Below are 113,241 nucleotides of genomic sequence, written 5' to 3' on the forward strand. Positions count from 1 at the left end.
ATAAAACTAGGTCTCTCGGCTATTTTAGGATTCGCTATCGGTTTAGAGCGCGAATTAAAACGTAAACCACTCGGCTTAAAAACGTGTTTAGTTATTTCTATTATTAGTTGCCTCCTAACCATTGTTTCTATTAAAGCAGCTTACAACTTACCACATACCGATCATATGAATATGGATCCACTTCGACTTGCCGCTCAAATTGTATCAGGAATTGGTTTTTTAGGTGCCGGTGTAATTTTACGCAGAGGAAACGATAGTATTGCGGGGTTAACGACCGCCGCTATGATTTGGGGTGCTTCTGGCATCGGCATTGCCGTTGGAGCTGGTTTCTATATCGAGGCTATTTTCGGAATGTGTTTCCTTATGATTAGTGTAGAACTTATACCATTAGCGATGAAATACGTCGGTCCTAGATCATTTCGCCAACGTGATATCGCAGTGAAACTCGTTGTACGAAATATGGACAATATCCCGACCGTAATTGAAGAAATAAAAGAAATGGATATAAAAGTTAAGAACATGAAGCTCAAAACATTGGAAAATGGTTCGCACTATTTACATTTAAAATTGTCTATCGATCAAAAAAGACATACTGCTGATGTTTATTATGCTCTTCAGCATCTTGAAAGTGTTCAACAAACTGAAGTTGAAAGTATGTATTAATTATGAAATGAACTCTCTTTTTAATTAGAGAGTTTTTCTTTTTTCTATAATGGTAACAATGAATGTAGTCCTGAAAAGTAAGGAGGAATAGGAACTTGAAATCCCGTCCGAATTTAGTAGATACATTTCGTGATTCCATTATATTTCGTTTAATTTGTTTTATTATTGTACTTACTACCTTCTCCGGCTTTCTTATACATATATTAGAGCCATCTCACTTCACCACATGGTTCGACGGGGTTTGGTGGTCAATCGTTACCATTTTCACCGTTGGATACGGCGATTTCGCCCCCCATACAACGATAGGAAAACTTATTGGTATATGTATTATTTTATTAGGAACGGGATTTTGTTCTTATTATATGGTTCTATTCGCTACCGACATGATTAATAAACAATATATGAGAATTAAGGGTGAAGCAGCTGCTACCTCTAATGGTCATATGATTATCGTTGGCTGGAATGAGCGTGCAAAACATGTTGTAAAACAAATGCACATATTACAACCGAACCTTGATATCGTTTTAATTGATGAAACACTTTCTTTACTTCCAAAGCCATTTCATCATTTAGAATTTATAAAAGGTTGTCCGCATCACGATCAAACTTTATTAAAAGCTAACATTACAACAGCTCACACTATATTAATAACAGCGGATAAAGAGAAGAACGAAAGCTTAGCAGATACACAGTCCATTTTAAATATTTTAACTGCAAAAGGACTTAATCCAAACATTCACTGCATCGCTGAACTTCTTACTTCTGAACAAATCCAAAATGCAACGAGAGCTGGCGTATCAGAAATTATAGAAGGAAATAAATTAACGAGCTATGTATTTACCGCTTCTCTTTTATTCCCTTCCATTTCAGGTGTACTATTCTCACTTTACGATGAAATCTCTGATAACAAATTACAACTGATGGAGATTCCCCCGTCCTGCACCGGACAATCCTTTGCAAATTGTAGCTATACTCTTTTAAAGCAAAACATTCTCTTACTAGGTGTAAAGCGCGACGAACAATATATGATCAATCCAGTTCATTCTTTCATTCTCATCGAAAGCGACATACTCATCGTTATTCACCATTAAAAAAATGATTTTCTAGTTCTTGTACCAATACTTTACCAATATTGACATACTTTCTTTTCACATCTCCATCTGGATCTTGCGGCTCCGCAAATTGATCCAATCCACTCGTTCCAGCTGTTAACGCATTAACATTATCATCTAGTTCGTCTTGATATACGTGCGAAAGAATATACGGTGTTTCAAGACGGACTATTACACCAGGCACATCTAGTTCCCCATCCACCGCTGTAAATGGTACGCGTAAAAATTGATACCCTTCTTCTTCGTCGATTTTATAATCAAAGCATCCTTTATCATAATCCCAATTACCGCCAATACTATATCCAAGTGGTTTCATAACCTCTTCTAACTTATATAACGCATATGTACATCCTTCTAATTTTGATTGAATCGGAATCAAGCCCATCCCTCCTAGACTTTTCCTTTAGCATACCCATTCTAGTTTGAATATACCGATGTACCTTTCAATAAAATAATAAAAAGCGACCGGAGACCCGATCGCTTTTCATTATTTTAAACGCTCTTCTAATTCTGCTTTTAATTCTTCAAATCCTGGTTTACCAAGTAAAGCAAACATGTTTTTCTTGTATGCTTCTACTCCTGGTTGGTCAAATGGATTTACGCCTAATAGGTAGCCGCTCATCGCACATGCTTTTTCGAAGAAGTATACAAGGTAACCGAATGTGTACTCATTTAATTCAGGGATGTTTACGATTAAGTTTGGTACTCCGCCATCGCTATGTGCAAGTAATGTACCTTCGTATGCTTTTGTGTTTACGAAGTCTATCGTTTCACCAGCAAGGTAGTTTAATCCATCTAAATCGTTGTCGTCTAATTCGATTTTTAGTTCGTGTGTAGATTTACCTACTTTAAGAACTGTTTCGAATAGGTCACGACGACCTTCTTGAATGTATTGACCTAATGAGTGTAAGTCAGTTGAGAAGTTTGCTGAAGATGGGAAAATACCTTTTTGATCTTTTCCTTCACTTTCACCAAATAACTGTTTCCACCACTCAGAGAAGTAGTGAAGTGCTGGCTCATAGTTAACAAGCATTTCAATTGTTTTCCCTTTATTATATAGAGCATTACGAACTACTGCGTATTGGTAAGCTGGGTTTTCTTCAAGTTCTGATTTCGCGAAATCATTATGGCCAGCAGCTGCACCTTTCATCATCTCTTCAATGTTTAGGCCACTTACAGCGATTGGCAATAAACCTACTGGTGTTAATACAGAGAAACGACCGCCAACATCATCTGGAATAACGAACGTTTCGTAGCCTTCATTATCAGATAATGTTTTTAAAGCACCGCGCGCTTTATCTGTAGTCGCATAAATACGTTTGCGTGCTTCTTCTTTTCCATACTTTTCTTCTAATAATTTACGGAAAATACGGAATGCGATTGCAGGCTCTGTTGTTGTACCTGATTTGGAAATAACGTTAATAGAAAAGTCTTTACCTTCTAGTACGTCCATTAAATCTTTCATGTAAGTGGAGCTAATGTTTTGTCCAACAAATAGCACTTGTGGAGTTTTACGTTGTTCTTTAGAAAGCGTGTTATAGAAAGAATGGTTTAACATTTCAATTGCTGCGCGTGCTCCTAGGTAAGAACCACCAATACCTACAACAAGTAAAATGTCAGAGTCATTTTTAATTTTTTCTGCGCATTTTTGAATGCGAGCGAATTCTTCTTTGTCATATTGAAGCGGAAGCTCTACCCACCCAAGGAAATCGTTCCCAGCTCCAGTTTTTTCGTGGATTGCATGATGTGTTACTTTTACTGCATCACGTAAATAAGTTAGTTCATTTTCACCGATGAAGGATAACGCTTTAGAATAGTCGAACGTTACATGTGTACTCATCTTTTTCCCTCCAATTATGTATATGTATTTCTGTATTCACTTTAGCGAAACTAAAGTTGTAAATCAAGCGATTCAACAATTGTAAACGTAACCATTATTTATTTTTTAGAAAAAGTTCATTTTTTGCATAAAAATTCGAATTTTTCGGTATAGATGTATATACATCGTTTTTCGTACATTTTTCATGTATAAAAACAACAAAACTATACCATTCTATAAAGGAGTTAAATTTTCTTATTAACTCCTTGCTTGCTCACGCTTCACATTAAGGGGGGGCTTTTCATGAGTACCTTGCAACGTATCGCATTAGTCTTCACTGTAATCGGCGCTGTTAACTGGGGACTGATCGGGTTCTTCCAGTTTGACTTAGTAGCAGCTATTTTCGGGGGACAGAAATCAGCTCTTGCACGTATTATTTACGGCATCGTTGGTATTTCTGGGCTTATCAATCTCGGCTTACTATTTAAACCATCCGAGAATCTTGGTACTCACCCAGAAACACATGAAATTCAATAGTCAGTATGTCTTTTTCGCCTCCGACATACGAATATGATTGCATGCAATCATATTTGCAAATATATATATCATAAGTCACAGTAAAAGAGGAACGCTCATATGCGTTCCTCTTTTACTTTATTACCTCCGACTCTTCAATCCATTCTGCTAGCTTTTCTCGCAGTGTATTAAATCCGTTCTCTGATGGATTCGGTATAAGAATTCGTCCTTGCTTTCTTTTCGCCGCTTTTAACGATAAACTCATTTTTCTGTGTTCTTCATCAATTGAAAGTACTTTTACTTCTACTGTATCTCCGACCTTTAAAAAGTCATGAATGTCTTTTACATACCCATTTGTGATTTCAGATATATGCACAAGTCCTTGTGTTTCTGCATCCAAAGCTACAAATGCACCGTAATCTTGAATTCCAGTTACTTTCCCTGTTACAACCACTCCCGTTGTATATTGTTCTGACATGTGAAACACTCCCATACGTTTACCATTTTCTCTACAATTGTAAATAGCAAAGCAGATGTATTTATTGTTAAATATCCGATTAGTGGTAAGTATCCTAAGTAAAACACCGAGGATACTCCCACCTTATATTAGTAAATTATACCACTTTGATAGAACTCATTCAAAATTCACGAAAAAATTTCCTGTAATACGTATAATTCTCCAATATTAGGATAGAATACTAACACATGGCTTTCTAGTATTCCCCCCCTTTTATGGACAAAACGTATTGTGTTTTGTCCTTTTTTTATTCTCTATGAACCGTTCCATTCTCTTCATTGCTTCCATAAGTTGCTCAAGCGATGTTGCATATGAACAACGAATAAATCCTTCACCACTCCCGCCAAACACATTTCCAGGAACAACAGCCACTTTTTCTTCTAATAATAATTGTTCTGCAAATTCTGCTGAAGATAGTCCGGTTGAAGCTATAGAAGGGAAGACATAAAATGCCCCGCCTGGCACATGACATGTTAAGCCCATTTCATTGAAAGATGTCGTCATAAAGTTACGACGTTTTTTATAGCTATCTCTCATTCGAATTACTTCATCATTTCCCCCACGTAATGCTTCAAGTGCTGCAAATTGAGACATCGTCGGTGCACACATCATTGAATACTGGTGGATTTTGAGCATTAATTCTGAAAATTGAACAGGGGCTGCAATCATCCCAAGACGCCATCCCGTCATGGCAAACCCTTTTGAAAATCCTGAAATTAAAATCGTATGGTCACGCATATTTTTAATACTCGCGAAACTCGTATATGCTTCGTCGTATACGAGCTCTGCATAAATTTCATCCGATAACACGATTAAATTATACTTCTCAACAATAACAGCTAGCTTTTCTAATTCGGATTTATTTAACATTGCGCCTGTTGGGTTATTGGGAGAACAAAGTAATATTGCCTTTGTTTTCGTTGTAATAGCTGCTTCAATTTGATCTGGCTGTACTTTAAATTCATCTTCTAATGAAGTCGCCACTGGAACTGGGACCCCGCCCGCTAACGTAACAAGCGGTGCATACGAAACGAAACTTGGTTCAATAATAAGTATTTCATCATCAGGGTTTACAATAGCACGCATCGCTACATCTAGCGCTTGACTCGCTCCAACTGTAACAATGATTTCATCATTCGGATCATAAGATACTGCAAATTGTTTTTTTAGATACTTTGCTATTTCTTGACGGAGCTCCAATAATCCTGCATTTGCTGTATATGACGTATATCCTTGTTCTAAAGAACGAATACATGCTTGCCTTACATTCCAAGGTGTAACAAAGTCCGGCTCTCCCACTCCAAGTGAAATAACACCTTTCATACTTGCCGCTAAATCAAAAAACTTTCGTATACCGGACGGTTGTAAAGATTCTGCTACTCTAGATAGGTCAAATTGCTTCACGGTGTCACCACAATTCTCTTATCATCATCTGTCTTTTCATAAATAATCCCCTCATGTTTATACTTCTTCAAAATAAAATGAGTTGTCGTTGAAACGACAGATTCAATTGTTGCTAATTTCTCAGAAACAAACATCGCTACTTCTCCCATCGTCTTTCCTTCTAATGTAATAGAAAGGTCATATGTCCCAGACATTAAATAAACGGATTTCACTTCTGAATAGCGATAAATTTGTTCAGCTACTGCATCAAAACCGACACCACGCTTCGGTGTAACTTTCACATCAATCATCGCCGTTAAACCAGTATGTTCTTTCACTTTTGTCCAATCGATATGTGTTACATAGTCCACGATAATCTTTTCACTTTCTAATTTCGCAACCATTTTTTTCACTTCTTCTACTTCTATATTTAACAACTTCGCTAATGTATCTACAGATAAACGACTATTCTTTTCAAGACAAGCTAATAATTCCAATTCTTTCTCTGTCACCATATAAATCATCCTTCCTTTTAGTTTCTGTCTAAATTATACAAATACTCTTTCCAGTTTGAAAAGAAGATTTTTTTTGAGAATTATGTCAAAATAAAGTGAAACTTTAATCAGCGGAATGCTCTATCCCGCTGATTATTAACCCGCACCAATCGGGCATTTACGGATAGTTGCTTTCCAACTTATATTCTTTGCCTTAGCTGTTCTTCAAGGCGGAAAGCTTACTGTCCATTAATGCGGGATAAAGTGAAACTTTAATCAGCGGAATGCTTTATCCCGCTGATTATTAGCACACACCAATCCAGGTAAAGAGGAAAGGGGATGGAACCGTGAAACCAAAAGTATATATTGCCGAACCAGTTCCAACATTTGTAGAAAACTATTTATCAGAACACTGTGATTTTGAAAAATGGGATCAAAATGAGAAAGTACCTCGTGATGTTCTATTAGAAAAAATAAAAGATAAAGATGGGTTATTAAATTTCGGATCTACTATAAATGAAGAGTTATTGCAGGTTGCTCCTAATTTAAAAGTAGTAAGTAACATTTCTGTTGGCCATGATAACTTTGATTTAAAAGCGATGGAAAAACAAAATGTTATCGGAACGAATACTCCATATGTGTTAGATGATACAGTAGCCGATCTCGTTTTCGCTCTTATGTTATCTGCTGGTCGCCGTGTTTGCGAACTCAATTCCTATGTAAAAAATGGTGAATGGAACGCTGAAATTGGAAAAGAACACTTCGGACTAGATGTACATCATAGTACGATTGGTATTATCGGAATGGGACGAATTGGAGAAGCTGTCGCAAAACGAGCGAAATTCGGCTTTGATATGAATGTCCTTTACTATAATCGTCGCCGTAAAGAAGAAGCTGAGCAAAAATTTGATGCTACATATTGTGATTTACAAACTTTAATCAAACAATCTGATTTTATTATTCTTCTTACTCCATTAACAGATGAAACGTATCATCTTATCGGTGAAAAGGAATTTTCATTAATGAAAGAAACAGCAATTTTCATTAATGCTTCTCGCGGGAAAACAGTAGATGAAACTGCATTAATTCATGCGTTAACAGAAAAGAAAATATTTGCAGCCGGCATCGACACATTTACACAAGAGCCGATTCAAAAAGAGAATCCGCTCTTATCATTACAAAACGTTGTAACTTTACCGCACATCGGATCTGCAACATTAAAAACTCGGCAGCAAATGGCAATGACAGCTGCTGAAAATTTAGTAGCAGGATTACAAGGAAAAACACCACCTAATATTGTGCGTGGGTAATTATAAAGTGAAACTTTAATCAGTGGGGGTTTTGTCCATCCCCCACTGATTATCAGCCTTCACCAATCGGGCTTTTACGGGCAGTTATCTCCCACCTAACTTCCTCGCATTCGCCGAATTTTGAGGTGGGAGTCAACTGCCCGGCGAATAGCGGGATAAATAAGCGAAAGGCAAGATGACGATGTCATCTTGCCTTTTTTTGTTAACATATTTTGTTTCTTACCGGGAGATGATATGAACAAAAATCAATGGAGTGACAAAAAATGAACCATGAATGCAAATGCCCTTACTTCACTTTTTCCACTCGCGGGACTACTATTCATTACGAATTGTATGAACATAATACTAAAAAAGAACGACCTACTTTCGTACTCGTTCACGGCTTCCTCTCTTCCTCATTTAGCTATCGACGACTCATTCCTTTACTAACAAAGGAAGGTACAGTAATTGCCCTTGATTTACCACCATTCGGAAAAAGTGATAAATCTCATCTCTTTAAATATTCTTATCACAATTTAGCAGCTATTATTATCGATTTAATCGAACATTTATCTCTCTCGAATATTGTACTAGTTGGCCATTCTATGGGCGGACAAATTTCACTCTTTGTAAACCGACTACGCCCTGAATTAATTTCAAAGACGATTTTACTATGTAGCTCTAGTTATTTAGCACGCGCAAACTTACCTTTACTGTACTCCTCTTATTTACCGTTCTTCCACTTATACGTGAAGAACTGGATTATTCGAAGGGGCATCGTCCATAACTTAATGAATGTCGTTCATGACCATTCATTAATTGACAATGAAATGATGGAAGGCTATGCTGCTCCTTTTTATGATGATCGTATATTCCCTGCTTTAACTCGAATGATAAGAGACCGTGAAGGTGACTTATCTTCAACTGAATTACAAAAAATCGAAACCCCAGTATTACTCATTTGGGGTGAAAAAGATCGCGTCGTCCCTGTACATGTAGGACACCGTCTCCATAAGGACCTACCTAATTCAACTTTCATTTCTTACGAAAATACAGGGCACTTACTACCTGAAGAAAAGCCCGATCATGTTTATGAAGAAATTATTACGTTTGCGACGCAATAAAGTGAAGCTTTAATCCGTGGGAGGCTCTATCCCCACCGATTATTAGCCTTCACCAATCGGGTTTTTACGGGCAGTTTGATTTCTCGCCTAACCTCCTTGCTTCAACTGAATTTTGAGGCGGGAGTCTTACTGCCCGTTAAAACGGGATAAAGTGAAGCTTTAATCAATCAGCACAAATGAAAATAAACAAAAAGGCTGTCGTAAATTCCGACAGCCTATAACGAACAACTTCCGCCTTCTTTTAGTACGAGTAACTCTACTGCTAATTTTTCGCATTTTTCAAGTGCAGGTACTTCTTCAAAAGACATAAAGTATATATGTTGAATCTTCTTTGCGATGTATTTCGGATCATCAAACACACTTACGACGTTTACAACATCGCTCGCTTCTGTTTCATAAAACTCCGGTCCCATTTGAAACGGATCCCAATTTTTCACAACCTCAATCATTTTGTCATATGCACCCATCTGCTTCCCGCCTTTTCACTTTTTAATGCTTTTCTTTATCGTATCACATCAGCTATTCTATAAGAAGAGTGAGAATTTTCATAACTTAACAGTTTGACAGAAGAAAGGAGCAAACATATGCAACTATTTCATAAAACGGTAAATCGTCGCGGAACGCATAGTACAAAATGGGATACATATAAAAATGAAGAGCTCATCCACGCTTGGATTGCCGATATGGATTTTGAAGTACCAAAACCAATTCAAACTGCATTACAAAAACGCACAGAACATCCTATTTTCGGCTATACACTTCCTCCTGAAAATATTGGGGATATCATTTGTAATTGGACGAAAAGCCAATACAATTGGGAAATACAAAAAGAATGGATTGTATTTAGCGCAGGTATCGTTCCAGCTCTTAGTACGAGCATACAAGCTATAACGAAAGAAGGAGAAGCCGTACTAGTACAACCTCCTATTTATCCACCATTTTTTGAAATGGTCAAAACAAATAATAGACAATTATGTGAGAGTCCCTTATTTAAACAAAATGGCATATATAAGATAGACTTCGAGCATCTAGAAACTCAATTTAAACAAGGTGTAAAACTAATGCTTCTTTGCAGCCCTCACAATCCTATCGGGCGCGTTTGGACGAAAGAGGAGCTAACAAAACTCGGTACGTTATGTACGCAATATAATGTAACCGTTGTCGCGGATGAAATTCACGCCGATATTATTTATAGAGGCCATACTCATATACCGTTTGCTTCTTTATCTGAAGAATTAGCAGCACGCACTATTACTTGTATGGCTCCGAGCAAAACATTTAATATCGCTGGATTACAAGCATCGATCATTATTATTCCGAATGAAAATCTCCGTAATGCCTTTATGTCTATCCAATATAGACAAGGATTCCACGGATTAAATACATTTGCTTATACAGCAATGCAAAGTGCCTATACAGAATGTAATGATTGGCTAAATGAAATTCGATTGTATGTTGAAGATAACGCTCAATTTGCTTGTGAGTATATTCAAAATCACATACCAGCTCTTTCTGTAATTAAACCAGAAGGTAGTTTTTTACTGTGGATTGATTGTTCCCACTTGGATCTTTCTCAAGATGAACGAACAGCATTGCTTGAAGAGAAAGGTAAAATCATCATTGAGCCCGGTGAGAAATACGGAACAGGTGGAGAAGCCCATATCCGAATTAACATTGGCTGTCCTAGATCTGTTTTAGAAGAAATTTTAAACAGACTACACCATACATTCTCATAACAAAAAAGGAGGCTATCCCAAAATGATATTGAGATAGCCTCCTTTTTTCGGTAAATCGATATAATTCCACTTACTATCATGCGGTTTTACAACAAAAGCTATCATTCACGGTAGCTTCTATTTTTTCTTCAGATCCGACGCTTTTTTTACGATAACACCGCAAGCAATTCGGCCACCAGATTTACCAGTTGGTTGCGTCATACCATCATCAGCGTTTTCTGTAATAATAATAGACGCTCCATCTTTTCTATGAATCGTCGTTTTTCCTTCTTCAAGCGTTATATGCGGAGCATCGATTTCTGCTTTAATCTTTCCAGAACCATCCGCCACTACATTCGGTAAATCACCATTTTCCGCACCTTTCGGATTCAAGAGCCCATGTTTTTTATTATCTGGATTAAAATGATTCCCAGATGATTCGAAACTAGGCGCTTTACATTCTCCGATTTCGTGTACATGTATACCGTGTGGTCCTGGTGTAAAACCTTCCGCTTTAATCGTAATTTTCACTCCACTTGTTTGCTGAGCTACTTTTGCAGTCCCAACTTCATCACCTGAAGCATTATGTAATTTCACATCAATTTCTTTCGGCTTCCCTTGGTCACAACCCGCCATTAGAAATAATAAACAACAACTGAAAAAAAGCCGTCTTTTCATTCAATTCCCTCCAAAATGCTTTCTGCCCTTAGATTGTCCGAGCATAGAGGGAAACATACAAAAATGAATTACCGTTTCTTTTCAGCTAAAAGCTTTTCTTCTACTTTCTGTAATCGCTCTGCTTCTCGTTTTGATACACGAATAAACATACGCCACGTAGCAACCGCACCGATGATAAATAGAACGCAAACAATACCTGGAATAATATACTCCGTTTTATCTTCAGGGAAATATAAAGGCATCATAACGAACACTCCTTATTATAGGATTCAAAAAACATCAGAATTTTCTGTTATATATCTTTAAATTATAGTTGAACCAGTTCATATTCTCAAGGGGGCGTTCCGAAAGCGAATGATTTCTTTGACTCCTTCGCGCACTTTCCTTACTATAAACTTGAGGTGAAAAATATGAGAGAAACATTTAAAATTGGTGAAATCGTTACTGGTATTTATAAAACTGGAAAATACATCGGCGAAATTACAAATAGCCGTCCTGGCAGTTACGTCGTAAAAGTACTAGCTGTTTTAAAACATCCAGTGCAAGGTGATTTACATAATGTAAAACAAGCTGACGTACCATTCTTCCATGAAAGACGTGCTTTAGCTTTTCGTGAACAGACGAACATTCCAGAGCAAATGGTGAAGAAATATGAAGGAGAAATTCCGGATTATACAGAGTCACTAAAATTAGCATTAGAAACTCAAATGAATTCATTTTCTGAAGATGATTCACCTTTTGCGGGGCGTAGTCTAGAAACACTTCAGCAATTGAAGCAAGATTACAAACTTTAAAAAACAAAACGACCAAATTACATATTTTGCAATTTGGTCGTTACTGTGTACTCACTTTCTTTAACACTTTCGAAAAATCAATAAGTTCCCCTAATGTCGGAGGTGCTGGTTTGACTAAATACTCTTTATCTTTTTCTACTAACTTAAAAATATTATATGTCGTCATCGCATCATCAAGCGCACAATGATGCTTTCCTGTTCCTGCTTTTCCATACGCCTCAATTGCTTTCCACAGCCCTGTTTGATTTCTCTCTCCAAAAAACTTCTTATACTCAAGCGATAAATCACGACACTGTCCAAAGAATGGAAATTCTACTCCCGCCATTTCACAGTTATGCTTTAAGACTTTCATATCCATATTTCCCCACGTTACAATTGTCGGTTTACCACTCTTTTCATATTCTGCAAGTTTCTCAACAAGTTCATGAAAAGAAATTCCTTTGTCCACTACTTCCTGTTTAATTCCTAAAAATTTTTTACATCGATCCGTTAAAGACGGAAATGTTTTCGGTCTAATATGCGATGAATACGTATCTTCCACCTTACAACCAACAACTGAAACGAGTCCGACCTCAATAATTTCTGGGAAAAAACCTTTTGGCTTTTTTCTATGCTGGGGCATCGTAAACTCAAAGTCTAAAAACAAAAATCGTTGTTCATCCATACGATCCCTTCCTTATCATATTTGTCATTCCTTTCTATTTGACACTCCTACACGAACAAGCTCGAATGCTGATTCGATTTTAAATATTCAGATTGGATGTATCTTATATATATGTCAGATGCCCACAAATATTTTTAAAAATAAGAAAAAATGACCTATGCAGAAAATATGACAAAATAAACCCTTTCATTTACATCCGCCATTTTTCTACTTTATAATGACGTTATGTGTGTTTCATCTAGTTAATTTTTTGACACACTAAGAAAAGTGAATGAAAGGAGATGAGAGTTTTGCACGAAACAACGCAAGAACTCGCAAACTGGCAGTATTATTTCGCTATCGCAGTCTTTTTAATTACATATGCCATTATTATTTCTGAAAAAATTAACCGTGCTGTCATCGCACTTCTTGGTGCAGCATTCATGGTAATTGCAGGGGTCGTTGACTTACACAATGCCTTTACGAAACATATTGAATGGGGAACAATTACATTACTCATCGGTATGATGATACTGGTAAATATTACAAGTAAGTCGGGTGTCTTCCAATATGTTGCCATTAAAGCCGCAAAAGGAGCACAAGGAAATCCAATTAAAATTTTAATTTCACTTTCCTTACTTACCGCGCTTGGCTCAGCATTTTTAGATAACGTTACAACAGTACTTCTTGTTGTTCCAGTTACTTTATCTATTACGCGCATCTTGCAAGTAAATCCTGTTCCATATTTACTTTCTGAAATTATTTTTTCAAATATCGGAGGAACAGCAACATTAATTGGTGATCCGCCAAATATTATGATTGGTTCTGCAAATAAGCATTTAGATTTCAATGCTTTCTTATTCAACTTAGCACCTATCGTGATCATCATTATTGCTGTTACGGCAACAATGCTTTACTTCATGTACCGTAAGCAATTAATTGCTGATCCTGTACAAATTAAAAAGTTAATGAGCTTAGATGAAAAACAATACATTAAAGACCCAGTATTAATGAAGAAATCTTTAACAGTACTTGGCCTTACTATTGTAGGCTTCATGACTCATTCTATTTTCCATATTGATGCAGCTATCATCGCCTTAACTGGCGCTACTGTACTTATGTTAATCGGTGTGAAAGAACATGAAATTGAAGAGGTATTCGCAAGTGTAGAGTGGGTAACAATCTTCTTCTTCGCGGGACTATTCGTACTCGTTGGAGGACTTATCGATATCGGGCTTATCAAAATGTTAGCTCAAAAAGTAATTGGAATAACAGGCGGAGATATTTCTCACGCATCTATCCTTATTCTATGGGTATCTGGTATCGCCTCTGCAACAATCGATAACATTCCATTCGTTGCAACAATGATTCCACTTATTAACGATATGGCAGTTGGGCTAGGTTTATCACCTTCTGACGCACAAATCGACGTACTATGGTGGGCATTAGCATTAGGTGCTTGCTTAGGTGGAAACGGAACATTAATCGGGGCTTCTGCTAACGTAATCGTAGCCGGAATCGCAAGTCGTGAAGGACATAAATTCAGCTACATGGAATTCCTTAAAGTCGGCTTCCCAATTATGATCGTTTCATTAATCATTTCTCACATTTACATTTACTTACGCTATCTTATGTAGTAGAAAAAAGCGCCCTGCTCAGCAGGGCGCTTTCGTTCTTTTTTCAGCATATCCGAATTATTATAGAACCAAATATATCGACCGCAGGGCAACTTTGATACGCCTACTCGTTATACCTCACCGGCTCATTCCGAATAATGAACAAATGAATCGGCAAGAAAACCGAAAACGTGATTGTATGAATGATCGTAAACAGTATGGAATTCGTTCCGTATCTATCCAAAATAGCATAGATAAGATAAATAGACAGTACAAGTGATACAGCTGTTGCTAATATATATAGAATTGGTACGAAATTAAAGATGAAGCATCCAACATATATGCCAAATACTTTCCACCCTGCTTCTTCTTTCAAGAAATCTGGTAATTTATCTTTCGCTAAATCACCCCATATCTTACTATTTATAAACGGAATAAAAGCAAGAACACCATCAGTTGCACCATCATTTTTCGCCATCGTATAAAGTGCAAAAGCCGTTAACAAATACGAAATAATTGCCCAAATTATTATAACAAGAATAAACGCAAAACTAAGAGCAAAGAAACCTGCTAGTACGCCTTGATCTTCCATCTTATCCTCTCCTCTCTCTTCTCAACATATTTCATTACAGTGCAAGTTATGTTTTAAAATTTAACCAAACTCTTTGTATAATAAGAAGAGAAAGATAACGAGAGAGGAGTACATACCTATGCATCCATTTGTAAAGGCATTACAAGAGCATTTTACAGCTCATCAAAATCCCGAAAAAGCAGAACCGATGGCACGTTATATGAAAAATCACTTCCCGTTTCTCGGTATTCAAACTCCTGAGAGAAGACAGTTATTGAAAGACGTAATTCAAATACATACTCTCCCAGATAAAAAGGACTTCCAAATTATCGTGCGTGAACTTTGGGACCTACCAGAACGTGAATTTCAAGCTGCCGCACTCGATATCATGCAAAAATATAAAAAACACATAAATGAAACTCACATCCCATTTTTAGAAGAACTTATTGTCACAAAATCTTGGTGGGATTCTGTTGATAGCATCGTCCCTACATTTTTAGGTGCTATCTTTTTAAAACATCCAGAATTAATTTCTGCATATATTCCAAAATGGATTGCATCAGAAAACATATGGTTACAACGTGCCGCTATTTTATTCCAGCTAAAATATAAACAAAAAATGGATGAAGAACTCCTTTTCTGGATTATCGGACAACTACATTCCTCAAAAGAATTTTTCATTCAAAAAGCAATCGGCTGGGTCCTTCGCGAATATGCAAAAACAAAACCAGATGTAGTATGGGAATACGTTCAAACTAACGAGCTCGCTCCACTTAGTAAACGTGAAGCAATTAAGCATATTAAGCAAAATTACGGAATAAATAACGAAAAAATAGGCGAGACTCTATCCTAGATGGGCACGTTCCTCTATTGAGATTTAAAAAAGAACGTGTTAAAATATGTTCATTATTATTAATATAAGTAGCGATGACGGACTTATAAGTACTTGCATAAAAAGCGATTCAGGGATAGTGAAAGCCTGAAGCTGCGAGGAAACGGCAGTCTCGAGCAATACGTGATAAAGTGGATGCACATTTTGTGTATCAACTAGGGTGGAACCGCGGGCAAACGCTCGTCCCTAGGCGATTAAGCCTTGGGATGAGCGTTTTTTTATGTTTTTTAAAGCATATATTGCTCGTTTCCAAAGTACCCATCACGTCATCGCAAATACGTTAACTTTTAAAAGGAGGATTTTATTATGTATTCAATGGAACAAGTTGTAAACTTAGCGAAACATCGCGGTTTCGTTTTCCCTGGTTCTGAAATTTACGGTGGTCTTGCAAACACATGGGATTACGGTCCACTTGGAATCGAATTAAAAAATAACGTTAAAAAAGCTTGGTGGAAAAAGTTCATTCAAGAATCTCCACACAACGTTGGTTTAGATGCTGCTATTTTAATGAACCCAAAAACTTGGATCGCTTCTGGTCACGTTGGTAACTTTAATGATCCAATGATCGACTGTAAAAAATGTAAAGCTCGTCACCGTGCTGACAAATTAATTGAAGATGCATTAGACGCAAAAGGTATCGAAATGGTCGTTGACGGTCTTACTTTCGACCAAATGGCTGACTTAATGAAAGAACATGAAGTAAAATGCCCAGATTGCGGTAGCCAAGAATTCACGGAAATCCGTCAGTTCAACTTAATGTTCAAAACATTCCAAGGTGTTACAGAGTCTAGCACAAACGAAATCTTCCTTCGTCCTGAAACAGCACAAGGTATTTTCGTAAACTTTAAAAACGTACAACGCTCTATGCGTAAGAAACTTCCATTTGGTATCGGCCAAATCGGTAAAAGTTTCCGTAACGAAATCACACCTGGTAACTTCACATTCCGTACACGTGAATTCGAACAAATGGAACTTGAATTCTTCTGTAAGCCTGGTGAAGATTTAGAGTGGTTCGCATTCTGGCGTGAAACTTGTAAAAACTGGTTACTTTCACTTGGTATGACTGAAGAAAGCATGCGTCTTCGTGACCACGGTGAAGACGAGTTATCTCATTACAGTAACGCAACAACTGATATTGAATTCAGATTCCCATTCGGTTGGGGCGAACTATGGGGCGTTGCATCTCGTACAGACTTCGATTTAAAACGTCATATGGAACACTCTAACGAAGACTTTAACTATATCGATCCACAAACGAATGAGCGTTACGTGCCTTACTGCATCGAGCCATCTCTAGGTGCAGACCGTGTAACATTAGCATTCTTATGTGATGCATATGAAGAAGAGCAATTAGAAAACGATTCTCGTACAGTTCTTCGTTTCCACCCTGCTTTAGCACCATATAAAGCAGCTATCTTACCATTATCTAAAAAGCTATCTGAAGGTGCTACTGAAGTATTCGCAGAACTAGCTAAAGACTTCATGGTAGACTTTGATGAAACTGGTTCTATCGGTAAACGTTACCGTCGTCAAGACGAAATCGGTACTCCATTCTGTATCACATACGACTTCGACTCTGTTGAAGACAAAGCTGTTACAGTACGTGACCGTGACACAATGGAACAAGTTCGTATGCCAATTAGCGAACTAAAAGGTTTCTTAGAGAAAAAAATCCAGTTCTAATTATAAAAAAGAGGCGCTCTATTGAGCCGCCTCTTTTTACTTTTCACGTTTTTCTTTAATTGCTACTGTACATCTTGATATACATAGTAACTCATCATTTTCATCAATGATGCGAATATCCCAAACCATTGTCGATTGTCCTCTATGTATCGGTGTTCCAATTGCTGTTACAATTCCATCTTGCTTTGAGCGAATATGATTTGCATTAATTTCTAATCCGAAACAAATACATTTTTCTTGATCAATTAAATTGTATGAACCAACACTTGCCACAGTTTCTGCTAATGCAACAGATGCACCACCGTGTAAAAATCCAAACGGCTGATGCGTGCGTTCATCAACAGGCATTGTAGCAACTACTTTATCCTCTGTCATTTCTAACAACTCAATTCCAAGCGAATCCATTAAAGTTTTTGACATATCGTTTTCAACCTCTCTCACTTTAGATCAAATGTATAATTTTACCTGTTTAATTTCAAACTACCTATAACACTTATATAAGGAGGTTTCACCTAAATGAAACAGAAATTTTGTATACTATTGCTTATGTTCTCCTTGCTGACTATTGTACCAAATTGTGCAATAGCAGCCAAAGCATCCAACCTGACAATCAATGTTAAGACTGTAACGCAAAAAGGTAAGAAACCTTATATAGAATATCAAATTAATAGGCCTTCCTTTCACAACTTTTCTGATTCAAAATTTCAAAATAAGCTGAATTCCTATTACAAAAACTCTACTACTAAATTTAAAAGTAAATTAGAAAAAGAAGCGAAGAAATATTATGAGGAAACAGAAGGATCTAGCACACCTTTTCATCCATACGTTGCAAATGTTGACTATAAAGTAGCTTTAAACAAACCACCTTTCCTCAGCCTATATGTGAATTACTATCAATATACAGGCGGAGCGCACGGACTGTATACGTGGAAGGCAAATACATTTGATTTAAACGAAAAAAAATTATTACACTTAGACGATTTATTTCAACAAGAGGATAAATATAAAGAAATAATTCGCACAGAGATTGTAAGACAAATTAAACAAAATGAAAGCATTTATTTTCCTGATGCAGTCGAAAAAGTAACGAGCACTAAAAAGTTTCACTACTTTTTAGAACCGGATAATCTTGTAATTTATTTCTCTTTATATGAAATTGCTCCTTATTCAAGCGGAATTCCGCAGTTTCGTATTCCATACACATTGCTTAGAGACTATTTAAAGCCTTCTTATCAAAATATTTTGATTGACAACAAGTAAATATTTTCGCTACGATAATGTTAACCTAAACACAACTGGAGGTTAACATTATGAAGAAGCTTCATGTTTTAGATTTAGCATTAGCTGCCATGTTCGTCGCTCTTATGGCTATTGGTGCAAATATTGTATCGTGGGCACCATTCTTACAAATAGCGGGCATTCCATTATCTATGCAACCATTTTTCGCAATTTTAGCAGGTCTTCTTCTTGGGAGTAGACTTGGGGCATTATCAATGACTGTTTACATGCTTGTTGGAGTAGCAGGTGCGCCAATCTTCGCTAACTTCAAAGCTGGATTTGGAGCACTTTTAGATCCTACTGGTGGTTTTATTATCGCATTTATTATCGTTGCTTACGTATCAGGAAAACTAGTAGAACAAAAAGAACGACCAACATTCAGCACCTTTGCAATTTCTTCTTTCGTCGGAATCATTTTAACGTATATTATCGGTACTACTTATATGTACGGGGCAGTCAATATTTTCATGGGTGGTAATATGAGTTATAAAGCTGCCTGGATGATTATGATGTGGTTCGCAGTAAAGGATATTGCGTTTACAATTATCGGCGCTATTATCGCACCTCGCATATACTATGCTGTACGTCGTTCCGCTTATCAGCATTCTCATTCGACGATTTCATAATAAACAAGGAGCTGTTCCTATAGGAACAGCTCCTTGTTTATTATATTAAGACTCTTGCTTCATTTGCTCGTCTAAAACTTTCTTCATCATTACTAGCATATCATCACGTAATTCTGGGTGTTGCAATGCCATTTCAATTGTCGTTTGAACAAATCCTAATTTTTCACCAACGTCATAACGCTTTCCTTCAAAATCATATGCAAATACACGTTGAATTTCATTTAAGCTTTGAATTGCATCCGTTAACTGAATTTCGCCACCCGCTCCAACTTGTTGCTGTTCCAAGAACATAAAGATTTCAGGAGTTAAAATGTAACGTCCCATAATCGCTAAGTTTGAAGGCGCAGTACCTTGCGCTGGTTTCTCAACGAATTTACGAACTTGATAACGACGTCCCTCTTGCTCTAACGGATCAATAATTCCATAGCGATGTGTTTCTGCTTCAGGAACAGTTTGTACACCAATAACAGAAGAAAGTGTTTTGTCATACTCGTCCATTAATTGACGTAAACATGGTTTTTCAGCTTGAACGATATCATCGCCTAATAATACTGCAAACGGCTCATCACCAATGAATTTACGTGCGCACCAAACAGCATGTCCTAATCCTTTTGGTTCTTTTTGTCGAATGTAATGGATATCTACCATTTTAGAAGAAGCTTGTACTTTTTCAAGTAACTCATACTTTTTCTTCTCTAATAAGTTTTGCTCTAATTCAAATGCGTTATCAAAATGATCTTCGATAGAGCGCTTTCCTTTACCAGTAACGATAATAATATCTTCGATGCCTGATTTTACTGCTTCTTCTACGATGTATTGAATTGTTGGTTTATCTACAATTGGAAGCATTTCTTTTGGCATTGCTTTCGTTGCTGGTAAAAAGCGTGTTCCTAATCCCGCTGCCGGGATAATTGCTTTTCTCACTTTTTTCATGACAAATACCCTCGCTTTTCATTCTAATTCTCTTAGTAAAGTGTAAATTTATAACACTCGCTCGTAATAATCCTCTACATCAAACAAAACTACAAGAAAAGAGGAGGCCGTTCTCCGTTCTCCTCTTTTCCTATCAGTAGCACTCTATTCTATTATAAACGATTCATAATATCTTCTTTAATAGTAAGTAACTTTTGTTCACTATTTTGTAAGGAATCATCTTGTACACCAAAGTAGAATTTAATTTTCGGCTCTGTTCCAGATGGACGTAAGCAGAACCAAGAACCATCTTCTAATTGATATTTTAACACATTTGATTTCGGTAAGTGAATCTCTTCCTTATTTCCATCTTGTAACGTTGTAATGATGCTTTCTTTATAATCCTCAACTGCAACAACTGTTAAAACAGCTACTTCTTTCGGAGGATTCTCACGGAATGTTGCCATCATCTTTTGAATCTGTTCGGCACCATCTTTTCCTTTTAACGTTAACGATACAAGGTCCTCACGGAAGAACCCATACTTCTTAAATACTTCTAGCAGACCATCGTATAACGTTTTACCTTGTGATTTGTAGTATGCAGCTACTTCACATGCAAATAGGACGGATTGCACCGCATCTTTATCACGGCAGAATGGACGGATTAAATAACCGTAGCTTTCCTCATAACCGAATTGGAATTCATATTGTCCGCTTTCTTCATACTGTTTAATTTTTTCACCGATAAATTTAAATCCAGTTAACGTATCAACTGTATCTAAACCGTATGCTTTTGCGATTGTACGGCCAATTTCAGACGTTACGATTGTTTTTAAAACAACACCGTTTTCTGGAAGCGTTCCGTTTTCCTTCTTTTGTGATAATAAGTAATCAAGCATTAACGCACCTGTTTGGTTACCAGTTAATACTTGGAACTCACCATCGTGATTGCGAACTGCTACACCTAGACGGTCTGCATCAGGATCTGTTGCGATTAACACATCTGCGCCTACTTTTTCACCGTCGCGAATTGCATACTCAAACGCTGCATGCTCTTCTGGGTTTGGTGATTTTACTGTAGAGAAATTTGGATCTGGTAACTCTTGCTCTTTTACAACTGTTACATCTGTAAATCCAACTTCTTCTAAACCACGGCGTACCGAAATATTTGATGTTCCATGCAATGGTGTAAAGACGATTTTTAAATCTTTTCCTACTTCTTTCACCATCTCTTTATTAATAATGACATTGTTCAATTCTGCTGCATAAGCATCATCTACTTCTTGTCCAATTATATGTAATAAACCGTCAGCTTTTAATTGCTCAACATCAGCAACTTCAACTGTTAATTCATTCTCTACTGCATTTACGTAGCTAATTAACTCATCAGCTTCCTTTGGAGGCAACTGGCCACCATCTTCACCATATACTTTATAACCGTTATATTCGGGCGGATTATGGCTTGCCGTAAGAACGATTCCACTTGCTGTATGTAAATGACGAACTGCGAAAGAAAGCACTGGTGTTGGACGTAAGCTTTCAAATACATATGTTGTAATACCGTGTGCACCAAGAGTAGCAGCTACTTCCATTGCGAATTCAGGTGATTTATGACGAGAATCATACGCGACAACAACACCGCGTTTTTTCGCTTCTTCACCTAGTTTTTCAATAAACATAGCTAATCCTTTTGTTGCTTTACGAACTGTATATACATTTAAACGGTTCGTACCAGCACCAAGTTCACCACGCATACCACCTGTTCCGAACTCTAGATTTTTATAAAAGCTATCCTCGATTTTCTTCTCATCTTGCTTCATGTTTTCTAGCTGTTCTTTTAATTCTGCGTCTAATTCTGCATATGAAAGCCAGCGACTAAATTCTTGTTTCCAATTCATACTTCCATCTCCTCTCGCCTGTCGTACCTTCATTATATGAAAAAAACAACCTGAATCTCAATATTTTTTAAAATCTAGCAGGATTTTACTATAAATATTTGTATACACTATGGTTAAATACTCCACCAAAGGGAATGAGGATTATGCAAGAATGGGGCTTGTCAGAAGAGCTCAAAATAAAAACAAAGCAGATGATTGAAATTGCTGAAAAAGAATTATCAAACATGAAGCATGCAATCGATAAAGAAGATGAATGTATTTTATGTAAAATGGAAGATATTCATCATATGTTAACAAATGTACAGACGTTAGCAGCTACATATTATATTCAAGCATATTTATCACCTTATACGGAAAGTTCACATTTCATCACTACAGCTGTCCAACATTTAAGCGCTCGAAAACACGGTGCTCTTATTATTGTGGAACGAAGTGACGCTATTGATTCTTTCATTCAAACTGGAACGACATTAAACGCACACTTAACCGCGCCACTACTTGAATCGATTTTTTATCCAGGGAACCCTCTTCATGACGGAGCCGTTCTCATTAAAAATAATCATATTGTCTCAGCAGCTAATATTCTCCCATTAACAAAAAGCATGGAAATCAATCCTGAGCTAGGAACACGTCATAGGGCTGCAATTGGCTTATCCGAGAAAATTGATGCACTTATATTAGTTGTCTCTGAGGAAACAGGGCGTACTTCATTCGCTTTAGGCGGGACGTTATATACGATTTCTTTATAGGACGAATCTTTCACTATGTAGCACTTTTTGAAACGGTAAAATAGTAAATGAAATTATATTAACCGTAACTCCAAATATATCGACTTACCGACAAAAACTGACAATAGTCATACCATATCAATAAGAAAAGGCTATCCCAAAAATTTGAGACAGCCCTTTCTTCAAAAATTATTCTTCTCCGAAACGCTCAACAAGTGTTGCAAGTGTACGCACCATTGCACCTGTTGCTCCAGATGGTCCTAAATCATGTGCTCCTGATGTTTCAGATGTTCCAGCGATGTCTAAGTGTACCCATGGTGTTTCTTCTGCAAATTCACCAAGGAATGTCCCAGCCATAACCGCATGTCCTTCACGGCCTGGTGAGTTATTTAAATCAGCAAATTTACTGTTTTTGACACGTTCTTTATCACGTTCAAAAATCGGCAATTGCCAAATTGGCTCATCCGTTTCCATAGAAGCCTCTAACACTTGTTCAAACAATTCTTCATTATTTGTCATCGCGCCTGTTGTATGATTTCCAAGTGCAACAATTACACCGCCTGTTAATGTTGCAACATCAACTAAGTAATTTGCGCCAAGTTTCTTCGCATACGTAATACCGTCAGCTAACGCTAGGCGACCTTCTGCATCTGTATTTAATACTTCAATTGTTTTTCCGCTCATAGATGTAATAACATCATCTGGCTTAAATGCTGTACCACTTACAACGTTGTCAGTTGATGGAATAACAGCAATTACATTTTGCTCTGGACGAAGTTCACCGATGATCTCCATCGCGCCAAGAACAGCTGCAGCTCCGCCCATATCACCTTTCATACCAACCATGCCTTCACGTGGTTTTAAAGAATAACCGCCTGTATCATATGTAATCCCTTTTCCAACAAATCCAATTACATCTTTCCACTCTTCTTTTCCTTTATAAATAAGAGCAATCATTTTTGGCGGTTCAGTAGATCCTTGGTTTACTGCAAGTAATGCACCCATACCAAGCTCTTCCATCTCTTCTTTCTCAAGAACCTTATAATCCATATCGTATTTTTCTGCTAATTCAACTGCATACTCAGCAAGCTTTGTCGCTGTTAATACGTTTGGCGGCATATTTACAAGCGTACGAGCTGAATTCGTTGCACGTCCATGTACGTATCCTACAGTTAATGCTGCTTCAATTTCTTGTGCATCTTCTGCTGTAATAGCCGTAAACTTCTCTAATTCTACACGATCCTTTTTATCTGTTTTATACGTTTGTAATTCATATGTACCAAGACCTTGTACTTCTGCCGCAATATGAGCTACATCAATCGCATCTAATTTATCTGTCACGAAAGAATCAAGTAAGATTGCTGCATCTTGTACTTTTGCTGCTTGTAATGCTTTAAACGCCTTACCAAGAGCAGCACGTAACGTTTCCGTTGTATATGACTCTTTCTTACCTAAACCAACAAAATAATAACGTTTAACATTTGTTTTTCCTAAGCTATGTACTTTTGAAATGGCTTTCTTCTTAGTTGAAAGTTCTTTTTCTTCTAATAAAACTTGTAATTGTCCTTCAAACGCTTTATCCAGTTCTTGTACAAAGCTACTCTTTTTATCTTCTTCAAATAAGGCAACAATTACCGCTTCATGACTTACTAATTCTTTTTGTACTTGAAACATGTTCAGACCCCCTAAATTTCTCTACGTCCATTATAACTTTATTTTCGATAAAATGCGACAATTCTAAATTCTGTTATTTCATATAAAGTGAAACTTTAATCAGCGGGGGTTTTACCGGCCGCAAATAGCAGGATAAAGATGCTATCTCCAATATCTTCTATGGTGAAATAAGACAAGAAAAAAGTCTAGCGTTATTGCCACTAGACTATCTTTGTTTTAAATATTGTCCACGAAACACTTGCATCGTTTCGTCTTGATTTAACATCGTTAACTCTTCTTCCGAAAACTTGCCATTTCCTATTTTCACTATATACACATTTACTTTTTTCTTACCCCATTGGCTATAAACATCTTTCACCGTATCATAATATAAATCGAGACGATTTCCTTTTATAGCACCGCCCTTATCAGCTACAACACCATATCCGTAACCTGGCACGAATAGAATTGTCCCAAGCGGGAATACGCGTAAATCGGCAGCGATTGTGGAATATAAATCCCTTTTTGCTTTAACACCTGAATATGTAATGCCATACTCTGGATGCCCCGGCCTCTTTCCAGTCGACTCTATACCTGATGTATAACCAGTTGCAGTCATTTCTATAACACGATATTTAGACCAGTCATTTGCCTGCTCTAAAGCATTTATCACTTCTTTACTCGGAGCAACTTTTTTCTCAATTTCTGCTGCATGTACTTCTTTTACACTTGTTCCTTCATATAATTTTATAATCTCTAATAAAGAAACTCCTGTGAAAGCCTGCCATGTTACGCATAATGCGAATGCAAGTAAACAAGTCATCATAATGCGAATACAATATCGTTTTAACATTTTTATATTCCACACTCCTTCATCGTTAATCATTCCCTATACGATGAAGGAATATGCAAAAAAATAATCTCCAAATTGATTGGAGATTAAAACATTTGATATCCACTTTTTCGAAGTTTTTTAATTATGATTCCTGCTAAAGCAGCACCTACTAATCCAGTAGATAGAATAAACACATCTGCGTGTCCTAAATGCGATACACTTGTCCCAAATGAAGAAAATGTTTCTTTTGGCTTTGAAAAATAGTCCCATACACTCGCTTTATTAATAATAAGCATACAAATAATCGGATATACAATAACCATTACCCACGTAGCTCGCAAAATCATGTTGAGTAAAAATCCAATTCCAAAAAATAAAATAAAGAACAACATCATTGAAATAAGTAGTACCGGTATACTCACTTCTTCTCCCTCTCCTTCGCATACGCCGTAAACACATGATAAGCCGTATAACCAAATTGCTCTCCTGGATTTAATGTTTTGTCCATTTCAAAATGCGACTCTGCTCTTCCTTCTAATAAATATTTGATGAGTACAGAAGTATTTTGATCATCTGCAATATTTTCTGGATGTAAAAAAGCTACTTCCGACAATTCTTTCTCCTGTACGATAACGTCTTCTCCCTCTGGCTCTAGAAGAAAAATAATCATATTATCACTAATTTCATTATGAATAACACCTGAGCGAATACCAATAATCCCCTTTACATGAGCAACAATGCCTGTCTCTTCCAAAATTTCACGTTTCACAGCTTCATCAACAGTCTCGCCTTCATTAACAAAACCAGCAGGTAAAGACCATTGCCCTTTCAATCCACCGTATTTTTTCTTAACGAATAGCCATCTCCCATCTTCTGTAGCTACTAAGCCACTGACAGCTAACCACACTTTCCCTCGCTTCCCCATGATATAACCTCCTCCATCAAAACGAACAGAATATTCTTTCTTTTTTATATATTATACTATATTTTCAATACGAAAAAAGCAGAAACAGCTCATAGCCGTTTCTGCTTTTTCTACTATATATTAAAAGAACTTCAATTTACCTTTTTTAAGAACTAATAAAGGTCCGCCTAGTAAGAATAAGTAACGGTTGTCGATTACTTTCTTCATGAATGAAGCTTTCCAACCTGTTAACTTTTTACCCATAACAACGCCCATTGCATCGTCATGACCTAATGAACATACAGATCCTTTATTATCAAATGCGAACTTTTTCATTTCACCTTTGCCACGAACTAACACAGTTAAATTGTGTGCAATATTATAACCTTCTTGAATTGCAATCTGTGCTGTTGGTGGGTATGGACGGTTAATCTCTTCGTTGATGATTAACGCTGCATCACCAACCATGAATACATCTTCATGACCTGGAGCGTGCATGTACTCATCCACTTTAATACGTCCGCGCATTGCTTCAAATCCAGACTCTTCCACAATACCATTACCACGAACACCTGCAGCCCAAACTACAGTTTCAGATTTAAGAAGTTCAGCATCATCACCGTTGGCAACGATAATACCTTCTTCAGTTGCTTCCTTAATTGCTGTACCGATGCGGAATTCTACACCTTTTTTCTCAAGTTGTTTTACAGCGTACTCTACTAATGCTGGATCGAAACCAGGAAGTGCTGTTGGAGCAGCTTCTACACAGATGATACGTGCTTTTTCACGTGGAACATCGTACTCTTTGCAAAGTTCAGGAATACGATTTGCAAGCTCACCTACGTACTCGATACCAGTAAATCCAGCGCCACCAACAACGATTGTTACTAACTCATCACGTTTTTCAGTCGCATATTGAGCGAATTTTTCTTCCATATGCTCACGAATTTGACGAGTTGCATTAATGTTAGTGATTGAGAATGCATGCTCTTTTAATCCTTTAATTCCGAACGTTTCTGATTCGAAACCAAGACCGATTACTAAGTAATCATACTCTAATTCACCATCTTTTAAGATAATACGTTTTTCAGCAGCTTTAATCTCTACTACTGTATCTTGTACAAAGTTCACTTTATTTGTATCGATAACGTCTTGAATATCTAGACAGATTTTATCATCTTGTAATGTACCAGCTGCACTCTCATGTAACCAAGTTGCTTGGTAGTGATAGCTGTTGTTGTTTACTAACGTAATTTCAGCTTCACTTACAGATAATGTTTTTTGCAGACGAACAGTCGTAATCATCCCGCCATAACCTGCACCTAAAACTACGATTTTTGGAGTCTTCACTAAATCACAACCCTTTTCTTTATATAATAGTAATAAAAAATAATACCAAGTACTAAAAACTCTATTTGTCAAGAATGTGGAATTTATCACATTCTATATCATAACAAAACGCAGTCAAAAAATCGTACGAAATTTGTCATAGAAATTTAACATAATACTTCCCTATATTAGTCGGTTTCATTCCATAATTCAAGCACCTAGAGAATTATCGATATTTTAAAATAACATAGCGTTTTCAAGGGTTTTTTAGCCTTTTTTTCATGTATTTTCCTTCCGTTGTATTTTATACGATTCTAAAACATCTATACGCAAACTTACTTATTATTCAGTCGTTTTCAGAAGTATTATTAACTGAAATATGCTATCATTTATTTGAAAGTGTCATCATTTGCAGGATTTTCGTGTACATATGAACAATATATGAAATCAATATTAAAATTCCATCTATAGGGGGAATGAAAGTGACAGAAAATCAAAAAGTTTACGACATAACGATTATTGGTGGTGGCCCAACAGGACTATTCACTGCATTTTATGGCGGAATGAGACAAGCAAGTGTAAAAATCATTGAAAGCTTACCTCAACTTGGAGGGCAATTATCCGCACTATATCCCGAAAAATATATTTATGATGTAGCTGGATTCCCAAAAGTGCGTGCACAAGAGTTAGTTGATAACTTAAAAGAGCAAATGAAAAAGTTCGATCCAACTATTTGCTTAGAAGAAGCTGTTGATACGCTTGAAAAACAAGCTGACGGTATATTTAAACTTGTTACAAATAAACAAACTCACTACTCTAAATCTGTCATCATTACTGCTGGCAATGGTGCTTTCCAACCACGCCGCTTAGAATTAGAAGGCACAGCAAAATACGAAAAGAAAAACTTACATTATTTCGTTGATGATATGAATAAATTTGCTGGAAAACGCGTCGTTGTATTCGGCGGCGGTGACTCAGCAGTAGATTGGACAATGATGTTAGAACCGATTGCGGACAAAGTTACAATTGCTCATCGCCGCGATAAATTCCGTGCACATGAACATAGCGTAGAAAGCTTAATGAATTCCCGTGCAGAAGTAAGCACACCTTACGTTCCAGTTGAACTTATCGGTGATGATACTATTGAACAAGTTGTTCTTCAGCACGTAAAAACAGAAGAAAAAATTATCATCGATGTTGATGACGTAATCGTAAACTACGGCTTCGTTTCTTCACTTGGTCCAATTAAAAATTGGGGCTTAGATATTCAAAAAAACAGCATCCTCGTGAACTCAAAAATGGAAACAAATATTCCTGGCATTTACGCTGCTGGTGACATTTGTACATATGAAGGAAAAGTAAAACTCATTGCTTGCGGCTTTGGTGAAGCACCGACAGCAGTAAACAATGCAAAAGCTTACTTCGATCCAAACGCAAAACTTCAACCAATGCATAGCTCAAGTATGTTTTAATATAGAAATGAAAAGAGCTCCTTTTACATGAAAGGAGTTCTTTTCATACTCTCTCTTTTTCCTAACTAAAATACATCGCAATTTGATAAAAAACACTACTTCTTTCCAAAATATGTTACAATAAAACAGAACGTACGTTTCGTTTAATAAAGGGAGGTTTTATTAATGAAAGAACCTATTATCGTAAAAAAAGAAGCTTTCCAAGCAATCGGTGTTTCTATTACAACTACAAACGAAAAAGAAGCATCAAATGAAGGAAAGATTCCGGTGCTTTGGAATCGCTACTTCCAAGAACAAATCATGCATCAAATTCCAAATCAACAAACAAAAGAAACATTCGCTTTCTACTCAAACTACGAATCGGATGAAACTGGTACATATCAATTTACTATCGGCATGCCTGTTTCTTCATTAGAAGAAGTTCCTGAAAATATGACAACCTTAACAATACCTGCTGCTACGTATGCGGTATTTACAACGAGAAAAGGTCCTGTGTCTGAAGTCATTTGTGAAACTTGGGAATATATTTGGCAATGGTCGAAAGAAAACAAACGTGCTTTTACAACAGACTTTGAGCTTTATGACGAAAATGCAGTAGATCCAAATAACGTACAAGTGGATATTTATATTGCTTTAGCGTGAATGACAAAAAAGAAGATACCCTTTGGTATCTTCTTTTTTGTCGTTAAATAGCCACTGTGCAAATTCATTATTATTGTCTACAATGAGAAAGTGCAGTATAGAAATATTAGAAACTGTATAAAGTGAAACTATACTCAGTGGGGGTTTTGTTCATCCCCCACTGAGTATTAGCCTTCACCAATCGGGCGTTTACGGGCAGCCCGACTCCCGCCTAACTTCTTTGCTCTAGCCAAATTTTGAGGTGGGAGTTTTACTGCCCGTTAACGCGGGATAAAACGATTGTTAATAGGTTTTTCAGTCTAAAATCGGTACATAGAAAGGAAGCAATATGGAGGAACTACAACAAAATAAATCTGCTTTAGAAGGAAGCGGAAAACCGTTATTAAAAAATACGAATTTCCTTTTTCTTTGGGCAGCTACTCTCTTTTCAAGCTTTGCTTTAGCCTTTTTTACTTTTTCACAAACATGGTACATAGCAAAAACATTAAACCTTGAGGCTTCACTCGGTATTGTTTTCGTGGCTCTTAGTGTTCCAAGGCTCATCTTTATGATTATCGGCGGAGCATTAGCTGATAAATTCCCGAAAAAAAATATCATGTTTTACTCTAATATTATTCGCGCTATTCTTGTCGCAACTATTCTCACCTGGTTCATCGTCGGTGATGTAACACTATATACATTTGCTTTATTCGCATTGTTCTTCGGACTTGCTGACGCTTTCTTCTGGTCAGCAGATGGATCTATTCTGCCTGAACTTGTAGAAAAGAGCCGTTTAACACAAGCAAATTCACTTACTCAAATGACAAACCAAGCATCTGTCATTTTAGGACCTGTACTTGGCGGTATTCTCATTAAATTTACGAACTATGAAACAATTTTTTCAATTACAATCCTGCTACTCATTATCGCTGCAATACTCGTTCAAAAAATACAATTTACCGTACCCGAAAAAAATGAAACAGATAAAGGCATGTTTACTTCTATTAAAGAGGGAATTTTATATGTAAAAGAATCACCATTTCTTTCAACTTTCCTTATATGTAGCGCCTTTTTAAACTTATTTTTAATCGGCCCAATGCAAGTAGGATTTCCGCTCTTCGTAAAAAACGTTCTGCACGGTGATTCACTTCAGTTTAGTTACTTAGAAGCGTCTGTTGGCGGCGGGATGGCGATAGGAGCTGTCATTGTCGGATTAAAAAATATTAATCGTAGACGTGGACTATTTTGCATTATCATGATGCTACTGTCTGGTGTATTCTTCCTAGCCATCAATTTTAGCACCGTACTTTGGCAAGCGTTATTAGCTGGAATGTTTTACGGTATTACAATCGCAATGGCAATTGTTCCACTTATGGCGATGATTCAGTCGACAGTAAAAGAAGAAATGATGGGACGCGTAATGAGCCTACTCATGCTTTCATCGATGGGATTCATTCCGCTCTCTTACGCATTTACATCGCTTGCACTTGGAATCGGCATTCCAATTGTAACGGTTATGAAAAGCGGTGCAATCGCTGTTATCGTCTTTGTACTATTTGTAGCAATTCGTGTTCCAGTTGTAAGAAAGTTCGATTAGCTCTTAGAGTCATGTATTATATGCATGACTCTTTTTTAAATGGATCGAATAACGGTATTCCCTTACTTCTCCTTAATGCCGCTCCCCACTCTAATCCAATTTCTAAAAATAAATCTCGCATCGTACTATACAATAGTGCTCCAACATCTTTACGAATTTCTCCGTACTTATACGCTCTCACAACACTTTTCACCCGCCAAATTAAATTTCCATACGCTTCTTCATCAGCTAATATCCCCTCTAATAAAGCACCTTGCTCTAGTAATCCGCTCTTTTTATAAGCAAGTTCCACCTTACTCCAAAATATATTAATCTTCTTCGGATTACTCGTCATCGGCACCAGTGCGTATATAAAAGGCTTCGGTATATCGTGACGACAATACGTTTCATCAAGCTCGTACGTTACTTTTCTTTTCTCTTTTATTTGTGGAATGTTTTTAGAAAGAATTGTTTCCCCCTCATTTTTTTGCTCGTTTCCACTACAGCCATCTGTACGATCATCACTTTCACATGCGGACATTTTCATACGGTCATCCATGCGGTCAATTGCAGATTTAAGAAATACATATAAGTTTGCACTATATCCCCCGCGCTTATATCTTTCTTTTGTTGCAATACGTTTTATAATCCCTAGTTCTTCTAACTTTGCAATCGAGCGGCGTACCGTACGAATACTCTTTCCAACATTTGTAGCAATCGTCTCCATTAATGGACAAGCAACACCAACTGTTTTTTGTTTCTCATTCACCGCATACTTTCCTAAAAAATGAATAATGATAGAATCCGTTTTATTCAATTGAAATCGATAGCACTTCAAAACTTGTTTTTGATATGTATTAAACTCTTCTTTACTTCGAAATTGACTATATGGTTTCATTAAATTATATAAGCTTCCCATTTTTATCACCTCACTTATAGGTAAGAAATAGGAAGAGAAATTGGCGTGATATTTAATATTTTTTATCCCGCATTAACGGGCAGTAAGACTCCCACCTCCAGATTCGGCGAATGCGAGGAGGTTAGGTGGGAGATCAACTGCCCGTAAAAGCCCGATTGGTTCAACTAATAATCAGTGGGGGATGGACAAAACCCCCACTGATTAAATTTTCACTTTATTGGAGATGAAAATATGATTGTAATTAGTGCTTGTTTAGGTGGTATCGCTTGTCGTTATGACGGTAACGATAATCTCGTTTCACAAATAGAAGAGTTATTACAAAGGGAAGACACCATCCTCGTTTGTCCCGAAGTATTAGGCGGTTTACCAACACCACGCCCTTCTGCTGAAATTATCGGCGGTAATGGCGATGATGTTTTAGATGGAAAAGCAAAAGTAATGACGAAAGAAGGACAAGATGTCACGGAAGCTTTCGTGCGTGGTGCTTATAAAGCATTAGAACAAATAAAAGATTTAAACCCAGAATATATAATTTTAAAAGAACGCAGTCCATCTTGTGGTAGTTCTACTATTTACACAGGGGAATTTAACGGCAATAAACAAACTGGTTATGGAGTGACAACTGCTTTATTTAAAAGACACGGATTTAAAGTCATTTCAGAAGAGGATTTTGAAAGTAAAAAAAGGAATTGACCCTGTTCGTCAATTCCTTTTACATCTGTCTTATTTCACACCTAATTTTTCTTTCACTTTCGCAGGAAGCTCGTCCTTTTTCACTTCTTCCCAAGCAGTTACACCTTTTTCATCTGAGTGGAATACACGCAAAAATGCTTCTTTACGAAGATTTTTCGCAGCGGTAAATTCCATTTCTTTTTCTTTACCATCCTTATCAAATGCAGGTAGCTTATACTCGAATGATTTGTGCGGCTGACCACTATCAGCTTTTTCATTCTTTTCGATTCCATCAGTAGTAATTTGAACGTAGTACTCATCTTTACCCATACGGTTTAAATCACAGCCAACTAATAGACTTGCAAATACAACTAAAATACTAAAAAGTGCAATATATCTTTTCAATTCCTTCACCTCATATGTTTTTCTTATATTGTTATCTTAAGGCCTTCGCTTTAAAGAAGAAATTCAAAAACATGACATAAACATTACACTTTTGTAAGATAGTAAATTAAAACTTTAATCAGTGTTTTTTCATTGAAAACGTTATTGACACTCATCTAGCCTAGTCATGACAATCTATTAACGCCAATAACGTCTTCCACGCCAATTTTTCCACTTGTCACGAATCTTATCACGTAATTTCCTTATACCGCTTATTACACCCTCTATTACGCACTCTATTATGATATCTATTACAATGTAACTTACAAATTTAGTTATAGGTTTAATCACATATCTCCCTACGAATTCAAAAACATCGTCAATCTTGCGTCCCCTCCCGCTCGTACAAAAAACTGCTACTTCCCATTCTTTTTGCGCAATCTACGTTCTGTTACAACCGCTGCGCCTACTGCAGTAGCTATCAACAAAAATAGTACGGCGATAGCGTCCACAATGAGGCTATTGAATTTGGACAAAACCCCAACAAATACTAACGCTATCGTTAATACTGCTAGCATAATTATCGTTATCTTATCTTCGTTCATCATTGTCCTCTCCGATTACTCACGGTTCTCTCTCCAAGACTTTATAAAGCCACCGACAACTTTACTGCAATTGTTCCCGTAATTAATTTATTATCGTTGTAATCCATCTTCTACTACCTGCGTAACAGTTCCATTTGGTTCGAAGATTACACGTAATGTTCCTTCGCCGCCATAACCGGTATAGCCGTATACTGAATACGATTTATATTTCTCAATCATACGTGGCTGTCCAATCGCAGCTTTTACTTGATTCGCAGGCATACCTTTTTTGATTTTCAAATAGTGATTATAGTCTACTTCCGCCGAATCGTTATTTACATCTTTATACCACGGTACGCGGTCGTTTTTTTCTTCATATTCCTTTACAGGCTCTTCACTGCTTTTCGTAGATACCGGACTCTCTTTATCCGCATCCCTTATAGCAGTGCGTTCAATATTCACAACGTAACCATATGTATTTAATTCAACCATAATTTCATATGTACCATCCGTATCCTTTTCAGTATAAAACACGCGTTTTTCCTTGTTATTATAATGTTTTATGTTCTCACCACCGTAGTTAATCTTGTTAAGGATATCCGTATATGTCATGCCTTCCTCAATCTTTTCGGCTTCGTCACGAGAAATATAACGCTTCTGTGACGATGTAGCGTCCTCATATTTAATGCTGTCACGTTCACTCGTAGTCATAGGGGTTTCCTTCTGTTCTTTTAGTACTTCCGCTTCCGATTTCACTTGTTGCTTTGCTCCCGCTTTTGTTAACACGTCTGTATCGTTAGAACAAGCTCCAAATATTGATGCTGTAACCAACGTCATCCCTAATACCAGTACTTTCTTAAATGACTTCATTGTAATTCCTCCGGTAGTTTTTAATTTCTAGTAATCAGCGTATTTTAATTAATATGGAACGAGTCAGTTCTATACAATTTGATATGGCCTGCACCTTCATGCATCCTCTTTAGCCTTCTTCTTGCATATATTCGTTATCTTTGTCATGCTCTTTTTCTTTTTAGCGCAAAAGAAAAGACCTTCCTAACGATTTGGTTTCATCGCTAAGAAGGTCTTTATATGCAACCTACCCATTCAATTTCCACTTAGAATAAAGGGATGAAAAAACTTAGCAATCTTCTGGCTTACCAGCATTCGACGCTGTACGGAAAGATGATCCGCATCCACATGATGCGATCGCGTTTGGATTGTCGATTGTGAATCCGCCGCCAAGCATAGATTGCTTATAGTCAACTTTCACTCCCTTTACAATCGGAGCACTTTCTTTATCGATAACAAATTCAACACCGAAAAACTCAAGAACTGTGTCGTCTTCTTTTGGTTCTACTTCAAATCCTAAGCCGTAAGAAAGACCACTACATCCGCCGCCATGTACAGCAAGGCGCACGTACTTCTCTCCATCTTCAGCATCTTTTAACATATCTTTAATTTGAAAAGCTGCTTGTTCTGTTACTTCAATCATGAAATACACCATCCTTTCTGTTCTCATTCTATTATACATCTTTACGCTTCTATCTTGTACTCATACACTCCGCGGCAAATTATTTCCGCAGGTCCTTTCATTAATACATTTCCTTCTTCTGTCCATGCGATCATTAAGTCGCCGCCTGCTAAGTGAACCGTAATTTCTTTACCGTGTTCCATTTTCCCATTTAAAATTGCCGCAACGACAGCTGCGCATGCTCCTGTCCCGCAAGCTTGTGTTACACCAGATCCTCGTTCCCAAACGCGAAAATTCATCTCTTCATCATTCAAAATCTCGATGAATTCAACATTCACTCGCTCTGGGAACATTTCATGCGTCTCAAGAACCGGTCCTAACGTTGTAAGAGGCGCTTTTTCTACATCATCAACAAAAATAACCGCATGTGGATTCCCCATTGAAACAGCTGTAAATGCATAACGGTGATTATTGTATAAGAAGTTTTCACGAATAAATGGTGTTTCTCCTTCACCAAGCATCGGTATCTCTTCACGTGTTAAACGAGGTGCTCCCATGTCGATTTTCGCTAATGTAACTTTGTCATCTTCTACCGTTACTTCTGCCGTAACAATGCCCGCTAACGTTTCAATTGTGAAAACTTTACCTTCTACTAGTTTATGCTCATACGCATATTTCGCTACGCAGCGTAAACCATTTCCACAGCTCTTTCCTTCTGAGCCATCGTTATTAAACATGCGCATTTTTACTGGTGCCACGTCAGAAGGACAAATTAAAATCATTCCATCTGCACCAATACCAGTATTAATATTTGAAACCTTTTCCGCTACAATTGCTAAATCTTCTTCTCTAATTTGTTCCTCAAACATATTTACATATATATAACTATTTCCAAGACCATGCATTTTTGTAAAAGAAAATTGGCTCATTTTTATTCACTCCAAAAATAATTTATTATTTCAAGTATAAAATGCATGCTTTTAGAACACAATATGAATGTCCCCCGTTTCTCATATTTGACAGTGTTTTGGCAATAGGCCGTTCTTACACAAATCGTGTAAGAAAAAAGCCCTTCTAAAAGGGCTTTTTTTTTTCGAAATAAACACTCCTAATAAAGTGAAACTTTAATCAGTGGGGGACGGGCAACAGGGCTTCAACCTAACTTCTTTGCTTCAGCTGAATTTTGAGGTGGGAGTCTTACTGCCCGCAAATAGCGGGATAAATGAAAAAAGAAAAACGTTGCCTGTTTGCAACGCTTTAAAACATTGGATTTTCATCCATATAATCATATACATTATTTACAAGTTCTTCTACTGTTGCACCTTGTACCACTTCACCATTTACAAGTGCAAATGGACCTTCAAAACAGATGCCACAATATCCTAAACAACCATATTCCATTACGTCTAAATTAGGATCTTTTTCTAATTTTTCTAAAGCTGCTTGCGAACCGCTTGCAAGGTTACCTACACAAAATTCGATTAATGGTTTAATCAAAACTCTCTCCCCCCTGTATCTCTAAACAAATTACCATTTACTTTATATGGTATGTGCATACCTAATTTGCGAAACGGATAAGTAACCCTCTCTACTTGTTACCATTCCACTTTATTTATAAGAAGAAAACTAAGCTGTTTCTTGTTGTTTTCGTTATATATTCTAAACTATTTAGTTACTTCACTATTTCACTTCATAATAGATGGTCTTCTTTATATAACATACTACTCATAATGAAATAGTAAATAGTAACTAGAAAATGAAAACCACTTACTTTACTTTTCTTCTTATTGTACAACAGAGTATTCATTCATGCATTGTTATTTGTTCACAAATTCGATATAATTTGATTGTGTAAAGTCAAAATATTTTATTAATATAAAATTGTATGATTAGGGGATATTTCAACAGAAAAGGGGTAATCCATCATGAAACACCTCGTACTACTAGGTGGTGGCTACGGTGGAATGAGAATTCTGCAGCGGCTACTTCCAAGCAACCAACTTCCAGATGATGTACAAGTGACATTAATCGACAAAGTACCATATCATTGCTTTAAAACTGAATATTATGCATTAGTTGCGGGTACAATTTCAGAAACGCATATTCGCATACCGTTTCCTGAGCACCCACGTCTCAATATTCAATACGGAACAGTAACAAATATTGACCTCGAAACGAAAGCCGTTCATCTCGATGGCGGTGAAACGATTCAATATGATGATTTAATTATCGGGCTTGGCTGTGAAGATAAATATCATAACGTTCCTGGGGCAAAGGAATATACACATAGCCTACAATCAATTGAACAAACACGTAAGACATATGAACAATTAAATAGCTTAGAACCAAATGCAACAGTAGCTGTCGTTGGGGCTGGTTTAAGCGGCGTTGAAGTGGCAAGTGAACTTCGCGAAAGCCGTTCGGATTTAAAAATCTATTTATTTGATCGAAAAGATAGAATTTTATTCCCATATCCAGAGAAATTAAGTAGATACGTAGAAGAATGGTTTGTAAAACATAAAGTTACCATTATACGAAACTCTAACATTACAAAAGTGGAACCAAACATTGTATACAACCATGATGAACCACTTGAATGTGATGCAATCGTCTGGACAGCTGGTATTCAAGCAAATGAAGTTGTTCGAAACCTTCCAGTAGAACAAGATGGTAGCGGACGGGTTGTTTTAACGAAATATCACAATATTCCAAATAACGAGCACGTTTATGTCGTAGGAGATTGTGCAGCACTTCCACACGCACCATCTGCTCAACTTGCTGAAGGTCAAGGAGAACAAATTGTCCAAATATTATTAAAACGTTGGAATAATGAACCCCTTCCTGATGAACTGCCTGTTATTAAATTAAAAGGTGTTCTCGGTTCTCTCGGCAAAAAACATGGATTTGGTTTACTAGCAAACCAACCATTAATGGGACGTGTACCGAGATTATTAAAATCCGGTCTTCTTTGGATGTACAAATATCATAACGGTTAATACTTTAAAGGCTGCCTACATAGTAGACAGCCTTTTTCTATTCATTTTTTGTAACTACTCAGTCATTCTATGAAAAACCGACAAAAAAGCATTTTTTTAAATGGTCGAAAGGGACTGGCTATGTATAGGATCCGTCAGTGCCTTTTCCTGCCACGCGCAAAGTTTTAAAACAAAGAAAAAAGATGTTCCTTCTAAAGAGACTTTATTTTTCTATTTTTCTCTCTTTTTGATACGATATAACTAGAATCAGAAAGGAGCAATTTATGTTTATATTAAAAGACATCACATATAAAGATATTCTACACATTCCTTATTTACAGATTCAAAAAGAAAAAACAACTTGTATTATCGGTGAAAGTGGTAGTGGTAAAAGCACATTACTTCGCATGTTAAACGATTTACAATCACCAACATCTGGCACAATTGAATATAACGGAAAATCTATTTTAGATTATCCTCCCATTCAATTACGCCGTGAAGTTGTCATGCTCGGACAAACTCCGCCTATTTTTGATGGAACAATTAAAGATAATTTATTAATGGGGCTTCGATTTTCTGAAAAGCCATTTCCAAATGACGACGCCCTGCAAGGCGCATTAACGACTGTTAGCCTAGATAAAAAATTAGAAGATAACGCCTCTTCTTTATCAGGTGGCGAAAAACAAAGACTTGCTTTCGCTCGTATTATACTAATGGATCCGCCCGTCTATTTATTAGATGAACCAACTTCTGCGCTAGATGGTGACACAGAACGCCGCGTTATGAAACAATTTACTATGCTAGCAAGAGAAAAGAAAAAAACAGTTATCTTCATCACGCACTCGCAACAACTTCCAGAAGAAATCGCAGACGATATTATTGAAATTAGTAAAACAAACGGTGCAACTAGAAAGGAAGTGCTATCAATTGAAGGGCGTTATTGAACTACAAATTTGGCAACTTGCAGCTGCATATATTTTCATCCTTATTTTAATCGGGCTTGTGAAATTAAAAGGAATACCGCGTGAGAAACAAATTACAATTGCTACATTACGTATGACAATTCAGCTCGTACTAGTCGCATATGTTCTTACATACATATTTGAAAATAGTAATCCGTTTTATACAATAGCTCTCATTACTTCTATTACTACCTTTGCGATTTTCAATATTTATAAACGAGTTAATATTCCAATGTCAAAAGAATTAAAACGAGTAGCTGCCCTCTCCATGATTGCTGGATCAATTGGCCCTCTTCTACTATTTATCTTTGTCATTATCGGACATGATCCTTGGTATGCTCCGCAGTATATCGTTCCTATTGCCGGCATGCTAATCGGTAATGCTATGACAGGTATTTGCCTCGGGGCAAACACCTTTTTAAACAGTATGAAATCACAAAGAGACCATATTGAAGGTGCACTTATGCTTGGCGCAACTCCAAAACAAGCAGCTGCTCCGCTCATACGGGACGCTTTCGATTCTGCTATTTTACCAACAATTAATTCCATGGTCGGAATGGGAATTATAAGTCTTCCAGGCATGATGACAGGACAAATTTTATCCGGTGTATCACCATTTACAGCTATCCAATATCAAATTGCGATTATACTTGGCATTTCTGGAAGTACAGCTTTCTCTGTTATTATCTTCTTACAGCTTGGGTATAAAACGTTCTTTAATAAGCGGTGCCAGTTGAAAGAAGTTGAAGTACAATCATAAAAAAGACGCTCTGCAAGTTACTTACAGAGCGTCTTTTTTCTTTGCTAATCTTACGCTTTCTTAACGAACTGTGATTTTAACTTCATAGCTCCGAAACCGTCGATTTTGCAATCAATATCGTGATCTCCCTCAACTAGACGGATACTCTTTACTTTCGTACCAATCTTTACAACTGAAGAAGTTCCTTTTACTTTTAAATCTTTAATTACAGTAACAGCATCGCCATCTTGAAGAACGTTTCCGTTCGCATCTTTTACAACTTTTGCACCATCATTACTTTCAGCTTCCGCTTCTTGACCCCACTCATGGGCACATTCTGGACATACGAAAAGAGCGCCATCCTCATACGTATATTCTGAATTACATTTTGGACAATTTGGTAAAGTAGCCATAAATTCATTTCCTCCGTTCATTATTTATACGTAAAAATCAAATCGAATTTTTACATGTCGATAAATAAAATTTGTATAGCATTTCTTTATACTGCCATAGTCTCACGTTATTGACAAGCCTACCTCAAATTCTCATTTTTTATTGTATTTTACAAAATTTCAATTAGTATGGCGTTTGTTTACTAATGTTTTTCTCTTCTTGTTACATATCCTTTCTCATAAATAAAAAGAAGAATCTTCATTAGACTCTTCTTTTTGCGATACATCATTATCTATTTATATTAATACCAGGCATTTTCTTCAATATAAAATTGATACTCTTCTGCTTCTTCTTCATTTAACTTTTTATCGTTTAAATAAATTTCTTTCCATTCAAATCTCTGTTTATCTAAATACACAGCGAACTTAACCTTTACATCCTTTTTTTCCTCATAATCATAACCAGTAAATTCTACTATATCAAAACGTCCTTCTTTTTTTACATACGTCCATTTTGGATCATCAGTAAAAACTTCCAATGTAATCCCTTCATCACTTAAACGAACTACATCTTTTATATTTGGTTCCGTCGGTAAATACGATAACCCATAACCAGCTGCACCAAATACTACAAATAATAACGCATTTAATCCAAGCATAATCCCAACATGAGTGCCACCCTTTGTTTGGAAGTAATAATTGTGTTGTGCATCAGATAACTCTTTTGCCTTATGTAAAACACGAACTGTATGCTTGTAATATAAACGATTCCCTTGCCATCCAGTAAATAGCATAGTTCCGAAATAAACAATAAAATCGATCCACATCGGGATATCTATAAAAACAGAGGTAATTAAAGTAGGAACTCCTACTAATGCAATAATAATAAATAATTTATACATTTTGCGATAAGCTAACCACAATACTGGGAAGAAAAAGGCTATCCAGTTCCAACTATTTCCCTTCTCGGGATCTTTTGCTTTCCCCCACTTAAAGTCGTAATATGCAGTATTATTTCTCACAACTTTATGTAACTCTTTAGGAGCTATCGCTTCCTGTAAAACAGTGTCCTTCACGTACATCATCCTTCTCTTATTTCTATATAACTTTATTGTATATCTATAAAAAGAAGGAATCTAACAAAAAATAGTTATATTTCATAAAAATGAACAAAAATCGAATACATTCCGACAATTATCCATTCTATATTCCATTTTACTATTAAATATATTAGAATACTCATATATAAGACATTTAATACACTATGTTAAACATCTTGTATATTCGCAAAAAAGGATGTATCAAAATCATTTTGACACACCCTTCTCCTATTAAACTACTATTGTAATATGACCTAGCCTAAAATCTCGACTTAAGAGACTTCACAAATTAGCTCTCTACTATTTCAAACATATTTCCACTTACACAACTATCCCACATTACCCTTCACTTTCTCAATAACATCTTCTATACGCTTAGCTATACATTCTGGCTCCCAATCTCCCTCACCATGCATAGCTGTATAAACCGGACAATTCTCATCATTACTATCTACAAAGATCGGGTCTCCGAGATAAGAATCTATCCCAATTACAATCCACCCGTCTTTCCAATCTCCCTCTTCATTTCCGACTAAGCTTTGCCCTCCCTCATCAAAGTTATAACCAAGTTGTCCTTCTTCTATTTCTTCACTATTAAATAATTCGATTGTCATAGGTTCAAATTCACACTCTAACTCAATTTCATTATCCTCAGCGCGATCTACATGTGCTAAAAGTTGTTTAATTTTATTGTGGTTAATCATAATATCTTCTCCATTAGATCTTTTAAAAATTTAATTTTATTCATAATAAGCTGCTGCAAGCAACATCTGGGCAATAAACTTCCATGGAATATTTTCTGGAAGCTTCTCCCCTTGATTTATATAAACACCTTCATAAGCACCTAACCAACCATGTAATGCCTCTAAATAAGTCTCTACCTCTATATTCTCCCACTCATCTTGATTCACTTTGAAATCCTTTTGAAGATATACAAGAAACTTCAACAAGTCTTCCTTAGAATTTACATGATCAAGGTATTCAAATACATCCATATTCATTCCCCCTTTCTATTGCTCGTCATTTAAACTAACTATAATATATGAAATAAGATTCTTAAAACTCTTATTTGAGGTGACCAAATATAAAGACTACACTTTGGGCAGAAGATGACTATTTAAAATTAGCACCTATTAACGACGAACTAATAAAAAAAGCAGAAGAAGTACTAAACGTAAAGCTCCCAGAATCGTACATAAATCTTCTAAAAGAACAAAACGGAGGAACTCTTCGATTAGATGCTCATCCTACTTCAGAGCCAAATTCTTGGGCAGACGATCACGTTAATGTTTCTGGATTATATGGCATTTCTTTTGATGAAAATGAATCTAGTATTTTAGAGAGCCATTATTTAATTCAGGAATGGGACATGCCTGAGAATATCGTGCTTTTATCTGGTGACGGACATACGTGGATTGCACTAGACTATCGAAACGTAGCTGAAAATCCTCCAGTTATATTTATCGATAATGAGTTTGAGGAAATTATTGAATTAGCACCTAATTTTGAAAGCTTCTTACAAAACTTAACTACATACAATTATGATGAAGATGAAGAGTAAACCTATCTCTAAAGGAGTGCGCAATAGTGCAAGATTTCATTATAAAGTGAAACTTTAATCAGTGGGGGTTTTGTTCATCCACCACTGATTATTAGCCTTCACCAATCGGGCTTTTACGGGCAGTTGATCTCCCATCTAACTTCTTTGCTCCAGCCGAATTTTGAAGTGAGAGTCTTACTGCCCGTTAATGCGGGATAAACATCAAAAAGAACAGTCTATTGCATAATGTTTCACATGAAACTATCCATATTTTAGATTATCTTTCGACTTCTCATTCCTTGCAAAGTACTTTTTCATTATATAAAAATAGTAAAAGCATCCTTTATATGAAGGATGCTTTTACTATTCACCTACCACTTCCCCCTACACTCTTCAATCAAACACAGCAAATACCTCTTCGTCATATCAGCCCTCCTCCAAATAGAGAGCTTGCGCTTTCCCTTTGGATTATTTCGCATTCGCTCTACCTCTTTTAATAAAGGCTCCCATTCTTTCGCTGAACGTTCTAATAAGTATTGTAATCCTCCATCTTTTGAAACAATTGTTTTATGATCTAACGTATATAAAATGCGTCCCATCGTAACGACAGCTGATTCTACCCACTCTTCTATGAAAAATAAATATGGTTGCTTCGCTTTTTCACTCCAGTACTGTTCTACGTTGTATTTCATCGTATTTACTACATCATCCCACCTTATTTGAAAGGAAAGGTCTTCTACTTCTTTCCCGCTAACTGTAATACCTTGATTTTTCAATGTCCACCATGTGACCGCGTTAATATCCCAATGACCAATATCAGCCTTACCATCTGCACAATACACGTACTCATTCATTTCATCATTGTATTTCCCTAAATCAGCAAGCGGAATATACATACCATCCATTCTTTTACCTAACGTACTTTTACTATTTTTTTTATGCAGTTCTATAATTTGTTGTTTTTCAGCTTCATTCACGGAATCACTTATTACCGTAACAAAGTCAACATCGCTCGTTTCTATCTGAAATGCTCCTAGCGCGATTGATCCGTAAATATATACCCCGACTATTTTTTCATCCGAAAAAATTTCTTTTAATTCTACTATGTACTGCTCCATTAATTGCTTTACTTCTTCTGGTAAAGCATGTTTTATTCCATTCTCCACATCTATCCCTCCAATAAAAAAAGCCTTCGCAAATTCGCAAAGGCTTCCTGCTTTATAAATATTTCTCGATTTCTTCGTAAACATCCTTCAAACGAGGATTTCCTTCTCCAACAATTTCTCCATTTACAAGAACGACCGGATAAAATAGATCTTCTTCCACTACGCGCTCTGCGAATGCTTTTTTATCTTCATCTTCTTGTTCTTCTTGAAAATCAATATACTCGAAATTAAATTTATTTTCTTGTCCTTCATATTTACGACCAATCGCCGCTTGTAACCACTCAAACGTTTCTGTTGAAGATGGCATTCCAACGCAGCTCGCACAAATTACTTTCGTCCCATACACTTGCACATTAACCATTTCTTCTCCCCCACTTCTTGTTTCAACAGTATATTCAGATGTCTTAGTACATAAGCACATCATTTTACAAACTTATTCCCTACCCCTATACTGAAAAAACACGTTGTAAACATGATAAAAAATTTCGACAATAAAACAAGAACAGAAAAAATAGATTTTCCCCTCTATCTTGATTATAATAAAACTGATGAAAGGAGTCGATAAAAATGGAAAACCCACATATGCAAGAACAAGTATTAGAAGTATTAGATAAATTACGTCCATTCTTACTTCGCGATGGCGGAGACGTTGAATTAGTAGACATTGAAGAAGGTATCGTAAAATTACGCCTTATGGGTGCTTGCGGAAGCTGCCCAAGTTCTACAATCACACTAAAAGCTGGTATCGAACGCGCACTACTTGAAGAAGTACCAGGCGTTATTGAAGTAGAACAAGTATTTTAATCTAAAAGCAGAAGCGGCTCGTTCAGAATCGCTTCCTAGAAAGAGACCCAAATGGGTCTCTTTTTTTATTCAAATAACACTTCCCCTTTAACATCATAAAACAAAATTGGAAATCCTTCTCAAAAAGTGCGATAATTAATACTATAGAATCGTTCACACATATACAGAAAAAAACATAGGGGGACGACACATGCCAAGAATGGGGAACACTTTCTTAACAATTCAAGAACTAGAAAAGAAAAAAGAGTATTTATTAGACCTTTCATCCGTTATACCAACATGGAATGCAAGTTATCAATTTTTATTTAAAGAAATCCAGCAAGAATTATTGAGTAAAGTAAATGAAAAAATCGAAAGACATCAATTCATTTTAAATATATGTGCAGATCAACAGGTAGGGGCATAATGTATTACATACAATTGTGATATATAAAAAAGAGACCTCACCCGGTCTCTTTTTTCATTTTAAGACAGCCAATCTAATTTCCTAATGCCTAACTTATCAACAGGTAAACGAAATGACTCGTAAAAATGATTCATAAATTGCTCAGTGCGCTTCACATCATGTAAAATGATTTCTAAACGGGCTCTATATATGCCTTTTTGTTCTTCGTTTCCTGTTTGATAATATCGTTCAATTGTTTCAAAGTAGTGAAGCGGGAACAGAAGCCTTGCGAATAATAAGCGCCAACCAAATGAAGAGAGCGAATAATTACGTTCATAATCTGTAATGAATTGAACTACCGTTTGCTCCCAATCTTTCTTTTTTTCTATCATCATATAGCGAATACATTCTGCTATATCTCTACTTGGGTGATCATATACCCAATCAAAAGGAAGTTTTAAACGCTTCGTTTGCTGCCATAATAAAGGTGTAAATCGTTCTTGGCAAATTGTTGCTGCGTCAGTTATTTGTGGTGTATCATCCATTTCTGTATCGACAACATATTGAATTGCATTTTCTGCAACTCCTAAGTAATACGGGAAGGATTCAATAAACAATTGATCGAATACGTCTGAAGGATGGTTCATCACTTGCGATTGCCAAAACCTTTCTAATTGGTCGAGCCTTTTTTCCCATAATGCTTTCCATTCACCAATGCGGCTTAATTGCTCAACTTCTTCTGGAAAGAATGCGCCACGTTTATGGAATATAGAAAGCTCACTTCCTAATGATGTAGCATGTCGCTCTAACATACGCATACCTTTTAATAAGCAGTAATTTTTTTCTTCTATCTCACTTACATAGTAGCCGTGTATAGTCGGAACGAAAGTCGAAACAGTTATATCCCCTTGCTGGTTCATATAATCACTGAGCTTTTTCATCTCTACAAGTACTTCTTCCTCCATTTCTCCAATTGGAACAAGTACATAAATTTTGTTGCGAATCCAAAAGCTTTTATAGGGGCCAAGGGGGATTAATTCTTTAACATGCATGTGATAATGCTCATAAATATGCTGAATCATCGCAGTCGCCACCTATGGTTTTTCTTTATATATATGAGCTTGTGCTCGCCTTTCATTCCTATGCACATGATAAAGCAACGAAACGTATACAAATACTAAAAAGAAAAAAAGGTGATAAACATGAAAGACTCAAATCAACTACAAGAAAGAGCATTACAACTATTACAAGAGCGCGGTGTAACAATTGACGATATTGCTGATCTTGTTCATTTTCTTCAAAAGAAATACCATGCAAATTTAGAGATGTCAGAATGTCGCTATAACGTTGAGCGTGTACTATCAAAACGAGAAGTACAAAACGCTCTTATTACAGGCATTGAACTTGATGTCCTTGCTGAAAAAGGAATGTTAAGTCAGCCGTTACAAGATATCGTAAAACGCGATGAAGGACTATATGGAATTGATGAAGTCATCGCACTTTCAATCGTTAACGTGTACGGGTCAATTGGCTTCACGAACTTTGGATATATCGATAAATTAAAACCAGGTATTTTAGAATACTTAAATGATAAATCAACTGGAAAGGTGCATACATTCCTTGATGATATCGTTGGCGGAATCGCTGCCGCTGCTTCAAGTCGTTTAGCGCACCGTGCTGAGCATTCGGAATAAGGGGTCTAGGCCGTCAGTTTCATACTGACGGCCTTTCATATTCCATAAGCATGAACTCTCTTCCACGGCTCAAAAAAAGAGGTCCTACTTGAAATCCAATGTTTTTATATAGCCTAATCGCTCTCTTATTGAATGTCGCTACACTCAGTCGAAACATTTTCGAATTCAATTCCTCAGTAGCAAATGCTATTCCCGCTTGAAAAAATATTTCTCCCATCCCTTTCCCTGTTAACTCTGGCTTCATTCCAAGCCCAATATCTACTACATCTTCTCCCCTATATAAATTAGCATCTCTTCCCCCTGGCACTTGTGCATTTTCTCCAAAACAAAAATAGCCGATGAATTCTCCATTCTCTCCGCAACAACCGTAATACGTTCCATCTAGCAACTCTTCTATTACTTCAGCATCTCCCGAAAAGCTATATAACGTATAGGGATTTTCATACTTCCACGTATTTATTTCTTTCGCTTCTTCTTCTGTTAACTTATGTATATCCATTCATCTCGCTCCTTATCAAATACTCTACTAATCTATATGTATTTACTCATTCATTTTCCAAACTTGATTCTCCTCTAATCGTAATATGCATAGTTACATACGCACACCCCTTTAAAAAATGCTAAAATTTATTTGAATCGCTGTTGTTACACTTCTTGATTAAGAAAGACTGTTAACCGGAAAATTAACGTCTTATCAAACTCAAGCAATTGGCACGTTTTGTCATCATGAAAGACACTCGAAAGAGTGTCTTTTTTCTATACCTGAGCAGGACCTGCTCATTTACAAAATTAATGCATAAATTAATATAACTCTTTAAACGCATTATTCCCTTTCTATATGTTGCAGCGTTCGTTGCGACATATTCGGATAATAAAAAGCACTCCAGCCAGAGTGCTTTTTACTTTCAAACAAGGAGGTTACATATATGGATAGTACTCTTGTATTTAACTTTGGTATCGGTATTGTTATCATTTTATTCGTCTTCTTTGTACTTTGTATGAGCGGGATATAATAATCTTTTATGCTGATAACTCCTTTAAAGTATCACTCAATTTAAACTTTCTTAATTGTAATGAAGCAATCATTGCTGCTCCTGCTCCGAGTATAATGCTAGCTAGTGCCAATATTAAAACTTGATTATACGGAATGATAATAACCGTTAACTCTAAGCTTGATAACACAATATAACTAAATACAATTCCACCTAAAACCCCAATACAACCAGCTATCGCTCCAAGTAAAGTGCCCTCTAATAAAACAATCCGTCTCATTTGCTTCGGAATAGCTCCTACCGCACGAATCATACTAATTTCAGCACGTCTTTCATGTAAACTTGAGACAATCGCATTCATTAACCCTATACCAGAAATAATGAAAACAATTACAACTAACAAGCGAATTAACATCATCATTTGCGATAATAACTGCTCCTGTTCTTTTAATAAATCATGGCTATTAATAACTTCTACGTTCTCTTTATTATTTGTAATTTGTTTTACTTGCTTCTTAATCTCTTCAAATGATTGATTAGAATTTGTCATAACTTGAATTGCTTCATATCCTTGCACGTGAAACTTATCACGAACCCATTGTTCATTTACGAAAATGTCTAATCCTCTTCCCCTTAATCCTTGCTCAATAATCGAAACGACTTTAATCGTTTGTTTTTCTTTCCCTTTTCCTTGTACTTCAATCGTATCATGCAACTGAATCCCTAATGTTTTAGCAGTTCTCTTCGTAACGACTCCCTCACCATCTTGTAATGGCTTATTTAAATCTTGTCCTGTAATCACTTTCGCTTTTGTTACTTTTTGATAAGCAACAATATCATTCCCCACAACTTCTATCACATCATATTCAAAATCATCTTTCCTCACATTTTCATACCACTCTTGATCCGCTTTTTTAAAATCATAATTTATAAGCTTCGCTGTAAAGTCAGTAACATTTGCTACGCTCTCTTCTACACCATCAATTTTTTTAACCTTCTCCATCCAACTAAATGGTAATACTTCAGTACTTTGCGACTCTATTGGAATTCTTATTACTAAATCAGCTGGTAAATGTTTTTGTAACCCATCTTTCATGCCTTCGTAAATAGAGTTTATATACATCGTTCCAACAAGTGCTAACATAAAACCAAATGCTAGTATAGCAACCGATACAGCTGCCTTATTTCGATAACGAATTACATTTCGGCTACTAATCGTCGTTTCAATTCGTAATATCATTTGAAGTGGTTTTGCAATCACTGGTGCTATCATCCGAATAAATAACGGAATCGCAAATAACAAACCGACCGCAAATAACAGCGCACCTATCGCACTTGGATTAAAACCGATATATCGCTCTAATACGTTACCCGCTAGTCCAATAACAGTACCAATGATTAAAATGCTACCACTAAAAGCACTCCACCTTTTTTCTTTTTTCTCATTACTAGGAAGACCTGGCCTAAGCGCTTGAACTGGTGGAATTTTTCTAACCATAAAGGCTGGTATAATAGCCCCTATGATAGACATAACAATCCCTAGTAAAAACGTAATGAGTAAAATCTCGCCTGAAATCGAGAATGATTCTTTCACTGCCCCCTCAATATTCACCCATTTATTAATAAATGATGCGGCGATTGTTTGCGTACCTGCTCCAAGAATAACTCCTGCTAGTGATCCGATTGCCCCAATACATAAAGCCTCTAATAAAACGACTAATATAATTTGATTTGGATTACTACCAAGTGCACGTAATAATGCCCATTGCTTAAATCGACTTCTGACAGATAAGAAGAAACTTCCCATTATTAAAAGGGCTACAACAAATAAGGCAATACCACCTAAACTAAAAATTAATGGCTTCATTACATTTAGTCGTTCAAATGCCTTATCTACATAAGTACGTTGGTCCACCTTTATATTTTCAATCTTTTTATGTACATCAAAAGCAATTGCTTTTTTCACATTTACATCTTGTACTTTCACTTGAACAAGATTGAATTGATTTGGTAAATTTAATTCTTTTTGAAGCCAATGGATTGGAAAATAAGCACTATGCCCCATTGACGCCATTAACGGTGGATTTAAAATACCGACAACTTTCACAGCCTTTTCACCATGCTGCGGGAATGGCAGTTTAATCGTATCTCCTACCCGTATATTTTCACGATCTGTATACCCTTTTGTCAGTGCTACTTCAGCACCTTCTTTCGGATATCGTCCTTCTAATATTTTATAAGAATGCATTTCTGGAGAATCTTGCTCAACACCCCAATAAGATGGCTTTCCCGATAGTTCTTTATAATGTGGAAAAGGATACGGTATAAGTGCTTTTGATATTTTTTCAGCATTTTCTAAGCCATCTATTCCTTTTAAACTTTCATTATTTAAATACATGTCATTTTTTATATAGCCAAATTGTAAATTATAATCTCCATACCGACTTACTACTTGTTCCTTCACACTTTGCTCTACTGATTGATTACCTAGTAATAACATCGTCGCTAACATAACACCTAAAGCTGCACCGAGGGCAATCAACATATTTCGCAACCAATTTTGTTTCATCGATTTTACCGCATACTTAATTACCCATCGCATCACCTTTACCTCCTACTTTAAAGTGACGATTCATAATCTCTTGAATTTGAGTAACTTGTTGCGGGATATTTCGAAATTTCCACCCTTTACTTTCAGTATGCTCATGAATCACCTCACCATCTAATAAGAAAACGACTTTATCAGCATGGGCCGCTACGAACGGATCGTGCGTTACAATGACAGCTGTTTGCCCTAATTCATCACATGCATTGCGAAGTGCCGCGATAATATTTTTGCTGTTTTCTGAATCTAACGCCCCTGTTGGCTCATCTGCTAATATAATAGCCGGCTCATTTGCAAAAGCTCTTGCTATCGCAACCCTTTGCTGTTGCCCACCTGATAACTGTGCTGGTAAATGCTTTTCTTTTCCTTTCAATCCAACGAGCTCTAATAAACGATTTGCTGTCACCGTTGCCTTCTTTTGCGAAACATTATCTAATAGTAAAGGCAACCCTACATTTTCCTCCGCATTAAACACTGGAATTAAATTAAACTGCTGAAAAATAAAACCGATTTTATGCCTTCTAAATAAAGCGAGCTCTTTTTCTTTTAATGTTGAAATCTCCGTACCATCAACTCGAATACTACCTACCGATGGAATATCTAATCCACCTAACAGCTGAAGTAAAGTCGTTTTACCCGATCCACTTGCCCCCATAATACAAACAAAGTCACCTTTTTGAATTTGAACATTAATATCTTTTAAGATCTTTACTTTACTATCCCCAATATCAAACGATTTTTCTAACCCTTCAATTTCAATAATATTCATCCCGATATCCCCTTTTCTCTCTATTTACCAATCTATATATTCTATTCGAAAATGCAAAATACCTACTATTTTGTATTTTTTTGTCACATACTAACATTTATATTAACCGGCAGTAAGTGCCCGATTAGTGTGAGCAAATAATCAGTGCGGGATGGACACCCCCCACCTATTAAAATTTCACTTTATTTCTCACGTCAGAAAAGTTGACTCTCGCAACGGAAGTAACCATAATAATTACACGAATATATAAAAACTATTCACATATCCACAATTAGGAGGAAGAACAATGAAACATGTGATCGTTTATGCACACCCGAATACAGAAAGCTTCAACCATGCAATTTTAGAAACTGTAAAAAGTGAATTAGAAGGAAAAGGTCATGAAGTACGCGTTCGTGATTTATACGAATTAAACTTCAATCCAGTATTAGGTGCTTCCGATTTCATCTCATTTTCCCAAGGAAACACACCAGAAGATATTAAAGAAGAACAAAAGCATATCTCTTGGGCTGATAGTATTACATTCATTTACCCAGTTTGGTGGGCGGGTCTTCCTGCTATTTTAAAAGGATACGTTGACCGTGTATTTAGCCACGGCTTCGCTTATGCTTACGGTGAGAATGGTATTGAAAAGTTATTAAGCAGTAAAAAAGGATTGTTATTATCTACGATGGGAAATTCGAAAGAAGTATACACAGCAGGCGGTATGTTTGATGCAATGAAAAAAACAACTGATGCTGGTATTTTTGAATTTACAGGCATTGAAACACTGGAACATACATTCTACACAAGTGTTCCTTCTGTGGATGACAGTGTGCGTAAACAATATCTTGAAGAAGTTAAAGACGTAGTGAATCGTGCGTTTTAATAAAAAAACTCCGGTTATAACAACCGGAGTTTTTATTTCATCATCAATTTCGGAATATATCTTTGAAGAATGCTTTCTAATTCATTCATATCTTCCTGTCTAATAAGTAAATTCACATTATCATTCATTTTTTCTCGCCCGCGATATAAAAATATATTTTCTTTTGGATTTTCCCATGTTGATGTTTTATAGCCTTTTAATTCTTCGTATGAATAATAGTTCAATCCGTCTATTACACCTTTTTCATATATTTGTACACTTTTAATAAGATTGATCGCTATTAAAATCATAAAACAACTTACTACAGCATAACTACCTGACTAAATGAGAAACTGTTCAAATGTACCAATATCACCACTTACGTATTGAGCATATATATACATACATTGTCCGATAAAGTACGCTGGTCCAAGTAAGGCAATCCAACGTCGTTTCACCCGAGGATATGCTGCAATAAGCTTTCCCGCGCTTTTTTTCATTTCATTTATTTTATATATCTTCCATAGAACAAAGAATAAAACACATAATGTAAAAATAAACATAATACATGACATCCAGTACACTCTTATTCCCCCTTCTCATCATTATATATATAAATTTTACATTTTAAATCCCTATAGTACATATGCAATTGTGCATAAAAAAACAGGCAACCTCTTCCGGTTACCTGCCTTTCATTACATCTTCTCAATCCACTCCGTCAAGTTGTGCACAACTTGCGTCGGTTGTACTTCATATTCTGTTAACTTGTCCACAGTTGTTACTCCAGTGTGGACAAGAAGGGTATGCATACTAGCATTTATCCCCGCTAAAATATCTGTATCGTAGTTATCCCCAACCATTAAAGCTTCTTCTTTTCCTATGCCAAGTACTTTTAACGCTTGTTCCATAATGATTGATTCTGGTTTACCAATAAAGATTGGGTCCACACCTGTTGATACTGCAACAACTGATGTTAATGAACCGTTACCTGGTAATAATCCGCGCTCAGTCGGAATTGCGATATCCCCATTTGTTGAAATAAACGTTGCACCGTTACGCACAGCAAGGCACGCTTTTGCTAATTTTTCATATGTGATATCGCGATCTAAACCAACAATGACGAAATCAGGATTTTCATCCACAAGTTCAAAGCCTTTTTCCACAAGTGCAGCGTGTAAGCCCTCTTCACCAATCATATATACAGTTGCATCTTGTTTGCGCTCATAAATAAAGTTCGCTGTAGCCATACTCGTTGTGAATACTTGCTCCGCTTTCGCTGGAATATCGAAACGAACAAGCTTTTCTGCAACTTGTTCTGGTTTACGAGTTGAGTTATTTGTAACGAATAAATATGGAATACCGCGCTCTCCTAATGCTTTTACGAAGTCGCTTGCTTCTTCAATTTGTTCTTCACCGCGATACATTGTACCGTCTAAATCAATTAAATAGCCTTTATACATCTGTTTGTCTCTCCTTCTATGCTAACGTTCTCATCTATCATACCACTCTTATATTAACCCCTTTTTCAAAAGAAAAAAACGCTTTACCCTAAAGCGTCCCATAACGTTCATTTTTTCTCTTTTATTTGGTACGAACAATTACAATCTCCCTCACACATGTTTGCTAACGTCTTCACATTTGCATCTGCAAATAACCGCTTATACATATCTTTTTCATCTTCACACACTTGCGGGAATCTCTCTGCAATTTCCTTTAACGGACAGTTTTGCTTTTCAAATATGAAAGAATGCTCCCCATCTCGCTTTATTTGAACCATATAACCGTTTCTCTCTTGCATAGCAGCTACTTCTTGAACTTTATACGCTAAATTGCTTTGATTACTTATCCTCTTTTGTAACTGTTCTTCCATTCGTTTCGTTCTCGCTTGCAAGACGTGACGCAGCATTTTTTCATCGCCCATTCGAGCTAAATCTTCTAGCATATCAATAGCAAACTGCTTATATTCTTTCGGGAATGTATCTTCTCCCTTTTGACTTAGTCCATACAAATATGTTGGGCGTCCAACATGCTGCCTTACCATCTTTGAATAAATTAGCTCATCATTTTCTAGTTTACTTAAATGTCGACGAATCGCCATCTCTGTAATTTCTAAAGCTTCGGCTAATTCTGCTACAGTATGCTCACCCTTTACCTTCAATAATTGTACAATCTCTTCTTTCGTAGTACGTGCTTCCCCCATATTTCACCCTTCTCCCTTTTCTCTCTCATATACAATATAAGATCCCCAAAGGAATCCCCGGGGATCTTATAAGCATAATTATTCTGGTACAAATGCAGATACAGGTCCTAATTCCTTTTCTAAATAACTACGAATATTTGCTGGGTATTTCTCTACCACGGCGATATTTTTTTGAATCGTCTTATATAATTCATCATGATTCATTTGAATATAATCTTGCGTAAGCATTTTTCGAAGAAGAATAATTTCTTTAATATGCGCTCCCTCTTCTCCACTTATAACTCTCTCGTCCATTAAAATATCAATAATATCTTCGTAACTTCCTGGATCGCGCATAATAAATCCATCAATCATCGCATTCCCTACATCTAATATACAATCGATAATAAGATGGGCTATGCGCTCTAATGCATAAAATTCAAACTCTGTTTCATATGTCTTTTTCTCTTGAAATGTATTTGTTGCTCGTTCTAAACATACTAGCATTTGTTCTATTTTCTTTCTGTCTACGAAGTACATGAATGTCACCTACCTGGAAATTAAAGCATTTACATTTTAATTGTAACGCTTTCTTCTGAAAAAATCGACAATTTTTCGAATTCACCTTTTCCTCGTTATTTGTTATAGTTATATTTGTATGATTTTTGAAATTGGAGGAATGCAACCTTGGAACGTGAACTCGCACTAGAAATTGTCCGTGTAACAGAAGCAGCAGCCTTAGCATCCGCACAGTGGATGGGCCGCGGAAAGAAAAACGAAGCAGATGATGCAGCAACTACAGCTATGCGTGATATGTTCGATTCAGTAAACATGGCAGGTACAGTTGTAATCGGTGAAGGAGAACTTGATGAAGCACCGATGTTGTATATTGGTGAAGAACTAGGAACAGGTAACGGTCCAGAAGTAGATATCGCCGTTGATCCATTAGAAGGTACAAACATCGTTGCAAAAGGCCTTGCAAATGCAATGGCAGTTATCGCAATCGCAGATAAAGGAAACCTTCTTCATGCTCCGGATATGTACATGGAAAAAATCGCGGTTGGTCCAAAAGCAGCTGGTAAAATTAGCTTAGATGATCCAATTGAAAAAACAATTGATATTGTAGCAGAAGCAAACAATAAAAAAATTCGTGACCTAACGGTTATCATCCAAGAACGTGAACGTCATCAAGATATTATTGACCGTGTTCGTGCAAAAGGTGCACGCGTAAAATTATTTGGTGATGGAGATGTTGGTGCATCAATCGCAACAGCTTTACCTGGAACAGGTATCGACTTATTCGTAGGTGTTGGCGGAGCTCCAGAAGGCGTTATTTCTGCAGCAGCATTAAAATGCCTTGAAGGTGAAATGCAAGCTCGCTTAGTTCCAATGAACGAAGAAGAAGAAGCTCGTTGTCGTGAAATGGGATTAGAAGATCCTCGTCAACTTCTTATGTTAGATGACTTAGTATCTGGTGATGATGCAATCTTCTCAGCAACAGGTGTATCTGCTGGTGAATTATTAGACGGCGTGAAATTCCTTGGCGGAGATTTAGCTGAAACATATTCTATCGTAATGCGTTACAAAACAAGAACAGTACGTTTCATTAAAACGCATCACCATTTAGATCATAAACCACACTTAAACTTAGATATTTAATAAAGGAGCCATGTGTATGGAAGAACGTTTCTTTCTGTACGACGATACAGTCGCTACAAAAACGCGTTTCGTTAGCTTTTTGGGGGAAAATGAGCGTCATGATTTAGCGCTTCTATACTCCGATCGTCATTACGGTAAAACGATAGTCCTTGATATGCAAAGCAACAAATTTGCTATCATCGGTCCTGACGATTTAAATGAACAAGGCTACTTAGAGCATGCATTTTCGATGTCTGAAGAAAATGCAGAAGAATTACGCTCATTTTTATTTGAACTTATATAATTTATCTGGAGCACCAGCTATGTTAGCTGGTGTTTTTTTACAATTTATATTTTGAATTTTCAATCTTATATGTTATACTTATGAACAAATCTATTTGGATAGAAAGGACGTTATCTGCGTATGCCAACATTTACTTTGTAATGGATCAGCAATTGGATAGCATTACTCTCAAAAAAGCACCGTGCTTTTTCAAGGGAGTAGTCTGCCCATTCCCATTACGAAGGAACGTAACGCATCTGTAGTATGATGTTTACGGAGGTTCCTCTTGGGGGAACCTCTTTTTATTTTTGTCTACTTCTTATGTCTTCATACTACAAGACATCCAAATAGCTGTATTACGTTCCTTTGCCACTAATATAAGAGGTGAAGGAAAATGCAGAAAGTACAACTTTCTTGGAGTTTATATGAAAACGAACTAGCAACAATCGAAAAATATTGTAAAAATTGCAGGCGTACTACCCTTTTTACCGACACGAACATTCGCAGGCATAACGCAAACGGAAAGAACATATACCGATTTGCAATTTATAAATGTCCGAAAGATCATACGTGGAATCAAAAACTTCATATTTATAAATCATTTACTGATCACGTCGAAACTGTCGAGATGACTCAGCAAGAACAAACAGAAACAAGTACTACCATTTCCATTACACAATACAAAGAAAGTGGTATAGCCGAAATAACGATCGTATTAGACATAGTTTTCGGTTCCCACCGGATTGATAAAGTGTTATCCACATATATTTCAGATTGGAGCCGTGCACTCATTGTGGATAAAATTAAAAATGGGCATATCCAATTGAACGGACAACAAATGAAACCAAACAAAACTCTTTCTGAAGGTGATTACATTTCAATTTGTTTGTAAGGTGGACTCTCATGTTAAAGGTGAGAAAAGGTACGATTGATTTATTGAATGACTTAGATGTAATGTAAACAGTCTCCTCATAATTACTATGAAAAAATCCTCTTACAATCGTAAGAGGATTTTTTCATTTCTTCACTTTTCGCAATACAAAGTGTGCACAACCGAAGTTACAGTACTCGTATAAATACTCTGATAAAGTACTAATTTTCGTATCATATGTCGAACGTTGATTACTATCATCAAAGAATCCGCGCAATCTAAGTTGCTCATAACCCCAGTCTCCAACGATATAATCATATTTATTTAAAATTTCTGCATAGCGCTCTTTAAGTGCTTCTTCACTAAAACCGTCACGAAAGTTTTTAATCACTTCGTACTGAACATTATTAACGCTCACCGTAGTATGAATCTCTTGCTTTTGCTCCATTATGAACTTCCTCTCTAAGCATTCTTCTTTTTATCGTATCACAAAGCATAACAACCAACAATTTCAAATACAAAAAATTGAAAATTAGTGCATGCTATGGAGAAGGAGGTGCTACATCGTGAAAAAACAAATTATACTCTCTCTTCTCACTCTTTCCTTATTTGTGGGTTGCCAATCAACTAATAAAGCCGAAATGGAGCGTGAAGAAGGAAGTCGTGTTCTTGTTTCCAACAAAAACGACATGTATCATACGGAAAATACAAATACACGGCTCACAAGGGTGGGCTATTCATCTAAACAAAAACATGAAGTATCTAACAAACAAGTAGGCGCCATTAACCGTGAGAAAGTCGCTGAAATGATTACAAGCATGACAGTCAAACTTCCTGACGTCACCAATGCCGCTACACTCGTTACCGACGACGAAGTGTTCGTTGTATACCGTGCAAACACAACGGATCCAAAACTCGTAACAGATCAAGTATATAAAACTGCTTTGTCCATCGTTCCTCGCTATTATAAAGCATATGTATCAACAAACCAAAAGTTGATTTCTCAAATTCAAGGTCTTCAATCTGGTAGCTTAAACGATAAAGAATATGAACAAAGTCTTGATATGTTAAAACGGGAAATGAGCGATAATCCTCATTTGAACAATACGGGGGATCAAACTTTAAATGATATGATTAAAAAATAAAAAGGTGGAGAAAACCTCCACCTTTTTACTATTTCTTACGATCCGCATAAACCTCCATCGCATCACACATAAACTGCGCTAAACCTTCACCAAACTTATCAATATTTTTCGTAAAACGCTCATCAGCAACATACATTTGACCGAGTCCCTTAAAGGCCTCTAATGAATATTCACCGAAGTTTTGCAAGTAATCGTACCATACCCCGATTGCGGATTGCGCCTCTTTAGAATCAGGTGCTCCATTTCGAAGTGTTGCTAGATTTCTGTAAATATTATTAAACTCCTCCTGTTTCTCTTTAGACATCCCCTTCGCTGTTTTATTCGCTTTATCTACAGCCTCATCTCCCCATCGTTCCCGTGCTTCTTCTTCGTACGGGTTATGACTAAAATCAAATCCTTCAAATTTCTCTTTATTCGTCATATCAATCTTTCCTTTTGTATGCTGAATTGTTTTATTAATCGTCGCTATCACCTTATCTAACCTGGCACGCTTTTCAAGAAGCATTTTCTTATGAAGTTGTAGTGCTTCTTCATGATCAAATGATGGACTCATGATAATTTCTTTAATCTTCTTCAAAGGGAAGCCTAGCTCTTTAAAAAACAAAATTTGCTGCAGTGTCTCTAAATTTTCATTGGAATACAGACGATATCCAGACTCTGTCGTCTCGTCTGGGGTTAATAACCCAATTTCATCGTAATGATGCAGTGTGCGCACACTAATTCCAACTAAATTAGCTACTTCTTTTACCTTCATTGTCATGTATATCTCCCCCTTAGTACATACGATAAAGTATGACGCAACGTTAGAGTCAATAAGTAAATTCATTTATCTCTAAAAGTTTCATCTCTCCCATATTTCATGCATAATAGATATGTACATATATTAGAAAGCGGTGAAAGTATGGTTTCAAATACTGTAATTGCCAGCATCATATTTCAACTTGTTGTTTCGGTTCTGGTCCCAATTATTGTACTCGTTTATTTCCGTAAAAAATATAATATTAATTGGAAAGTGGTCGGCGTTGGTGTTCTTATCTTTATTGGATTTACCCAAATTCTCGAAACACCGTTCCACCTATTTATGCGTGGTAATCCAGCAATCGCTCCATTTTTAGAAAATCCGTATGTCTTTGCAATTTATGGCGGACTAACTGCTGGTATTTTTGAAGAATTAGGACGCTTCGTTGCCTTCTTCTTCCTACTAAAAAAATATCTAGAATATAAAGATGGCTTCGCTTATGGAATTGGTCATGGCGGGATTGAATCCATTTTAGTTGGCGGATTCTCTGCATTGCAGACACTTATATTCGCTAATGCTATTAACAATGGTAGCTTCGCTCAAATGGCAGAAAAACTACCACAATTAAATCTTGTAAAGGATATGTTAATAGAACAACCTGCCTATTTATACTTACTCGGTAGCCTAGAAAGAATTATGGCACTCGTGCTGCAAATTGCCTTCACAATGCTTGTCGTATACGCAGTAAAACAAAAGAAATACATTTTCCTTGTTTACGCTATATTATTCCACGCACTTGTAGACTTTTTCGCGGCACTTTACCAAACAAAAATGATTAACATCTTTGTAGCAGAAGGAATTACTCTTCTCTTCGCGATTGGTGGTTTCATTCTTATTCGTAAAATGAAAGCGAAATTAGTAAGTGTGCCAGAGTAAAAAATAACCCACCAGTTGGTGGGTTATTTTTTATATGGATTTTCGTAGTGATGATAACTTTTCCCCCCTTGCAGCTCCCTCTTTGTTTCCGCATCTATAACGATGTACTTATGGAACTCATCTACTTCATCTTGAGAAAAGGAAGCGAAAAAATAAAGTGAAACTTTAATCAGTGGGGGTTTATCCACTGATTATTAGTTGAACCAATCGGGCTTTTACGGGCAGTTGATCTCCCATTTAACTACTTTTCTTTAAAACTGAATTTTGCGGTGGGAGTCTTGCTGCCCGTTAATGCGGGGTAAACTTGGCGATCAGGGTGAATAAAAAAATCTTGAAACACCACGCTACTCCGACAACCCACGGCTGTTTTTTGTCTGAAAGAAAATTCTTCATCGGGCACTTCTTTAAATAAAATCTTTTTCCGAACACTATATGCTGCATTTTTATATTCTTTATACACCTTTTTATCTAACTGTTCGTAAAACACATCCTCACTCACAAATGGCTTATTTCGATTGCTTGGATAGTCTAATTTTTGATTTGATTGTGCATATGTTGTGGACAATTGCGCGAGAAAACAAATACTGAATACAATGCATATCATTTTTTTCATAATTGCACCTCAAATTTTCATTATCCACATTACTTTTCCACATACTTAGATCACTATTTCGTTTCCAATAAAAAGGAATTTTTTCCACATTTGTCGAAGTATATAGCGTCAACTTGAAAGATGGGGATGAATTATGAAGAAAATTATTGTAATACGACATTGTTCCGCAACTGGACAAAAACGTGATGCCGAATTAACGTTTGCCGGAAAAGATCAAGCTAACACCCTTGCTGCATTCCTCTTAGAAAATCAGCTACAAATAGATCATATTATTTCGAGCCCATTTGTCCGAGCTATCGATTCCATTCGGCCCTATGCGATTCAAGCTAACCTATCTATCGAAGAGGATGAACGATTAGCTGAACGTATATTAAGCAACGTTCCGATGGATGATTGGATGCAAAAACTAGAATCTACTTTTACAAACATAGATATTGCCTTTTCAGGCGGAGAGTCAACAAAACAAGCAACGGACCGTGCTATATCGCTTATCCAAGACGTTTTAAAGTTAAACCATACTACAACACTACTCGTTACACATGGAAACTTACTTACGCTCATTTTAAAGCACTTTGATCGTACGATCGGCTTTAGTGAATGGAGAACTTTAACGAATCCTGATGTTTACGAAATTACAATCGATGAACAAAGTTTCATAAAACGATTATGGGAAGCATCGTCCAAGTAGTATCCCTTTCCAAAACACTCAGTTGACGCCACGAGAAGAGACTGTATTAACAATAGAGAGGGGTATCATTCCATATGTATGAAGATGTACTTTCTTTACTACATAAAACAAATGCTTCTTATGAAAAATTTGAACACGAACCAGTACTTGACTATGAAACAGATCGTATCGTTCGTGAAAGACTTGGTTTGCAAGGCACTCCAAGTAAAAGCTTATTTTTAAAATCAAAATCCGGGGAGCATTACGTATTCTTTACGTTAGAAGGCACTCGCCTCAACCGAGGAGAGATGAAGGAAATAACAGGAGAGAGCTTATCTCTCTGTTCTCCTAATGAGCTAAGAGAAGAGACTGGTTGCACTCCTGGATGTGTAGCTCCTTTCGGTTATTCACAAAATGTAACGATTATTGTGGACAGTTCAATTTATACTTACGATAAAATTTTAATTACACCTGGTGTACCTGAATTTACAATTGAATTATCCACAGAGGAATTAAAAAAGATTTTATCCACATGTCAAAATAAAGTTTTAGAGTATAAGAAAAAAGAGAGCTAATGATTAGCTCTCTTTTTTCATTATTTCGCTTCTGCTGTTTTTTCTTTTGCAGAACGTACTTGCTCGTCCGCATGATAAGAAGAGCGTACAAGTGGACCAGCTTCACAGTGGCTAAATCCTTTGCTAAGTGCAATTTCTTTTAGCTCTGCAAATTCTGCTGGTGGATAATATTTAATAACTGGTAAATGCTTCTTAGATGGTTGTAGGTATTGTCCAAGAGTTAAAATATCCACATTGTTTGCACGTAAGTCATCCATTGCTTCAATTAAATCTTCTCTCGTTTCACCTAAGCCCAGCATAATGCTCGATTTAGTTGGAATATCAGGCTGCATTTCTTTTGCTCGACGTAAAAACTCTAATGAACGGTCATATTTTGCTCTAGCGCGAACTCGGTTAGATAATCGACGTACTGTTTCAATGTTATGGTTCAAAATATCTGGTTTTGCATCCATTAACATTTTTAAGTTTTCTTCTACCCCACCCATATCAGATGGTAATACTTCGATAGACGTGAATGGATTTTCACGACGTACAGCGCGTACTGTCTCAGCAAAAACAGCTGCTCCGCCGTCCTTTAAATCATCACGTGCAACCGCTGTTATAACAACGTGCTTTAAGCCCATTTGTACTACAGAATCTGCTACGCGTTCTGGCTCTTGTAAATCAAGCTCAGTTGGTAAGCCTGTTTTAACCGCACAAAAACGACAAGCACGTGTACAAACCGCACCTAAGATCATAAATGTTGCTGTTTTCCTTACAGCCCAGCATTCATGAATATTCGGACATTTCGCCTCTTCACAAACTGTATGAAGATTCTTAGAACGCATCATTTTCTTTAAGCCTGTATAGTTTTCATTCGTGTTTAACTTAATTTTCAACCATTCGGGCTTGCGCTTATACTCTGTTTGTTTTGTCATGGTTATCAACTCCGCACAATATGAAATAGTTTACCGTGTTCGCTTCTTTCAATGTAACATATCTATTCTAACGTATGAAAGCGATTTGCTCAAATGAAGATTCTAAGATTTTTTCCAATCGTTCCCTATAATGAAATACTCCGTATATCCCACACTAAAAAGAGTGATGTTGTGAAAGGAGTCTATTTCATGCTTCGAAAAATTTCTCTTTTGCTTTCGATTTGCTTTCTTCTCCACCAAAACATCGCTTACGGTGAAGATAATCAGCAAAGCATATATGAAAAGCGCATGGCACTATATAAAGAAACTGAGCAATCTTCCGGTATTCCGTGGTATTACTTAGCCGCAATGGATCAATACGAAAGAAACATACGGAGCGTAAGAAAAGATATTCCGAAAAAACCAGATGCCATCATTTCCCTTTATTTCAAACCTGAAATATGGGCTGGACCTGTTAATAGTAATGATACTCTCCCCCATACAATTTCTCTATTTGGCGGAATGGGTTTAGATGGTGACAAAGATGGATTTGCAAATGCAAATAACGACCGTGATCTTCTGCATACGGCAGCAACCATTTTAAAGAAACAAGGAACGTCGGAAGACCGTATTAACATTATGCTTTGGGAATATTATAGACGTGCAAAAACAGTTGAATTAATTACAGAATACGCCCGAATTTATAAACATTATGGACGCATTAATTTAGAAGGTAATGCTTTCCCTCTCCCGATTCGCAGTGACCATAGCTATCGTAGTACTTTCGGTGCTGGTAGAAGCTTTGGCGGCAGGAGGATTCATGAAGGAACCGATATTTTTGCTGGATATGGCGTACCAGTACGATCAACTTGCTATGGCGTTATTGAAACAAAAGGATGGAATCGTCTTGGTGGATGGCGCATTGGTATTCGTGACCTTCATAATAATTACCACTATTACGCTCATTTAGGCGGGTTCTCTAAAGAAATACAGCTCGGACAAATTGTCGAACCAGGAAAAGTAATCGGATTTGTCGGTAGTACCGGCTACGGTCCTCCTGGTACAGCTGGAAAATTCCCGCCCCACTTACATTTCGGCATGTATAAAGACAATGGCTATACAGAATGGGCTTTCGATCCATACATGCATTTAAGCCTTTGGGAACGAAAAGAACGAGCAAATACAAAACGATAACCGTAGCAAATTGCTACGGTTATTTTTATAAATATAAATCAATAGAACACTACTGACTAATTATCCGTTTTCTTTTTATCTGGTACAACAACTCCCCCGCTTCCGTAATAAGTAGGCACTTCACCTTGGACGATGCGCGTCGCAATCGGAATGTTTTGCTTCACTTTAATTTCTTTCGTGCGTAACGGAATCATAACTTGTAACGTCACTTCCACTTCCATAATAATTTTGATCGCTGTATTATTAATTCCTTGCGGCTCAACTAATTGTTTAATATCCGTATTCACATGACCAATTGGCGTAAAATTAATCGGAATATCTGGTCCTATATTACCAAGAAGCGCATTATCAGTTATGCGTCCAAAAGGAACTGACATAGATACCCCATTCTCTTCAAAAATACCAAGTGCTTTCGTATCCCCTTTTTCTACTTGTTGTAAATATTTTTCTATGTATGCAGTAGTCGATGTTAATATTTCATTTACTTGTTTTGTATTTAAATCAATTGTAGATACTTTCCCGTTCCTATCCGTTTGTACTTTCATTAATGAATCTACATCAAACCCTTCATTAATCCGGTCTTTTACCGCTTTCGTCATAACTGCTGTTGCCATTTTATGAGTCTCTGTTTCCCCATACTTAATTAACGTTGGCTGAATACTTTTATTTACAATCCATAAACCTTGAACTACCATTACGATAAAAATAATAAATGAAATAAGCAGTATATACCGAAAGGAAATCGGTCCCCTTCGAAACCGCGAATTTTTCGAACGAAATATGCCCATCAGAAAACCCTCCTTCTTATATTATTTCTATGCAAGAAAGAGGGATGATATATGCTTATCTCATTTTTAATAGTGCATCTTTTCCGATTGTGCCTACCGGAATACCTAAAGCTTCGGCTCCAGTCGTTACTGATTCCAGCGGTGCTTCAAGAAGTTGTTCAATCGTTCTTACACCAACCGCACGGCCAGCAATAATTCCTCGATCACCTAACTTCTCATTTAGAAGACCTACATCTAAAGCACCGCACATAATATATCCTTTATCGCTCATTACAGCTAGCAAATTTGTCTTTGGAAGTTTTACGCTAACAGCAATGAACGTATAGTTATCAATTATAATTGGCTCTACATTAACCATAGTTCACACTCCTCTCTTTCTTATCTTTATGACAAGAGAAAAATGAGTGTTACAAGTTAACTAGCCTATAGTTTGACTGAAGATGTATAAGTTATCAACATGTCTGTTAGTACATCTCTAAGCAATTCCGGCATATAATATTGTTTGTCAGAAAGTGTGGATAGCTCTGGGTATAAGTATCCGAATGTAAACATATCAATCGTCCCTACCGTATATATCCGGTCTAATTCCAGCGATTCGCCGTTAATCAATACATCTTCTAGTAAAATTTTATTCCCTGGAATCGTATCTGGAATCACTTCCAAACCATCGTAAATCATTTTCCCCATTACTTTTCCACGAAATCCGAATCCTTTCACCTCAAGGTTCTCCATATTCGGACGACGCGCTTTCAAAATAACTTCTCGTAACGTTTTTCCTGGCACTTTTAATAAACATGGATTAATTGGATGTGGACAAATTCTGTGAATATCTCCGCGCGTCACAACACCTTCATTTAATCCCTCAAGAAGTACACCAGCATTCACCATCCCAACATCCGCATTACACCACTCTTTAAGTGCACTTGCCAACATATGAGAAAACGTCGTCTCCTTAAACCAATCAACCGGCAATGATTCTTTTAAATGAACGACAGGCTCAGCCATTATCTGTTTACTTTCTTCCTTTAGCATTTCAATTGTGGATAACGGCTCGCTATAAGCACCTAACCGTTCTGTCTTAATCGCTCTACCGTCTTTTTTCAACAGTCTCTTCGTCTCTTTATCCACAGTAAGCTGAACGTGACCAACGTAATGTCCCCACTTTTCACAACAGCAAAGCAAAGTATTATCCACAAGAACACCGCGCTCAAATAAATGATGCGTATGTGCCCCTAAAATAACATCTATATCATAATGCTCCGCCATATACTCATCCATACTTTTTCCAAGATGAGAAAGCACAACAGTAATATGAGCTGTATCCTTAACTTCTTCTAAAATAGACTCTAAATGGATGATTGGATCTTCAATATGCCAATCTAACATATGATAAAACTCTGGATAAGCTACCGTTAATCCAATAAAGGCAATCGTAATCCCATCTGTCGTTGTATGTAATTTATAAGGCTGCGCCCACGCTGGACGTACACCTTCTTTTTCAAATAAATTCGCTACGAGCACCTCAAACCCAGCATCATCATATAGACGATTCAAATGCTCTTTCGCCAATGTAATTCCTTCATTATTTCCGATCGTTACATAATCATATAACGCCTCATTTAATAATTTTGTATTCCCAAGTCCATTTGTCGCTTCCGAAATACTATGAAAACGATCCACATGATCGCCAATATCCACAGTTAAAACAGTCTCTCCCGCTTCCTGTCTTCGCCTTTTCTCCCCTTGTACAAACCGAGAAATTTGCGGCCAATTTTCAAAATGACTATGTATATCGTTTGTATGATAAAGGTGGATGATTGTTTCTTTATTTATATTCAGAGAAAAAACCTCCTCTCAGTTCCTTACTGCCATTTACGCTATACGTACGCAATAATCCTGTAAATACTTTTCGTCTTTTCTTGCTATTCTACATTGTACTCGCATTATAAGAAAAAGCCAAAGATTGCCCTTTTAATATGGAAAACTTTATTTTTTCTAATCTGTGGATTAGTTGGAGGAGGATTCTTTTTGTAGTCGGTGTTGGGGACCTATTTGTCAGGAAGTTTGTTGGACGGATTGGCGAAGAGCTTTTTGCTGCCTACTAGATGGAGTATTACCCTACACATATACCTTGTAATACGACATATGTCGTGTTACAATCTCATCATAAGGTGGTGAACCATAAAATGGATAAAGAAATATTAAAAGGAAGTATTGATATTTTACTTCTCTCCATCATTAAACAGCACGATACGTACGGATATGAAATTATTCAAAAGCTAAAAGAAAACAGCAATGATTTATACACGATGAGCCAAGGTACACTCTACCCAGCACTCAAACGCTTGGAACAAAAGGATTTCATCAATTCATACTGGGGTGAATCTGAAACTGGTATGAAACGAAAATTTTATCGCATTACTACGAGCGGGAAGAAAATTTTAGAAGAAAAACTAACAGCATGGGATTCAGTTACAACTCTTATTAAAACTTGTCAGAAAGGAGCTTTAAATTAATGACGATTGAAGAATACATAAAGAGTATCGTTCAAAAAACAAGCCTATCGCAATCTGATAGAGACGAACTATACTTTGAAATTTATGATCATCTTACAAGCTTAAAGCAAGAATTTCTCAATCAAGGAAAATCAGAAGAAGAAGCTACTACATTAGCCATCCAAAATTTTGGAGAAGCCTCTACTTTAGGAACTGAAATTGAAAAAGCGATGCAATCTTCCACGCAAAAATATGTACAGTGGATTGGCTGGGGATTATTTTTACCGTATTCTTTTGTTTTATTATTTAAACTGTTGCTCGGAAGGCCAGCCGTTTACTTTGATAGTCTGAAGTACTTCTTTGAAACAGGCGACTGGCACTTTATACACGGCGGATTAATAAACTTAGTTCCGCTCAAAAGTACAATCCGCTATTTAAATGGATTCGATCTAACACATCTACTAGATCCTTATAATATAGACATCGTACTTATGAATACATTAGGAAACGTCATCATATTCATCCCATTCGGATTCCTTCTACCTTTATTATTTAAACAAATAAACAATGTAAAAATGGCATCCAAAATTTTTATTAAGTTTATTTTATTAATCGAATCGTTACAACTCCTTACTTTTAGTGGTATTTTCGATATCGATGACATCATACTGAATATGCTAGGTGCTTTAATTGGATATGGTTCTTTCGTTGGGATGAAACATATTTGGGAGCGTATTAAATCTGTGGATAAGGTGGATACGATTTAGGTTCGGGGTATATACCCATCTCAGCTTATAGAACATAAAAAAGCGCCCTGCACAGCAGGGCGCTTTCACTTTTAAATATTAACCAATAGAACCTTCCATCTCAAACTTGATTAGACGGTTCATTTCAACTGCGTATTCCATTGGAAGTTCGCGAGTGAATGGCTCGATGAAGCCCATTACGATCATTTCTGTAGCTTCTTGCTCAGAAATACCGCGGCTCATTAGGTAGAATAATTGTTCTTCTGATACTTTAGATACTTTCGCTTCGTGCTCAAGTGAAACGTAATCGTTTTTGATTTCGTTGTAAGGAATTGTATCAGATGTAGATTGGTTATCCATGATTAACGTGTCACACTCGATGTTAGAGCGAGAGTTTTTCGCTTTTGGTCCGAATTGTACGATACCACGGTAAGTTACTTTACCACCATGCTTCGCAATCGATTTAGAAACGATTGTTGAAGACGTGTTTGGTGCTAAGTGAATCATTTTCGCACCAGCATCTTGGTGTTGGCCTTTACCAGCAATCGCGATAGATAATGTTAAACCACGAGCGCCTTCGCCTTTTAAGATAACTGCTGGGTATTTCATCGTTAATTTAGATCCGATGTTACCGTCAATCCATTCCATCGTTGCGTTTTCTTCACAAACCGCACGTTTTGTAACTAGGTTGTATACGTTGTTCGCCCAGTTTTGGATTGTTGTATAACGGCAATATGCATCTTTCTTAATGATGATTTCTACTACCGCACTATGAAGTGAGTTAGTCGTGTAAACAGGTGCTGTACAACCTTCTACGTAGTGTACGTGTGCGCCTTCGTCTACGATGATAAGCGTACGCTCGAATTGTCCCATATTTTCAGAGTTAATACGGAAATACGCTTGAAGTGGTGTATCAACTTTAATACCTTTTGGAACGTAGATGAATGATCCACCAGACCAAACTGCAGAGTTTAATGCAGAGAATTTGTTGTCTGTTGGTGGGATTACTTTTCCGAAATGCTCACGGAAAATATCTTCGTTCTCTTTTAATGCGCTATCTGTATCTTTGAAGACGACTCCTAGATTTTCTAGGTCTTCTTTCATGTTGTGGTATACAACTTCAGATTCGTACTGTGCAGATACACCAGCTAAATATTTTTGCTCAGCTTCAGGAATACCTAATTTATCAAATGTCGCTTTAATTTCCTCAGGTACTTCATCCCAAGACTTCTCAGATTTCTCAGATGGTTTTACGTAGTACGTAATTTCATCGAAATCTAAGTCGTTTAAGTCGCCGCCCCATTGTGGCATTGGCATTTCATAGAACTTATCCAGTGATTTTAAACGGAAGTCTAACATCCACTGTGGTTCTTCTTTCATACGTGAAATCTCTTCAACGATTTCTTTTGTTAAACCGCGTCCAGCACGGAAAATCGAAACGTCTTTATCCTTGAAACCATATTTATAATCGCCGATATCTGGCAGTTGCTTCGCCATGTTGGTGTGTCCCTCCTTATATAACCTCGTTTTTAGGAACCTTTAACATTACTTATCTTCGTTTAAGCCCTTTTCTAACGCTTTCCACGCTAATGTTGCACATTTAATACGTGCCGGGAACTTGCATACGCCTTGTAATGCTTCAATATCTCCTAAATCAATGCTGTCATCATACTCTTTTCCTAGCATCATGTCAGAGAAAATTTTAGAAAGCTTAAGGGCCTCTTCAATTTTCTTTCCTTTTACTGCTTGTGTCATCATTGAAGCTGAAGACATTGAAATTGAACATCCTTCGCCTTCAAACTTCGCTTCTTGTACAATACCCTCTTCTACTTTCATCGTAAGTTGAATACGATCGCCGCAAGTTGGATTGTTCAAGTTAACGGTAACACTATCTTCTAACACGCCATGGTTACGAGGATTTTTATAATGATCCATAATAACTTGACGATATAACGTATCTAAATTATTAAATGACATTTGTGAAATACTCCTTTGTCTTGATTAGTGATTCAACAAATGTATCAATTTCTTCTTTTGTATTATATAAATAGAAGCTCGCACGTGCTGTAGAAGAAGCTTTTAGCCACTTCATAAGCGGTTGTGCACAGTGATGTCCTGCGCGAACCGCAATGCCTTCTACATCTAATACAGTTGCTACATCGTGAGGATGTACGTCTTCAATATTAAATGTAACTAGACCAGCGCGATGCTTTGGACCATAAATTGTAACGCCATCTACTTCTGATAGTCTCTCTAAAGCGTATTGCGCTAATTCATGTTCATGCTTTTCAATATTATGAAGACCGATTTCTTCTAGGAAATCAATTGCCGCACCAAGTCCGATTGCATTACCGATAATCGGTGTACCTGCTTCGAACTTCCACGGAAGCTCTTTCCAAGTAGACTCTTGTAAGTCTACGAAATCAATCATTTCACCACCAAATTCAATTGGTTCCATATTGTTTAGCAATTCTTTCTTACCATATAATACGCCGACACCTGTTGGTCCGCACATCTTATGAGCAGATAATGCGTAGAAATCACAGTTTAAATCTTGTACATCCACTTTCATATGAGGTGCACTTTGTGCTCCATCAACGATCATGATTGCACCGTTTTCATGTGCGATTGCTCCGATTTCTTTTACAGGGTTAATCGTTCCAAGTACGTTAGAAACGTGCATGATAGAAACGATTTTTGTATTCGGTGTAACTGTTTGACGAACATCTTCTAAAGAAATTGTACCGTCTAGTTGAAGCGGAAGGTATTTTAAAGTTGCACCAGTTTTCTTCGCAACTTGTTGCCACGGAATGATGTTACTATGGTGCTCCATGTAAGAGATGACGATTTCATCGCCTTCTTTTACATTATCAAGACCATAGCTAGCTGCTACTGTATTTAATGCAGTTGTCGTTCCGCGCGTGAAAATAATCTCTTCCATTGATTTCGCATTAATAAACTTGCGAACTTTCTCACGTGCACCTTCATACGCGTCGGTAGCTTTCGTACCGAGCGTATGAACACCGCGATGCACGTTAGAATTATATTCTTTATAATAACGTTCTAACGTTTCAATGACTTGAATTGGTTTTTGAGAAGTTGCTGCACTATCGAAATAAACAAGTTGTTTGCCGTTCACTTTTTGATCAAGAATTGGAAACTGTTTGCGTATTTCATGAATATTCATTAGCGAACTTTCCTTTCAATTACCTCAACAAGCTGTGCCTTTACTCCTTCAATTGGAAGCTCATTTACTACAGGTGCTAAGAATCCATGGATGACTAAACGTTCTGCTTCGCGTTTTGGAATCCCACGGCTCATCAAGTAGTATAATTGGTATGGATCTACGCGGCCTACTGAAGCTGCGTGACCTGCCATTACATCATCTTCGTCGATTAAAAGAATTGGGTTTGCATCACCGCGAGCTTTCTCATCTAACATAAGAACGCGAGAAGATTGTTGTGCATTTGATTTAGATGCACCGTGTTCAATCTTACCAATTCCGTTAAAGATAGATGTTGCACTATCTTTTTGTACACCGTGTTTTAAAATCCAACCTTCAGAGTGTTTACCGAAGTGAACAACTTTAGTTGTAAAGTTTTGTGTTTGGTTACCACGACCAATTGTTACTGTTTTTGTATCAGCATATGATCCGTCGCCCATTAAGTTCGTAACGTTCTCTGAGATTGTATTTCCGTCATTCATAAGGCCTAAAGCCCAATCAATGCGGCCGTCGCGTCCAACAATTCCACGGCGGTTAACGTAAGTTGTTACGTCTTTTGCTAATAGATCAACCGCACCGAATTTCACTTGTGCGCCTTGTTCCACGATTACTTCTGCTACGATATTTGCAATACCTTTAGCATTTTCATTTGCAACGTAGTTTTCTACATATGTTACAGTACTGTTCGCATCAGCTACGAATAATACGTGGTTATATACGTTAGCTTCTTCGCCGTCTACTAAGAATACAGCTTGAAGTGGAGTTTCAAGAACAACGTTTTTCGGAACATATACGAATGCACCGCCGTTGATTAATGCAGCATGAAGTGCAGTTAGACGATGCTCGTCTACTTTCACGCCGTCTTTCATTAAGTACTTTTGTACTAATTCAGCATGCTCTGTTGCAGCTGTTACGATGTCTGTAAAAATAACACCTTTTTCTTTTGCTTCGTCTGCTAAAGAAACGAAAGCAGTTGTACCAGTACGTTGTACTAATACGCTGTTATTTTCATCGATTAAGTTTTTCACTGCTTCTGGAAGCTCTGTTAAAGAACTTACAGGCTCTTGCTTAGCAGCGTCGCCTTTTCCGATAAAGTCCCATTTTTCAATTTTCGTTTTATCAGGCGTTGGCATTGGAAGTTCAGTTGCTTGTGCAAGAGCTTGTAAGCGGAACTCAGTCAACCAAGCAGCTTCGTTTACTTCGCTTGCGCGCTGACGGATTGTTTCTTGATCGAAAGGTAATGTACCGATTGTCATGTTTATGCTCCTCTCTTACGCTTCTTGCTCTGCTGTTTCGTCTTCAATACCTAATTCTTTTTTAATCCAGTCGTAACCTTCAGCTTCTAGACGTTGTGCAAGCTCAGGGCCACCAGATTTAACGATACGACCGTTCATCATAACGTGAACGAAGTCTGGAGTGATGTAGTTTAATAAACGTTGGTAATGCGTAATCATTAGGCAGCCGAACTCTTCGCCGCGCATTTGGTTAATACCTTTAGATACAACTTTTAATGCATCGATATCAAGACCTGAGTCGATTTCATCTAAGATTGCGATTTTTGGCTCAATCATCATTAATTGAAGAATTTCGTTACGTTTTTTCTCTCCACCAGAGAAACCTTCGTTTAAGTAACGTTGTGCCATTTCTGGATCCATTTCTAGGAATTCCATGTTTTTATCTAAAGTACGGATAAATTTCATAAGAGAAATTTCATCGCCTTCTTCACGACGTGCATTAATTGCAGAACGTAAGAAGTCCGCGTTTGTTACTCCGCTAATTTCACTTGGATATTGCATTGCTAAGAATAGACCTGCTAGCGCACGCTCATCTACTTCCATTTCTAATACATCTTCACCGTCGATGATGATGCTACCTTCTGTTACTTCATACTTTGGGTGACCCATAATCGCAGAAGATAAAGTTGATTTACCTGTTCCGTTAGGTCCCATAATTGCGTGGATTTCTCCACCTTTTACTTCAAGGTTTACACCTTTTAAAATTTCTTTGCCATCGATTGATACGTGTAAGTCTTTAACCGTTAATGTAGAACCAGCCATCTCAATACCTCCATTAATCCTCTATATACATTTTAAAAATTACTAAAACGTTCATATTCTCATTTTATTCTCATTCTAATCTTATATCAAATAAAATGATATCGCAAACACTAAGAAAATGTAACAATTTTTTCACAAATGTATATAAGTATTTCCTTTACATCCTCTTATGATACACCTTTCTTCTTATATATATAAAGAAAAAAGGACTGGGTTATTCCCAGTCCTTCCCAGCACCTATTCATTTACTGGAAGTACAGCACCTTTATATTCTTTATTGATAAAGTCTTGAATTTCTTTTGAATGCAATACGTCTACTAACTCTTTAATTTCTTTTTTCTTCTCGTCACCTTTACGAACTGCGATAATATTTGCATAAGGAGAGTCTGATCCTTCAATTGCAATTGCATCCTTTGTTGGATTTAATTTCGCATCAATTGCGTAGTTTGAATTAATAAATAAAGCATCACCTTCATTGTTTTCGTACAGCTTCGGTGAAAGTCCAGGTTCTACATCTGTTTTAAACTTTAAATTTTTCGGATTTTCTACAACATCTTTTACTGTTGCTTTAACAACATCTACACCGTCTTTTAATTTAATAGCGCCGCCTTTTTGTAACAATGCGAGCATACGGCCACGCTCCGCTACGTTATTACTCATAATAACTGTTCCGCCATCTGGAAGTTCTTTTAAGCTTTTATATTTCTTAGAATAAATGCCCATTGGCTCTAAATGAATTTTTCCTGCATTTACAATTTTGTATCCTTTTTCTTGAATCTCTTTATCTAAATAAGGGATATGTTGAAAATAATTTGCATCGATTTCTTTATCAGCTAATGCCTTATTTGGTAAAACATAATCCTGGAATTTTTTTATCTCTAACTTAATGCCCTTTTTCTCTAATATTGGCTGTGCCTTTTCTAAAATAACAGCGTGCGGTATATTAGAAGCGCCAACGACAAGCTTATTCTCATCTTTCCCCCCGCAAGCAGCTAATGTAAATACAGACAGTGCTGTAACAACTGACAATAGAATCTTTTTCATATGATGTCCCCTTCTCCCCTATAGTTATGTAGTAAAAAAAGGACCGGCATACACCAGCCCTTTTTCCACAATTATTCTTTTACAGGAACAACTGCCCCTTTATATTCTTTAGTAATAAAGTCTTCAATTTCTTTAGAATGCAGTACTTCTATAAGAGCTTTAATCTCTTTTTTATCTTTATCGCCTTTACGAACAGCTACTACGTTTGCGTATGGAGAATCATTTCCTTCAATTGCAATCGCGTCTTTTTCTGGGTTTAATTTCGCATCAATTGCATAGTTAGAATTAATTAGAACCGCATCGCCTTCTTTATTGTTATACACTTGTGGCAATAAACCAGGCTCGATATCTGTTTTGAACTTTAAGTTTTTCGGATTATCCGCAATATCTTTTGGAGTTGCTTTAACTGGCTCTACTCCGTCTTTAATTTTTAAAATGCCTTCTTTTTGTAAAATTGCTAAACCACGACCATGATCAGTAACAGAATTACTCATAATAATTGTCGCCCCGTTTGGAAGTTCTTTTAAGCTCTTATATTTTTGAGAATACACACCAATCGGTTCTAAATGAATTTTTCCTGCTATTTCAAAATCATATTTCTTATCTTTAATCTCTTTTTCTAAATACGGAATGTGCTGGAAGTAGTTTGCATCTAATTCCTTATCCGCTAACGATTTATTTGGTAATACGTAGTCTTGGAATTTTTTAATTTCTAGCTCAATTCCTTTTTTCTCAAGTAACGGTTTTGCCTTTTCTAAAATTTCAGCGTGCGGTACGTTAGAAGCACCAACAACAAGTTTCTTTTCATCTTTATCTTTCCCGCCGCAAGCAGCTAACCCAAAAATTGAAGTTGAAATAAGTGCTGTAAGTAATAATTTTTTCATTTGAAATATCCCCCTGTTTTCATTATCTTTTATCTATTCGAGTCGTTAAACTATCACCAATCCACTGAATTAAAAATACAACGAGTAATACACAAATTGTCGCAACGATTGTTACATCGTTATTTCCACGCTGGAATCCCTCTAAGTAAGCAAGTGTTCCAAGACCACCAGCACCAACAACACCTGCCATTGCTGTATAGCCTACTAAAGCAATAGTCGTAACCGTAATACCAGATACTAACGCTGGTAACGATTCTGGAATTAACACCTTCAAAATAATTGTGCTTGTTTTTGCTCCCATCGCTTTTGAAGCTTCAATTACACCTTTATCAATCTCACGAAGCGCGATTTCAACCATTCTCGCGTAAAATGGTGCCGCTCCAATAATTAAAGCTGGCAGCGCTGCACTCGCTCCGAGTATTGTTCCAAGAAGAATCTTTGTGAACGGGATTAATAAAATAATTAAAATGATGAACGGTATAGAACGGAAAATGTTTACGAACGCTCCAATCACCGTATTAATCGCTTTATTTTCCCATAAATTATCTTTCGCTGTCATAAAGAGTAATAGTCCTAAAATAAGTCCTAAAACAAATGTGGCAAGTGCTGCGATTGCCGTCATATATAACGTTTCACCAGTTGCTTCTAACATTTGATTCCAATCAATATTTGCGATTAACTTATCCATGTGCAATCACCTCCAGCTCTACTTGATCTTGATGAATCCCTTCTATTGCTTGCTGGATCGCTGTTTCTTCACCATTTAAATGAACGACTAAACTTCCGTAAGAGCCGTTATTCGTTTGCGCGATATTTCCTTGCAAAATGCTAACTTCTATATCACCGCGCTGCATTAACCTTTGAAGTACCGGTCTTTCTACCGCTTCACCGACAAACTGCAAACGAATTACTTTTCCAGCTGGATACTTTTCTATTAAACTTTCAATCGTTTCATTCGTATCTTCAGAATCAGTTAACTGCTGTACAAATCGTTTTGTAATGTCTTGCTGTGGATTACGGAATACGTCAAGTACTGGACCCGTTTCTACGATCTTCCCTTTCTCCATTACAGCAACTCGATTACAAATTTTGCGAATAACGTGCATCTCATGCGTAATCAATACAATTGTTAAGCCGAGACGCTTATTAATATCTAACAATAAATCTAAAATTTGATCTGTCGTTTCCGGATCAAGAGCTGACGTTGCTTCATCACATAAAAGTACTTGTGGATTATTTGCTAACGCTCTTGCAATCCCGACGCGCTGCTTTTGTCCACCACTTAGCTGAGATGGGTACGCGTCTCCTCTTCCTTCTAATCCAACAAGATGAATTAACTCATCGACACGTTTTCTTCTCTCCGCCTTATCGACACCTGCAATTTCAAGTGGGAATGCGATATTTTCACGCACAGTTCGTGACCAAAGTAAGTTAAAATGCTGAAAAATCATTCCGATTTCTTGTCTTGCCTTACGAAGTTCATTTCCAGTAATCGCTGAAATCACACGATTCGCAATTGTAATTTGGCCAGAAGTTGGTTTCTCTAACTGATTAAACAATCTGATTAACGAACTTTTCCCAGCGCCACTATATCCAATAACACCAAATATTTCACCCTTATCTACTTTTAAGTTGGCGTTATCTACAGCAGTGACATCACCGCTTTTTGCCTTATATATTTTCTTTACATTTTCTAATAAAATCATGATGTTCACCCCTTTTTTAAATAAAAAGCGCAAGCGGCTCGCTTAGAACAAGAGGGCGTTGGAATCCCAGACGTAGAGGCGCTTTTTGCCTCATAGGAAGGGATGAAACGACCGACTGTTCTAGCCGCTGGAGCTAGATTTCATAAAACTTTGGATAGACTCCGCATTTTTTTATTTTTCATGCGTGTAGTCCATCATTATAGCTCCTCTTATTATTTGAATGTCCTCCGCATTCAAACAACAAAAAACCTTTCCACTTCTAGAGAAGCAGAAAGGTTTATATGCGTATATAACAACATTATCCCTCTCTCTCATCTCTCAAAGCATTTGCTTTGCAGGAATTGGCACCATTTCAACATAAGTTGACGGTTGCCGGGCTTCACAGGGCACAGTCCCTCCACCTCTCTTAATAAGAGAAATCAGATTAAATTTTCGTCTGATTTAAAATTTATGAAATTGTCTATATTTTATGAATTGAATTGTATCAATATCCACACGCTCTGTCAACAGAAATTTTCGTAAAAAAAGAAACTTCAGAATTTTAAGCTCCGACTGACATCGGTTTACATATATGAAACATCGATTCAACTAATAACATCGTTCGATACGTTCCAGAATATTGTACCCGTCCATCACTCATTAACTTTTGCAACCTCATATTTCCAGTCACTAACTTTTGTACATCCTCTTCCTCTAAACAAACGATTTGTTCCGTTCCTCTCGCCTCTTTCAAAAGTTCTATATAATCTCTTGAAATTTGTAACGAACAGCATTCATCTCCAAAACGAAAATTAACAGTTCTTTCTCCTTGCCTTAAAAGCGGTTCTAAATGATATTGACCATTAGCGTAATTTACAAATGATTGAAGCAAAGAATATAATTTCATCCTAAACCACATCCCTCATATCACTTTCTATTACATACCATTCCCTCTTATTAAAGGGCAATCCTGTTATTTTCGCTCGACAAATACTGTATCTATCACGCATGTCGACATATTTCCCAAGAAATATGTCGAGGCGGCAAAAACTTTGCCGCCTACTTTAATTCCGTATATAAATATTCAACCGAATGAAATGCATATATTTTCTTCATCAGTGTCCCATTTTCAAAAATAAGTAAACACGGTACACTTTCTATCCCATACTCTTTCGCTAAATGCGGGGCATAATTTAAATCTAACATTCCAATTTTCAAATCTTCAATCGTCATCTCAACGACCGTTAACATCTTCTTTGCCAATTGGCATGTTCCACACATTGGTGTATACACATATAACACTGTTTTTTCTTCATTTCCTATTAGGGCTGTAGCTTCGGCACCTGTCCAATCAATCACTTCTATCATTCCTTACCGTAAATATTCTGTATAAACGTCAATGTCTGCTCCCCATAATACATTTGCTAAATGTGAAGAAGGTGCAGTCGCCACCTCGCGATACGAGCGATCAATATAAATATGCTCTGCTTGCGGAAATTCTTTTCGGAATTGTTTCCTTAACTTTTCTCCTGCATCATCAGCATCCACTAGCACATATACGTCCTTATCAAAAAATTGATCAATGAGCTCATCCATTTTCGACAAACCAATTGTACCATTTGTACAAACAATTTCCACTGGTTCACGAATAATAGATTCAATCTTTCTTCTATCCGATTTACCTTCTACAATAATGACTTTTTCCACATAAATCATATGTCATCACCCGATCACCATATACTATACAACCTTTAACTTAGTATATAGTATATTCGTTATTTTCATGTTGTTTCCTGTTTATTTTTGCAAAAGAAAAGCGCAAGCGGCTCGCTCAGATTGTGAGGGGGATGGAGCTTCTGACGTAAAGGCGCTTTTTGCCTTGTAGGAAGAAGCGAAGCCACCGAACAATCTAGCCGCTGGAGCTGGATCATAACGAAAAGCTCAAGCGGCTTGCTCAGCATGAAGCCTACATGAAAAAAGTTTTTCAAAAACGTTCTCCTACATAATAATTAATATATATGTTTTTAAATTCATTATGTACACAACATAAAAAAGGACAGCACAAAGGCTGTCCTTTTTCTTCGACTATAATTAGTCTTGGTTTGTCATTTCTGCATATTTTTCTGCAGTTAATAACTTCTCAACTTGGCTTGCATCAGAAAGTTCAACTTTAACCATCCATGCACCCTCGTATGGAGATTCGTTAACTAGTTCTGGTTGGTCACTTAATTCTTCGTTTACTGCTACAACTTTACCACTTACAGGTGCGTATAATTCAGAAACTGTTTTAACAGATTCTACGCTTCCGAATGGCTCGTCAGCTTGGATTGTTGCACCTACTTCAGGAAGTTCAACGAATACGATATCGCCTAACTCACCTTGCGCAAAATGAGTAATACCGATAACAACCGCATTACCTTCTGTTTTTACCCATTCGTGTTCTTCAGAGTAACGTAAATTATTTGGAATGCTCATGACTGTACCTCCAGTGAATGTATTAATTATGTAAAAATACCTTATTGGTACTTTTTCCACACACTTTCAAACTGCTCTTCGTTAAAACCAAGTGTTACACTCGTTCCATCTGTTACAATTGGACGTTTAATCAACATGCCATCAGATGCTAAAAGCTCATACATTTCGTCTTCGCTTGCATCCTTTAACTTATCTTTTAAACCAAGTTCGCGGTAACGCATTCCACTTGTATTAAAGAATTTTTTTAATGGTAATTCACTTTTCTCATGTAAATTACGTAAATCTTCTTTTGACGGTGGATTTTCAACAATATGAATCATCTCATATGCTACATCGTTTGCCTCAAACCATTTCTTTGCTTTTTGACATGTGCCACATTTTGGATATGAATAAAATGTTACTGTCATAAATTCACCTACTTTTTTACTAACCTTTACCTTTATCATATAGAAAACATTTTATTATTTCAAACGATTATTCGCTAAACTTTTACTTATTTCGTGATAATTTTTAATAATCCTGCTAATTTTTCTTATTTTTCCGCCATTTATTAAGAAAAAATAAATATATAATTTTTTAAAAATTTTTTCTCATCCCACGCCGAACATATATCTTAAACAAACGTTTGATTAATTTCATATTTTTCTACCTCAACCTTCGGAATACGTAGATTCTTTTATACCGAACATATACCTTAAACAAACGTTTGATTAATTTCATGTTTTTCTACCCCAACCTTTGGAATACATGAATTCTTCCATACCGAACATACCTCTTAAACAAACGTTTGATTAATTTCATGTTTTTCTATATCACCTTTGGAATACATGATTTTCTATACCGAACATATATCTTAAACAAACGTTTATCACGCTATTTGCGGGCAGTAAGACTCCCACCTCGAAATTCGGCAAATGCGAGGAAGTTAGGTGGGAGATAACTGCCCGTAAAAGCCTGATTGGTGCGGGCTAATAATCAGTGGGGGGATGGACACCCCCCCACTGATTAAAGTTTCACTTTATTTAAAAAATAAGAAGTCCTTTTACAGGCTCCTTCATCATCGACTTAAATAGTCCGAAATGGTTTGAAATACTACTATATACATATTATGAATACTTTCTTCTGTATTTCCACCATTCGATAAACCTACTCCCCATTGTTGCCCTTCGCCACTTCCAATATTTGCAAAACCTTGCGCATACATAGCATTTACATCTTTTGGTGCACTGTTATACTCTATATTTTTTGTAATAAAAGTCGAATATGATTTATCTTGTAAGCCAATAAAAAACACTGGTTTCTTTAACGATAAAAATAAATCTTTATACTGCTCTTTCGAAGCTTCTTGAAAGTGCTCTTTCATTATTAGAAAACCATCTACTGCTCCAGATTCCTTTTTCAGTTCTTCTAACTTCACTTTTTCAAACTTTATATTTCTAAATGTATCTTTCGGCTTTTCACCAACAACTCCAATGACGAGTGCTCTCCCGTTATATTCTAAATTCTCTCCTTCTTTATCCTTTGCACACCCAGTACTCACTAGGCATAACAATATAAAAACTAAGAAATACAGTGAACGCTTCATATAGCACCCTCCCCCTCTTTTAAGTCAAGTGACAAAAATGTAAGGTGAATTCAAGAAAATGTAAGTAAAATCGATAGCCCAATTGGATTTTCTATATTATAATCAATTGAATTTATTTACATTACTAAAACATAGGAGATTATCATGAAGAAATTTAAACTTTCATCTCTTCTTCCGTTAAGTTATATACTTCTACTCGTACTCGTAAGTCCCCTTTACGACGTATTAAATAAATCTACTGTTCACGCAGTAGATGTCACAACTGTAGTAGATGATTGGATTCCATTTGTGAAAGCATTTATTATTCCTTACTTACTTTGGTTTCCATACTTATACGGTGCACTTATTTATTACTGTTTTGCTGATCGAAAGCAATATTATGTCACTTTAAGTAGTGTAATTCTTGGAAAACTTGCTTGTTTTTCGATTTACTTTTTTTGGCAGACAACTGTACCACGCCCAACCGTCGTTGGAACAGATGTATTTTCCGAACTAGTCCGCTATATTTATAGTATTGATCAACCAGTAAACTGTTTCCCAAGCATTCATGTCCTTACGACATTTGTAATTATGTTAGCTGCCTTTAAGCGTAGAGAACAGCATACTTTGGAATATTACATCCTTACTTTCTTCGGTACGCTTATTATTTTATCAACATTATTTACGAAGCAGCATGCATTTGTAGACGCCATTTCTGGAATGACGCTTGCAAGCGTACTTTACTTCGGCGTTCAGTTGTTATTAGCAAAAGAAACAGTGACAGTTCCAGTAAAACAAAATCATAAAATGTAAAAAAGCAGACTGTGGCTTCAGTCTGCTTTTATCTATTATTAAGGAGATTTTCAAATTAAGATTGTGGTACAGTCATGTCACCAGAATGAATACGACCTGCTTTTTTAAGAGCAATGTACAGTATATAAGAAACAGCTACTGGAATGATGATATAAGTGATTACCATCGCTGGGACAACTTCCCACCCTTGGCTGGAAATTAAATTAATTGGTGCGATAAGAGAGCTTAATCCAAGACCTGCAATTTCTTTTCCTGCTTCCAGTTGGAAAATTAGTGCCGATACTGGGCCAACTATTGCACTGGCGACGACAGTTGGGACGAGAATCATTGGATTTTTAGTAATGTTCGGTAACTGCACTTTTGGAGTACAAAGTGCCTGAGCTAATATGCCACCTAAATTATTTTCTTTCGCTGAAATAACAGAGAATCCGATAAATTGAGCAACACATCCTGCAAGTGCTGCACCACCTGCAACACCGTCTAAGCTAAGCGCTATCGCTAACGCAGCTGATGAAGCTGGAGAGATAAGTAACAGTCCCCAAACTACAGCAATCACGATAGAAGCGACGAACGGGCTACCAGCTGAACTATCTTTAATGAATGCTCCAACTGCATTTAAAACTGGGCTAATATTTTGAGCTAACCAAATACCGACTAAACCAGAACCTAATATTGCTGCAAATGGAACGAGCATCATATCTAAAGCAGTTTTTCCGCTTAATCGTTTACCAATATAAACTGCTAAAGTCGCTGTTAATAATGCACCGATTGGTTCACCTGTTTTAATGATGAGACCAGCTTCAGTAATTGAAATGGAACCTGCTCCAATTGCTCCAGCTACCATCGCTGAGAAAATTACGAGTCCGTTTGCACCGAGCATAAAGGCAATCCCGGCTCCAATTGCTGGTGCCATAAGTGATTTTGCAACGACTCCGATTGTAATAAGTAATGGTATATCAACAATTCTTCCTATATTTTCGATCAGTAAACCAATTCCAAGGGATACGAAAATACCCTGTGCGATTCCGGCAGAAGCTTTAAACACACGAGACATTATATATTCCTTCATTTGTTTCACCTTCTCCTATAATTTAGTAACCAATTGTTTTCATATAATCGCGTAAAACATCGTTTGATTTTGCAAAGCGACTTTCTTCATCTTCTGATAAGTTTAGTTCTACCACTTCTCTTATACCATCTCTAGTAATAATTGCTGGTACTCCTGTACAAATATCGTATTCGCCATATTCACCATCTAAAATAGCTGAAACAGCGATAACACGGTGATCATCATTGAAAATTGAGCGAGCAATATAAGCTAAAGAATTTCCGATTCCGTAATAAGTAGTTCCTTTGCGCTTATAAATTTCCCATCCAGCTTTTGCAGTCTTCTCAACAATTTCATCTAAATCTATTTCACCAAATTGGTCTTTTTTCTCTTCTAAAATTTGTAAAATCGGTTTTCCACCAACAGTTACGTGAGACCAAGCAACCATTTGAGAATCACCATGTTCTCCTAATGAATACCCATGAATACTACGAGGATCTACATGTAACATTTCAGATAAAATTGTTCTTAAGCGAGAAGAATCTAGTGATGTACCTGTACCAATCACACGATTTCTAGGTAATCCAGATAGCTTCCACACTTGATATGTAATAATGTCAACTGGGTTCGATGCGAGTAAAAAAATGCCATCAAATCCACTTTCCATTACGCCGCCAACAACACCCTCCATAATCTTAGCGCTGGCTCCTAAAGTGTCTAAACGACTTTGTCCAGGCTTCGGCGCTGGTCCTGCTGTAATAATAACAATGTCCATATCTTTGCAGTCTTCATAGCTTCCGGCATATACTTTTGTTCTTGTATTTGTAAAGTTAATGCAGTGCGATAAATCCATCGCTTCTCCAACTGCACGTTCATGATTTATATCAATTAACAATAGCTCTTCGCAAATCCCTTGGTTTACAATGGAATACGCACAGCTTGATCCAACTAATCCAGTACCGATAATTGCAATTTTTCTTGTGTTTCTATTCATAGCAATCTCTCCTAATTGATCATGTAGTCTATTTCTTTCGTTCTTTACACCCCTAATTATAGAGGTTCTCACGATAGAAACCATGGATACTTTGTGAAACATTGAGCAAAGTTTTTGTCCTTTTTGTGAATTGTTATATTTAATTTTCGTCATATTTGTTACAACTGAAAAAATATTTATTATGTATTTATTGACATATACCAAACAAAAAAACGAGCGAATCCATTCGCTCGTTTCATTCATCACACTATTCCGCACTTAATTGACTTTTCAATTGCTGCACAATCATTGGATTAGCAGGTGCTGCCGGCTTGTAATAACTCTTTTGCTTTGCGTATTCATACATATTACGTTGACGCATCTCATCTTGATTACGAATTTGGATTAACGTTTGATGTAACTGTTCATTATCAGACTGAGAAATATAATTTGCATAACTTGTTAAACTTGCATTTAATCCTGCTAAATAATCATTTACCATATCTTTTTCATTCATCTTTCACTTCCTCCTATCCTAGGAAAGTCATTAATTGCTGTTTCGTATTTCGTGCATCTTGTGCATCCTTTTGTAACATTTGTTTCAGTTGTGGATCTGTACAAGCCTGTGCATACTGGTCTAATTTATTAATAATTGTTGCATGTCCACCAATTAAATGGCGTAAGTTTTCTACTTCAAGCTCTGTTAAATTTTGCATAGGATACTCCTACCTTTCTTCTTTCATTCTCCTTTAGTATTCTGTTCTTTCTAAATCATATTCATTAAAAAGCTTTCTTACATTTCAAATCAATCACGTCTATTTATAAATCCAATAAAATGTTATAATTACAGAAAAATACAAATTTTCAATAGGTAACCTATAACAACAATATAATCCCCAAACAAACCCTAGTAGGTAGGTATGCTTATGCAAAAACATTTTAAAGTTATCTTCTTAATGGTTTATGCAATCCTGTATGTAAAATTGTTGATTGATATATCAACTTTAAAACCACTATTCACTTCTATACCTTTACATATGTTATTTCTCATTGGTTTTTTGTTCATTGCGCTTAACAACTATAGAAATCGTAATACCACTTTTTTCTTAATATTTATTAGTGCAACTCTATTGGTAAGCGTTAGTTTAATGAAAAACACCCTTTTATAAACTCTACATAACAAAGGAGCAACGACTATGAAAACCCATGAATTCCTTACAGAAATCCAGAAAGGCTCTGAACCTACCCCCTATCAAGATCCTATTGCATTCAGTTTCGTTTGCTTTTTCTTAGCCATATACACATTTTTCAAACCTGCAAAATAATATCATTTAACAAGAAAGAGCCTCTAAACCATTAGAGACTCTTTTCCAGTTAATATCTTCTTTTTAAAACTACGATAGTTAAAGCATACGAACAAAGTACTCCAGCTAATAAAAATGCATTTGCTAACTTATACTGTTCGCCTGTCAATGAATATAGATTCCCGATTAAAAAGATAATTAAATATAGAAATAAAAATACAAACAATGAAATTTTAGCCGCATTCCCTGTAATATGCTCGCCTCTTTCATCTTCCCCCTCATTCTTCTGAAAACGTGTTGAATATAAAACACCTATTAGTCCTGCTACTGAGATTATTATCCCTATTACAATACTCATTCCGTTTCCCCCTCTATCTTATATTGAAAAACTTCATGAAACTCCTTACCTAAAATATGCGCAATTTCAAAAGCTAAAATTAAAGATGGATTGTAACGATTCGCTTCAATTGAGGCGATCGTTTGTCTACTTACCCCAGCTTTGTTCGCTAAATCCGTTTGTGACCAGCGTTTTTCTGCTCTGAGTACAACGAGATTATTTTGTAAATTCCCACTCTGTTTCATAACCTCTCCTTATTTTACATTATTTTATATATTTTAATTGTAATTTATTTTTAACATCATGTAAACTATTTTTAACACAGATAAAGTGAAACTTCAATCCGCCCACCTACCGTTCTTTTGGAATCCTATGCACTAAAAAACCTTAGAATCGCTTCTAAGGTTTCATGTTGTCTCGCCTCTTATTCAATCTCTCATTACATGTAATCCTTTAATAAACGTTTCCAATAATACATGTAAACTTGTATCTAAATCTAGCGGCAAACCAAATCCACCTTGCTGTTCAATCGACGCAAATCCATGACAAATACTTCTGAATCCACGTGTCGCATGAAGTGCATTCTCTCCTTCTAAGCCGTATTGTTGTAAAACATGAAGACAAAGCTTTACAATTCCGTCACCTGCTTTTCTTACTTCTTCATCTCGTAAAAAAGTTGCTTCATACAATCCAGAATGTTTACGTACGAATGCTACATACGCTTCTCCTAAAGCATGAATTGCTTCATCCATACGTTTACCCTCGGCCGCTTCTTCCAGTCTGTTATGCAGCTGTTTTATTCCGTACATACCAAGATTTTTCCGTACATCTTGTAAACCTTTCACATGATTGTATAGCGAGGGCGAACGTACCCCTAATCTTTTCGCTAATGAAGCTAACGTTACTTCTTGTATTCCATTTGTATCTGCAATCTCTGCCGCTGTTTCTACAATTTTCTGTAATGTAAGTCCGATTCTCGGTGACATAAATTAACCTTCTTTCCTACTTTCTATATTCCGCTTAGCTTCCTTAATAGCAAGTTTTATGACAGTGCCTGGATTCTTTATCATTTTCCCATGTCCTGCCGCAAGCAAGGAAGGCTCATATTCGCTTAACTTCTCTGCACTTTGTAATGATATTTCTTTGCTCCACGTTGCCATCGCAGGAAACGGAAACCAAAATTTCATTTGACCCGAAACAGCCATACCTCCTCTTGTTTGGAATGCATCCCCGACAATAAGAGCTTTATTTCGTACATCAAGAAACGACATGGATCCTGGCGTATGTCCCGGCGTCATAATCGCAAGAAGCGATCCAACTCGGTCGCCATCTTCTAATAAAACATCAGGTACCGTTTTTACCTTTTTAGGTACACCGCCTTTTATTGGTATATTCGGTTCATCCTCTTGTAACGTCGTATCTCCTTCTAACAGCTTTGCGTCCCGCTTAGAAATATAGACTGGAACATTAGGAAGTACTTCCTTTAATGCGTCTAGTGCACCGATATGATCATCATGCGCATGTGTTAATACAATCTTAGTAATGGGTTTCCCTATGTTCTCAGCCGCCTGTAAAATACCTTTTGCGCTATATGGCAAAGCCGCATCAATTAAAGTTAAACCATCTTCTTCCTCCACAAAGTAACAATTCACAGGAAACACTCTTGGTAAAAATGACAATTGATATACCGTTTTTTCATGAATCACTCTCATATTTCCAGCTCCCTTTCCGAAAAAACTAATGCTATTAGTTTTATTATACTAATGGCATTAGTTTTATGTCACTAAAAATTTCATTTTTGCAAAAAAAAAGAACAGTAGCCGTTTATACGACTACTGTTCTTTACAGCTATTAAACTGTGTAACGCTCATCTTCTAAAATTTTCGCAGCAATTTCACGCTTCTTCGGAATTACGTTAAGTGGTGTGTGGCGAGTTAATTTACGTAATGATGATAACATCATGCGCAGCATGTCGCCATTTTCAACTGCGATAAGTGTTTCTTTCGCATCTGCTTCGATTTCGTTGAATGCTTCTTGGCAGAATACTTCAGTGTATAACACTTTTTGTTTATTCTTTTCAAGACCAGTTGTTTTAATTGCTTTTTCTGTACGAAGAAGAGCTGATTCCATTGCGTAAAGATTGCTTACAATGTCAGCGATATTCACAAGAATTTCTTGCTCTTTATCTAATGCTTTACCGTATTTTTGAGCTGCTAATCCAGCTACCATTAAACCGATTTTCTTCGCGTTCTTTACTAAATATTTTTGAAGTGCTAATGGCTCATCGCCTACTTCTTCTGGCATCATCATCATTAACTCTTCTTGTAATTTTTGTGCTTTTTGTAGTAATGGTAATTCACCTTTCATCGCTTTACGTAAGAACGTACCTGGTACGATTAGGCGGTTAATTTCGTTCGTTCCTTCGAAAATACGGTTAATACGAGAATCGCGGTACATTCTTTCAATCTCGTACTCTGCCATAAATCCGTAACCACCGTGAATTTGAACACCTTCATCTACTGTATAATCTAACACTTCAGAACCGAATACTTTATTTAAAGAGCACTCGATTGCATATTCAGCGATAGAAGCTGCTACTGCTTTACCGTCTTTTACTTCTTCTTCAGATAATGTGCTCATGCGACTTTCGAATAAACCTACTGTACGATATACAGAGCTTTCAGCTGCATATGTTTTCGCTGCCATATTCGCAAGTTTCTCTTGAATTAATGGGAAGCGAGCGATTGGTTGTTTGAATTGTTGACGTTGATTTGCATATTGTGCTGAAATTTCTACTGCACGTTTCGCAGATCCAACTGTACCAACACCTAATTTATAACGACCGATATTTAAAATGTTGAACGCGATAATATGGCCTTTACCGATTTCACCAAGTAGGTTTTCTTTCGGTACTAACGCATCTTCTAAAATTAACGTACGAGTTGAAGAACATTTAATACCCATTTTCTTCTCTTCAGGGCTTGTAGATACACCAGCATAGTCTTTCTCTACGATAAATGCTGAGAAGTGCTCACCGTCTATTTTTGCGTATACGATAAATACGTCAGCAAATGCAGAGTTTGTAATCCATTGTTTTTCACCATTTAATACGTAATGCGTACCTTCTGCATTTAAACGTGCAGTTGTTTTTGCACCTAATGCGTCAGATCCTGAACCTGGCTCAGTTAATGCGTATGCCGCTAATTTTTCACCAGTTGCAAGTAGTGGTAAATATTTTTTCTTTTGCTCTTCGTTACCGAATAATACGATTGGTAACGATCCGATACCAACGTGAGCACCGTGAGTGATTGCAAAACCACCAGCGCGCGAGAATTTCTCTGCGATTAACGCTGAGCTTACTTTATCAAGACCAATTCCGCCGTACTCTTCTGGTACGTCAGCGCCTAGTAAACCAAGTTCACCAGCTTCTTTTAAAAGACGCACAGAACGATCAAACTCGTGTTGTTCTAAATATTCAAGCTCCGGAAGAACTTCATTTACGATAAAGTCCTCTGTCGTTTTTGCAATCATTTTATGCTCAGATGAAAAATCTTCTGGCGTAAACACTTGATCAATTGTAATTTCCTCTACTAAAAAGCTACCGCCTTTAACCGCATTTCCTACTGTTTTTTCCATGAAAATTTCCTCCTTCATATTTTCATAAGCCGCTTTTCTCATTTTGAAAGAAGCTGGCTCTCATTTTTTTATAAACCTTTGTTGCTTCCATTCTTTGCTTTAGCGCCCTCTTGTTCTGAGCGAGCCGCCTGCGCTTTTTTTATAATCCAGTTCCGGTGGCTAAAACAGTCGGTCGTTTCATCCCTTCCTGTGAGGCAAAAAGCACCTCTTCGTCAGGGCTTCCAACGCCCTCCTGTTCTGAGCAAGCCACCTGCACTTTTTTTATAATCCAGTTCCGGTGGCTAAAACAGTCGGTCGTTTCATCCCTTCCTGTGAGGCAAAAAGCGCCTCTTCGTCAGGGCTTCCAACGCCCTCCTGTTCTGAGCAAGCCACCTGCACTTTTTTTATAATCCAGTTCCAGCGGCTAGAATGTTCGGTGGCTTCGCTTCTTCCTACGAGGCAAAAAGCGCCTCTACGTCTGAAGCTCCATCCCCCTCACATTCTGAGCGAGCCGCTTACACTTTTTTTATAGTAATTCAAATACTCCCGCTGCTCCCATTCCGCCACCGATACACATTGTTACGATACCGAATTGTTGGTTGCGACGTTTCATTTCGTGAATAAGAGATAGTGTTAGTTTTGCTCCTGTACAGCCAAGTGGATGTCCAAGTGCGATTGCACCGCCGTTTACGTTTACTTTTTCTTCATCTAAACCAAGTTCACGAATAACTTGGATAGATTGAGAAGCAAATGCTTCATTTAGTTCAAATAGACCGATATCAGATAGCTCTAAACCAGCTAATTTTAACGCTTTCGGAATTGCAGCAATTGGGCCGATTCCCATTACTTCTGGTGGTACTCCAGCTACTGCGAATGAACGGAATTTTGCAAGTGGCTTCATGCCATCGCTCACTGCTTTTTCACGATCCATTAATAGTACAGATGCTGCACCGTCACTCATTTGTGAAGAGTTACCAGCCGTTACAGAACCGCGAACGTTAAATGCTGGACGTAATTTACCTAAAATGTCTAGCGTCGTCTCTGCTCTTACACCTTCGTCTTGTGCGAAAATGATTGTTTCTTCTTGCAGTTTGTTGTTTGATCCAACCGAGCGTAACGTCACATCTACAGATACTGTTTCATCCGCAAAGTTCCCTGCAGCTAATGCTTTCGCAGCACGTTGATGACTTCTTACTGCAAATGCATCTTGTTCTTCACGAGAAATTCCATATTTCACAGCAACTTGCTCTGCTGTATGCCCCATACCCATATAATATTCTGGTGCTGCTTCTACAAGGCGACTATTCGGACGAACAACGTGTCCCATCATTGGAACTAAACTCATTGATTCCGCTCCGCCTGATAATACAGCTTCAGAGTGACCAAGCATAATGCGCTCTGCTCCGTAAGCGATACTTTGTAAACCTGAAGAACAGTAACGGTTAATTGTAATAGCTGGAACATCGTAAGAAAGTCCTGCTAGCCCACCGATATTACGAGCCATATTTAAACCTTGCTCTGCTTCTGGCATCGCACAACCGAAAATTAAATCATCAATTGGTCCTTCATAATTCGCACGCTTTAACGTTTCTTTTACTACTAACGCCCCTAGATCGTCAGGACGAACTGTTTTTAATGAACCCCTCTTTGCTTTTCCAATTGGTGTTCTTGCTCCCGCAACAATGACAGCTTCTCTCATGAACGATATCTCCCCTCGTTATTAGTTACGTAATGGTTTTCCTTTTACAAGCATGTGCTGCATTCTTGCTTGTGATTTCATCTCACTTACTAAGCTAATAAATGCTTCACGTTCTACATCTAATAAATACTGCTCATCAACTTCTGTTCCGTACGGCACTTTTCCGCCCGCAATGACATATGCCAGTTTCTTCGCAATGTGCAGATCATGTTCAGAAATGTAACCTGATAAATGCATTGCCTCTGCACCAAGTACAAGCGCTGCATATCCTGTCTCACCAACAACTGGTATCTTTTTGCGGATAGGTGCTTTATAACCTGCTTCATATAAAGAAAGTGCTTTTTGTTTCGCATCATATAGTAAGTGATCACCATTCACACTAATACCGTCTTTATCGCCTAAGAAGTTGTTCGATACAGCTTCTTGTGCTGATGTAGAAACTTTCGCCATCGCTACAGATTCGAATACTTTATTCGCAACTTTTTGTAAGTCGAATTCTACACCGTTTGCCATTTTGTTTAAGTGTTTAATGTATAACTCTTTGTTACCGCCTCCGCCAGGGATTAAGCCAACACCTACTTCTACTAAGCCCATATAAGTCTCACTAGAAGCTTGAATGCTCGCTGCTGGTAAACAAACTTCTGTACCTCCGCCAAGCGTCATACCATATGGCGCCGCTACAACTGGCTTAGAAGAGTATTTAATTTTCGTCATTGCATCTTGGAAGTTTTTCACAACCAACTCAATTTCAAAGTAGTTGTCATCTTGTGCTTCCATTAAGATCATTGCTAGGTTCGCACCAACGCAGAAGTTCTTCGATTGGTTACCGATAACAAGACCTTTATAATTCTTTTCTACTTCATCAACAGCGTAGTTAATCATTTGCGTAATATCCATACCGATTGCATTGCTCTTCGAATGGAATTCTAAGCAAAGGATACCATCGCCTAAATCGATTAAGCTCGCTCCGCTATTTTTCTTTAATACGCCATTTTTCGCTTTTAATTGTTTAAGAGAAATTGCCTTTTTATTACGTTCGATTAGCTTATATTCGCCATTATCGTAATAGTAGCTATCTCCGTTATCGTGTTTGTAGAAAGTAGTGAAACCTTTCTCTAACATTTCTTTCACCCAAGTCGGAACAACTACGCCGTTTTCTTCCATCTTTTGAACGGACTTTTCAACGCCGATTGCATCCCAAACTTCAAATGGTCCTTGCTCCCAGCCGAAGCCCCACTTCATCGCTTGGTCAATTGCAACGATATCGTCAGCAATTTCTTTATGAAGTTTTGCAGAGTATAAAAGAGTTGGTGTGATGATGTTCCATAACAACTCTCCTGCGCGGTCTTTCGCGTATACAAGCGCTTTCAATTTATTCGATAAACCTTTTTCTTTTTTACTTAACTCGATAGATGCAGCTTTTAATTTTTTGCGAGCTTCGTATTCCATCGTTTCAGGATTTAGTTCTAAAATTTCTTTTCCTTGTTTTAAGAAGAAGCCTTGACCTGTTTTGCTTCCAAGCCATTTTTTATCAAGCATGTCATGCATGAAAGCTGGTACTTTAAATACATCACGCTCTTCTTCTTGTACGTTTTCATATACGTTATTTGCAACGTGTACGAATGTATCTAAACCAACAACATCTAATGTACGGAACGTTGCGCTCTTCGGGCGACCAATAAGTGGGCCTGTTACAGAATCAACTTCCCCAATGCTATAGCCGCGTTTTATCATCTCTTGAAGAGTTACTAATAAACCGTACGTACCGATGCGGTTTCCAATAAAGTTTGGTGTGTCTTTTGCGATAACAACGCCTTTTCCAAGAACGTCTTCGCCAAATAGTTTCATGAAGCTTAATACTTGTGGATCTGTTTCTTTCGTCGGTATTACCTCTAGAAGTTTTAAATATCGTGGTGGGTTAAAAAAGTGTGTGCCTAAGAAGTGCTTTTGGAAGTCGTCTGAACGACCTTCTGCCATTTTTTCTACTGAAATGCCTGACGTATTCGAGCTTACAATAGAACCCGCTTTACGAACGGCATCTACTTTTTCAAATAGTTTCTTTTTAATATCTAAGTTTTCAACTACTACTTCGATAATCCAATCTACATCAGCTAGACGCTCAAGATCATCTTCTAAGTTACCTGCTTCAATCAGTGCTAAATTTCCTTTCACTGTCAGAGGAGCTGGTTTTTGCTTTAATAGTTTTTGCACAGCCGTATTACTAAAACGATTTCTCACACTTTTATGTTCTAATGTAAGTCCCTTCGCTTCTTCTTCTTTCGTAAGCGCAGGTGGTACAATATCAAGCAATAATGTCGGAATACCAATATTAGCTAAGTGTGCCGCAATTCCTGAACCCATTACGCCTGAACCTAGAACAGCAGCCTTTTTAATTTGGAACATCCATTTCTCCCCCTATTCTTGAATGAATGCTCATTCAATTTTTCGACATGAGTCGCAATCAATGAGTGAGCCTCTACTAATAAATATATGATACAGTTTGAATTTTCGCAATATATTTATTGATAAAATTTTCTGAAATAAATATATTTCTTTCATTTGGCTATGCTATACATGTGTATTTTCTTCATTAAAATGCACTTTTCCTTTTTATAATCTGACGAAACTGGAGGAATATATATGGCAAAACTTAAGAAGAACCCTTCAAAAGCTGGAATTAGCGCAGCAAGTGTAACTGGAAATGCAGGTCCGCATAATCACAGTGTTGAAAAAGGGCGTCAAAGTAATAACCAACAATATAAGAAGCATAATATGGGCGAAAAATAACGCTATATTTTTGGGCAGAGGACGTGGCATAATGATTAATGGCTGCTTTTTCTGCCCAATTTATTTGTACATATGGAAAACAAAAGAGGGAACGACGATGAAACGAACAATAATTATGATTGTAATGATTGCCACACTATTTACAGGGATGATTTTCTTCTCTTATGCACAAAGGCAACAAGTTGTAAGAGCAGATCAGCCTAACATTACTGGGCAATACGGGATTACAATCGATGCAGACACAGGTGAAATTTTGTACGGAAAACGGGAAGATGAACGCTCTTATCCGGCTAGTATAGGGAAAATGATGACTACCTTACTCTTACTAGAAAATGTGAAAGAAGATGAAGAAATTACGGTAACAGAGAATGCGATTAAAACGGAAAGTCAAAGTAAGAAGATTAAGCTTCGCGCGGGTGAAAAATTAAAACGTGATGAGGCATTAAAACTTATGCTTATTATTAGTGCAGACCCAATCGCTGAGTCAATTGCAGAACATATCGCAGGATCAAAAAATGAGTTTGTGAAAATGATGAACGCTAGGGCGAAGGAACTTGGGACAAAACATGCGACTTTCAAAAACGCAAGCGGTGCTGATGCACTTGGAAATAAAGTATCACCATATGACATTGCTATTATTACGAAAGAAGCCTTGAAGTATCCGATCGTTTTAGAATATATGAATTCAATACATACAACACTACATACTTCAGAGCGTTCTCCGAAAATCGCAAACTATGGACGAGAAGAACTATATGATGATCCATATGCGATTGGAAGTAAAAGCGGTTTATCAGCACTCGGAAAATACACAGTCGTAACAGTTGATGAAAAAGACGGTAAACGCGTCATTAACGTCGTGTTATCTTCTACTCGTACGCAGCTATATCCTGATACGAAGAAAATGGCGCACTACGCATTTCAGCAATTAAAATAACCAAGGAGTATTTTCTCCTTGGTTATTTTTTGATCATACCTTTTAATACGAACGCAACGTTTGCTGGACGTTCTGCTAGACGGCGCATGAAATAGCCATACCAGTCGTTTCCATAAGGCACGTAAACGCGCATTTTGTAACCTTCTTTTACTAGCTCAAGTTGACGCTCTGTACGAATACCAAATAACATTTGGAATTCAAATTGATCCCTTGGAATGTTGTGTTCTTCCGCAAGTTTTTTCGTATATTCAATAATCGCTTCGTCATGTGAAGCAATTGCAGTGTAATTTCCATTTAATAAGTGCATTTTAATAATTTTTTTATAATTGTCATCTACATCTTTCTTTTCTGGGAACGCTACTTCTTCAGGTTCTTTATAGGCCCCTTTTACAAGACGTAAATTAGGATTATAAGCGTTTAAATCTTCCATATCTTTTTCTGTACGATATAAGTAAGCTTGAATAACTGTACCAATATTATCGTATTCAGATTTTAATTGTTTAAAGATATCAATTGTTTTTCCGCAGCGCGTATAGTCTTCCATATCAATTGTAATAAACACACCATTTTCTTTTGCAGCTTCTAAAATACGGCGCATATTGTTCATTACGATTTCGTCAGAAATATCTAATCCCATAGAAGTCATCTTTAAAGAAAGCTGCGAATTAAGACCTTCTCTTCCAATTGCACGAATCGCTTCAATCGATTCGCTAGCCATTTCATTTGCTTCCGCTTCGTTATCAACGAATTCACCTAAATAATCGATTGTTACACAAAGACCTTGCTTATTTAAGGCTTTAATTGCAGCTGTCGCTAATTCAATCGTTTCCCCTGCGACGAAGCGACCTGCACCAAAGCGTAAACCGTACTTTTTAGCCAGTTTTGTTAGCGCTTTATTTTTAGATAAGAAAAGAAACGAATTTCGCATTAATTGTTCCATGTAATTCACCCCTACGACTATAATTTATCTGTTTTTTACCCCTCTTCAAAATTATATCATTGTTTAAAATTATTTGATACAAATAATTATTTAGATAATTTATAAAATACTATCAAAACATTTAAAACCCTATATTCTCGTTTATAAATATAAAGAAAATATTTTTCGACATTCAGAAAAAACGGGTTTACTAGGGAAAAAATGAGCATGCCGAAAATATTCGACATGCTCACAAAACCATTTATATTTCATGTAAATTATATAAGGATATTAATAACAAAAACTTGAGGTAACATTATCTCAAGCCTTCTTACTTCTCATTTCGCTTCTCATCATTCAGCTTTTTAATATTCGTAATTAACTGTACCATCTCTTCTTTTGCATCTGGATACGTCTCATTCCAATGTTTCACTAAAGCTGGCATCGTCTTAGCCATATAAGAATAAAGTGCCCATTTCTGTACCTGCTCTTTTCGCTCTTCGTTGCTCTCTCCAAGTAATAGTTCCGTGTATTTCTCTAGCAAGCCATCAAACTGCTCATTAAACTTTTCACTCATCTTATTTTCCTCCTATATGAAAAAAGCAGCGAAGATCGCTGCTTTTTCTTATAATTTTGATCGAACAGAGTTTAATTTCTTCTCCATCGTACTTACTTTATCACGGCGATCATCGATACGAATTGTTGTCGCAACGCGCTGTGCACCTTTCATGTATGGAACTTCATGCATTTGTTGAATGACTTCTAAAATGACAGGAAGATCTCCTTCAATTACTGTATTCATCGGTGTTAATTGATACTTCACGCGATCAGCATTTTTCTCTAGTACCTTTTGTACTTCTGCTACATATTCACTAACACTTGGGTTACCTGTTCCTACTGGAATAATCGATACATCAACAATTGCCATAATAATCTTCCTCCTATTACTGCTTCTTATATATCCATTGTCTATTTTACCGAAATTCTCATCATTTTACTAATACGTTACTCTTCTACTTTAAACTGCTCAATCAATTTTTCTAAGTCCTGCATATTCTCTGTCAAACTTTCCATCGTATGAGCTACTTTTTCTAAATGATTCACTTGTGACTCAGTTGCTGCATTTACCTCTTCAGAAACAGCCGCACTCTCTTGACTCGTGCTAGCAATTGTTTGCATAACTTCTGTAATTTCTTCTTGCTCGTGACCTATGTTATTTACCTCTTCTACAATTTTTTCAACTGAGGCACTAATAGTATTTACAACTGACATAATTGTGCGGAATTCTGTCTCCGCCTCTGTCGTAACTTTATTTTGTATATCCGCAATGTCTTTCAATTTACTTACAACTTCTACAACTCGTTTTACTTCTAACTGCACATCGCTAATCATTATTGTAATCTCACCCGTTGCCTCTTTTGATTGTTCAGCTAATTTCCGAACCTCTTCCGCAACAACAGCAAAGCCCTTACCTTGCTCACCTGCACGTGCTGCTTCAATTGAAGCGTTTAAAGCCAGTAAATTCGTTTGATCCGAAAGACCTTTTATAAGTTCTACCACATTTTGAATCGATCCAACCCTTTGCTCTAACTTACCGGACGCTTCTTCCGTATGAACAACGATAGAAGATGATTGTTCTCTTGTACGAACTAAATTTCGCATCGTATTGAGTCCCTGCTTAGACGCTTCTTCCGCCTTACCAGTCACTCCCTTTATTTCACCAACGGAACTATTCATTTCTCCCATCGACTGCGCCATATTTTCAAGTTGCGCTGAAACCTCCTCTACACTATTAGCAAGAGTAGACGCGCCTCCGCTCACATCATCCATTGCACCTGAAACTTCTCTACTAGCTGCTACAGTTTCATTCGTTAAATAATGCAGATTGTGAGTCGATTTCTGTACTGTCGATACACTATTTTTAATTTTACTTACCATTTCATTCATTTGCTCAACCATATGATTAAAATGATTTGTCAGTTCTCCAACTTCATCCTTACTTGTCACTTTCATTTGCAACGTTAAGTCACCTTCTGCTACTTTTTGAACGTGATTTGTTAATAGTTGCAATGGTCTTGCTAATCTTCTTGAGAATACATATGAAGCTAATATTCCAATCAATAAACTTATACATGCCATTATAATAACTGTATTTCTTGTTTCTATTAGTAAGTTATCAATGGACTCTTTCGGATATACAATCCCGATTTTCCATTTCATCTTATCAAACAATTGACTATAGGCTACTACATCTTTGCCACCTAATGTCGCCGCCGCAAATTTCGTCTCATCTTTATTTAAACTTTTAACAAGTGGTTCTTTCGAAACATCTTTTCCTACTTTCTCCGGGTACACAATGGCGATATTTTTATCATTTATAACAAACATTTCTCCGCCATTATTATATTGAATATTATGGAGTAGCTTTTGAATCGTTCCTAGTGATACATCCATTGCTACAACGCCTAACACAGAACCATCTTGTCCGACAATGGCTTTTGAAACTCCAATACTTAACTTCCCCGTCGCGATTTCATATTGTGGTTCTCCCCAAATAGTCGATTCTGTAGCTGCTTCTGACGCTTTATACCAAGGGCGACTCGTCGGATCATATCCTTCTGGAACTGTCCCACCATCTGCAAGATTTGCACTCAACGTTTTTTTATCTTTCGTCCCAATGTAGACATCTAAAATATCAGGATGATTCTTTTTAAACCTTGAAAATTCCTTTAAAATAAAACTCTCTTCTTCTGGAGTAACCCCATCTTGTAGCATGTTTTGAATATCATCATGAGATCCATAATGACCCATATCTTCTTCAATTCGCTGCATAAATGCAGTTAACTGCTCTGTCACAAGATCCATCGTATTTTCAGAATACTGGTCTAAGGAGTGCGTTTCTTTCTCTTTTTGCAATTGATACACAGCTGTACCTAATATTACAAACATCATAGAAATAAGTACCGAAAATACTACTGCAATTTTTAAACGTAAACTTCTCAACATATTCCCTCAAGCATCCCCTTCTCGGTAAAATTTAATCGTATTAATCACTATATTAAGTATAATAGATAAATCAGAAAGCTCAATCCATATAGTTTAAAAAATTGAAATTTGTTCTCATTTCAATCAACCTACTTGTTATCTCAACACTTGTGTAAAAACAAATAGTTCATTATCCTTAACATATAATCTCATTCGTTCGGAGGGAACTATGCTACAAAAATTCGGTTTCTCACAATATGAAAGCCAAGCTTATGAAGTTGTCGTATCAAGCAATGACCCATTAGATGCAACAACTATCGTTAAACATTCAGGTGTTCCAAAAGCAAAAATATACGAAGTGTTAGCACGACTCATTGATAAAGGGATGGTAATGGATTCTGTTTCTGAAAAGAAAAAATTGTATACAGCATTACCACTCAAGCTAGCAATTGAAAAGTTAACGACAGAATTCCAATCTAATATTAAAGAACTTGAAAATAATATTTCTAAAAAATCATTTACAGATGACCGCGTTTGGAGTTTAAAAATGCAGTCTTCTATTAAAGTACAAAGTAGGCAACTTATAGAAGATGCGAAAGAATCCATACGCATCTCCGCATGGAACGATACCCTTTTAGAATATCTTCCTTTACTAGAACAAAAAGAAAAACAAGGCGTCCAAGTCGAGTCCCTCATAGTTGGAAAAGTGGAAACTGACTTAGAAAACATGCATTTTTTAATCCCAGCTCAAGAACCTAACGCATTAGAGCGTTATTTACTACTCATCGTTGACGATAGTGAAATTTTATTTGCTGGTGTAGAGCAAGAATCATGGCAAGCGATGAAAACAATGTCACAACCTTTCGTGAAGTTCTTTACGGAGTTCTTCTATCATGACGTTGCACTTGCGAAGATTACAGAGAAGCACCATGATCTCTTTATGCAGGATGAGGAAATTAAGGAATTGTTGATGAAGTTGAGATATTAACAAATCCAAAAATCGATTCTACCATTTGAATAGATAATATAATTTTCCATACAAAAAAAGCTGTATCAAACGGAGTTTTACATACTCATTTGGTACAGCTCTTTTTTACGCTTTCGCTAATTCAATTTTATGTAGTTGGTTTTTCGGATGGTTTTGATTTGTAAATACAGAACGTTCATTCTTTAGTACAATTACTTCAAAGAATGGTTTAAATCGTTCCTCTGAAATATCAAAAGCTTGTAAAAACTTCCCAAACATCATTTGTTCTTCACGTTCAGCCTCTCCATCAGAAAGAGATGAATCAATTAAGTTAACTAGAATACACATTTTTTGTGCATCTGTAAGAGAAGGTGCTGCTTCTTTTAAAAATGTATCTAAACTATTTTTACGAACATACTTAATAGCCTTATCAAGTAGGTCATCGTTATTTCCACCTACATAAATCGTACCGCCTTTATTCTTACCACCTAAAACAGATAATAATTGTCCTAATTCCTCATTATCATATTCTCCATCTGCACCCATCATGTAAAGTAAAGATGTAGCAAATGCAAAGTGTGGTTCCATCCCATTTTCTGTACGAGTTTTGTCACCTTTAAACATATCGAATAAACCCATTTGTAGCCCTCCTATATGAAAATATAATCTTCCTAAATATAACAGAAAGCGCTACAAAATAATGTGTCCGTTTTGTAAAGTTTACCCAAAATAAATAGACCATTTCACGACTTCTTTTGCTCCTTTATCTCCATCAAAAGCTCAATAATCTTCTCATTTTGCTCTACTTGTTTCTCAGAATTTTGATAGATGAAACGAATCCATCTAAATACAAAAATAATAAGAAATAATGGGACTAAAGAAATTAGAAAACCAATAATTGAAAAATTAGACTCCATATACTATCACCTCGCTATATACTCCCTTCTCCATTTCTCTACTAACCCCTGCAATTTTTCACACAAAAAAGAACCTATCAAATGATAGATTCTTCTTTCGTAAGCTGATTCGAACGTCCTCTCGTAATAGAGAAAATCGCACAAAGCAGTGCCAATATAATGAAAACGCCGCCTACCCAAGCGTTATATATAACAGATGATTTCTCAATAACAACTCCGCCCACTGTTGAGCCAAGTGCAATTCCTAAATGAAGTGCAGAGTTATTTAAACCTTGCTGAATACCAGCTGATTCTGGCGCAATTTCAATTAAATAGTTTTGCTGTGCTGGCGAAATTGCCCAGCTCAGCATACTCCAAAGCCCCATCATAATAATGAAAAGCGGGAATGAGAATGTCATCATCGGCAACATAAAGATTGCACATGCAAATACGATAATGATGGAAATAATACTTTTCTTCGATCCCCATTTATCAGCAAGCCAGCCGCCAAGGCCACCTCCAAGTACCGCTGCAATTCCGAAAATGAAGTAAAACACACTAATCCAATTTGCTTCAACATGCATCACATCTTTTAGAAACGGCGTTAAATATGCGTATAGCGTTAAATGACCTGTTAAAAATAAAAATGATGTTAACTGTGCGCTTACAATTTTTTTATCCTTTAACGTAGCAATTTGTTCTCTTATTGATAATACCGATGTCGCTGGTACTTTCGTTAAGAATAATGAAATACAAGCAATCGCCATAACCGTTAATATTGAAATTAATACAAATGGTGCACGCCATCCATATGCATTTCCGAGCACAAGACCTAGCGGTACTCCAAGTACGAGTGATCCACTAATACCCATGAAAATGATTCCAATTGCACGCGCACGGAAATGCGGCTCTACTACACTAGAAGCAAGTGTTACCGATAGTGCAATAATAAGCGATCCACTCGCTGCACAAATTACTCTCGAGAACATTAACATCTCGTAATTCACACTAAATGCCGAAATGATATTTCCAATTAAGAAAATTGATAATGCCACAACATACAATTTCTTTCTTTCAAACTTGCCTGTTAATGCTAATAAAACTGGCCCCGATAGAGCAAATACTACTGAAAATATTGTAATAAGCTGACCAGCTGCACTAATCGACACACCTAAATCATTAGCAACTAAATCAAGCGTTCCTCCTATAATTAGCTCAACCGTTCCGACTACGAAAGCCGCAATAGCTAAAATATATACACGAAAATTCAAGCCTTTCCCCACACTTTCTCTTTTGGTTACTACCATTATAGTAACCAAAAGAGAAAGTGGACGCAAGTACAAATTTTTTTATAGCAAAAAAGCAGGCGTATAATACGCCTGCCCTTCAATCATTAAACTCCAGTTTCTTTCTTCTTATTTAAGTACCAATATACCGGAAGTCCAGTAAATACAATTCCAATTGATAAGAAGCAGCTTACCGGATCGTTAATAATTGCACTTCCAAGTACAAACAATGACCCTAAAATCGCAACGATTGGTACAATCGGGAATAACGGTACACTATATGCACGCTCTTTATCCTTGTTACGTCTTCGTAAAATGAAGACACCAATAAACGTCATTACGTAGAAAATATAAATAATGAATACGGAAATCTCAGATAGCTTATTCGGATCACTAATAAGCATTAAAATAATTCCTAAAATGATTTCAACAGTAATCGCATTTGCTGGTGTTTTAAATCTCGAATTTTCTTTTGCAATAAACTTAGAAAACGGAAGGTGTCCACGCTCTGCCATCGACATCGGAATACGTGGGAACGTTAAAATCTTTCCATTTAAACAACCGAAAATAGAAATGATAATACCGATACTAATAATTTTCCCGCCATATTCTCCAAGTAACATACCCGCAGCTGTCGCTGTTGCATTTTCTCCAAGGTCTACAATTTTCGCTGCTGGTAATACATTTAATAACGCTAAGTTAATTAACACGTAAGCAGCTGTTACAATTAAAATCCCAACTGTCATTGCCTTCGGTAATAACTTTGTTGGGTTCTTCATTTCTCCGCCAATAGAAGCGAGTAAAATCCAGCCATCATAGGCAAATAAAGTTGCTAAAATTGCCATCCCGATACTTTGATTTTCTGATATCGGTACAACTACGTTGAAGATATCACTATTCCCTTTCCAAAACCCTAGCACAACAATTAATATAATTGGAATCATCTTCCCAACTGTCGTAACCGTTTGGACGATGCCCCCATATTTTGTTCCCAAACTATTTATAACGCCTAGGAACACAACTGTTCCAATTGCGATTGGTAAATTCCAGACTTTATCTAAATAGAAAAAATTGATCATTAAAGAACTAAAATACAAACCTAACGTTCCAATAATAGCTGGTCCATAAACAATTGTTTGCATCCAGCCAGATAAATACCCCCAAAAACTTCCGTAAATCTCCTCTAAATACGTATACAACCCACCATTTTTCGGAATTTGCGCTCCAATTTCGGCTACTGTTAAACCACTTGCTAACGTCAACAGACCACCAATTACCCAAGCAAGGATTGCCATATTAGAACTCCCTGAGTAATCTAATACGCTCCCTGGTTTCATAAACACACCAGACCCAATAATAGTTCCTACTACGATAGAAAGTGCTACTGTTAAACCAATTTTGTTTTTCTCATCATGATGCATGCTGCGTATCCTCCTTCCAATACTAGTGTGATGCAAAAATAAAATAAAAAAACACTCCTCCCTAAAAAAGGGACGAGTGTTGTATTCGTGGTTCCACCCTTGTTTCAATTCGTAAAGTGACACACTTCACCAATTTCTCAAGTCCAAATAACGGTTTTTGCCGGCAAGCAATTACTAGGTATCCGTTCACTGCTGCAGTTCAGAGGTGGTAATCGATTTTCTCGTATTAGGAAGCTCACAGCCAAAGGCTTCCCTCTCTGAGAATCGTAAAAAATTGATCATGTCCTCATCATCACTTCTTGATGTCGAATTTTGTAGTTATTGTTCATTATATTGAATTGTTAGAAAAAATCAATATATATTTTATATAACATAAGAAACATTTCTCTTCTTATATTATAACAGAAGTTACCATTTTTCTCTATTTCCCTAAAAATGGTATAATTCATGTAGGAGGTGTACTAATAATGATTGCTATTTTTTGTATCATCGCTACTGTTCTTTCTTTTATATTCGCTATCATGTATCGATATAAGTATCCTGGTTATAGCATTTTAGCGGTAGCTATTATACCAGCTGCTTCCTTCTACGTATTAGGTAAATACCAATATACTGAAGTGTTTATCGGTTTTGCAATCTTCTACTGCATCTTTGGATACATACTAACAATGAAAAGAATTTCAATGAATCATTAAAAGGGACCGATTTCTGCTTACAGAAATCGGTCCTCGCATTTGTCGTATGTACCTTTCGGTTGCCCACACGAAAGATACTACATAGTTCAATTATTTTTCATCTTTTTTCATAAAAAATTTATGATTTGGAAGATCCACATTTAAATCTGCTAATTGTTTCTTTTCCTTTTCTAGAATCGCTTTCGCTTTTTCTTTTGTCACCTCATCTAAGTTTGCAAAGATGTCTTCATGCTTCCCTTTCTCTGGAAGATTCACACCTAGTTTTGCCAATTCTTCTTTCGCTTGCTCGCGAGTTAATTTCCCGGACTTTTCTTGCTCAAAAATAGACTTCGCTTTTTCTTTTGTCGCCTCATCTAGATTCGCGAACATATCACCGTGCTTCCCTTTCTCTGGGAATTTCACACCTAGTTCTTTCAACTTCGCTTTCGCTTGCTCACGAGTTAGTGTTCCAGACTTTTCTTGCTTCAAAATTGCTTCCGCTTTTTCTTTTGTCGCCTCATCTAAATCCGCGAACATGTCACCGTGCTTCCCTTTCTCTGGAAGCGTTACGCCTAATTCTTTCAATTTCTCTTTCACTTGCTCATGCGTTAATGCTCCGGACTTTTCTTGCTCAAAAATGGACTTCGCTTTTTCTTTTGTCGCCTCATCTAAATTCGCGAATATATCTTTGTGCTTACCTTTCTCTGGGAATTTCACGCCTAGCTTTGTTAATTCCTCATTTGCTTGTTCGCGAGTTAATTTCCCGGATTTTTCTTGCTCTAGAATCGACTTCGCTTTTTCTTTTGTCGCCTCATCTAAGTCCGCAAGCATGTCTTTGCGTTTCTCCTTCTCTGGAAGTTTCACACCTAGTTCCTCTAACTGTTTCTTTGTATCGTCCATAATCGTTTTTACTTTTTGTTTTGTAGCCTCATCTAAATTCTTCTTCGCAGTTCCTTTTGTAACTTGCTCGGCCGCTGGAGTATTCGTTGCCGCAAACGCTGGTATGCAAGCTCCTCCTATAATTCCAAATGATAAAGCACCTGCAATTGCTACATACCCAACTGTTTTCTTCTTCATAGGAAATTTCCTCCTTCATAGTTCTAAAGCATGTACACTTTCGTATACAATGCCAATAGTAATGTTGGTTTCTTAAAATTTCCTTAACGATTTAAATAAAAAACACCGCTCATCACGAGCGGCGTTTTTCTAAGCTTTTTGTAATTGTAATTCTTCACGTTCCATTACTTTTCTTAATACAATTGTTTGTGTCATTGTAAATAAGTTACCTGTAATCCAATACAGCACCAGTCCTGATGGCGCCGCAAATCCCATAAATAGAATCATTGCAGGCATCATAATTTGCTGTATTTTCAGCATTTGAACTTGTTCTCCAGGCGTTACATTTGATTGGAACACCTTCATTTGAATAAATGTTGTTAACGCTGCGATAATCGGTAATATATGATATGGATCTGCATGTCCTAGGTTCACCCATAAAAATGAAGATGTACGAATCTCTTCAGTTCGGCTAATCGCATAATACAAAGCAGAGAAAATCGGCATTTGTATAAAGATTGGCCAGCACCCAGCTAACGGATTCCAACCGCCTGATTTCATTAGTTCTGACATTTCTTTTTGATACTGCTTTTGTTTTTCAAGATCTTTACCCACATCACCGTATTTCTGTTTCAGCTTCTGTAATTCAGGTTGCATTTTTTTCATTTTCGCTTGGCTACGATATTGCGAAACAGCTAATGGAATCATTGCTGAACGAATAACGAGCGTCATGATAATAATGGCAATCCCGAAGCTAGCTCCAGGTATATGATGAGCAACAAATTGAATCATAAATGAGATTGGATATACGAAATAATGGTTCCAAATTCCCGTACTATGTGAATCAATTGTGCCTGCATTACTGCAGCCAGATAAAACAAAAACAAGTAATAATGATAAACTAATGAGCCTAGCTCGGTATGATTTTAACATGTTCATTCCTCCAATGTTTCGTAATTAATTAGCGAAACATTGGTGTATACGGACCTACCTCGTCACTCTCTCCACTCGATTCTTGTCTGCGGACAGAACGAATCATTCCATATTTATAAAAAATAGAAAATAGCGGTACATTTCTTGTACCCTCTTCACACGTATCTACTAGTTTAAAAGCTCTCTGTCTACCGCTCGATGCTTGCTGACGCACAAAGCGAGAAACGTTAGCAAGAAAAAAGACTTCTAATACACAAAGCGCTGTCGTTACAAACGATATATATAGAATTGCATCCTGCAATAAAAATTCCATCGCTTCACATCCTTAATAAAGTCATTTTAGCATATTCAGCAAACATTCTCTATTTCCTTTTGTTCTCAAAAAATTTTTTTGCATATTTTCTCAAAAAATTATGCTAGAAAACTAATGTATCCGCTTTCTTTAGTATATTCACACGTATCTTTGAATAGGTTTAATTTGTTAGAAATTTATAAAATTTTTGCATTATAATAAAACTATTGCCAGTTTTTGAAAAAAGCTTTATTCTCTTCTTGTAATCAAAAATGAATATGGAGATGAAACATACTATGGGTCAACTAGGAGACGCCGATTACGTTCCCGACACCGCCTTTTTATCCTTCCCAGCAGCTAAAACATTTCATTTAGAATTCATCATACAGTTAGTTGTTATTTTTATAGCTTCTATTTTGTATGCAATTTCTATGAATATGTTTTTTATCCCGCATAATATGATTAGCGGTGGATTCGCTGGTGTAGGGATGATTATCGGTTATTTAATGCACTACAATATCGGAGCACTTATCTTTTTACTAAACATTCCGCTTCTTATTTTAAGTCACTTTTACTTAGGAAAGAAGACAACCTTTTTAACGGCATACTTTGTGGCTGTATCATCTTTAGCGATGAACATTATCCCAGTACACCAAGTTTCAGATGATATTTTGCTGTCTTCTGTATTCGGTGGTGTCATCTGCGGTGCTGCCTCAGGAATCATATTCCGATTTGCTTCTTCAACAGGTGGTTTTGATGTTGTTGGATTGATTGTAGCGAAACATCGCGATGTTTCAATTGGAGCAATCATCTTTGGATTCAACTTAATCTTACTTGTTGCAGCAGGATTTATTTTCGGATGGGATATTACGCTTTATACGTTAATTAGTCGGTTTGTAGTCAGCAAAGTAATTGATGCCGTGCATACAAAACATATTAAATTAACGATAATGACAATTACAGAAAAAGGTGAGGAAATAAAAAGCTCACTATTACATCACGGCATACGTGGCGTAACAATGGTAGATGCTGTCGGCGGCTATACAAACCATAAGAAAAAAATGATTTACACTGTCGTAACTCGCTACGAGTTGGGCGAAATGAAACGTATTATCCGCCAAGTGGATAATAAAGCATTTATGAACATTACTGAAACAGTTGAAATTGTCGGCCGTTTCAAACGTATATAAAAAGGCGCAAGGAACTACAATTCCTTGCGTTTTTTATTTTTTACACTTATTACAAAATCAGATAATTCTATTATTGTATCACTAAATATGTTATAATAAAACTAGACTTACAAAAAAGAGTATATAGACTTGGAAGTTTCTCTTATTTTTATAAGCAAAAAGAAACGAGCAGTCGGGTATATTTCAGACACCATACACGTAACGGTTTAAAAAAACCGATCATCTTAGTTATTCTTCACTGATCTTTTTATAAAAGATACGTACAACTAAAATTCACTTCAATATACTATACCTACCTTTTTGACTTCCAAATCATCTTATTACATAAGGAGATGAACATATGAATCAATATATACGATACACACTAGCTGTCCTATTTGCGATCGTCGGCGGCGTGATCTGTTTCTGGACAAACACAGAGCTTGGAGAGAATATCATTTTTAATGGAATCGAAACCCTTGTAAGCGCTTCAATTTTAGGCGGATACATTTTCTTCCTCTTCAATCCAGAAGAAAATGCTCAAAAAACAATGTTATTAACAATGATCGGAATCGTTGGTGGATGTATTTCCTACTCAATGACAAACTATACATTACCACTTCAATTAAGCTCAGCTTTCTTCCACGGTCTATGGACTTGGTTTATCGCATTCTGCCTAGCAGATGTATTCAATCTATTACAGGACACTGAAGAAGAAAATGGTCGTCAAATTGAAAGTAACTCGTAAGCTGGAAGATATTCTTCCAGCTTTTTTGTTTACTGTTCTTTCCTGTTCATACCCCATCACCAAAATAAAAAGAAGTTACCTCCACGGCAACTTCTTTCCCATATACCCCACTTAGTATTCAATTAAATATATCAACGATTTTTAAAATATATCGATCGTTTCTCCACTTATATCAGCGATTTTTTCATTATATCGACGGTTCGACACTCAAAACGCACAACATGCCTATCCCCCAAGTAACTTACTGCCGAACTCAACGATTAAAAAGATAATTAATAGGATCGCGAGTATCTTTAATGCTACATACGCCACTTTAAAAACAGCATAAATGAGCAAGACTATCAAAATAATCGATAAAATTTCCATATGTATCTCCTCCTATCTCTTTTATTCTACCTGTACTTCGTTTTTTATGAAATCGAATAAGATGACATATAAAAAAGAGGATACCTCACCCATCGTAAGATACCCTCGCCTGTAGCTGCTCAAACCATTCTCTCTCTACTTGTAAATATCCCATTCCACTCTTCTCAGCACTCTCCAATTCTTTATCAGCTTTCTTCATATAAATGCGGGAAGCTTCCATATCGTCCTCTAAATATTTAATAATTCCTTGTGTACGGTAATATCCGTTTAAATCCATTTTGGTAATGGCCTTTGCATGTTCCTTTGCTTCTTGCAGAGAAAGGCTATCCGTCTGATAAAGAGCTTTATATAAAAGATACCAACTATGAAAACTACCAACGAAAAATTTATTTTCCTTCGTTACAGATAGCTGAACAATTTGTTCTATATACGGTATCGCTCTTTCCATTCCCTTTTGATCAGCTCGGGCATAAAAGACGAGCATAAGTCCGCTCATTATCTCTCTTATACTTTTATCCTCTTTTAATTTTTCCTCACTAAGTTCTACTAATCTCTCATCCCAATCTTTCGGTCTTTTATAACTAAATAACTCACTCGATATTTGAATCGTATATAAATGCTGCTTAGCTTTTTCATCATCTTTAATTAAAATAAGAAATTGCATGCCATCGCTTAGTAGCGTTCCCTTTATCGGCACGATTGTAACTGCAAAAATCACAAAGTGGAAAACGGAAAAATATAAAAGATATTGATAATAGCTCACCATGTATATGTAACCTGAAGTAATACCGAATAATAAACTCATAATTGGTCCGCCTAAAGTCATCCACGCCCATTTCTTTGAAAGGTTCGGTGTCTCTATAGAAGACGGTGCTAACATCACCACACCACCAAAGTACGCCCATAATTTATTTTCTCGAATGCGTAATTTCCCCTTTTCTTTTTGAACAGTGATAGGTCCTACTGTCATAAATTTAAAATTCAAACCACCTATCAAACCAAATACTACGTGCCCTAGCTCATGAATGGCTAACACTAATAATACAATTCCAAATACTGCCCATATATTCAACATTACTTCTAATTTCCCAGTTCGAATTACTCCGTATAAAATGGACAGAACTAGCGCCGCCGTCATGGAACCAGCTGGCCTTCTTAAAATATCCACCTTTTTCTCCCCTTAATAAATCATTTTTCTCTGCATTTCGTACATGAATTTTCCGAGATGCAATATCCAAATAAATGAGATTAAGCCAATTAATACAAAATCGATATCACTAGCCGCTGTATATATAACGGCAGCCCACCATACATATGCCAATATTGTATTCGTAAATTCATATGCTTTATATCCAGCCTCATGCACAATGTGCTTTAATCCTTCATCTGCGTTTTTCGTCCACATTTTCATAGATTCCATATATGTTACACCTTGTTCAGGATATAGCTTATTATAACGATTTTTTGTTATGAGCCCGATAACCACTACAATAGTTAAACAGACAATAGAAGCTACTAAATTCCACACTGCAAATGACACATTTGTATCCTGTAACAGTGCACGTCTACATGTAATAACTGCATATACAAACCATGCCTGCGTAACTATATCACCTACACGTAAATATATACTTATAATGCCTAATTTTCTGCCTTGTACGCTCTCTTCTTCATCGCGTGCCTCCGCTAACATACGTGTATTCTTCCAAGTGTAGTACATCATTAAGATTCCAAAAATAGTACATACACCTATAAATGTATTAGATGATAATTTTCTCGGTTCATTCGAGAGTAAATTTAAAGCTATATAAGATGTTAAAAAGCCACCCATCATACTTAATGCTATTTTCCCCACAAAATCAAATTGTTTTTTTCGTTTACTCTTCATCTTCATCGTCCTCTTCCCCCTCCACCAACATAAATATCTCCTCCACCGGCGCTCCAAAAATTTGTGCGATTTTTAGCGATAACACAATAGATGGTGCATAATCTCCACGCTCAATTAAACTAATGGTTTGCCGTGATGAGCCAATCGCTTTCCCTAAATCCCCTTGTGATAAACGATGCTTTGCTCGAAATTCCCTCACTCGATTTTGAAGCTTCATGTCTTCCCTCTTTTTCATTTATTTAATTAAAATTGTAAATAATATCCTTACCTTTGTCAATTATAATTGTCATTTTGACGTAGATACATGTCAAAAACGAATATATATTATACTAAACATAACGTATATAATAATCTTCAAGAACTACATAATTGAGGTCAACGTAAACTTCCTTATTACTGAAAATAGCACCTACCAAGGTTATAGCACTGGCTTTTCTAGTGAATTTAATAAATATGAACCCCTTTCCGAACTAAGTGACGATACGTATGAACTTTCACCTAATAGAACGGGAACGTATTATATACCAGCCACCGGTTACGGTATCGATGGAAAAATAAAAGCAAACTGGAAAATACAATAAAAAAGGCAGTGCTTTTGCACTGCCTCCCTAAAATCTGACATAGAATGGATTCCATATTAACTTGCGTTTTGTAAAAATACTCGTTTTAGTTGCTTGCGGAAACGAACGCTTAACGTAATTGCTACAATGACAATCGCTCCGAAAATGATTTTGCCGATATGATCTCCCAGTAATCCGAAAATATCATGTAAGTTACCACCTAACCAGTAGCCGCCAATTAAGAAGAACGATACCCAGAATAAAGCACCTGAATAAATTGTAATTGCAAAGCGGCGAAACGGTAAGTTAATGATACCTGCAAAGTATCCTGTAAAATGACGTACACCAGGAATGAAGAAGCCAATAAAGATAAGGAAATATCCATATTTATCGAACCACATTCTCGTTAAATCAATTTTTCTTTGTGTTAAAAATACGTACTTCCCGTATTTTTGAACAAAAGGCATACCAAGCTTATTACCTAAAAAGTATTGAATCGTCATTCCTACACTTGTCCCAATAAAGGATAGGATAATTAAAATAGGTAAACTTAGATCACCCTTCTGTGCTAAAAACCCCGCATATGCTAATGTTGGCTCTCCCGGAAACGGAAGTGCAATATATTCTAACAGCAGGCCTACAAGTACTACATAATACCCATATTGCTGAAATAATTCATGAACCCATTCCATGTCATCTCCCCTTTCATTCACGTACAACTTGTTACTATTATTGTATAAAAAAATTGTCGAAATAACTATCACAATAGCTTACATTTTTATTACATTTTTGTAAGGCTCATTCTAAAGTTTTTTGTTCTCTATTTACTTATATCTATTAGCATTTAAAAACAAGCTAACAACTATATATCACGCGAAGGAAATCCATTAATATACATTTTTCATCCAGTTTTTAACTCTCGAAAACCACCTTATTTTGTTCTCTATAAAAAACCACCACAAACTCATATGAACTTCATATTAGCTTCATATACGTATTGTAAGATTATATCGGAATTTGTTGAAAAATTTAGCTAATATATGACTAAACATTAAACTGAATAAATATAAGTCGCTTTTCGAAATTGAAAAAAGGGTGAATAAGAAATGGAAGCTTATAAAATGCACGATTTTATTAATACGAATGTTGAATCTCATCAAAATGAAACCGTTTTTAATTTACAAATATGTGAAACAAATGAATTTGACGTAAGTTTAACAAAATCTACAACGCTGTCTTTTATCGTTTCAAAAAAGAACATTAAGATCGTCACGAGAAAATGGGTTAATTCAAATCAAGAAAGCATGATTGGCAAAAGCTACATCATTCCAACGAAAGCTTTTCACTATTTCTTACCGATTATTTCTGAAACTGAAGATGAACTAAATATTCGAGTTCAAAGTTTTGGACTACATGGTGAGCTTTTATTAAATGAAAGATTACTTATCGATAAAAACAACAAATGTAATACAAAGATTACTACCTTCTTTGAAACATTAGATGAAAATGTCAATCAAGCATTACGAGGATTACAAATTCATTGTATGTAAGACTACTACAATAAGTAAAAGGAGAATATAATGAAAAAACTATTATTAAGTGCGCTATTATCATTAGGATTTTTAACTCTTCCATTCACTACTGCAGAAGCAGCTACGACGAAAGATCAGCTTATCGTAAACACAAAAATAAATAAAATGGATTATTATCAAGATGGAAAATTCATAAAAAGTTTCACTGTCGCTACTGGAAAAGCAGCAACACCAACACCTAAGGGTACTTTTCAAATCGTAAATAAAATTAAAAACCGTCCTTACTATACAGGAAAAATTAAAGGCGGCGATCCACGTAATCCACTTGGGGACCGCTGGCTCGGATTAAATATGGCAGGAACTTACGGAACAACGTATGCGATTCATGGAACTAACAATAATCAAGCAATCGGGAAAGCAACAACACTTGGTTGTATTCGTATGTTTAACAATGATATTCACTGGTTATTTGAGCGCGTTCAGCAGCAAGCTACTGTCACTGTAAATTAGCCTAAGAACAAGATTTATGTGTAGCCAAGAATTTTATGTCTTGGCTTATTTTATTTATTCATTTACAGTAGCAAAGTAACTGTATTTACATATATAATAAAAATAGATTGCATTCAACATCATCGTAACATTGATAAACATGGATATTAAAATTATACAGTTATAATGTTTTATAAATTTTACAATACATACTATAATAGAACTACTGTAATTCTGAACTATTCAGTGACACTAAACAATCCCCCTTGCTACTTTCATTACTATTTTATAGCGGGGGCTTATTATATGTATAAACAATCTGAGTCATCCGAAAAATGACGAATTCGAATATTGCAGTAAAAAGCGTTATTTAGGAGGTGTTACTATGACGCATATACTGGTGATTGAAGACAACCCAGATATACAAGAACTTATTCGTGAATTTCTAATGGCACAAAACTTTACTGTTGATGTAGTTGGTGCTGGAACAGAAGGCATTCTTCTTT

The 113,241-nt window shown here is 36.7% G+C and carries 133 protein-coding genes, 2 pseudogenes, 1 riboswitch and 1 other annotated feature (2 of these 137 only partly in view); of the genes and pseudogenes, 45 read left to right on the plus strand and 90 right to left on the minus strand.

Annotation, left to right across the window (positions count from 1 at the left end; translation table 11 throughout):
- Both NSQ69_RS24255 and NSQ69_RS24260 read left to right on the plus strand, forming a co-directional pair.
- Nucleotides 1–663, plus strand: the 3' portion of a protein-coding gene (locus NSQ69_RS24255) for an MgtC/SapB family protein (RefSeq protein WP_002034530.1). The gene continues 21 nt to the left of window position 1, outside the view; 663 of the gene's 684 nt are visible here — the last part of the coding sequence; its start codon lies off the left edge, out of view; the stop codon is at nt 661–663.
- Nucleotides 664–758: 95 nt separating this feature from the next.
- The gene (locus NSQ69_RS24260; RefSeq protein ID WP_002167466.1) at nt 759–1,754 is read left to right on the plus strand and encodes a potassium channel family protein; all 996 of its coding nucleotides are present in this window, start codon (nt 759–761) and stop codon (nt 1,752–1,754) included.
- Here the strand turns inward: NSQ69_RS24260 and NSQ69_RS24265 are convergent.
- Nucleotides 1,741–2,154, minus strand: a complete 414-nt coding sequence (locus NSQ69_RS24265; protein ID WP_002131278.1) for a YugN-like family protein — start codon at nt 2,152–2,154, stop codon at nt 1,741–1,743. The two genes, NSQ69_RS24260 and NSQ69_RS24265, sit on opposite strands and share 14 nt — an antisense overlap.
- 108 nt (nt 2,155–2,262) lie before the next feature.
- Nucleotides 2,263–3,615 carry a glucose-6-phosphate isomerase gene (locus tag NSQ69_RS24270; protein WP_002015845.1) on the minus strand — a complete coding sequence of 451 codons (1,353 nt, stop codon included), beginning with the start codon at nt 3,613–3,615 and terminating at the stop codon, nt 2,263–2,265.
- Between the two features lie 282 nt (nt 3,616–3,897).
- On the opposite strand from NSQ69_RS24270, the gene NSQ69_RS24275 reads away from it, so the two are divergent.
- Entirely contained in the window at nt 3,898–4,131 is a 234-nt protein-coding gene (locus tag NSQ69_RS24275; protein WP_002089278.1) for a DUF378 domain-containing protein, read from the plus strand.
- A 112-nt stretch (nt 4,132–4,243) separates the two neighbouring features.
- Here NSQ69_RS24275 and yugI read toward each other — a convergent pair whose 3' ends face one another.
- The 3 genes from yugI to NSQ69_RS24290 form a co-directional block, all read right to left on the minus strand.
- Nucleotides 4,244–4,588, minus strand: a complete 345-nt coding sequence (yugI, locus tag NSQ69_RS24280) for a S1 domain-containing post-transcriptional regulator GSP13 (RefSeq protein ID WP_002015848.1) — start codon at nt 4,586–4,588, stop codon at nt 4,244–4,246.
- Nucleotides 4,589–4,840: 252 nt separating this feature from the next.
- Nucleotides 4,841–6,031, minus strand: a complete 1,191-nt coding sequence (locus NSQ69_RS24285) for an aminotransferase (protein ID WP_002129685.1) — start codon at nt 6,029–6,031, stop codon at nt 4,841–4,843.
- Nucleotides 6,028–6,525, minus strand: a complete 498-nt coding sequence (locus tag NSQ69_RS24290; RefSeq protein WP_002129688.1) for an Lrp/AsnC family transcriptional regulator — start codon at nt 6,523–6,525, stop codon at nt 6,028–6,030. The genes NSQ69_RS24285 and NSQ69_RS24290 overlap by 4 nt, the downstream gene beginning before the upstream one ends.
- 296 nt (nt 6,526–6,821) lie before the next feature.
- On the opposite strand from NSQ69_RS24290, the gene NSQ69_RS24295 reads away from it, so the two are divergent.
- Both NSQ69_RS24295 and NSQ69_RS24300 read left to right on the plus strand, forming a co-directional pair.
- The gene (locus NSQ69_RS24295; protein ID WP_033707944.1) at nt 6,822–7,814 is read left to right on the plus strand and encodes a 2-hydroxyacid dehydrogenase; all 993 of its coding nucleotides are present in this window, start codon (nt 6,822–6,824) and stop codon (nt 7,812–7,814) included.
- Between the two features lie 263 nt (nt 7,815–8,077).
- On the plus strand, nt 8,078–8,917 hold the full coding sequence (locus tag NSQ69_RS24300) for an alpha/beta fold hydrolase (RefSeq protein ID WP_002034539.1): 840 nt from the start codon (nt 8,078–8,080) through the stop codon (nt 8,915–8,917).
- A gap of 215 nt (nt 8,918–9,132) precedes the next feature.
- Here the strand turns inward: NSQ69_RS24300 and NSQ69_RS24305 are convergent, their stop codons facing one another.
- Nucleotides 9,133–9,384 carry a YugE family protein gene (locus NSQ69_RS24305; protein WP_002015854.1) on the minus strand — a complete coding sequence of 84 codons (252 nt, stop codon included), beginning with the start codon at nt 9,382–9,384 and terminating at the stop codon, nt 9,133–9,135.
- Between the two features lie 117 nt (nt 9,385–9,501).
- Between NSQ69_RS24305 and NSQ69_RS24310 the strand changes: the two genes are divergently transcribed.
- The gene (locus NSQ69_RS24310) at nt 9,502–10,653 is read left to right on the plus strand and encodes a MalY/PatB family protein (RefSeq protein WP_078206629.1); all 1,152 of its coding nucleotides are present in this window, start codon (nt 9,502–9,504) and stop codon (nt 10,651–10,653) included.
- 117 nt (nt 10,654–10,770) lie between these two features.
- On the opposite strand, the gene NSQ69_RS24315 is transcribed toward NSQ69_RS24310, so the two are convergent.
- Both NSQ69_RS24315 and NSQ69_RS24320 read right to left on the minus strand, forming a co-directional pair.
- Nucleotides 10,771–11,310 (minus strand): superoxide dismutase family protein, encoded by a 540-nt coding sequence (locus tag NSQ69_RS24315; RefSeq protein ID WP_002089287.1) that lies wholly within the window; start codon nt 11,308–11,310, stop codon nt 10,771–10,773.
- A gap of 68 nt (nt 11,311–11,378) precedes the next feature.
- On the minus strand, nt 11,379–11,555 hold the full coding sequence (locus NSQ69_RS24320; RefSeq protein WP_000982764.1) for a hypothetical protein: 177 nt from the start codon (nt 11,553–11,555) through the stop codon (nt 11,379–11,381).
- 165 nt (nt 11,556–11,720) lie between these two features.
- Between NSQ69_RS24320 and NSQ69_RS24325 the strand changes: the two genes are divergently transcribed.
- Complete coding sequence (locus NSQ69_RS24325; RefSeq protein ID WP_002129691.1) at nt 11,721–12,104, plus strand: kinase-associated lipoprotein B; 384 nt, start codon at nt 11,721–11,723, stop codon at nt 12,102–12,104.
- A gap of 40 nt (nt 12,105–12,144) precedes the next feature.
- On the opposite strand, the gene kapD is transcribed toward NSQ69_RS24325, so the two are convergent.
- Nucleotides 12,145–12,768 (minus strand): 3'-5' exonuclease KapD, encoded by a 624-nt coding sequence (gene kapD / locus NSQ69_RS24330; protein WP_341099763.1) that lies wholly within the window; start codon nt 12,766–12,768, stop codon nt 12,145–12,147.
- 290 nt (nt 12,769–13,058) lie between these two features.
- Between kapD and NSQ69_RS24335 the strand changes: the two genes are divergently transcribed.
- Nucleotides 13,059–14,384, plus strand: coding sequence for an ArsB/NhaD family transporter (locus tag NSQ69_RS24335; RefSeq protein WP_002129696.1), 1,326 nt, complete (start codon nt 13,059–13,061; stop codon nt 14,382–14,384).
- Between the two features lie 103 nt (nt 14,385–14,487).
- Here the strand turns inward: NSQ69_RS24335 and NSQ69_RS24340 are convergent, their stop codons facing one another.
- Nucleotides 14,488–14,955 (minus strand): hypothetical protein, encoded by a 468-nt coding sequence (locus tag NSQ69_RS24340; protein ID WP_002015861.1) that lies wholly within the window; start codon nt 14,953–14,955, stop codon nt 14,488–14,490.
- Nucleotides 14,956–15,073: 118 nt separating this feature from the next.
- Between NSQ69_RS24340 and NSQ69_RS24345 the strand changes: the two genes are divergently transcribed.
- Together NSQ69_RS24345 and NSQ69_RS24350 are read left to right on the plus strand one after the other, a co-directional pair.
- Nucleotides 15,074–15,787: a DNA alkylation repair protein gene (locus NSQ69_RS24345; protein WP_002015862.1), complete on the plus strand. Its 714-nt coding sequence runs from the start codon at nt 15,074–15,076 to the stop codon at nt 15,785–15,787.
- A 345-nt stretch (nt 15,788–16,132) separates the two neighbouring features.
- A complete protein-coding gene (locus tag NSQ69_RS24350; RefSeq protein WP_002015863.1) occupies nt 16,133–17,509 on the plus strand; it encodes a glycine--tRNA ligase in 1,377 nt (458 codons plus the stop codon).
- 36 nt (nt 17,510–17,545) lie between these two features.
- On the opposite strand, the gene NSQ69_RS24355 is transcribed toward NSQ69_RS24350, so the two are convergent.
- The gene (locus NSQ69_RS24355) at nt 17,546–17,929 is read right to left on the minus strand and encodes a hotdog fold thioesterase (protein WP_002034550.1); all 384 of its coding nucleotides are present in this window, start codon (nt 17,927–17,929) and stop codon (nt 17,546–17,548) included.
- A gap of 96 nt (nt 17,930–18,025) precedes the next feature.
- Between NSQ69_RS24355 and NSQ69_RS24360 the strand changes: the two genes are divergently transcribed.
- Together NSQ69_RS24360 and NSQ69_RS24365 are read left to right on the plus strand one after the other, a co-directional pair.
- Nucleotides 18,026–18,769 carry a DUF3298 and DUF4163 domain-containing protein gene (locus NSQ69_RS24360; RefSeq protein ID WP_002129698.1) on the plus strand — a complete coding sequence of 248 codons (744 nt, stop codon included), beginning with the start codon at nt 18,026–18,028 and terminating at the stop codon, nt 18,767–18,769.
- Nucleotides 18,770–18,819: 50 nt separating this feature from the next.
- Nucleotides 18,820–19,413, plus strand: a complete 594-nt coding sequence (locus tag NSQ69_RS24365; protein ID WP_002015867.1) for a biotin transporter BioY — start codon at nt 18,820–18,822, stop codon at nt 19,411–19,413.
- Between the two features lie 45 nt (nt 19,414–19,458).
- Here NSQ69_RS24365 and galU read toward each other — a convergent pair whose 3' ends face one another.
- Both galU and NSQ69_RS24375 read right to left on the minus strand, forming a co-directional pair.
- Nucleotides 19,459–20,346, minus strand: a complete 888-nt coding sequence (galU, locus tag NSQ69_RS24370) for a UTP--glucose-1-phosphate uridylyltransferase GalU (RefSeq protein WP_002015869.1) — start codon at nt 20,344–20,346, stop codon at nt 19,459–19,461.
- Nucleotides 20,347–20,498: 152 nt separating this feature from the next.
- A complete protein-coding gene (locus tag NSQ69_RS24375; protein WP_341099765.1) occupies nt 20,499–22,223 on the minus strand; it encodes a phospho-sugar mutase in 1,725 nt (574 codons plus the stop codon).
- A gap of 143 nt (nt 22,224–22,366) precedes the next feature.
- Here NSQ69_RS24375 and cdaS point away from each other — a divergent pair, with 143 nt between their 5' ends.
- Nucleotides 22,367–22,972, plus strand: coding sequence for a sporulation-specific diadenylate cyclase CdaS (gene cdaS / locus NSQ69_RS24380; protein ID WP_002129703.1), 606 nt, complete (start codon nt 22,367–22,369; stop codon nt 22,970–22,972).
- 168 nt (nt 22,973–23,140) lie between these two features.
- Here cdaS and pepA read toward each other — a convergent pair whose 3' ends face one another.
- The 5 genes from pepA to NSQ69_RS24405 all read right to left on the minus strand — a co-directional run bounded on the left by pepA (nt 23,141) and on the right by NSQ69_RS24405 (nt 27,693).
- The gene (gene pepA, locus NSQ69_RS24385) at nt 23,141–24,625 is read right to left on the minus strand and encodes a cytosol aminopeptidase (RefSeq protein ID WP_002129705.1); all 1,485 of its coding nucleotides are present in this window, start codon (nt 24,623–24,625) and stop codon (nt 23,141–23,143) included.
- A 205-nt stretch (nt 24,626–24,830) separates the two neighbouring features.
- On the minus strand, nt 24,831–25,457 hold the full coding sequence (locus tag NSQ69_RS24390; RefSeq protein WP_002129706.1) for a 3D domain-containing protein: 627 nt from the start codon (nt 25,455–25,457) through the stop codon (nt 24,831–24,833).
- An 86-nt stretch (nt 25,458–25,543) separates the two neighbouring features.
- Nucleotides 25,544–25,861 (minus strand): YuiB family protein, encoded by a 318-nt coding sequence (locus tag NSQ69_RS24395; RefSeq protein WP_002089308.1) that lies wholly within the window; start codon nt 25,859–25,861, stop codon nt 25,544–25,546.
- Complete coding sequence (locus NSQ69_RS24400; protein WP_002015875.1) at nt 25,858–26,364, minus strand: NUDIX hydrolase; 507 nt, start codon at nt 26,362–26,364, stop codon at nt 25,858–25,860. The genes NSQ69_RS24395 and NSQ69_RS24400 overlap by 4 nt, the downstream gene beginning before the upstream one ends.
- 120 nt (nt 26,365–26,484) lie before the next feature.
- Nucleotides 26,485–27,693, minus strand: coding sequence for an NAD(P)/FAD-dependent oxidoreductase (locus NSQ69_RS24405; protein ID WP_002067919.1), 1,209 nt, complete (start codon nt 27,691–27,693; stop codon nt 26,485–26,487).
- Nucleotides 27,694–28,154: 461 nt separating this feature from the next.
- Here NSQ69_RS24405 and NSQ69_RS24410 point away from each other — a divergent pair, with 461 nt between their 5' ends.
- From NSQ69_RS24410 to NSQ69_RS24420, 3 genes are all read left to right on the plus strand, one after another.
- Nucleotides 28,155–29,144, plus strand: coding sequence for an NAD(P)/FAD-dependent oxidoreductase (locus NSQ69_RS24410; protein ID WP_002129707.1), 990 nt, complete (start codon nt 28,155–28,157; stop codon nt 29,142–29,144).
- 165 nt (nt 29,145–29,309) lie between these two features.
- Nucleotides 29,310–29,786 carry a GyrI-like domain-containing protein gene (locus tag NSQ69_RS24415; protein WP_341099766.1) on the plus strand — a complete coding sequence of 159 codons (477 nt, stop codon included), beginning with the start codon at nt 29,310–29,312 and terminating at the stop codon, nt 29,784–29,786.
- 328 nt (nt 29,787–30,114) lie between these two features.
- Complete coding sequence (locus NSQ69_RS24420; protein ID WP_003192140.1) at nt 30,115–31,362, plus strand: MFS transporter; 1,248 nt, start codon at nt 30,115–30,117, stop codon at nt 31,360–31,362.
- Between the two features lie 16 nt (nt 31,363–31,378).
- On the opposite strand, the gene NSQ69_RS24425 is transcribed toward NSQ69_RS24420, so the two are convergent.
- The gene (locus tag NSQ69_RS24425; RefSeq protein ID WP_078203759.1) at nt 31,379–32,260 is read right to left on the minus strand and encodes a helix-turn-helix domain-containing protein; all 882 of its coding nucleotides are present in this window, start codon (nt 32,258–32,260) and stop codon (nt 31,379–31,381) included.
- A gap of 231 nt (nt 32,261–32,491) precedes the next feature.
- On the opposite strand from NSQ69_RS24425, the gene NSQ69_RS24430 reads away from it, so the two are divergent.
- Nucleotides 32,492–32,953, plus strand: coding sequence for a DUF523 domain-containing protein (locus NSQ69_RS24430; RefSeq protein WP_002089319.1), 462 nt, complete (start codon nt 32,492–32,494; stop codon nt 32,951–32,953).
- Between the two features lie 30 nt (nt 32,954–32,983).
- Here NSQ69_RS24430 and NSQ69_RS24435 read toward each other — a convergent pair whose 3' ends face one another.
- The 7 genes from NSQ69_RS24435 to NSQ69_RS24465 form a co-directional block, all read right to left on the minus strand.
- Nucleotides 32,984–33,337, minus strand: a complete 354-nt coding sequence (locus NSQ69_RS24435) for a YxeA family protein (RefSeq protein ID WP_078203758.1) — start codon at nt 33,335–33,337, stop codon at nt 32,984–32,986.
- Between the two features lie 177 nt (nt 33,338–33,514).
- Nucleotides 33,515–33,700: a hypothetical protein gene (locus tag NSQ69_RS24440; RefSeq protein ID WP_078203757.1), complete on the minus strand. Its 186-nt coding sequence runs from the start codon at nt 33,698–33,700 to the stop codon at nt 33,515–33,517.
- Between the two features lie 32 nt (nt 33,701–33,732).
- Entirely contained in the window at nt 33,733–33,924 is a 192-nt protein-coding gene (locus NSQ69_RS24445; protein ID WP_016120988.1) for a hypothetical protein, read from the minus strand.
- Between the two features lie 87 nt (nt 33,925–34,011).
- Nucleotides 34,012–34,770, minus strand: a complete 759-nt coding sequence (locus tag NSQ69_RS24450) for a hypothetical protein (RefSeq protein WP_002129714.1) — start codon at nt 34,768–34,770, stop codon at nt 34,012–34,014.
- Nucleotides 34,771–35,038: 268 nt separating this feature from the next.
- Nucleotides 35,039–35,392, minus strand: coding sequence for a HesB/IscA family protein (locus NSQ69_RS24455; protein WP_002034566.1), 354 nt, complete (start codon nt 35,390–35,392; stop codon nt 35,039–35,041).
- 41 nt (nt 35,393–35,433) lie between these two features.
- Nucleotides 35,434–36,300, minus strand: coding sequence for a diaminopimelate epimerase (gene dapF / locus NSQ69_RS24460; protein WP_002015893.1), 867 nt, complete (start codon nt 36,298–36,300; stop codon nt 35,434–35,436).
- 328 nt (nt 36,301–36,628) lie between these two features.
- On the minus strand, nt 36,629–36,868 hold the full coding sequence (locus tag NSQ69_RS24465; protein WP_002015892.1) for a YuzB family protein: 240 nt from the start codon (nt 36,866–36,868) through the stop codon (nt 36,629–36,631).
- 428 nt (nt 36,869–37,296) lie between these two features.
- On the opposite strand from NSQ69_RS24465, the gene NSQ69_RS24470 reads away from it, so the two are divergent.
- The 3 genes from NSQ69_RS24470 to NSQ69_RS24480 all read left to right on the plus strand — a co-directional run bounded on the left by NSQ69_RS24470 (nt 37,297) and on the right by NSQ69_RS24480 (nt 40,068).
- Complete coding sequence (locus NSQ69_RS24470) at nt 37,297–38,367, plus strand: NAD(P)/FAD-dependent oxidoreductase (RefSeq protein WP_002015890.1); 1,071 nt, start codon at nt 37,297–37,299, stop codon at nt 38,365–38,367.
- A 263-nt stretch (nt 38,368–38,630) separates the two neighbouring features.
- Complete coding sequence (locus tag NSQ69_RS24475; RefSeq protein WP_002129718.1) at nt 38,631–39,290, plus strand: ABC transporter ATP-binding protein; 660 nt, start codon at nt 38,631–38,633, stop codon at nt 39,288–39,290.
- Nucleotides 39,274–40,068, plus strand: a complete 795-nt coding sequence (locus tag NSQ69_RS24480; RefSeq protein WP_002129719.1) for an ABC transporter permease — start codon at nt 39,274–39,276, stop codon at nt 40,066–40,068. Before NSQ69_RS24475 ends, NSQ69_RS24480 begins: the two co-directional genes overlap by 17 nt.
- Nucleotides 40,069–40,118: 50 nt before the next feature.
- Here NSQ69_RS24480 and phnA read toward each other — a convergent pair whose 3' ends face one another.
- The 4 genes from phnA to NSQ69_RS24500 all read right to left on the minus strand — a co-directional run bounded on the left by phnA (nt 40,119) and on the right by NSQ69_RS24500 (nt 42,534).
- The gene (gene phnA, locus NSQ69_RS24485; RefSeq protein ID WP_002089332.1) at nt 40,119–40,460 is read right to left on the minus strand and encodes an alkylphosphonate utilization operon protein PhnA; all 342 of its coding nucleotides are present in this window, start codon (nt 40,458–40,460) and stop codon (nt 40,119–40,121) included.
- 281 nt (nt 40,461–40,741) lie between these two features.
- Nucleotides 40,742–41,515 carry a DUF2628 domain-containing protein gene (locus NSQ69_RS24490; RefSeq protein ID WP_078203766.1) on the minus strand — a complete coding sequence of 258 codons (774 nt, stop codon included), beginning with the start codon at nt 41,513–41,515 and terminating at the stop codon, nt 40,742–40,744.
- A gap of 353 nt (nt 41,516–41,868) precedes the next feature.
- Nucleotides 41,869–42,243 (minus strand): hypothetical protein, encoded by a 375-nt coding sequence (locus NSQ69_RS24495; protein ID WP_063226621.1) that lies wholly within the window; start codon nt 42,241–42,243, stop codon nt 41,869–41,871.
- A gap of 36 nt (nt 42,244–42,279) precedes the next feature.
- A complete protein-coding gene (locus NSQ69_RS24500) occupies nt 42,280–42,534 on the minus strand; it encodes a DUF7660 family protein (RefSeq protein ID WP_002143613.1) in 255 nt (84 codons plus the stop codon).
- A gap of 89 nt (nt 42,535–42,623) precedes the next feature.
- Here NSQ69_RS24500 and NSQ69_RS24505 point away from each other — a divergent pair, with 89 nt between their 5' ends.
- Nucleotides 42,624–43,100, plus strand: a complete 477-nt coding sequence (locus NSQ69_RS24505; protein ID WP_002015882.1) for an SMI1/KNR4 family protein — start codon at nt 42,624–42,626, stop codon at nt 43,098–43,100.
- Nucleotides 43,101–43,450: 350 nt separating this feature from the next.
- Here the strand turns inward: NSQ69_RS24505 and NSQ69_RS24510 are convergent, their stop codons facing one another.
- Both NSQ69_RS24510 and NSQ69_RS24515 read right to left on the minus strand, forming a co-directional pair.
- On the minus strand, nt 43,451–44,245 hold the full coding sequence (locus tag NSQ69_RS24510) for a nucleotidyltransferase domain-containing protein (protein WP_341099767.1): 795 nt from the start codon (nt 44,243–44,245) through the stop codon (nt 43,451–43,453).
- Nucleotides 44,246–44,297: 52 nt separating this feature from the next.
- A complete protein-coding gene (locus NSQ69_RS24515) occupies nt 44,298–44,606 on the minus strand; it encodes a YuzD family protein (RefSeq protein WP_000248590.1) in 309 nt (102 codons plus the stop codon).
- Between the two features lie 206 nt (nt 44,607–44,812).
- Here NSQ69_RS24515 and NSQ69_RS24520 point away from each other — a divergent pair, with 206 nt between their 5' ends.
- Together NSQ69_RS24520 and NSQ69_RS24525 are read left to right on the plus strand one after the other, a co-directional pair.
- On the plus strand, nt 44,813–45,049 hold the full coding sequence (locus NSQ69_RS24520; protein WP_000431159.1) for a NifU family protein: 237 nt from the start codon (nt 44,813–44,815) through the stop codon (nt 45,047–45,049).
- Nucleotides 45,050–45,239: 190 nt separating this feature from the next.
- Nucleotides 45,240–45,455: a hypothetical protein gene (locus tag NSQ69_RS24525; RefSeq protein WP_001137788.1), complete on the plus strand. Its 216-nt coding sequence runs from the start codon at nt 45,240–45,242 to the stop codon at nt 45,453–45,455.
- 59 nt (nt 45,456–45,514) lie between these two features.
- Here NSQ69_RS24525 and yutH read toward each other — a convergent pair whose 3' ends face one another.
- The gene (gene yutH / locus NSQ69_RS24530) at nt 45,515–46,516 is read right to left on the minus strand and encodes a spore coat putative kinase YutH (protein WP_002089339.1); all 1,002 of its coding nucleotides are present in this window, start codon (nt 46,514–46,516) and stop codon (nt 45,515–45,517) included.
- Between the two features lie 120 nt (nt 46,517–46,636).
- Between yutH and NSQ69_RS24535 the strand changes: the two genes are divergently transcribed.
- A complete protein-coding gene (locus tag NSQ69_RS24535) occupies nt 46,637–47,128 on the plus strand; it encodes a phosphatidylglycerophosphatase A family protein (RefSeq protein WP_002015902.1) in 492 nt (163 codons plus the stop codon).
- 19 nt (nt 47,129–47,147) lie between these two features.
- On the opposite strand, the gene NSQ69_RS24540 is transcribed toward NSQ69_RS24535, so the two are convergent.
- The 3 genes from NSQ69_RS24540 to NSQ69_RS24550 all read right to left on the minus strand — a co-directional run bounded on the left by NSQ69_RS24540 (nt 47,148) and on the right by NSQ69_RS24550 (nt 51,494).
- A complete protein-coding gene (locus tag NSQ69_RS24540; RefSeq protein WP_002015903.1) occupies nt 47,148–47,627 on the minus strand; it encodes a GNAT family N-acetyltransferase in 480 nt (159 codons plus the stop codon).
- Between the two features lie 521 nt (nt 47,628–48,148).
- Entirely contained in the window at nt 48,149–50,722 is a 2,574-nt protein-coding gene (locus NSQ69_RS24545) for an FtsX-like permease family protein (protein ID WP_002129725.1), read from the minus strand.
- Nucleotides 50,706–51,494, minus strand: coding sequence for an ABC transporter ATP-binding protein (locus NSQ69_RS24550; protein WP_002129726.1), 789 nt, complete (start codon nt 51,492–51,494; stop codon nt 50,706–50,708). Before NSQ69_RS24550 ends, NSQ69_RS24545 begins: the two co-directional genes overlap by 17 nt.
- Nucleotides 51,495–51,780: 286 nt before the next feature.
- Between NSQ69_RS24550 and NSQ69_RS24555 the strand changes: the two genes are divergently transcribed.
- A complete protein-coding gene (locus NSQ69_RS24555; RefSeq protein WP_002129727.1) occupies nt 51,781–52,362 on the plus strand; it encodes an NAD(P)H-dependent oxidoreductase in 582 nt (193 codons plus the stop codon).
- A gap of 32 nt (nt 52,363–52,394) precedes the next feature.
- On the opposite strand, the pseudogene NSQ69_RS24560 reads toward NSQ69_RS24555, so the two are convergent.
- The 4 genes and pseudogenes from NSQ69_RS24560 to NSQ69_RS24575 all read right to left on the minus strand — a co-directional run bounded on the left by NSQ69_RS24560 (nt 52,395) and on the right by NSQ69_RS24575 (nt 55,063).
- A pseudogene (locus tag NSQ69_RS24560) lies at nt 52,395–52,925 on the minus strand (iron ABC transporter substrate-binding protein).
- A gap of 114 nt (nt 52,926–53,039) precedes the next feature.
- Nucleotides 53,040–53,804, minus strand: coding sequence for a TIGR01457 family HAD-type hydrolase (locus tag NSQ69_RS24565; protein ID WP_002089349.1), 765 nt, complete (start codon nt 53,802–53,804; stop codon nt 53,040–53,042).
- A 107-nt stretch (nt 53,805–53,911) separates the two neighbouring features.
- Complete coding sequence (locus NSQ69_RS24570) at nt 53,912–54,544, minus strand: helix-turn-helix transcriptional regulator (protein WP_050001066.1); 633 nt, start codon at nt 54,542–54,544, stop codon at nt 53,912–53,914.
- A gap of 78 nt (nt 54,545–54,622) precedes the next feature.
- Entirely contained in the window at nt 54,623–55,063 is a 441-nt protein-coding gene (locus NSQ69_RS24575; RefSeq protein WP_002145069.1) for a DUF86 domain-containing protein, read from the minus strand.
- A 147-nt stretch (nt 55,064–55,210) separates the two neighbouring features.
- On the opposite strand from NSQ69_RS24575, the gene glpX reads away from it, so the two are divergent.
- The 3 genes from glpX to NSQ69_RS24590 all read left to right on the plus strand — a co-directional run bounded on the left by glpX (nt 55,211) and on the right by NSQ69_RS24590 (nt 57,336).
- The gene (glpX, locus tag NSQ69_RS24580; RefSeq protein WP_002015911.1) at nt 55,211–56,182 is read left to right on the plus strand and encodes a class II fructose-bisphosphatase; all 972 of its coding nucleotides are present in this window, start codon (nt 55,211–55,213) and stop codon (nt 56,180–56,182) included.
- A gap of 16 nt (nt 56,183–56,198) precedes the next feature.
- Entirely contained in the window at nt 56,199–56,465 is a 267-nt protein-coding gene (locus NSQ69_RS24585) for a DUF3055 domain-containing protein (RefSeq protein WP_002034592.1), read from the plus strand.
- A gap of 373 nt (nt 56,466–56,838) precedes the next feature.
- On the plus strand, nt 56,839–57,336 hold the full coding sequence (locus NSQ69_RS24590; protein WP_002129735.1) for a hypothetical protein: 498 nt from the start codon (nt 56,839–56,841) through the stop codon (nt 57,334–57,336).
- Between the two features lie 124 nt (nt 57,337–57,460).
- Here NSQ69_RS24590 and NSQ69_RS24595 read toward each other — a convergent pair whose 3' ends face one another.
- Complete coding sequence (locus NSQ69_RS24595; protein ID WP_002015914.1) at nt 57,461–57,763, minus strand: YutD family protein; 303 nt, start codon at nt 57,761–57,763, stop codon at nt 57,461–57,463.
- Between the two features lie 118 nt (nt 57,764–57,881).
- Between NSQ69_RS24595 and NSQ69_RS24600 the strand changes: the two genes are divergently transcribed.
- Nucleotides 57,882–58,460 carry a YhcN/YlaJ family sporulation lipoprotein gene (locus NSQ69_RS24600; RefSeq protein ID WP_002129737.1) on the plus strand — a complete coding sequence of 193 codons (579 nt, stop codon included), beginning with the start codon at nt 57,882–57,884 and terminating at the stop codon, nt 58,458–58,460.
- Between the two features lie 28 nt (nt 58,461–58,488).
- On the opposite strand, the gene NSQ69_RS24605 is transcribed toward NSQ69_RS24600, so the two are convergent.
- Nucleotides 58,489–59,220 (minus strand): MerR family transcriptional regulator, encoded by a 732-nt coding sequence (locus NSQ69_RS24605; protein ID WP_341099769.1) that lies wholly within the window; start codon nt 59,218–59,220, stop codon nt 58,489–58,491.
- A 99-nt stretch (nt 59,221–59,319) separates the two neighbouring features.
- Between NSQ69_RS24605 and NSQ69_RS24610 the strand changes: the two genes are divergently transcribed.
- The gene (locus NSQ69_RS24610) at nt 59,320–60,135 is read left to right on the plus strand and encodes a YhfC family intramembrane metalloprotease (RefSeq protein ID WP_002015917.1); all 816 of its coding nucleotides are present in this window, start codon (nt 59,320–59,322) and stop codon (nt 60,133–60,135) included.
- A 301-nt stretch (nt 60,136–60,436) separates the two neighbouring features.
- On the opposite strand, the pseudogene NSQ69_RS24615 reads toward NSQ69_RS24610, so the two are convergent.
- Nucleotides 60,437–60,748: pseudogene (locus NSQ69_RS24615) on the minus strand (hypothetical protein); the annotation flags it as partial.
- Between the two features lie 133 nt (nt 60,749–60,881).
- On the opposite strand from NSQ69_RS24615, the gene NSQ69_RS24620 reads away from it, so the two are divergent.
- The gene (locus NSQ69_RS24620) at nt 60,882–61,436 is read left to right on the plus strand and encodes a histidine phosphatase family protein (protein ID WP_002184735.1); all 555 of its coding nucleotides are present in this window, start codon (nt 60,882–60,884) and stop codon (nt 61,434–61,436) included.
- 74 nt (nt 61,437–61,510) lie between these two features.
- Nucleotides 61,511–61,990, plus strand: a complete 480-nt coding sequence (locus NSQ69_RS24625) for a YbaK/EbsC family protein (RefSeq protein ID WP_002184734.1) — start codon at nt 61,511–61,513, stop codon at nt 61,988–61,990.
- Nucleotides 61,991–62,010: 20 nt separating this feature from the next.
- Here NSQ69_RS24625 and lipA read toward each other — a convergent pair whose 3' ends face one another.
- Nucleotides 62,011–62,907: a lipoyl synthase gene (gene lipA / locus NSQ69_RS24630; RefSeq protein ID WP_002034580.1), complete on the minus strand. Its 897-nt coding sequence runs from the start codon at nt 62,905–62,907 to the stop codon at nt 62,011–62,013.
- A gap of 189 nt (nt 62,908–63,096) precedes the next feature.
- Between lipA and NSQ69_RS24635 the strand changes: the two genes are divergently transcribed.
- Nucleotides 63,097–64,080, plus strand: coding sequence for a M23 family metallopeptidase (locus tag NSQ69_RS24635; protein ID WP_002034579.1), 984 nt, complete (start codon nt 63,097–63,099; stop codon nt 64,078–64,080).
- Nucleotides 64,081–64,136: 56 nt separating this feature from the next.
- Here the strand turns inward: NSQ69_RS24635 and yunB are convergent, their stop codons facing one another.
- From yunB to NSQ69_RS24650, 3 genes are all read right to left on the minus strand, one after another.
- A complete protein-coding gene (gene yunB, locus NSQ69_RS24640) occupies nt 64,137–64,868 on the minus strand; it encodes a sporulation protein YunB (RefSeq protein ID WP_002129745.1) in 732 nt (243 codons plus the stop codon).
- A 55-nt stretch (nt 64,869–64,923) separates the two neighbouring features.
- Entirely contained in the window at nt 64,924–65,226 is a 303-nt protein-coding gene (locus NSQ69_RS24645; RefSeq protein ID WP_002015926.1) for a YunC family protein, read from the minus strand.
- A gap of 65 nt (nt 65,227–65,291) precedes the next feature.
- On the minus strand, nt 65,292–66,707 hold the full coding sequence (locus tag NSQ69_RS24650) for a bifunctional metallophosphatase/5'-nucleotidase (protein WP_206764595.1): 1,416 nt from the start codon (nt 66,705–66,707) through the stop codon (nt 65,292–65,294).
- 347 nt (nt 66,708–67,054) lie between these two features.
- Here NSQ69_RS24650 and NSQ69_RS24655 point away from each other — a divergent pair, with 347 nt between their 5' ends.
- Both NSQ69_RS24655 and NSQ69_RS24660 read left to right on the plus strand, forming a co-directional pair.
- Complete coding sequence (locus NSQ69_RS24655) at nt 67,055–67,384, plus strand: PadR family transcriptional regulator (protein WP_078177962.1); 330 nt, start codon at nt 67,055–67,057, stop codon at nt 67,382–67,384.
- The gene (locus NSQ69_RS24660) at nt 67,384–68,130 is read left to right on the plus strand and encodes a VanZ family protein (RefSeq protein WP_078422099.1); all 747 of its coding nucleotides are present in this window, start codon (nt 67,384–67,386) and stop codon (nt 68,128–68,130) included. The genes NSQ69_RS24655 and NSQ69_RS24660 overlap by 1 nt, the downstream gene beginning before the upstream one ends.
- A gap of 78 nt (nt 68,131–68,208) precedes the next feature.
- Here NSQ69_RS24660 and sufB read toward each other — a convergent pair whose 3' ends face one another.
- The 16 genes from sufB to NSQ69_RS24740 all read right to left on the minus strand — a co-directional run bounded on the left by sufB (nt 68,209) and on the right by NSQ69_RS24740 (nt 81,062).
- Nucleotides 68,209–69,606, minus strand: coding sequence for a Fe-S cluster assembly protein SufB (gene sufB, locus NSQ69_RS24665; RefSeq protein ID WP_050001064.1), 1,398 nt, complete (start codon nt 69,604–69,606; stop codon nt 68,209–68,211).
- 48 nt (nt 69,607–69,654) lie between these two features.
- Nucleotides 69,655–70,086 carry a Fe-S cluster assembly sulfur transfer protein SufU gene (gene sufU / locus NSQ69_RS24670; RefSeq protein ID WP_002089369.1) on the minus strand — a complete coding sequence of 144 codons (432 nt, stop codon included), beginning with the start codon at nt 70,084–70,086 and terminating at the stop codon, nt 69,655–69,657.
- Entirely contained in the window at nt 70,076–71,296 is a 1,221-nt protein-coding gene (sufS, locus tag NSQ69_RS24675) for a cysteine desulfurase SufS (RefSeq protein WP_002015930.1), read from the minus strand. Before sufS ends, sufU begins: the two co-directional genes overlap by 11 nt.
- The gene (gene sufD / locus NSQ69_RS24680; RefSeq protein ID WP_002129751.1) at nt 71,296–72,588 is read right to left on the minus strand and encodes a Fe-S cluster assembly protein SufD; all 1,293 of its coding nucleotides are present in this window, start codon (nt 72,586–72,588) and stop codon (nt 71,296–71,298) included. Before sufD ends, sufS begins: the two co-directional genes overlap by 1 nt.
- A gap of 15 nt (nt 72,589–72,603) precedes the next feature.
- Nucleotides 72,604–73,389 (minus strand): Fe-S cluster assembly ATPase SufC, encoded by a 786-nt coding sequence (gene sufC / locus NSQ69_RS24685; RefSeq protein ID WP_002034576.1) that lies wholly within the window; start codon nt 73,387–73,389, stop codon nt 72,604–72,606.
- Between the two features lie 237 nt (nt 73,390–73,626).
- A complete protein-coding gene (metQ, locus tag NSQ69_RS24690; RefSeq protein ID WP_003192184.1) occupies nt 73,627–74,433 on the minus strand; it encodes a methionine ABC transporter substrate-binding lipoprotein MetQ in 807 nt (268 codons plus the stop codon).
- 71 nt (nt 74,434–74,504) lie between these two features.
- The gene (metQ, locus tag NSQ69_RS24695) at nt 74,505–75,317 is read right to left on the minus strand and encodes a methionine ABC transporter substrate-binding lipoprotein MetQ (RefSeq protein WP_002015935.1); all 813 of its coding nucleotides are present in this window, start codon (nt 75,315–75,317) and stop codon (nt 74,505–74,507) included.
- A 22-nt stretch (nt 75,318–75,339) separates the two neighbouring features.
- Entirely contained in the window at nt 75,340–76,005 is a 666-nt protein-coding gene (locus tag NSQ69_RS24700) for a methionine ABC transporter permease (protein ID WP_002129754.1), read from the minus strand.
- Nucleotides 75,998–77,023 carry a methionine ABC transporter ATP-binding protein gene (locus tag NSQ69_RS24705; protein ID WP_341099770.1) on the minus strand — a complete coding sequence of 342 codons (1,026 nt, stop codon included), beginning with the start codon at nt 77,021–77,023 and terminating at the stop codon, nt 75,998–76,000. The genes NSQ69_RS24700 and NSQ69_RS24705 overlap by 8 nt, the downstream gene beginning before the upstream one ends.
- 308 nt (nt 77,024–77,331) lie before the next feature.
- Nucleotides 77,332–77,439: riboswitch (SAM riboswitch) on the minus strand.
- A 125-nt stretch (nt 77,440–77,564) separates the two neighbouring features.
- The gene (locus tag NSQ69_RS24710; protein WP_002015939.1) at nt 77,565–77,909 is read right to left on the minus strand and encodes a hypothetical protein; all 345 of its coding nucleotides are present in this window, start codon (nt 77,907–77,909) and stop codon (nt 77,565–77,567) included.
- Nucleotides 77,910–78,061: 152 nt separating this feature from the next.
- Nucleotides 78,062–78,370 carry a thioredoxin family protein gene (locus NSQ69_RS24715; RefSeq protein ID WP_002015940.1) on the minus strand — a complete coding sequence of 103 codons (309 nt, stop codon included), beginning with the start codon at nt 78,368–78,370 and terminating at the stop codon, nt 78,062–78,064.
- A 3-nt stretch (nt 78,371–78,373) separates the two neighbouring features.
- Entirely contained in the window at nt 78,374–78,718 is a 345-nt protein-coding gene (locus tag NSQ69_RS24720; protein WP_000640865.1) for a toprim domain-containing protein, read from the minus strand.
- 65 nt (nt 78,719–78,783) lie between these two features.
- A complete protein-coding gene (locus NSQ69_RS24725) occupies nt 78,784–78,990 on the minus strand; it encodes a hypothetical protein (RefSeq protein ID WP_215563733.1) in 207 nt (68 codons plus the stop codon).
- A gap of 103 nt (nt 78,991–79,093) precedes the next feature.
- Nucleotides 79,094–79,477 carry a glycine cleavage system protein GcvH gene (gcvH, locus tag NSQ69_RS24730; protein ID WP_000026895.1) on the minus strand — a complete coding sequence of 128 codons (384 nt, stop codon included), beginning with the start codon at nt 79,475–79,477 and terminating at the stop codon, nt 79,094–79,096.
- A 41-nt stretch (nt 79,478–79,518) separates the two neighbouring features.
- Complete coding sequence (locus NSQ69_RS24735) at nt 79,519–79,884, minus strand: arsenate reductase family protein (protein WP_002129756.1); 366 nt, start codon at nt 79,882–79,884, stop codon at nt 79,519–79,521.
- A 650-nt stretch (nt 79,885–80,534) separates the two neighbouring features.
- Nucleotides 80,535–81,062 (minus strand): hypothetical protein, encoded by a 528-nt coding sequence (locus NSQ69_RS24740; RefSeq protein ID WP_033730842.1) that lies wholly within the window; start codon nt 81,060–81,062, stop codon nt 80,535–80,537.
- A 144-nt stretch (nt 81,063–81,206) separates the two neighbouring features.
- On the opposite strand from NSQ69_RS24740, the gene NSQ69_RS24745 reads away from it, so the two are divergent.
- Nucleotides 81,207–81,854: a phosphatase PAP2 family protein gene (locus NSQ69_RS24745; RefSeq protein ID WP_197218819.1), complete on the plus strand. Its 648-nt coding sequence runs from the start codon at nt 81,207–81,209 to the stop codon at nt 81,852–81,854.
- A gap of 55 nt (nt 81,855–81,909) precedes the next feature.
- Here NSQ69_RS24745 and NSQ69_RS24750 read toward each other — a convergent pair whose 3' ends face one another.
- The 11 genes from NSQ69_RS24750 to NSQ69_RS24800 form a co-directional block, all read right to left on the minus strand.
- Complete coding sequence (locus NSQ69_RS24750; protein WP_000666164.1) at nt 81,910–82,923, minus strand: PTS transporter subunit IIC; 1,014 nt, start codon at nt 82,921–82,923, stop codon at nt 81,910–81,912.
- 22 nt (nt 82,924–82,945) lie between these two features.
- A complete protein-coding gene (locus NSQ69_RS24755; protein ID WP_033713146.1) occupies nt 82,946–83,896 on the minus strand; it encodes an L-lactate dehydrogenase in 951 nt (316 codons plus the stop codon).
- Nucleotides 83,897–84,143: 247 nt separating this feature from the next.
- On the minus strand, nt 84,144–84,392 hold the full coding sequence (locus tag NSQ69_RS24760; RefSeq protein ID WP_001002992.1) for a spore coat protein: 249 nt from the start codon (nt 84,390–84,392) through the stop codon (nt 84,144–84,146).
- 13 nt (nt 84,393–84,405) lie between these two features.
- Nucleotides 84,406–84,591, minus strand: a complete 186-nt coding sequence (locus tag NSQ69_RS24765; protein WP_001180550.1) for a hypothetical protein — start codon at nt 84,589–84,591, stop codon at nt 84,406–84,408.
- Between the two features lie 658 nt (nt 84,592–85,249).
- Nucleotides 85,250–85,537: a DUF2178 domain-containing protein gene (locus tag NSQ69_RS24770; protein ID WP_000029290.1), complete on the minus strand. Its 288-nt coding sequence runs from the start codon at nt 85,535–85,537 to the stop codon at nt 85,250–85,252.
- Complete coding sequence (locus NSQ69_RS24775) at nt 85,534–85,761, minus strand: helix-turn-helix transcriptional regulator (protein WP_000813830.1); 228 nt, start codon at nt 85,759–85,761, stop codon at nt 85,534–85,536. Before NSQ69_RS24775 ends, NSQ69_RS24770 begins: the two co-directional genes overlap by 4 nt.
- Nucleotides 85,762–85,944: 183 nt before the next feature.
- Entirely contained in the window at nt 85,945–86,502 is a 558-nt protein-coding gene (locus tag NSQ69_RS24780; protein ID WP_002129767.1) for a TetR/AcrR family transcriptional regulator, read from the minus strand.
- Between the two features lie 3 nt (nt 86,503–86,505).
- Nucleotides 86,506–87,228, minus strand: a complete 723-nt coding sequence (locus NSQ69_RS24785) for an MBL fold metallo-hydrolase (protein WP_002129770.1) — start codon at nt 87,226–87,228, stop codon at nt 86,506–86,508.
- 139 nt (nt 87,229–87,367) lie between these two features.
- Nucleotides 87,368–89,152: an acyl-CoA dehydrogenase family protein gene (locus tag NSQ69_RS24790; protein ID WP_002089410.1), complete on the minus strand. Its 1,785-nt coding sequence runs from the start codon at nt 89,150–89,152 to the stop codon at nt 87,368–87,370.
- Between the two features lie 505 nt (nt 89,153–89,657).
- Nucleotides 89,658–90,830 carry an acetyl-CoA C-acetyltransferase gene (locus tag NSQ69_RS24795; RefSeq protein ID WP_001206332.1) on the minus strand — a complete coding sequence of 391 codons (1,173 nt, stop codon included), beginning with the start codon at nt 90,828–90,830 and terminating at the stop codon, nt 89,658–89,660.
- 21 nt (nt 90,831–90,851) lie between these two features.
- Nucleotides 90,852–93,233: a 3-hydroxyacyl-CoA dehydrogenase/enoyl-CoA hydratase family protein gene (locus tag NSQ69_RS24800; protein ID WP_341099772.1), complete on the minus strand. Its 2,382-nt coding sequence runs from the start codon at nt 93,231–93,233 to the stop codon at nt 90,852–90,854.
- Between the two features lie 237 nt (nt 93,234–93,470).
- Here NSQ69_RS24800 and NSQ69_RS24805 point away from each other — a divergent pair, with 237 nt between their 5' ends.
- Nucleotides 93,471–93,617 (plus strand): YuzL family protein, encoded by a 147-nt coding sequence (locus NSQ69_RS24805; protein ID WP_002129775.1) that lies wholly within the window; start codon nt 93,471–93,473, stop codon nt 93,615–93,617.
- Nucleotides 93,618–93,714: 97 nt separating this feature from the next.
- Nucleotides 93,715–94,554, plus strand: coding sequence for a D-alanyl-D-alanine carboxypeptidase family protein (locus NSQ69_RS24810; protein ID WP_033713142.1), 840 nt, complete (start codon nt 93,715–93,717; stop codon nt 94,552–94,554).
- Nucleotides 94,555–94,576: 22 nt separating this feature from the next.
- On the opposite strand, the gene NSQ69_RS24815 is transcribed toward NSQ69_RS24810, so the two are convergent.
- The 4 genes from NSQ69_RS24815 to NSQ69_RS24830 all read right to left on the minus strand — a co-directional run bounded on the left by NSQ69_RS24815 (nt 94,577) and on the right by NSQ69_RS24830 (nt 98,479).
- Nucleotides 94,577–95,494, minus strand: coding sequence for a proline dehydrogenase family protein (locus tag NSQ69_RS24815; RefSeq protein WP_002089421.1), 918 nt, complete (start codon nt 95,492–95,494; stop codon nt 94,577–94,579).
- A 310-nt stretch (nt 95,495–95,804) separates the two neighbouring features.
- Nucleotides 95,805–96,050: a YusU family protein gene (locus NSQ69_RS24820; protein ID WP_001290599.1), complete on the minus strand. Its 246-nt coding sequence runs from the start codon at nt 96,048–96,050 to the stop codon at nt 95,805–95,807.
- A gap of 48 nt (nt 96,051–96,098) precedes the next feature.
- Nucleotides 96,099–96,401: an MTH1187 family thiamine-binding protein gene (locus NSQ69_RS24825; RefSeq protein ID WP_088291675.1), complete on the minus strand. Its 303-nt coding sequence runs from the start codon at nt 96,399–96,401 to the stop codon at nt 96,099–96,101.
- A 77-nt stretch (nt 96,402–96,478) separates the two neighbouring features.
- Nucleotides 96,479–98,479, minus strand: a complete 2,001-nt coding sequence (locus NSQ69_RS24830) for a methyl-accepting chemotaxis protein (protein ID WP_033731930.1) — start codon at nt 98,477–98,479, stop codon at nt 96,479–96,481.
- Between the two features lie 208 nt (nt 98,480–98,687).
- On the opposite strand from NSQ69_RS24830, the gene NSQ69_RS24835 reads away from it, so the two are divergent.
- The gene (locus NSQ69_RS24835) at nt 98,688–99,446 is read left to right on the plus strand and encodes a TrmB family transcriptional regulator (RefSeq protein ID WP_002034606.1); all 759 of its coding nucleotides are present in this window, start codon (nt 98,688–98,690) and stop codon (nt 99,444–99,446) included.
- 105 nt (nt 99,447–99,551) lie between these two features.
- Here the strand turns inward: NSQ69_RS24835 and NSQ69_RS24840 are convergent, their stop codons facing one another.
- The 4 genes from NSQ69_RS24840 to NSQ69_RS24855 form a co-directional block, all read right to left on the minus strand.
- On the minus strand, nt 99,552–100,064 hold the full coding sequence (locus NSQ69_RS24840) for a tellurite resistance TerB family protein (RefSeq protein ID WP_033730845.1): 513 nt from the start codon (nt 100,062–100,064) through the stop codon (nt 99,552–99,554).
- Nucleotides 100,065–100,168: 104 nt separating this feature from the next.
- On the minus strand, nt 100,169–100,342 hold the full coding sequence (locus NSQ69_RS24845) for a hypothetical protein (protein WP_002034605.1): 174 nt from the start codon (nt 100,340–100,342) through the stop codon (nt 100,169–100,171).
- A gap of 77 nt (nt 100,343–100,419) precedes the next feature.
- Complete coding sequence (locus NSQ69_RS24850; RefSeq protein WP_002129783.1) at nt 100,420–101,604, minus strand: MFS transporter; 1,185 nt, start codon at nt 101,602–101,604, stop codon at nt 100,420–100,422.
- Between the two features lie 110 nt (nt 101,605–101,714).
- The gene (locus NSQ69_RS24855) at nt 101,715–103,028 is read right to left on the minus strand and encodes an APC family permease (protein WP_002167429.1); all 1,314 of its coding nucleotides are present in this window, start codon (nt 103,026–103,028) and stop codon (nt 101,715–101,717) included.
- A gap of 65 nt (nt 103,029–103,093) precedes the next feature.
- Nucleotides 103,094–103,330, minus strand: a binding site (T-box leader).
- A gap of 165 nt (nt 103,331–103,495) precedes the next feature.
- On the opposite strand from NSQ69_RS24855, the gene NSQ69_RS24860 reads away from it, so the two are divergent.
- Nucleotides 103,496–103,723 (plus strand): hypothetical protein, encoded by a 228-nt coding sequence (locus NSQ69_RS24860; RefSeq protein WP_002015964.1) that lies wholly within the window; start codon nt 103,496–103,498, stop codon nt 103,721–103,723.
- A gap of 90 nt (nt 103,724–103,813) precedes the next feature.
- Here the strand turns inward: NSQ69_RS24860 and NSQ69_RS24865 are convergent, their stop codons facing one another.
- The 3 genes from NSQ69_RS24865 to NSQ69_RS24875 all read right to left on the minus strand — a co-directional run bounded on the left by NSQ69_RS24865 (nt 103,814) and on the right by NSQ69_RS24875 (nt 106,004).
- Complete coding sequence (locus tag NSQ69_RS24865; protein WP_002129785.1) at nt 103,814–104,779, minus strand: hypothetical protein; 966 nt, start codon at nt 104,777–104,779, stop codon at nt 103,814–103,816.
- Between the two features lie 129 nt (nt 104,780–104,908).
- Nucleotides 104,909–105,691 (minus strand): membrane protein insertase YidC, encoded by a 783-nt coding sequence (gene yidC, locus NSQ69_RS24870; protein WP_002015966.1) that lies wholly within the window; start codon nt 105,689–105,691, stop codon nt 104,909–104,911.
- A gap of 28 nt (nt 105,692–105,719) precedes the next feature.
- Nucleotides 105,720–106,004, minus strand: coding sequence for a hypothetical protein (locus tag NSQ69_RS24875; RefSeq protein WP_002015967.1), 285 nt, complete (start codon nt 106,002–106,004; stop codon nt 105,720–105,722).
- A gap of 275 nt (nt 106,005–106,279) precedes the next feature.
- Between NSQ69_RS24875 and NSQ69_RS24880 the strand changes: the two genes are divergently transcribed.
- Both NSQ69_RS24880 and NSQ69_RS24885 read left to right on the plus strand, forming a co-directional pair.
- The gene (locus NSQ69_RS24880; protein WP_000530031.1) at nt 106,280–107,173 is read left to right on the plus strand and encodes a YitT family protein; all 894 of its coding nucleotides are present in this window, start codon (nt 106,280–106,282) and stop codon (nt 107,171–107,173) included.
- Nucleotides 107,174–107,513: 340 nt separating this feature from the next.
- On the plus strand, nt 107,514–107,900 hold the full coding sequence (locus NSQ69_RS24885) for a DUF3938 domain-containing protein (protein WP_002034640.1): 387 nt from the start codon (nt 107,514–107,516) through the stop codon (nt 107,898–107,900).
- 225 nt (nt 107,901–108,125) lie between these two features.
- Here the strand turns inward: NSQ69_RS24885 and NSQ69_RS24890 are convergent, their stop codons facing one another.
- The 5 genes from NSQ69_RS24890 to NSQ69_RS24910 all read right to left on the minus strand — a co-directional run bounded on the left by NSQ69_RS24890 (nt 108,126) and on the right by NSQ69_RS24910 (nt 111,406).
- Nucleotides 108,126–108,266 carry a DUF3985 family protein gene (locus tag NSQ69_RS24890; RefSeq protein ID WP_000404757.1) on the minus strand — a complete coding sequence of 47 codons (141 nt, stop codon included), beginning with the start codon at nt 108,264–108,266 and terminating at the stop codon, nt 108,126–108,128.
- A gap of 85 nt (nt 108,267–108,351) precedes the next feature.
- Nucleotides 108,352–109,404, minus strand: coding sequence for a site-2 protease family protein (locus NSQ69_RS24895; protein ID WP_002129811.1), 1,053 nt, complete (start codon nt 109,402–109,404; stop codon nt 108,352–108,354).
- Between the two features lie 42 nt (nt 109,405–109,446).
- Nucleotides 109,447–110,154 (minus strand): DUF3169 family protein, encoded by a 708-nt coding sequence (locus NSQ69_RS24900; RefSeq protein WP_033713416.1) that lies wholly within the window; start codon nt 110,152–110,154, stop codon nt 109,447–109,449.
- On the minus strand, nt 110,144–110,389 hold the full coding sequence (locus tag NSQ69_RS24905) for a helix-turn-helix transcriptional regulator (protein WP_002067963.1): 246 nt from the start codon (nt 110,387–110,389) through the stop codon (nt 110,144–110,146). The genes NSQ69_RS24900 and NSQ69_RS24905 overlap by 11 nt, the downstream gene beginning before the upstream one ends.
- A 402-nt stretch (nt 110,390–110,791) precedes the next feature.
- Nucleotides 110,792–111,406, minus strand: coding sequence for a DedA family protein (locus NSQ69_RS24910; protein WP_002129815.1), 615 nt, complete (start codon nt 111,404–111,406; stop codon nt 110,792–110,794).
- A gap of 414 nt (nt 111,407–111,820) precedes the next feature.
- On the opposite strand from NSQ69_RS24910, the gene NSQ69_RS24915 reads away from it, so the two are divergent.
- From NSQ69_RS24915 to NSQ69_RS24925, 3 genes are all read left to right on the plus strand, one after another.
- Complete coding sequence (locus NSQ69_RS24915) at nt 111,821–112,264, plus strand: DUF3978 family protein (RefSeq protein WP_002034632.1); 444 nt, start codon at nt 111,821–111,823, stop codon at nt 112,262–112,264.
- Between the two features lie 30 nt (nt 112,265–112,294).
- On the plus strand, nt 112,295–112,756 hold the full coding sequence (locus NSQ69_RS24920; protein ID WP_002015973.1) for a L,D-transpeptidase: 462 nt from the start codon (nt 112,295–112,297) through the stop codon (nt 112,754–112,756).
- 364 nt (nt 112,757–113,120) lie between these two features.
- On the plus strand, nt 113,121–113,241 hold the 5' portion of the coding sequence (locus tag NSQ69_RS24925) for a response regulator transcription factor (RefSeq protein ID WP_000148832.1). 545 nt of this gene lie beyond the right edge of the window; 121 of the gene's 666 nt are visible here — the first part of the coding sequence; its start codon is at nt 113,121–113,123; the stop codon falls past the right edge of the window.

Origin of the sequence: Bacillus sp. FSL R10-2201 (genome assembly GCF_038008665.1) — a bacterium.
Taxonomy (GTDB): Bacteria; Bacillota; Bacilli; order Bacillales; family Bacillaceae_G; genus Bacillus_A; species Bacillus_A mycoides.

Excerpts from the sequence above, each read along its gene's own strand:
- NSQ69_RS24270 (WP_002015845.1), bottom strand. The coding sequence starts at position 3,615 with ATGAGTACACATGTAACGTTCGACTATTCTAAAGCGTTATCCTTCATC.
- NSQ69_RS24275 (WP_002089278.1), top strand. The coding sequence starts at position 3,898 with ATGAGTACCTTGCAACGTATCGCATTAGTCTTCACTGTAATCGGCGCT.
- yugI (WP_002015848.1), bottom strand. The coding sequence starts at position 4,588 with ATGTCAGAACAATATACAACGGGAGTGGTTGTAACAGGGAAAGTAACT.
- NSQ69_RS24290 (WP_002129688.1), bottom strand. The coding sequence starts at position 6,525 with ATGGTGACAGAGAAAGAATTGGAATTATTAGCTTGTCTTGAAAAGAAT.
- NSQ69_RS24300 (WP_002034539.1), top strand. The coding sequence starts at position 8,078 with ATGAACCATGAATGCAAATGCCCTTACTTCACTTTTTCCACTCGCGGG.
- NSQ69_RS24305 (WP_002015854.1), bottom strand. The coding sequence starts at position 9,384 with ATGGGTGCATATGACAAAATGATTGAGGTTGTGAAAAATTGGGATCCG.
- NSQ69_RS24310 (WP_078206629.1), top strand. The coding sequence starts at position 9,502 with ATGCAACTATTTCATAAAACGGTAAATCGTCGCGGAACGCATAGTACA.
- NSQ69_RS24315 (WP_002089287.1), bottom strand. The coding sequence starts at position 11,310 with ATGAAAAGACGGCTTTTTTTCAGTTGTTGTTTATTATTTCTAATGGCG.
- NSQ69_RS24320 (WP_000982764.1), bottom strand. The coding sequence starts at position 11,555 with ATGATGCCTTTATATTTCCCTGAAGATAAAACGGAGTATATTATTCCA.
- NSQ69_RS24325 (WP_002129691.1), top strand. The coding sequence starts at position 11,721 with ATGAGAGAAACATTTAAAATTGGTGAAATCGTTACTGGTATTTATAAA.
- kapD (WP_341099763.1), bottom strand. The coding sequence starts at position 12,768 with ATGGATGAACAACGATTTTTGTTTTTAGACTTTGAGTTTACGATGCCC.
- NSQ69_RS24340 (WP_002015861.1), bottom strand. The coding sequence starts at position 14,955 with ATGGAAGATCAAGGCGTACTAGCAGGTTTCTTTGCTCTTAGTTTTGCG.
- NSQ69_RS24345 (WP_002015862.1), top strand. The coding sequence starts at position 15,074 with ATGCATCCATTTGTAAAGGCATTACAAGAGCATTTTACAGCTCATCAA.
- NSQ69_RS24350 (WP_002015863.1), top strand. The coding sequence starts at position 16,133 with ATGTATTCAATGGAACAAGTTGTAAACTTAGCGAAACATCGCGGTTTC.
- NSQ69_RS24355 (WP_002034550.1), bottom strand. The coding sequence starts at position 17,929 with ATGTCAAAAACTTTAATGGATTCGCTTGGAATTGAGTTGTTAGAAATG.
- NSQ69_RS24360 (WP_002129698.1), top strand. The coding sequence starts at position 18,026 with ATGAAACAGAAATTTTGTATACTATTGCTTATGTTCTCCTTGCTGACT.
- NSQ69_RS24365 (WP_002015867.1), top strand. The coding sequence starts at position 18,820 with ATGAAGAAGCTTCATGTTTTAGATTTAGCATTAGCTGCCATGTTCGTC.
- galU (WP_002015869.1), bottom strand. The coding sequence starts at position 20,346 with ATGAAAAAAGTGAGAAAAGCAATTATCCCGGCAGCGGGATTAGGAACA.
- NSQ69_RS24375 (WP_341099765.1), bottom strand. The coding sequence starts at position 22,223 with ATGAATTGGAAACAAGAATTTAGTCGCTGGCTTTCATATGCAGAATTA.
- cdaS (WP_002129703.1), top strand. The coding sequence starts at position 22,367 with ATGCAAGAATGGGGCTTGTCAGAAGAGCTCAAAATAAAAACAAAGCAG.
- pepA (WP_002129705.1), bottom strand. The coding sequence starts at position 24,625 with ATGTTTCAAGTACAAAAAGAATTAGTAAGTCATGAAGCGGTAATTGTT.
- NSQ69_RS24390 (WP_002129706.1), bottom strand. The coding sequence starts at position 25,457 with ATGTTAAAACGATATTGTATTCGCATTATGATGACTTGTTTACTTGCA.
- NSQ69_RS24400 (WP_002015875.1), bottom strand. The coding sequence starts at position 26,364 with ATGGGGAAGCGAGGGAAAGTGTGGTTAGCTGTCAGTGGCTTAGTAGCT.
- NSQ69_RS24415 (WP_341099766.1), top strand. The coding sequence starts at position 29,310 with ATGAAAGAACCTATTATCGTAAAAAAAGAAGCTTTCCAAGCAATCGGT.
- NSQ69_RS24420 (WP_003192140.1), top strand. The coding sequence starts at position 30,115 with ATGGAGGAACTACAACAAAATAAATCTGCTTTAGAAGGAAGCGGAAAA.
- NSQ69_RS24425 (WP_078203759.1), bottom strand. The coding sequence starts at position 32,260 with ATGGGAAGCTTATATAATTTAATGAAACCATATAGTCAATTTCGAAGT.
- NSQ69_RS24430 (WP_002089319.1), top strand. The coding sequence starts at position 32,492 with ATGATTGTAATTAGTGCTTGTTTAGGTGGTATCGCTTGTCGTTATGAC.
- NSQ69_RS24445 (WP_016120988.1), bottom strand. The coding sequence starts at position 33,924 with ATGATGAACGAAGATAAGATAACGATAATTATGCTAGCAGTATTAACG.
- NSQ69_RS24450 (WP_002129714.1), bottom strand. The coding sequence starts at position 34,770 with ATGAAGTCATTTAAGAAAGTACTGGTATTAGGGATGACGTTGGTTACA.
- NSQ69_RS24455 (WP_002034566.1), bottom strand. The coding sequence starts at position 35,392 with ATGATTGAAGTAACAGAACAAGCAGCTTTTCAAATTAAAGATATGTTA.
- dapF (WP_002015893.1), bottom strand. The coding sequence starts at position 36,300 with ATGAGCCAATTTTCTTTTACAAAAATGCATGGTCTTGGAAATAGTTAT.
- NSQ69_RS24470 (WP_002015890.1), top strand. The coding sequence starts at position 37,297 with ATGAAACACCTCGTACTACTAGGTGGTGGCTACGGTGGAATGAGAATT.
- NSQ69_RS24475 (WP_002129718.1), top strand. The coding sequence starts at position 38,631 with ATGTTTATATTAAAAGACATCACATATAAAGATATTCTACACATTCCT.
- phnA (WP_002089332.1), bottom strand. The coding sequence starts at position 40,460 with ATGGCTACTTTACCAAATTGTCCAAAATGTAATTCAGAATATACGTAT.
- NSQ69_RS24495 (WP_063226621.1), bottom strand. The coding sequence starts at position 42,243 with ATGATTAACCACAATAAAATTAAACAACTTTTAGCACATGTAGATCGC.
- NSQ69_RS24500 (WP_002143613.1), bottom strand. The coding sequence starts at position 42,534 with ATGGATGTATTTGAATACCTTGATCATGTAAATTCTAAGGAAGACTTG.
- NSQ69_RS24515 (WP_000248590.1), bottom strand. The coding sequence starts at position 44,606 with ATGGTTAATGTGCAAGTGTATGGGACGAAAGTAATTTGTGCGAGCTGC.
- NSQ69_RS24520 (WP_000431159.1), top strand. The coding sequence starts at position 44,813 with ATGGAAAACCCACATATGCAAGAACAAGTATTAGAAGTATTAGATAAA.
- NSQ69_RS24525 (WP_001137788.1), top strand. The coding sequence starts at position 45,240 with ATGCCAAGAATGGGGAACACTTTCTTAACAATTCAAGAACTAGAAAAG.
- yutH (WP_002089339.1), bottom strand. The coding sequence starts at position 46,516 with ATGATTCAGCATATTTATGAGCATTATCACATGCATGTTAAAGAATTA.
- NSQ69_RS24535 (WP_002015902.1), top strand. The coding sequence starts at position 46,637 with ATGAAAGACTCAAATCAACTACAAGAAAGAGCATTACAACTATTACAA.
- NSQ69_RS24540 (WP_002015903.1), bottom strand. The coding sequence starts at position 47,627 with ATGGATATACATAAGTTAACAGAAGAAGAAGCGAAAGAAATAAATACG.
- NSQ69_RS24545 (WP_002129725.1), bottom strand. The coding sequence starts at position 50,722 with ATGCGATGGGTAATTAAGTATGCGGTAAAATCGATGAAACAAAATTGG.
- NSQ69_RS24550 (WP_002129726.1), bottom strand. The coding sequence starts at position 51,494 with ATGAATATTATTGAAATTGAAGGGTTAGAAAAATCGTTTGATATTGGG.
- NSQ69_RS24555 (WP_002129727.1), top strand. The coding sequence starts at position 51,781 with ATGAAACATGTGATCGTTTATGCACACCCGAATACAGAAAGCTTCAAC.
- NSQ69_RS24565 (WP_002089349.1), bottom strand. The coding sequence starts at position 53,804 with ATGTATAAAGGCTATTTAATTGATTTAGACGGTACAATGTATCGCGGT.
- NSQ69_RS24570 (WP_050001066.1), bottom strand. The coding sequence starts at position 54,544 with ATGGGGGAAGCACGTACTACGAAAGAAGAGATTGTACAATTATTGAAG.
- NSQ69_RS24575 (WP_002145069.1), bottom strand. The coding sequence starts at position 55,063 with ATGTACTTCGTAGACAGAAAGAAAATAGAACAAATGCTAGTATGTTTA.
- NSQ69_RS24585 (WP_002034592.1), top strand. The coding sequence starts at position 56,199 with ATGGAAGAACGTTTCTTTCTGTACGACGATACAGTCGCTACAAAAACG.
- NSQ69_RS24590 (WP_002129735.1), top strand. The coding sequence starts at position 56,839 with ATGCAGAAAGTACAACTTTCTTGGAGTTTATATGAAAACGAACTAGCA.
- NSQ69_RS24595 (WP_002015914.1), bottom strand. The coding sequence starts at position 57,763 with ATGGAGCAAAAGCAAGAGATTCATACTACGGTGAGCGTTAATAATGTT.
- NSQ69_RS24605 (WP_341099769.1), bottom strand. The coding sequence starts at position 59,220 with ATGACAATGAAGGTAAAAGAAGTAGCTAATTTAGTTGGAATTAGTGTG.
- NSQ69_RS24610 (WP_002015917.1), top strand. The coding sequence starts at position 59,320 with ATGCATAATAGATATGTACATATATTAGAAAGCGGTGAAAGTATGGTT.
- NSQ69_RS24620 (WP_002184735.1), top strand. The coding sequence starts at position 60,882 with ATGAAGAAAATTATTGTAATACGACATTGTTCCGCAACTGGACAAAAA.
- NSQ69_RS24625 (WP_002184734.1), top strand. The coding sequence starts at position 61,511 with ATGTATGAAGATGTACTTTCTTTACTACATAAAACAAATGCTTCTTAT.
- lipA (WP_002034580.1), bottom strand. The coding sequence starts at position 62,907 with ATGACAAAACAAACAGAGTATAAGCGCAAGCCCGAATGGTTGAAAATT.
- NSQ69_RS24635 (WP_002034579.1), top strand. The coding sequence starts at position 63,097 with ATGCTTCGAAAAATTTCTCTTTTGCTTTCGATTTGCTTTCTTCTCCAC.
- yunB (WP_002129745.1), bottom strand. The coding sequence starts at position 64,868 with ATGGGCATATTTCGTTCGAAAAATTCGCGGTTTCGAAGGGGACCGATT.
- NSQ69_RS24645 (WP_002015926.1), bottom strand. The coding sequence starts at position 65,226 with ATGGTTAATGTAGAGCCAATTATAATTGATAACTATACGTTCATTGCT.
- NSQ69_RS24655 (WP_078177962.1), top strand. The coding sequence starts at position 67,055 with ATGGATAAAGAAATATTAAAAGGAAGTATTGATATTTTACTTCTCTCC.
- NSQ69_RS24660 (WP_078422099.1), top strand. The coding sequence starts at position 67,384 with ATGACGATTGAAGAATACATAAAGAGTATCGTTCAAAAAACAAGCCTA.
- sufB (WP_050001064.1), bottom strand. The coding sequence starts at position 69,606 with ATGGCGAAGCAACTGCCAGATATCGGCGATTATAAATATGGTTTCAAG.
- sufU (WP_002089369.1), bottom strand. The coding sequence starts at position 70,086 with ATGTCATTTAATAATTTAGATACGTTATATCGTCAAGTTATTATGGAT.
- sufS (WP_002015930.1), bottom strand. The coding sequence starts at position 71,296 with ATGAATATTCATGAAATACGCAAACAGTTTCCAATTCTTGATCAAAAA.
- sufD (WP_002129751.1), bottom strand. The coding sequence starts at position 72,588 with ATGACAATCGGTACATTACCTTTCGATCAAGAAACAATCCGTCAGCGC.
- sufC (WP_002034576.1), bottom strand. The coding sequence starts at position 73,389 with ATGGCTGGTTCTACATTAACGGTTAAAGACTTACACGTATCAATCGAT.
- metQ (WP_003192184.1), bottom strand. The coding sequence starts at position 74,433 with ATGAAAAAGATTCTATTGTCAGTTGTTACAGCACTGTCTGTATTTACA.
- metQ (WP_002015935.1), bottom strand. The coding sequence starts at position 75,317 with ATGAAAAAATTATTACTTACAGCACTTATTTCAACTTCAATTTTTGGG.
- NSQ69_RS24700 (WP_002129754.1), bottom strand. The coding sequence starts at position 76,005 with ATGGATAAGTTAATCGCAAATATTGATTGGAATCAAATGTTAGAAGCA.
- NSQ69_RS24705 (WP_341099770.1), bottom strand. The coding sequence starts at position 77,023 with ATGATTTTATTAGAAAATGTAAAGAAAATATATAAGGCAAAAAGCGGT.
- NSQ69_RS24710 (WP_002015939.1), bottom strand. The coding sequence starts at position 77,909 with ATGAAATTATATTCTTTGCTTCAATCATTTGTAAATTACGCTAATGGT.
- NSQ69_RS24715 (WP_002015940.1), bottom strand. The coding sequence starts at position 78,370 with ATGATAGAAGTGATTGATTGGACAGGTGCCGAAGCTACAGCCCTAATA.
- NSQ69_RS24720 (WP_000640865.1), bottom strand. The coding sequence starts at position 78,718 with ATGATTTATGTGGAAAAAGTCATTATTGTAGAAGGTAAATCGGATAGA.
- gcvH (WP_000026895.1), bottom strand. The coding sequence starts at position 79,477 with ATGAGCATTCCAAATAATTTACGTTACTCTGAAGAACACGAATGGGTA.
- NSQ69_RS24735 (WP_002129756.1), bottom strand. The coding sequence starts at position 79,884 with ATGACAGTAACATTTTATTCATATCCAAAATGTGGCACATGTCAAAAA.
- NSQ69_RS24740 (WP_033730842.1), bottom strand. The coding sequence starts at position 81,062 with ATGAAGCGTTCACTGTATTTCTTAGTTTTTATATTGTTATGCCTAGTG.
- NSQ69_RS24745 (WP_197218819.1), top strand. The coding sequence starts at position 81,207 with ATGAAGAAATTTAAACTTTCATCTCTTCTTCCGTTAAGTTATATACTT.
- NSQ69_RS24750 (WP_000666164.1), bottom strand. The coding sequence starts at position 82,923 with ATGAAGGAATATATAATGTCTCGTGTGTTTAAAGCTTCTGCCGGAATC.
- NSQ69_RS24755 (WP_033713146.1), bottom strand. The coding sequence starts at position 83,896 with ATGAATAGAAACACAAGAAAAATTGCAATTATCGGTACTGGATTAGTT.
- NSQ69_RS24760 (WP_001002992.1), bottom strand. The coding sequence starts at position 84,392 with ATGAATGAAAAAGATATGGTAAATGATTATTTAGCAGGATTAAATGCA.
- NSQ69_RS24765 (WP_001180550.1), bottom strand. The coding sequence starts at position 84,591 with ATGCAAAATTTAACAGAGCTTGAAGTAGAAAACTTACGCCATTTAATT.
- NSQ69_RS24770 (WP_000029290.1), bottom strand. The coding sequence starts at position 85,537 with ATGAGTATTGTAATAGGGATAATAATCTCAGTAGCAGGACTAATAGGT.
- NSQ69_RS24775 (WP_000813830.1), bottom strand. The coding sequence starts at position 85,761 with ATGAAACAGAGTGGGAATTTACAAAATAATCTCGTTGTACTCAGAGCA.
- NSQ69_RS24780 (WP_002129767.1), bottom strand. The coding sequence starts at position 86,502 with ATGTCACCGAGAATCGGACTTACATTACAGAAAATTGTAGAAACAGCG.
- NSQ69_RS24785 (WP_002129770.1), bottom strand. The coding sequence starts at position 87,228 with ATGAGAGTGATTCATGAAAAAACGGTATATCAATTGTCATTTTTACCA.
- NSQ69_RS24790 (WP_002089410.1), bottom strand. The coding sequence starts at position 89,152 with ATGGAAAAAACAGTAGGAAATGCGGTTAAAGGCGGTAGCTTTTTAGTA.
- NSQ69_RS24795 (WP_001206332.1), bottom strand. The coding sequence starts at position 90,830 with ATGAGAGAAGCTGTCATTGTTGCGGGAGCAAGAACACCAATTGGAAAA.
- NSQ69_RS24800 (WP_341099772.1), bottom strand. The coding sequence starts at position 93,233 with ATGTTCCAAATTAAAAAGGCTGCTGTTCTAGGTTCAGGCGTAATGGGT.
- NSQ69_RS24805 (WP_002129775.1), top strand. The coding sequence starts at position 93,471 with ATGGCAAAACTTAAGAAGAACCCTTCAAAAGCTGGAATTAGCGCAGCA.
- NSQ69_RS24810 (WP_033713142.1), top strand. The coding sequence starts at position 93,715 with ATGAAACGAACAATAATTATGATTGTAATGATTGCCACACTATTTACA.
- NSQ69_RS24815 (WP_002089421.1), bottom strand. The coding sequence starts at position 95,494 with ATGGAACAATTAATGCGAAATTCGTTTCTTTTCTTATCTAAAAATAAA.
- NSQ69_RS24820 (WP_001290599.1), bottom strand. The coding sequence starts at position 96,050 with ATGAGTGAAAAGTTTAATGAGCAGTTTGATGGCTTGCTAGAGAAATAC.
- NSQ69_RS24825 (WP_088291675.1), bottom strand. The coding sequence starts at position 96,401 with ATGGCAATTGTTGATGTATCGATTATTCCAGTAGGAACAGGTAACCCA.
- NSQ69_RS24830 (WP_033731930.1), bottom strand. The coding sequence starts at position 98,479 with ATGTTGAGAAGTTTACGTTTAAAAATTGCAGTAGTATTTTCGGTACTT.
- NSQ69_RS24835 (WP_002034606.1), top strand. The coding sequence starts at position 98,688 with ATGCTACAAAAATTCGGTTTCTCACAATATGAAAGCCAAGCTTATGAA.
- NSQ69_RS24840 (WP_033730845.1), bottom strand. The coding sequence starts at position 100,064 with ATGGGTTTATTCGATATGTTTAAAGGTGACAAAACTCGTACAGAAAAT.
- NSQ69_RS24845 (WP_002034605.1), bottom strand. The coding sequence starts at position 100,342 with ATGGAGTCTAATTTTTCAATTATTGGTTTTCTAATTTCTTTAGTCCCA.
- NSQ69_RS24855 (WP_002167429.1), bottom strand. The coding sequence starts at position 103,028 with ATGCATCATGATGAGAAAAACAAAATTGGTTTAACAGTAGCACTTTCT.
- NSQ69_RS24860 (WP_002015964.1), top strand. The coding sequence starts at position 103,496 with ATGATTGCTATTTTTTGTATCATCGCTACTGTTCTTTCTTTTATATTC.
- NSQ69_RS24865 (WP_002129785.1), bottom strand. The coding sequence starts at position 104,779 with ATGAAGAAGAAAACAGTTGGGTATGTAGCAATTGCAGGTGCTTTATCA.
- yidC (WP_002015966.1), bottom strand. The coding sequence starts at position 105,691 with ATGTTAAAATCATACCGAGCTAGGCTCATTAGTTTATCATTATTACTT.
- NSQ69_RS24875 (WP_002015967.1), bottom strand. The coding sequence starts at position 106,004 with ATGGAATTTTTATTGCAGGATGCAATTCTATATATATCGTTTGTAACG.
- NSQ69_RS24880 (WP_000530031.1), top strand. The coding sequence starts at position 106,280 with ATGGGTCAACTAGGAGACGCCGATTACGTTCCCGACACCGCCTTTTTA.
- NSQ69_RS24885 (WP_002034640.1), top strand. The coding sequence starts at position 107,514 with ATGAATCAATATATACGATACACACTAGCTGTCCTATTTGCGATCGTC.
- NSQ69_RS24890 (WP_000404757.1), bottom strand. The coding sequence starts at position 108,266 with ATGGAAATTTTATCGATTATTTTGATAGTCTTGCTCATTTATGCTGTT.
- NSQ69_RS24895 (WP_002129811.1), bottom strand. The coding sequence starts at position 109,404 with ATGACGGCGGCGCTAGTTCTGTCCATTTTATACGGAGTAATTCGAACT.
- NSQ69_RS24900 (WP_033713416.1), bottom strand. The coding sequence starts at position 110,154 with ATGAAGAGTAAACGAAAAAAACAATTTGATTTTGTGGGGAAAATAGCA.
- NSQ69_RS24905 (WP_002067963.1), bottom strand. The coding sequence starts at position 110,389 with ATGAAAAAGAGGGAAGACATGAAGCTTCAAAATCGAGTGAGGGAATTT.
- NSQ69_RS24910 (WP_002129815.1), bottom strand. The coding sequence starts at position 111,406 with ATGGAATGGGTTCATGAATTATTTCAGCAATATGGGTATTATGTAGTA.
- NSQ69_RS24915 (WP_002034632.1), top strand. The coding sequence starts at position 111,821 with ATGGAAGCTTATAAAATGCACGATTTTATTAATACGAATGTTGAATCT.
- NSQ69_RS24920 (WP_002015973.1), top strand. The coding sequence starts at position 112,295 with ATGAAAAAACTATTATTAAGTGCGCTATTATCATTAGGATTTTTAACT.